We start from the raw sequence: 113,497 nt of genomic DNA, 5'->3' as shown, positions 1-113,497 counted from the left end.
TCTCCGACAACGACCAGACCGTCCCGGTGCTGCGGGACGACAGCCTGGCCGCCGAGTTCGCGCCCGGCGGCCGGCTGAACGCGCTGGTCGAGACGGGCTCCACGATGACCGGGCTGACCTGGGTGGTCGACCCGGACCTGCTGGACACCGCGTTCGCGATGACCAAGGACTACCGGGTGCAGAAGCCCGGCACCGAGGGCAACGCGGCCAAGGACGACAACACGGTCCGCGGCACCGGCACCGCCGCCGCCACGGCCTGGCTGGAGAAGCTGCGGGCCGCCGTCGCCAAGCCCGGCACCCAGGTGGTGGCGCTGCCCTACGCCGATCCGGACCTCGCCTCGATCGCGCACAACGCCGCCGAGCTGGAGGGCATCGACGCCGCGCTCGGCAAGGCCGCCACCGCCGGCCGGCTGACCGTCGAGGGCCGGCTCTCGGTGGACACCCGGGCCGACGTCGCCTGGCCCTACCGGGGCTACCTGGACCAGCGGATCGCCTCGGTCGCCCAGCGCGCCGGCGCCGGCCTGGTGCTGGTGAACGGCGCGAGCATGCCCGAGTCGGACGCGCTGAAGTACACCCCCGCGGCCACCCGGCCGATCGGCAACGGGCAGACCGCGGTGGTCGCCGACCAGCTGGTCTCCTCGCTGTTCGAGGAGGACCTGGCGACCCCGCAGAACCAGACCCTGGCGATGCAGCGGTTCCTCGCCGAGACCTTCGTGATCTCCCGGCAGGAGCCGCAGAACCCGCGCGGCCTGCTCGTCATGCCGCCGCGCGAGCTCACCGCCGGCACCGCCAAGGTGCTGGCCAACGCCCTCCAGGCGGCCCAGGACGGCAAGTGGCTGGAGCCGGCGAAGCTGGACGCGCTCGCCGGGGCGACGCCCGACCCCAAGGCCAACACCACCGTCCCGACGCCCGCCGACTACCCGGCCCGGATCCGCGACTCCGAGCTGTCCGCCGCCGACCTGACCACCACCACCGGGATCCAGTCCGACCTGGACACGCTGATGCGGGTGCTGACCCTGCCGCAGCGGGTGCGCGGGCCGTTCAGCGCGGCCATGGTCCGCTCGCTGTCGACCGAGTGGCGCGCCGACGCCCCGGCCGGCACCGTCTACCGCGCCGGCGTGAAGCACTACCTCAAGGAACTCACCGAAGCGGTGAAGGTGCCGCCGAAGCGCGTCATCACCTTCGCCGGGGACACCGGTGTGCTCCAGGTCAGCGTCCGCAACGACCTCACCCAGACGGTCACCAACCTCAAGCTGGTGCTGACCCCGGGCCAGCCCAACCGGCTCCGGGTCGAGATGCCGGCGGAGGAACTGGTGCTGCCCGCCTCGCAGAGCGTCACCCTGCGGTTCCCGGCCGAGGCGAAGAACAACGGGCCGGTGAGCATGACCGCCCAGCTGTACACCACCGGGCCCGACCCGAAGCCGTACGGCGAGCCGGTGGTCTTCCGGGTCGACGTCACCTCGGTCACCAACGGCGTGCTGTACGTCTTCGGCGGCGGCGCGGTGCTGCTCCTGCTCGCGGCCGTGCGGTTCCTGCGCCAGCGCAAGCGCCGGGTGGCGCACGACGACGAGGGCGACGCGCCGCTCGCCCCGGCGGACGGACCGGACGGCGGATCGGGCGAAGGACCGGCCGGAGGACCGGGCGACGGCCCCGGGAACGGACCGGACGAGGACCCGGCGGACGGGCCGGAGAACGGGCCGGAGCGCGACGACGGCCCCGGCGCCGCCACGGACCGGGCCGGCCCGGCCGCTCGGACACCGCACCACGGCAGCGCGGATGGCCGGGATCGGGCCACCAGTGATGAGAAGGTTGGTCCTTGACACCGCCGATACCGCCCGACCCCGGGGCGGCCTCCCCCACGACAGCGAAGAGGTGACATGACCGGGCGCAGCGAGGAGCGGCCTCCGGGCCGCGGAGAGGTCCGTCCGGGCGCCGAGTCGCCGTCCGGCGACTGGTACGTGGCCGACACCTACGCCCAGGACCCGTACGCGGCCGACGCGTACCAGGGCGGTCCTGGCGAGCAGGACCCGTACGGCCTGCGGGCCGCCCGGCCCGCCGCGCCGCAGCAGCCGGCGGCCGCGTACGACGTGCCGCCGCAGCTGCCGCCGCACGGCGGTGACTACCCGGCGCCGGTGCCGCCGACGCCGTTCTCCCCGCCGGTGCCGCCGGTGCAGCCCGGCTGGGACACCCCGGCGCCGGCCGGCTGGCGCGACGGGCATCCGCGGGACGCCGCCCCGGCGGGTCCGGCCGCTCCCGCGGGTCCGGGTGCGCCGGGTGCTCCGGCCCCCGGCTGGGGCGGTGAGCCGCAGTGGCAGCCCGGACCGGCGCACTCCGCCTGGGACTCCGAGTCGACCGAGTACGTCGGCGTGGACGCGCTGTTCGGCGGGAACCAGGTGACCGCCGAGGCGCCCCGCCCGCCGGCCCAGCAGTCCCCCGCCCAGCAGCCGGCGGCCCCCCAGCCGCCCGCCGCGCCGGTCCCGCCCGCCCCGCCCGCGCCGTTCCCCCCGGCCGGCGCGTACCCGGGGCAGCACGGACCGCAGCACGGACCGCAGGCCCCGTACGGACCCGGCCCCGGCGGCCACCCCGGCGGCCACGGTCCGGACGGGCACCGCCCCTTCGTCCCGCCGATCGAGTTCGACCCGCCGCTCGCCGAGGACGAGGCCACCATGCAGGTGGCCGCGGTGCAGCTGCCGCCCGCGGTGGAGCCGCTCGCCGACCTCGCGGCCGAGGAGCAGTCCGCCCCCGCCGCCCCCCTGGACGACGCCGGGAAGACCTCCGGCGGCGGCAAGGTCGCCTCGCTGCTGAACTCCAGTGCGATCATGGCGGCCGGCACCCTGGTCTCCCGGGGCACCGGCTTCCTGCGCACCATGGTGATCGCCGGCGCGATCGGCATCGCCGTGATGGGTGACTCCTACAACGCGGCCAACACCCTGCCGACCCTGCTCTACATCCTGATCGGCGGCGGCGCGCTGAACGCCGTCTTCGTGCCGCAGCTGGTCCGCAGCATGAAGAACGACGCGGACGGCGGCACCGCCTACGCCAACCGGCTGCTCACCCTGGTGATGGTCGGCCTGGCCGGCGTGGTCTTCCTGGCCGTGCTCGGGGCACCGGTGCTCGTCCAGCTGATCGCCCACTCGATGATGGAGGACCCGGCCCGCGCGGACACCACCGTGGCCCTGGCCCGGTACTGCCTGCCGACCATCTTCTTCATGGGCATCCACGTGGTGATGGGCCAGATCCTCAACGCCCGCGGCCGGTTCGGCGCGATGATGTGGACGCCGGTCCTCAACAACATCGTGGTGATCTTCACCTTCAGCGCCTACATCTGGGTCTACGGCGGCTTCGACGGCACCCACGTCACCCCGGAGACCATCACCCCCGAGGGTGTCCGGCTGCTCGGCATCGGCACCCTGGTGGGCCTCGCGGTGCAGTCGCTGGCGATGATCCCCTACCTGCGGGCGGCCGGCTTCTCCTTCCGCCCGCGCTTCGACTGGCGCGGCCACGGCCTGGGCAAGGCGGCCCGGCTCGCCAAGTGGACGTTCTTCTTCGTGCTCGCCAACCAGGCCGGCTTCCTGGTCATCACCCAGCTGGCCACCGCCGCCGGCAGTGACGCCGAGGCGGGCGGCCACGGCGGCGTCGGCCTCGCGGCCTTCTCCAACGCCCTGCTGATCTGGCAGCTCCCGCAGGCCGTCATCACCGTCTCGATCATGAGCGCGGTGCTGCCCCGGCTGTCCCGCGCGGCCGCCGACGAGGACGCCGGCGCCGTGCGCGACGACCTCTCCTACGGGCTGCGCACCACGGCCGTCGCGGTCGTCCCGGCGGCGTTCCTCTTCCTCTCGCTCGGCCCGGCCATCGGCCAGGCCATCTACGCGGTGGGCGGCGGCGACACCGCCCTGGACAACGCCCGCAACGTGGGCCTGATGCTCTCCGCCTTCGCCCTGGGCCTGATCCCCTACTCGGCGCAGTACGTGATGCTCCGCGGCTTCTACGCCTACGAGGACACCCGCACGCCGTTCTCCAACACCGTCTGGGTGGCGGCCTGCCAGGCCGGCTTCTCGCTGCTCTGCTGGGTGCTGCTGCCCGCCGAGTGGACGGTCACCGGAATGGCGCTCGGCTACGGCCTCGCCTACGCCGTCGGGGTGACGGTCGCGGTGCCCAAGCTGAAGAAGAAGATCGGCGGCCTGGACACCAAGCGGATCGGCAAGACCTACTCCCGGCTCGCCACGGCCTCCGTCCCGGCGGCCCTGGTGGGGCTGGGCGCGAGCCTCGCGATCACCCGGGTGGTCGGTGGCTGGGCCGGGGCCGTGCTGACCGTCGTGCTGGCCGGCGGCCTCCAGCTGGCCGTCTTCGTGCTCATCGCCAAGCGGCTGCGGATCGAGGAGCTGAACGCCATGCTGGGTATGGTGCGCGGCCGACTGGGCCGCTGACCCGGCATCGGGCCGCCGCGCTCCCCGGACCGTCCCGGGCCGGCGCCCGGCGGCCCGATGCCGATCTGCATCACATCTCTCCACCAACAGGCAACCGCGCAGACCTTTCGGCGGTCGTACCCGGTGGAGAACAGTGGGCACAATTGTCCTGGAGCACCGGGGCCACCGGCCGAAGCGCTCCGCACGACTCTCTCTCAGGCCCGGGGCGACACAAGGGGAGGCTGGACCACGGTGGCTGATGGCACCAAGGCGGTCGTCGACACGTCAGCAGCTGACGGCGCGGCGGACGAGGCCGCGCTGGCCGCGGCGATCGACGAACTCGCCGACGGCACGGCCCGGGCCACCGCGGCCGGCTCCTCGACCGACGAGCGCTCCGCCAAGAGCGCCGGGAAGGCCTCCACGGGCGCCGGGAAGACGGCGGCCACCGGGAAGGCACCGGTCTCCGCGAAGGGCGCGTCCGGAGGCGAACCCGCCGACGAGCACGACACGGACGCCGACGCCGGTACCGCCGACGCCGAGGAGCCCGCCGAGGACGGCGGACCAGCCTCCGAGGCCCCGGCCGTCGCCGAGGAGACCTCGGAGATCACCGCCCCGCTCTCGGCCACCGAGATCGCCGCCGAACTGGCCGCCGGTGACGCCGCCCGCCGGGCCGCCGAATCCGCCGGGTCCACCAGGTCCACCGACCGCCCCGCCGCCAAGCGCCCGCCCCGGGACCCGCAGCCCACCCACGACCCCCGGGACACCGCCACCCTCCCGCAGACCCTGCCCGCCCCGCTGCGGCACAGCGGCGACCTCATCGGCCACCGCTACCGGCTGGAGGAGTGCATCTCCTCCACCGAGACCTTCAGCAGCTGGCGCGCGGTCGACGAGAAGCTGCGCCGCGCCGTCGGCGTCCACCTGATGGCCGCCGGCCACCAGCGCGCCCGCAAGGTGCTGGCCGCCGCCAAGTCCGCCGCCCTGCTCGGCGACCCGCGCTTCGTCCAGGTCCTGGACGCCGTCCAGGAGGGCGAGCTGGTCTACGTCGTGCGCGAGTGGCTGCCGCACGCCTCCGACCTCGCCAAGCTGCTCGCCGACGGCCCGATGGAGCCGCACGAGGCCTACCAGATGGTCCGCCAGGTCACCGACGCGGTGGCCGCCGCCCACCGGCGCGGCCAGGCCCACCTGCGGCTCACCCCGCGCTGCGTGCTGCGCACCGACAGCGGTCAGTACCGGATCAACGGCATCGCGGTGGACGCCGCCCTGCGCGGCCTGCCCACCGAGGACGCCGAGCGCTCCGACACCCGGGCCATCGGCGCCCTGCTGTTCGCCGCGCTCACCCACCGCTGGCCCTACCCCGAGGACCGCTACGACCTCCAGGGCCTGCCCAGGAACATCGGCGAGGTCGCGCCCGACCAGGTCCGGGCCGGGGTCCACAAGGGCCTGTCCGAGCTGGCCGCCCGGGCCCTGCTCGACCACCCGCCGCACCACGCCGAGCCGATCACCACCCCCGAGGCCCTCGCCCGGGCGATCGCGCTGATGCCGCGGATCCGCCAGCCCGAGCCCGAGCTGCCGGTCTTCACCAACCCGCCGCGGCACAACACCCACGCCCTGCCGACCGCGCCCAACCCGACCCGGGTGGTCGCCGCCCCCGGCACCGCGCCCGCCCCGGTGGCGGCCCCGGTGCGGCGCGCCGGACGGCGGCTGCGCCGGGTGGTCAAGGTGACCGCCTGGACGGTCGCCCTCGGCGCCATCGGCGTGGCCTCCTGGCAGCTGGTGGACAGCATGCGCCCAGGGAGCACCGCCGCCGCGGTCCCCCAGCCCAGCAGCACCACCGCCACCCCCAGCGCCCACGCGGCGACCCACGACCCGGTGCCGATCGCGGTCAAGGAGGCGATCTCCTTCAACCCGCTGGGCGACGGCCCGGAAGGCTCCTCCAGCCTGCCCAAGGCGATCGACGGGGACCCGAGCACCGAGTGGATCACCAACTGGTACAACGACCCCTTCCCGAGGACGAAGGAAGGCACCGGGCTGCTGCTCGACCTCGGCTCGGCGCAGCCGGTCTCCAAGGTGGCCCTCAAGTTCGGCACCCCCACCACGGCCGAGCTCCGGGTCCCGGGCAAGAACGTCGCCAACCCGCCGACGGCGCGGCCGGGCGACTTCACGGTCCTCGGCAAGCAGGCCGGCACCACCATCGAGTACGAGCTGGACGAGCCGGTCACCACCCGCTACGTCCTGGTCTGGCTGACCAGCCTGTCCCAGAACCCGTCCGGCACCAAGGACGCGGGCAAGTACCAGGCCCACGTCCTGGACGCGAAGGTCTTCGGCTGACCCGCGGAGCGGAGCGGCGGCGCGGCACGAACGGCGAGGGGTGGACGTGGCGGAGGACGGACCGGGGCGCGACGACGACGCGGCGCTCCTCTCCCGGCACGTCGCGGGCGACCGGGAGGCCTTCGGCCTCCTGGTGAACCGCCACCGCGACCGGCTCTGGGCCGTCGCGCTGCGCACCCTCGGCGACCGCGAGGAGGCCGCCGACGCCCTGCAGGACGCCCTGGTCTCGGCCTTCCGCTCCGCCCACACCTTCCAGGGCCGCTCGGCCGTCACCACCTGGCTGCACCGGATCGTGGTCAACGCCTGCCTCGACCGCGCCCGGCGCACCGCCACCCGCAGGACCAAGCCGCTCGACGACGACCCGCGGCGGCTGGACGCCCTGGTCGGCTCCGCCGAGCCGGCCGACTCCCCGGTGGTCCGCGCCGAGGTGCACCGCGAGGTGTCCGCCGCGCTCGCCGAGCTGCCCGCCGAGCAGCGGGCCGCGCTCGTCCTGGTCGACATGCAGGGCTACCCCGTCGCCGAGGCCGCCGCGCTGCTGGGAGTACCGGTCGGCACGGTGAAGAGCCGCTGCGCCCGGGGCCGCGCCCGGCTGCTGCCACTCGTCCGGCACCTGCGCGAGGAGCGCGCGGAAGAGCGCGCCGAGGACGGCGCCGGGTCGGGCGCCGCGGCCCGGGCCGCCGATGTTTCACGTGAAACAACGTCCGCCGCCCCCGGCGCCGGCCGCCCACCCGGGAACCCACCCGGGCCCCGTACCGTCACAGGGACAGTCCCGGACCCAGCCCGGCCGATTCTGGAAGGAGACGCGAGCACGCGATGACGGCGCCCCTCTCCTCCCCCGACCCCGCCGCGGACGCGCACCCCTCCGTCGACGAGCTGGCCGACCTCGCCGAGGACCTGCTCCCGCCCGCCGACACCGATGCGCTGCGCGGGCACCTGACCGGCTGCGCCGAGTGCCGGGAGACCCTGGCCGCGCTCGCCGGGGTGCGACTGCTGCTCGCCGAGGACGAGCCCCCGGCCATGCCGGCCGACGTCGCCGCCCGGATCGACGCCGCCCTCGTGGCCGCGGCGGCCCAGGACGCCGCTGTGCCCTCCCCGGCCTCTCCCCTGCCGGCCCCGCTGCCGGCCCCGCCGACCGCCCCGCCGGCCCGGCCCGCCGCCGCCACCGGACCGGGCCGGACCGCCCGCCCCCGGCGCCGCCGGACCCTGCTGCTCGGCTCGGCCGCCGCGCTGCTCGTCCTCGGCCTCGGCGGCGCCTTCCTGTCGCTCTCCGCCCACTCCCCGAAGCAGGACTCCACCGTCGCCGCCAACGCCGCCGCCCCGAGCACTTCGGCCGCCGCCAAGGCCGACCCGGCCCCCGACGGCACCGTCTACCGGGAGGAGCAGCTCACCGCACAGGTCCGGGAGCTGCTCGCCGAAACCGCCGGCGGCCGGCCCGTCCTGCCCGCCAAGCCCTCCATCGGCGCCGGCGCCGATGCCGGTTCCGCGAGCGGCTCCGACGTGAGCGCCGCCCCGCCCGCCGGGAGCGGCCAGGGCCTGTCCGGCGGCGGCCGCTCCGCACCGGCCTGCCCGCCGCCCAGCACCGCCGCCCTGCTGGCCACCGGCCGCGGCAGTTACGCCGGCACCCCCGCCGAGCTCCTCGTCTACGCCCTGCCCGGCCGTTCCGACCAGCTCGACGTCTACCTCCGCTCCGCCGACTGCGGGCTCCTGCTGCACCGCACCGTCCCGGCCGGCTGACCGATGGTTCCCGTGCGATCCATGCCGTCGGCCGCGCGACACTCCCAGAGTGCGGGCACCTGGTACTGATCCTCCTGGGAATGCGAGACACTGGTCAGTCGTTGTCCCGGGCGGCGGAGCAGGACCGCCCTCCCCGCAGCAAACGCGGGTCGCGATGCGAACCAGGAGATGCAGTGAGCGACGTCCGTAACGTGATCATCATCGGTTCCGGCCCGGCCGGCTACACGGCTGCGCTCTACACGGCTCGTGCCTCCCTCAATCCGCTGGTCTTCGAGGGCGCCGTCACCGCCGGTGGCGCGCTGATGAACACCACCGAGGTCGAGAACTTCCCGGGCTTCCGGGACGGCATCATGGGCCCGGAGCTGATGGACAACATGCGGGCGCAGGCCGAGCGCTTCGGTGCCGAGCTGATCCCGGACGACATCGTCGCCGTGGACCTCACCGGTGACGTCAAGACCGTCACCGACTCCGAGGGCAACGTCCACAAGGCCCGCGCCGTGATCGTCACCACCGGCTCCCAGCACCGCAAGCTGGGCCTGCCCAACGAGGACACGCTCTCCGGCCGCGGCGTCTCCTGGTGCGCCACCTGTGACGGCTTCTTCTTCCGCGACCAGGACATCGCGGTGGTCGGCGGCGGCGACACCGCCCTGGAGGAGGCGACCTTCCTCTCCCGCTTCGCCCGCAGCGTCAAGGTCATCCACCGCCGGGACACCCTGCGCGCCTCCAAGGCGATGCAGGAGCGCGCCTTCGCCGACGAGAAGATCAGCTTCGAGTGGGACAGCGCGGTCGAGGCCATCCACGGCGACCCCAAGCTGTCCGGTGTCACCCTGCGCGACACCACCACCGGCGAGACCCGTGAGCTCCCGGTCACCGGCCTGTTCATCGCCATCGGCCACGACCCGCGCACCGAGCTCTTCAAGGGCCAGCTGGACCTCGACGCCGAGGGCTACCTCAAGGTCGAGTCCCCCTCCACCCGCACCAACATCCCGGGTGTCTTCGCCGCCGGCGACGTCGTCGACCACACCTACCGCCAGGCCATCACCGCCTCCGGCACCGGCTGCTCCGCCGCCCTGGACGCCGAGCGCTACCTGGCCTCGCTGGCCGACCTGGAGGCCCAGGCCGCCACCGTCGCGGTCTGACCCCACCAACCCCACCGTCCGGGTGGGTGTGTTCCACGTGAAACACGCCCACCCCGCCGGGCCGAAACAGAACCGCCCCGCGCGGTGTTGTAGACCTGGCAGAGCCCCCCTCCCGTTTGACCCTTAGGAGTGACCGTGGCCGGCGCCACCACCACCGTGACCGACGCGACGTTCGATGCCGACGTCCTCAAGAGCGACAAGCCCGTCCTCGTCGACTTCTGGGCCGAATGGTGCGGCCCGTGCCGCCAGGTGGCCCCGGTCCTGGAGGAGATCGCGGCCGACGAGAAGGACAAGCTGACGATCGCCAAGCTGGACGTCGACGCCAACCAGCAGACCGCCGCGACGTACAACGTCATCTCCATCCCGACGCTGATCCTCTTCAAGAACGGCGAGCCGGTGAAGCAGATCACCGGTGCCCGTCCGAAGGCCGCGCTGCTGCGCGAGCTGGACGGCCTGATCTGAGGCCGCTCCCCCAGGACGCCGCGAGGGCGGGACTCCCCACCGGGAGTCCCGCCCTCGTCCGTTGCCGGCCCTCGTCCGTTGCCGGCTCTCGTCCGTTGCCGCGCTCGCCCGGAGAACCGTGCTCAGAACGGCCGCAGCGCCGGTTCCTTCCGCCCGCCGCCCAGCAGCCGCTCCAGCGCCCCCTCGACGTCCCCCCGCCAGGAGAGCGTGGTCCGCGCCTCCAGCCGGAGCCGCGGGTAGCGGTGGTGCGGGCGGACCGTCTTGAAGCCCACCGCCAGCAGGTGCTCGGCCGGCAGCACACAGCTGACCGGCCGGCGCCCCACCGCGCCGAAGGCCTCGATCGCCCGGAACCCCCGGCCCAGCAGGTCCTTGGCCACCGTCTGCACCAGCACCCGCCCGATCCCCTGCCGCTGGAAGCCCGGCAGCACCCGGCTGACCATCAGCTGAACGGCGTCCGAGGAGACCGGGCTGGTCGGGAAGGACTGCGCCCGCGGCACATACGCGGGCGGGGCGTAGAGCACGAAGCCGGCCGGCTGGTCGTCCACGTAGACCACCCGGCCGCAGGACCCCCATTCCAGCAGGACGGCGGAGATCCACCCCTCCTTCTCCAGCTCGGGCTTGCCGGACTCGACCGCCGCCCGGCCACTGACCGGGTCCAGCTCCCAGAACACACAGGAGCGGCAGGTCGACGGCAGATCCGCGAGGTTGTCCAGTGTCAGCGGAACGATCCGGCGTCCCATGCCCCGCACCTCCTCGTCCACTCCACAGTCGAGCATTCCCCCCGAACGCCGACGGGTGCATGTTCCACGTGAAACAGCGCTCACGCGGAACATGCACCCATCATCGCCACCGCGGTGCCGACCCGGCTCAGCCCTGCGACAACCGCAGCCCGTCGTCGCCGGGCGCCATGCTGTCCAGGATCCGGTTGAGGTCCTCCACCGAGCCGAACTCCAGGACGACCTTGCCCTTGCCGAGCTTGCCGCCCCGCTGCGAGACCTCGACCTTCACCCGGGTGTCGAAGCGGTCGGAGAGCCGGCTCGCCAGGTCGTTGAAGGCCGGCGAGAGGATCCTGCCCGCCTTGGGCGCGGCCGAGCGCTTGGGCGTCGGTTCCTCGCTCTTCATCAGCAGGACGAGTTCCTCGGTCATCCGGACGGTGAGCCCCTCGGCGATCACCCGGGTGGCGAGTTCCTCCTGCTGCTCGGGGACCGCGAGCCCGACGATCGCCCGGGCGTGCCCGGCCGTGATCGTCCCGGCGACCAGCCGGCGCTGCACCTTCGGCGAGAGCTTCAGCATCCGCAGGGTGTTGGACACGTGCGAACGCGAGCGGCCGATCCGGTCGGCCAGCTCCTCGTGGGTGCAGGAGAAGTCCCGCAGCAGCTGGTCGTAGGCGGCCGCCTCCTCCAGCGCGTTCAGCTCGGCCCGGTGCAGGTTCTCCAGCAGGGCGTCCAGCAGCAGCTTGTCGTCCTCGGTGGCCCGGACGATCGCCGGGATCAGCTCCAGCCCGGCCTCCCGGGAGGCCCGCCAGCGCCGCTCGCCCATGATGAGCTCGAAGCGTCCGGGCGCCACCTGGCGCACCACCACCGGCTGGAGCAGACCCACCTCCTTGATCGAGGTGACCAGCTCGCTCAGCTTGTCCTCGTCGAACACCTCGCGCGGCTGGCGCGGGTTCGGGGTGATCGCGTCCAGCGGCAGCTCGGCGAAGTAGGCGCCGGCCGACGCCGCCGGTTCCGCCCCGGCGGCCTGCTCCCGCAGGCTCTCCGCGGCCGCCTTGGCCGCCAGCGTTCCCCGGCCGGACGGCAACACCGGCACCGCGGCCGGCGAGACCGCCCCGGACGGGACCACCGGGGCCGCCGCCGGCTGCGCCGCGGTGCCGGTCCCGGCTCCACCGCCCGCCGGGGCGGCGGGGCCGATCAGCGCCCCCAGCCCCCGTCCCAGACCCCTGCGACCACCACTCACCGATTGCCCTCCGTCGTACCGTGCTGTGCCCCCGGGGCACCCTGCCCCGAACCGTCCCGCTGCTGCCCCACCAACGAGCCGCCGGCCCCCGCGGGCACCGCCCGCAGCGCCAGCTCCCGGGCGGCCTCCAGGTAGGAGAGCGCGCCGGTGGAGCCCGGGTCGTAGGTGAGCACCGTCTGACCGTAGCTGGGCGCCTCCGAGATGCGGACCGAGCGCGGGATCGCGGTGTGCAGGACCTCCTGCTGGAAGTGCGTCCGGACCTCCTCCGCCACCTGGGCCGCCAGCCTGGTCCTGGCGTCGTACATGGTGAGCAGGATGGTGGAGACGTGCAGCGCCTGGTTGAGGTGTGCCCGGACCAGCTCCACGTTGCGCAGCAGCTGGCCGAGACCCTCCAGCGCGTAGTACTCGCACTGGATCGGGATCAGCACCTCCTGGCCGGCGACCAGGGCGTTGACCGTCAACAGGCCCAGCGAGGGCGGACAGTCGATCAGGATGTAGTCCAGCGGCTGCTCGTAGGCGGCGATGGCGCGCTGCAGCCGGCTCTCCCGGGCGACCAGCGACACCAGCTCGATCTCGGCGCCGGCCAGGTCGATGGTGGCGGGGACGCAGAACAGTCCCTCGACCTCGACCACCGGCTGCACCACGTCGGCCAGCGGCTTGCCCTCCACCAGGACGTCGTAGATCGAGGGCACCTCGGCGTGGTGGTCGATGCCGAGCGCGGTCGAGGCGTTGCCCTGCGGGTCGAGGTCGATCACCAGGACGCGCAGGCCGTGCATGGCCAGCGAGGCGGCGAGGTTGACGGTGGTGGTGGTCTTGCCCACCCCGCCCTTCTGGTTGGCCACCACCATCACCCGGGTGGCCGCGGGGCGGGGCAGTCCCTCGCCCGCTCGGCCGATGGCCTGGACCGCAGCCTGGGCAGCACGCGCGATGGGCGTGTCATCGATCTGGTCGATGGTCTCCGAGTCCTGCATGGGGCTCAGTGTTTCACGTGAAACCGGAGCGGCAACAGTCGCCGCCCGGCTGCGCGCGAGGATTCCCGAGAGGAGAGAGCGACGTTTCACGTGAAACACCATGCCCGCAATGTCGGAATTCTGACGATGCGACACTCCGGTGGTCCGATGTCGTCCTGTCGTCCGCCCGCCCGTCACCCGGATGCCGTCGATCCCCGGGAACGCCACGGGCGGGGAGGTCGGAGGACCTCCCCGCCCGTGGCAGGCATCACGTCCGGCTCAGCGGCCGCGCCGCCGGGGCGTCCGGCCGCGGTCCGCACCGCGCGCCGGGGCGCCGGAGCGGCCGGCCCTGGCCGCCGCCCTGGCCCGGCGGGTCGCCGCCTTCACGCCGCCCGGGCTCTCCCCCACCTTGACCTGGACCACCCGGGTCGAGGTCTCCAGGGTGCCCTCGCCGACCGCGATCACCGCCCACTCGACCGCGCCGAGCTTCGCCAGCCCGGCCCGGGAGTCGGCCAGCTCCTGCTCGGCGCTGTCGCCCTTGAGCGCCAGCATCTGGCCGTGCGGCCGCAGCAGCGGCAGCCCCCAGCCGGCCAGCCGCTCCATCGGCGCCACCGCGCGCGCGGTCACCACGTCCACCGCCAGCTTGCCGACCATCTCCTCGGCCCGGCCGCGCAGCACGGTGACGTTCTCCAGCCCCAGCTCGCGGACCACCTCCTCCAGGAAGGTGGTGCGCCGAAGCAGCGGCTCCAGCAGGGTCACCGAGACGTCCGGCCGCGCCAGCGCCACCGGGATACCGGGCAGACCGGCACCGGAGCCGACGTCGCAGAGCGTGGTCCCGGCCGGCAGCAGCTCGGCGAGGACGGCGCAGTTCAGCACATGGCGGTCCCAGAGCCGGGGCACCTCGCGCGGCCCGATCAGCCCCCGGGTCACCCCCGCGGTCGCCAGCAGCTCGGTGTAACGGACCGCGGCGTCGTACCGCTCGCCGAAGACCTCCCGTGCGACGGCCGGCGGCGCGGGCGGCGGCTCGACCGTTGGACGCCCGCCGACGGCCGCGTCCTCGGCACCCGGACCGCCGTCGCCCGTCCCCGGCCCGCCGGCAGGCGCGCTCTCCGTGTCCATCTCGAACTCTCCGCTCCCCGGATCCACCGACCCGCTCCTGCACCGTTTCACGTGAAACATCTCTCGCCGGGCCACGGCCCCGCGAAGGGACGACGCGAAGGGACGACGACCCCGCCCGCGCGTGGCGGACGGGGTCGGGTCCTCGTGTCGCATGTCGACCGCCCAAGCCGCCGACGGTCACCCTGCCGTCAGGCCGGCAGCACGACCACGCACCGCTGGGGCTCCTCGCCCTCCGACTCGCTGCGCAGACCGGCCGCGGCCACCGCGTCATGGACGACCTTGCGCTCGAACGGGGTCATCGGACGCAGCTTGACCTGCTCCCCCGAGCTCTTCACCTGATCGGCCGCCTGCGACCCGAGGGTCGCCAGCTCCGAGCGCTTGCGAGCCCGGAAGCCGGCGATGTCCAGCATGAGGCGGCTGCGCTCGCCGGTCTCCCGGTGGACGGCCAACCGGGTCAGCTCCTGCAGCGCCTCCAGCACCTCGCCGTCCTGGCCGACCAGCCGCTGCAGGGAGCGGTCGTTGCCGTCGCTGACGATGGAGACCAGGGCGCGGTCACCCTCGACGTCCATGTCGATGTCACCGTCGAGATCGGCGATGTCGAGCAGACCCTCCAGGTAGTCCGCCGCGATGTCGCCCTCCTGCTCCAGGCGGGTGATGAGGCTCTCGTCGGCGCTGGCGGCGGCCTCGGCCTCGACGGCGGAGGTGATGCCTTCCGTCACTGATGGACTCCTTCGGAGATGGGCCCGGGTGGTGGGCCGGTAACGAGGTTCAGGGGGCCGCGGGAACGGTCCGGAGCGGACCGGTCACTTCTTCTTCGGCCGCTGACCGCCGCGCTTGGGCTGCTGCCGGCCGCCCTGCGGACGGGCCGGACCCGACTTGGCACCCGCCGGACGCGCCGCGGTCTGCTTGGCCGCACCGGTACCGCCGGACGTGCCGGTGCTCGCGGAGTCCGCCGGGGCGGCGTCGGCGGGCTGCTCGGCCGGGGCGTCCTTGGTCAGGCTCGCCGGCTGGCCGCCGGTGTGCTGGCGCTGCGACTTGCTCTGCTTCCGCGGCTGCTGCCGGCGCACCTGCACCGACTCCTCGACCACGGTCTCGGCGCTGACGGCCGACTTCTTCGCGGGGAGCAGGCCGAACAGCGGGCCCTTGATGACCGAGCCGTCCGGGTTCAGCCGGCCGGCCTTCTTCAGCCGGACCTGACGCTCGTCCCAGGCCTTGCTGCCCGGCGTCGGGTTGTTGCGGATGACGATCAGCTGCTGGCCCATCGACCAGACGTTGGTGGTCAGCCAGTAGACCAGGACACCGACCGGGAAGTTGATGCCCATCACGGCGAACATGATCGGGAAGACGTACATCAGCATCTTCTGCTGCTGCATGAACGGCGTCTTCACGCTGAGGTCGACGTTCTTCGTCATCAGCTGGCGCTGGGTGATGAACTGCGACGCCGACATCATGATGATCATCACGGCGACGACGATCTTGACGCTGACCTCGCTGCTGCTCACGAAGGTGGCCGACAGCGGAGCGCCGAAGATGTGCGCCTTGCCGGCGCTCACCAGCAGGTCGCCGTTGATCACGCCGATCTCGTGGCCCTTGGCGACCGAGGCCAGCACGCCGTAGAGCGCGGTGAAGAACGGCGCCTGCACGAGGATGGGAAGGCAGCTGGAGAACGGGTTGGTACCCGCCTCCTTGTACAGCTTCATCATCTCTTCGGACTGGCGCTGGCGGTCGTTCTTGTACCGCTCCTGGATGGCCTTCATCTTCGGCTGGATCGCCTGCATGGCCCGGGTCGCCTTGATCTGCTTCACGAAGAGCGGGATCAGGCAGATCCGGATGACGACCACCATCGAGGCGATGGCCAGACCCCAGGCCCAGCCACCATCCGGATTGAAGACGTGGCTGTACAGCGAGTGGAACTGGACGATGATCCAGGACACCGCTGTGTACAGGGGGTTGAGGAAGGAGAAGGTCACCGGTCAGGCTCCTTGGACATTGGGATTGGCCCCATGGGGCCAATGGTCGCCGGGCCCTCTGGGTCCGGACCGGCGGGGGGCATGATCACCGGCTGGTCGGCGGCGGACCGGCCCTTCAGCCGGTCCCGCAGCCGGCGGTGCCACACCGGATGCTTGCGCGGCGGGACATGATCGACCCCGCCGGGAGTCCACGGATTGCAGCGCAGGATGCGCCACGCGGTCAGGGCGCCGCCCTTCACCGCCCCGTGCGTCTTCACGGCCTCGAAGCCGTAGTGCGAGCAGGACGGGTAGTAACGGCACACCGGACCGAGCAGTGGGCTGATGGTCCACTGGTAGACCCTGATCAGACCCATTAGCAGGTACTTCATCGCCCTGCTCCCGTCGGCGCCGAGGCGGCGTGCTCGGCCTTGAGCAACCGCTTGAGCGCCGCGTCCAGGTCGCGTTCGAGTTCCTGGTACGAGGCGGACGCGGCCGGGGGCAGCGCACGCACCACTATCAGGCTACCGGCGGGCAGCCGGGACAGACGATCACGTACGAGATGGCGCAACCGGCGCTTGACCAGGTTGCGCGTGACCGCCGGGCCGACGGCCTTGCTCACGACGAAACCCGCACGCGCCGAAGGAGTCCCCTCGGCGACGTGCGGGCGGGTGTCGCTGGTCCGGTCGGTGCGGTCCCCGGGGCCGTCCTCTCTGGCGAGATGGACGACCAGCAGGGGCCTGCCGGCCCGACGACCGCGTTTCACCGCGGTCGCGAAGTCCTGGCGCCGCCGCAGCCGATTCTCGGAGGGCAGCACAACAGACTCTGGTGCGGATCAGGCGGACAGGCTGGCGCGGCCCTTGCCACGGCGGGCAGCCAGGATGGCGCGGCCGGCGCGGGTACGCATCCGCAGCCGGAAGCCGTGGGTCTTCGCGCGGCGACGGTTGTTCGGCTGGAAGGTGCGCTTGCTCACTCGGGGGCTCCTGAGGTGAATCGTAGGATGACGGGGAGTCGCTTGGCCGTCACCGTGCGTCCGCGTGATCTCCCCTGTATCGGAAATCCGGCCCATCTCCCCAGTTCGGCTGGGGTTTGAGGCAATCCACGGCGCCCGTGCTGCGCGCCTTATGGAGCGGGTGGACCCGCGGACATGCGGCAGCGGCCATCGACAACTCGACCTGGTTACGGTACGCGGGACGGGGCACGAGGGTCAAACCAGCCGCCTGGGGGCCGCTTACCCACAGCCTGTGGACAACGACTTGATCCGGCTCTGTTCGCTGACTACCGTTGCAGGACTTGTCTGGTTTGTTCATCGGAAAGCGTGTACCAGTGGCTGATGTCAACAGCGACCTCGTCCCGGTCTGGGCGAGGGTCGTCGAGCGGCTGGTCGCCGACCCGGATGTCGGGGAGATGGACAAGCAGTGGGTGCAGCGCACCCAGCCCATGTGGATGATGCACGACACCGCCCTGCTGGCGGCCCCCAACGAGCGGGCCAAGCAGGTGCTGGAGGGCCGGCTGCTGCCGCAGCTGACCGAGGCGCTCTCCCGCGAGCTGGCCCGCCCGGTGCGGATCGCCGTGATGGTCGACGCCAACGCCGTGCCGACCACCCCCGCCCCGCAGGCCCCCGCCGAGCCGTACCCGAACCCGTCCGAGCCGGACGCCGGCGGCTACGGCGACCAGGGCTACCCGCAGACCTACGAACAGGACTACGAGCAGGGCTACGAGGCGGGCTACGAGCGGCCGCACTACGAGAGCGGCGGCTACGAGCAGCACCCCGCGCCGTACGGCGGCCCGGCGGGCGGCAACCAGGCCTGGCCCGGCTACCAGGAGCAGCCGCCGGCCTACCGCGAGCCCGAGGAGCCGGCGCCCCGGCCCGCGCCGCGGCACGTCCCCGCGCCGCCCTCCACCACCCAGGGCGACCTCTTCGGCGGCGCCTACGGCCCCGGTCCGGGCGAGCACCCGCGGACCGCCTCCGGCCGCCGCCCCGCGGCCCGCCCGGCCGCCGGCCGCGGCGCGGACAAGGCCCCCGCCGAGCGCGCCACCGACCGCCCGGCGGTCCCCGGTGTGCCCGCCCCGCCCGGCGCGCCCCCGGCCGGCGGTTCCCGCAAGGACGAGCCGGCCGCCCGGCTGAACCCCAAGTACCTGTTCGACACCTTCGTCATCGGCGCCAGCAACCGCTTCGCGCACGCGGCGGCGGTGGCGGTCGCCGAGGCCCCGGCCAAGGCGTACAACCCGCTCTTCATCTACGGCGAGTCCGGGCTGGGCAAGACCCACCTGCTGCACGCCATCGGGCACTACTCGCGCAGCCTCTTCCCGGGCACCCGGGTGCGCTACGTGTCCTCCGAGGAGTTCACCAACGAGTTCATCAACTCCATCCGGGACGGCAAGGCGGACACCTTCCGCAAGCGCTACCGGGACATGGACATCCTGCTCGTGGACGACGTGCAGTTCCTGGCGAGCAAGGAGTCCACGCAGGAGGAGTTCTTCCACACCTTCAACACCCTGCACAACGCCAACAAGCAGATCGTGCTCTCCTCCGACCGGCCGCCCAAGCTGCTGACCACGCTGGAGGACCGGCTGCGCAACCGCTTCGAGTGGGGACTGATCACCGACGTCACCCCGCCGGAGCTGGAGACCCGGATCGCGATCCTGCGCAAGAAGGCGATCCAGGAGCAACTCAACGCTCCCGCCGATGTGTTGGAGTTCATCGCGTCCCGGATCACCCGGAACATCCGGGAGTTGGAGGGGGCCCTGATCCGGGTCACCGCCTTCGCCAACCTCAACCGGGCGCCGGTCGACCTGGAGCTGGCCGGGATCGTCCTCAAGGACCTCATCCCGGGCGGCGACGAGGACGCCGGGCCGGAGATCACCGCCCAGGTGATCATGCAGCAGACCGCCGCCTACTTCGGGCTCGGGGTGGACGACCTCTGCGGATCCTCGCGCAGCCGCGTACTGGTGACCGCGCGTCAGATCGCCATGTACCTCTGCCGGGAACTCACCGACCTCTCGCTGCCGAAGATCGGCGCGCAGTTCGGCGGCCGCGACCACACCACGGTGATGCACGCCGACCGCAAGATCCGGTCACTCATGGCCGAGCGGCGATCGATCTACAACCAGGTCACCGAGCTGACCAACCGCATCAAGAGCTAGCCGGCGGGCCCGCGGACGGGCGGGCCCCGGGTGGCCGGAAAAGGGCGTCAGGAGCGATCCTGGCGCCCTTTCGGCATATCCACAGGTGTGCACCGCGCATCGGCGGGGCAGGGATGCCGGTGACGGACGCTCCGCCAGTCCACAGCCCGCGCCGAACATCTGACCGGGGATTCGAACGCCACCGGTGCGCGAGGCGGAAATCCACAGGCCGGACGGGTTCTCCGCCGTCCACAGGCCCGGGCGCCGTGAGTTATCCAGAATTCCTCCACAGGGCGGCCGCCGCTACGCTCTTCCGCGCAGGTCAGGTGCCTGTGGACTTGTGCACAACCGTTATCCACAGGGTGTGGACAATTGTCGGCCCGTCAGTGGGCCATCCGAGTTGTCCACCGGTTGTCCCCAGGCCGGGCGAGGTTATCCCCAGGTTGTCCACAGCCGTGTCCACAGTTCGACAAGCTTCTGCCCTCGTTCATGCCCAGGTGTGAAAGCCGTCACGAAAAGTTGACCGGGGCCCGTGGATAACCGGGCCCGGATCTGGGGACAGCGCTGGGGATAACCTGTGGATACTCAGCGTGCCCTGTGGGTAACGCTCCGCCGTCCACAGCGGGCCGTGTTCGTCCACAGGCCGCATCCACATGTCCTGTGGACAAAAAACCGGGCCTGACCTGCGCAAACAGGGTTATCCACGGTTTCCACAGGCCCTACTACTACCACTACACCTATAGACCGTTCGCCTGGTTCAAAAGCAGGTGGGGCCGAAATCTGTGGACAACCGCTGCCCGACATCCGTTCGAGTTGCTTCCGCCCGTCTGCCCCGTCTGTCGGTGGAGTACGTCAGACTGTCCTCGGCGACTGGAAGCGGAGCGGCGGAGCTCGGCGGACAGCCGCACCGAAGACCAAGATCAGAAGAACCAGACGTGCGAGCGGGAGCGCTCGATCCAGGAGGCGGTTACCGGTGAAGTTCCGGGTGGAGCGTGACGTCCTCGCGGAGGCGGTGGCCTGGGCTGCCCGCAGCCTCCCGGCACGGCCGCCGGTGCCGGTGCTGGCCGGCCTGCTGCTGACGGCTCAGGACGGCAGCCTGGCGCTGTCCGGCTTCGACTACGAGGTCTCGGCCCGGGTCGAGCTGGAGGCCGACATCGAGGAGGCCGGCACCGTGCTGGTCTCCGGCCGGCTGCTCAACGACATCTCGCGCAACCTTCCCAACAGGCCTGTGGAGATCTCCACCGACGGCCAGCGGGTCAGCGTGGTCTGCGGCAGCTCCCGGTTCACCCTGCCCACCCTTCCGGTGGACGAGTACCCGGCACTGCCCCAGATGCCGACCGCGACCGGCACCGTCCCCGGCGACGTCTTCGCCTCCGCGGTCAGCCAGGCCGCGGTGGCCGCCGGCCGTGACGACACCCTGCCGGTGCTCACCGGTGTCCGGGTCGAGATCGAGGGCGACCGGATCACCCTGGCCGCCACCGACCGCTACCGCTTCGCGGTGCGCGAGCTGCTGTGGAAGCCCGAGCAGGCCGACATCTCGGCCGTCGCGCTGGTCCCGGCCAAGACCCTGCAGGACATCGCCAAGTCCCTGGGCAGCGGCGACAACGTCTCCATCGCGCTCTCCTCGGGCGGCGCGGGCGAGGGCCTGATCGGCTTCGAGGGCGCCGGCCGGCGGACCACCACCCGGCTGCTGGAGGGCGAGTTCCCGAAGTACCGCAGCCTGTTCCCGACCGAGTTCAACGCGATCGCGGCGATCCAGACCCAGCCCTTCCTGGAGGCGCTCAAGCGCGTCTCGCTGGTCGCCGAGCGCAACACCCCGGTCCGGCTGAACTTCGAGGAGGGCGTGCTCACCCTGGAGGCCGGCTCCGGCGACGACGCCCAGGCCACCGAGCGGATCGACGCCTCCCTGGAGGGGGACGCCATCTCGATCGCGTTCAACCCGGGCTACCTGGAGGAGGGCCTCAAGGCCATCGACTCCGCCTACGCCCAGCTGAGCTTCACCACCCCGACCAAGCCCGCGCTGCTCAGCGGCAAGGCCTCGGTGGACGCGGAGGCCGACGAGGCCTACCAGTACCTGATCATGCCGGTCCGCCTCTCCGGCTGAGCCGGCTGCGCTCCCGGGCCGGACCGGCCGCCACCGGTCCGGCCCGGGAGCCTTCTGTCCACGGCTCCGTCCACAGCCCTGTGAACAAACCTGTGGAACCCTCCCCCGGTCGGCCCGACCGCGAGGAGGCCCTTCCGCTCCAGCACGTAGGCTCAAGGAGGCGCGGCAACGGCGCCGCCCGCAGGGACGTCACCACAGGTAAGGATTTGGCTATGGAGCTCGGCCTCATCGGTCTCGGCAAGATGGGCGGCAACATGCGCGAGCGGATCCGCCGCGCCGGCCACACCGTCATCGGCTACGACCGCAACCCCGACATCTCCGACGTCGAGAGCCTCCAGGAGCTGGTCACCAAGCTGCAGGGCCCGCGCGTCGTCTGGGTCATGGTTCCGGCCGGCGCCGCCACCCAGGCCACCGTGGACGAGCTGGCCGAGCTGCTCTCCCCCGGTGACGTGGTCGTCGACGGCGGCAACTCCCGCTGGACCGACGACGTCAAGCACGCCGAGGCGCTGGCCGCCAAGGGCATCGGCTTCGTCGACTGCGGCGTCTCCGGCGGCGTCTGGGGCCTGGAGAACGGCTACGCGCTGATGTACGGCGGCGACGCCGAGCACGTGGCCAAGGTCCAGCCGGTCTTCGACGCCCTCAAGCCCGAGGGTGACTTCGGCTCGGTGCACGCGGGCGCGGTCGGCGCCGGCCACTTCGCCAAGATGGTCCACAACGGCATCGAGTACGCGATGATGCAGGCCTTCGCCGAGGGCTGGGAGCTGCTGGAGGCCGCCCCCGAGGTCACCGACGTCCGCGAGGTCTTCCGCAGCTGGCAGGAGGGCACCGTGATCCGCTCCTGGCTGCTCGACCTGGCCGTGCGCGCCCTGGACGAGGACGAGCACCTGGGCAAGCTCAAGGGCTGGGCCGCCGACTCCGGCGAGGGCCGCTGGACCGTCGAGGCCGCGATCGACCACGCCGTCCCGCTGCCGGCGATCACCGCCTCGCTCTTCGCCCGCTTCGCCTCCCGCCAGGACGACTCCCCGCAGATGAAGATGATCGCCGCGCTGCGCAACCAGTTCGGCGGCCACGCGGTCGAGTCGAAGTAGTCCCCGCAGTCCCACCCCAGAAGGCGAGCGCAGTCCACCGTCATGCACGTCGCGCACCTGTCGCTCGCCGACTTCCGTTCCTACGCCCGGGCCGAGGTCTCCCTCGACCCGGGCGTGACGGCCTTCGTCGGGCCCAACGGCCAGGGCAAGACCAACCTGGTCGAGGCGGTCGGCTACGTCGCCACCCTGGGCAGCCACCGGGTCGCCACCGACGCCCCGCTGATCCGGCTGGGCGCCGAGCGCGCGGTGATCCGCACCTCGGTGGTGGACCGCGGCCGCTCCACCCTGGTCGAGCTGGAGATCACCCCGGGCAAGGCCAACCGGGCCCGGATCAACCGCTCCGACAACGTCCGCCCGCGCGACGTGCTGGGCCTGCTGCGCACCGTGCTGTTCGCCCCCGAGGACCTCGCCCTGGTCAAGGGCGACCCGGGGGAGCGGCGGCGCTTCCTGGACGAGCTGCTGACCGCCCGCGCGCCCCGGCTGGCCGGGGTCCGGCAGGACTACGAACGGGTGCTCAAGCAGCGCAACGCCCTGCTGAAGACCGCCGCGATGGCCCGCCGGGCCGGCGGCGGCAAGGGCGCCGACCTCTCCACCCTGGAGGTCTGGGACGGTCACCTGGCCCGGGCCGGCGCCGAACTCACCGCGTTCCGCCTGCAGCTGGTGGCCTCCCTCCAGCCGCTGGTCGCGGCCGCCTACGGACAGCTCGCGCCGGGCGGCGGGGAGACCGCGCTGGAGTACCGCAGCTCCTTCGAGGGGGAGCTGCCGACCAGCCGCGAGCAGGCCGAGGAACAGCTGATCGAGGCGCTGCGGACGGCCCGCAAGCAGGAGGTCGACCGCGGCGTCACCCTGGTCGGCCCGCACCGCGACGAGCTGGTGCTCAAGCTCGGCCCGCTGCCCGCCAAGGGCTACGCCAGCCACGGCGAGTCCTGGTCGTTCGCGCTGGCACTGCGGCTGGCGTCCTACGAGCTGCTGCGCGCCGACGGGGGAGAGCCGGTGCTGATCCTGGACGACGTCTTCGCCGAGCTGGACGCCGCCCGCCGCGACCGGCTGGCCGAGCTGGTGGCCGGCGGCGAGCAGGTGCTGGTGACCGCGGCGGTGGCCGAGGACGTGCCGAAGGCGCTGGCCGGCGCCCGGTACGCGGTCGCCGACGGCGCCGTCCAGCGCGTCACCGGCTGACCGCGCCCGCGCCGGCCCGACGGCGCCCCTCCGCCCGGCCCCTCCGCCCGGCCCCGCCCGACCGGTTCCTGCCCGACCCCCGCCTGCCCGGCCGCCGTCGGAGCGGCCCGTACACCCCGTGTCCGTACCCCCGGCGTGGCCCACCCGCGCCGCCGCGCGCCCACCCGGCTCCCGTACGCTGGACGGCTCACCGTTGTCCACAGGGTGGGGATAAGGAGATCGCCGTGAGCGAGTCGGCGGAGCACCCCGAGCCGACCGGTGCCGACCTGGCGCGCTCGGCGCTGCGGGCGGCCCGGGCGCAGGCCCGCCAGCGCGGTGAGCAGGTGCGCGAGAAGCGCGAGGCGAAGCGGCACGGACTGCGCAGCGGCGCCCGCTCGGACGGCCGCGACCCGGTGCCGCTGGGGGCGGCGCTGACCCGGCTGCTGACCGAGCGGGGCTGGGAGTCCTCGGCCGCGGTCGGCGGGGTGATGGGCCGTTGGCCGCAGATCGTCGGGCCGGACATCGCCGCGCACTGCACGCCGACCGCCTACGACGACGAGGCCGCGGTGCTCACGGTGCAGTGCGACTCCACCGCGTGGGCCACTCAACTCCGCTGGCTGGCGCGGCAGTTGGTGGCCCGTCTGAACCACGAGCTGGGCCACGGCACGGTTCGCACCATCAAGGTGCTCGGCCCCGCCGCCCCGGTGCGCGGCTACGGCCGGCTGCGCGCCCCCGGCAGCAAGGGCCCCGGGGACACCTGGGGATAGGCCCGAGGGTCGCGGGACGGAGCGGACCGTGATCCTCCGGAACCCCTGACGGCCCTGCCAGGCGGTCTGAGCCCCCCGGTCGAGTATCGGGACATGTCCCGAGGGGATTCAGGGCGGCATTTCTGCCCTCAGAGGCTGCCAAACGCCCATCGATGTCAGTCGTACCGGTAGACTGAAGGGCAAACACTGTTGCTAGTGGCAACCGAGTCGAAACGCCGTGGTCGCACGCCCGCCCGCAGAGGGAGCGGGGATGCGGCCCGCGCTGTGCCAGAGAGGGCGCTTCGTGGCCGATTCCGGCAACCCCAGCCAGACCCCAGACCAGACCGACCAGTCCGACCGGTCGTACGACGCGAGCGCCATCCAGGTGCTGGAGGGCCTCGACGCCGTCCGCAAGCGCCCCGGCATGTACATCGGCTCGACCGGTGAGCGAGGCCTGCACCACCTGGTGCAGGAGATCGTGGACAACTCCGTCGACGAGGCGATGGCCGGCCACGCGGACACCATCGACGTGTCGCTGCTGGCCGACGGCGGCGTGCGCGTGGTCGACAACGGCCGCGGCATCCCGGTCGGCATCATGCCGGGCCAGGGCAAGCCGGCCGTCGAGGTCGTGCTGACGGTCCTGCACGCGGGCGGCAAGTTCGGCAACGGCGGCTACGCGGTCTCCGGCGGTCTGCACGGCGTCGGCGTCTCCGTGGTGAACGCGCTCTCCACCCGACTCGCGGTGGAGATCCACACCGACGGCCACCGCTGGACCCAGGAGTACAAGGCCGGCACCCCGACCGCCCCGCTGGCCCAGCACGAGGCCACCGAGCGCACCGGCACCAGCGTCACCTTCTGGGCCGACCCGGACATCTTCGAGACCACGGTCTACTCCTTCGAGACGCTCTCCCGCCGGTTCCAGGAGATGGCGTTCCTCAACAAGGGCCTGACCATCAGGCTCACCGACGAGCGCCCCGAGCACGTCGACGAGGAGGGCAAGCCGCTCTCGGTCACCTACAAGTACGACGGCGGCATCGCCGACTTCGTCGCCCACCTCAACTCCCGCAAGGGCGAGGTCGTCCACCCCTCGGTGATCGACTTCGAGGCGGAGGACAAGGACAAGGCGATCTCGGTGGAGATCGCCATGCAGTGGAACTCCTCGTACACCGAGGGGGTCTACTCCTTCGCCAACACCATCCACACCCACGGCGGCGGTACCCACGAGGAGGGCTTCCGCGCGGCGCTGACCGGCCTGGTCAACCGCTACGCGCGGGACAAGAAGCTGCTCCGGGAGAAGGACGACAACCTCTCCGGCGAGGACATCCGCGAGGGTCTGACCGCGATCATCTCGGTCAAGCTCGGCGAGCCGCAGTTCGAGGGCCAGACCAAGGACAAGCTGGGCAACACCGAGGCGAAGACCTTCGTCCAGAAGGTCGTCCACGAGCACCTGAACGACTGGCTGGACCGCAACCCCAACGAGGCCGCGGACATCATCCGCAAGTCCATCCAGGCGGCCACCGCGCGCGTCGCCGCCCGCAAGGCCCGCGACCTCACCCGCCGCAAGGGCCTGCTGGAGTCCGCCTCGCTGCCCGGCAAGCTCAGCGACTGCCAGTCCAAGGACCCGGCCGAGTGCGAGATCTTCATCGTCGAGGGTGACTCCGCCGGCGGCTCGGCCAAGCAGGGCCGCGACCCGCGCATCCAGGCGATCCTCCCGATCCGCGGCAAGATCCTGAACGTCGAGAAGGCCCGGATCGACAAGGTGCTGCAGAACACCGAGGTCCAGGCGCTGATCTCGGCCTTCGGCTGCGGCATCCAGGAGGACTACGACGAGTCCAAGCTGCGGTACCACAAGATCGTGCTGATGGCCGACGCCGACGTCGACGGACAGCACATCCGCACCCTGCTGCTGACCCTGCTGTTCCGCTTCATGCGGCCGCTGGTCGAGGCCGGCTACGTCTACCTGGCGATGCCGCCGCTGTACAAGATCAAGTGGGGCAAGGACGACTTCGAGTACGTCTACTCCGACCGCGAGCGCGACGCCGTGATCGCGGCGGGCGTGGCCGCCGGGCGCCGGCTGCCGAAGGACGACGCGATCCAGCGGTTCAAGGGTCTCGGCGAGATGAACGCCGAGGAGCTCCGGGTCACCACCATGGACCAGGCCCACCGCCTGCTGCTCCAGGTCACCCTGGAGGACGCCGCCCGCGCCGACGAGCTGTTCTCGATCCTGATGGGCGAGGACGTCGAGGCCCGCCGTTCCTTCATCCAGCGCAACGCCAAGGACGTCCGCTTCCTGGACGTGTGACGCCTGCCCGCAGGCCCCGCACGTACCAGTCCGCGTGAAAGGAAACTGACCACCAGTGGTCGACGACAACCGTCCCGAAGGCGAGCAGCCCGAGACCCCCGAGGCCGCCAACGCGGTCGCCCTGCGGATCGAGCCGGTCGAGCTAGAGACCGAGATGCAGCGCTCGTACCTCGACTACGCGATGAGCGTCATCGTCAGCCGGGCCCTGCCCGAGGTGCGCGACGGCCTCAAGCCGGTGCACCGCCGGGTGCTGTACGCGATGTACGACGGCGGCTACCGCCCCGAGAAGGGCTACTACAAGTGCGCCCGCGTCGTCGGCGACGTGATGGGCAACTACCACCCGCACGGCGACACCTCGATCTACGACACCGTGGTCCGCCTGGCCCAGCCGTGGTCGATGCGGATGCCGCTGGTGGACGGCAACGGCAACTTCGGCTCCCCGGGCAACGACCCGGCCGCGGCCATGCGCTACACCGAGTGCAAGATGGCGCCGCTGGCGATGGAGATGATGCGCGACATCGACGAGGAGACCGTCGACTTCGCGCCGAACTACGACGGCCGCTCGCAGGAGCCCACCGTCCTGCCCGCGCGCTTCCCCAACCTGCTGGTCAACGGTGCCACCGGCATCGCGGTCGGCATGGCCACCAACATCCCGCCGCACAACCTGCGCGAGGTCGCCTCCGGCGCGCTCTGGTACCTGGAGAACCCCGAGGTCTCCAACGAGGAGCTGCTGGACGCCCTGATCGAGCGGATCAAGGGCCCGGACTTCCCGACCGGCGCGCTGATCGTCGGCCGCCGCGGCATCGACGACTACTACCGCACCGGCCGCGGCTCGGTCACCATGCGCGCCGTCGTCGAGGTCGAGGAGATCCAGGGCCGGCAGTGCCTGGTGATCACCGAGCTGCCCTACCAGGTCAACCCGGACAACCTCGCGCTGAAGATCGCCGACCTGGTCAAGGACGGCCGGATCGCCGGCATCGCCGACGTCCGCGACGAGTCCTCCTCGCGCACCGGCCAGCGCCTGGTGATCGTGCTCAAGCGGGACGCGGTCGCCAAGGTCGTGCTGAACAACCTCTACAAGCACACCGACCTGCAGACCAACTTCGGCGCCAACATGCTGGCCCTGGTCGACGGCGTGCCGCGCACCCTGTCGCTGGACGCCTTCATCCGGCACTGGGTCAACCACCAGGTCGAGGTCATCGTCCGGCGCACCACCTTCCGGCTGCGCAAGGCCGAGGAGCGCGCCCACATCCTGCGCGCCCTGCTGCGCGCCCTGGACATGATCGACGAGGTCATCGCGCTGATCCGGGCCTCGGCGAGCGCCGACGCGGCCCGCACCGGCCTGATGGAGCTGCTCGCGATCGACGAGCTCCAGGCCAACGCCATCCTGGAGATGCAGCTGCGCCGGCTGGCCGCCCTGGAGCGCCAGCGGATCACCGACGAGCACGACGAGCTGCAGCGCAGGATCGACGAGTACAACGCGATCCTGGCCTCGCCGACCCGCCAGCGCGGGATCATCTCCGAGGAGCTCACCGCGATCGTCGAGAAGTACGGCGACGAGCGGCGCTCCACCCTCATCCCCTCCGACGGCGACCTCTCCATCGAGGACCTCATCGCCGAGGAGGACATCGTCGTCACGATCACCCGCGGCGGCTACGTCAAGCGCACCCGCTCCGACCTCTACCGCTCGCAGAAGCGCGGCGGCAAGGGCGTGCGCGGCGCCCAGCTCAAGCAGGACGACATCGTCGACCACTTCTTCGTGACGACGACCCACAACTGGATCCTGTTCTTCACCAACAAGGGCCGGGTCTACCGCGCCAAGGGCTACGAGCTGCCGGACGCCGGGCGCGACGCCCGCGGCCAGCACGTGGCCAACCTGCTGGCCTTCCAGCCGGACGAGCACATCGCCCAGGTGATGGCCGTCCGCACCTACGAGGACAAGCCCTACCTGGTCCTCGCCACCCGGGCCGGCCTGGTGAAGAAGTCCCTGCTCAAGGACTACGACTCCCCGCGCTCCGGCGGCCTGATCGCGATCAACCTGCGCCAGGACGAGGAGGGCCGGGACGACGAGCTGATCGGCGCCGAGCTGGTCTCCGCCGAGGACGACCTGCTGCTCGTCTCCAGGAAGGCGCAGTCGATCCGCTTCACCGCCACCGACGAGGCGTTGCGCTCCACCGGCCGCGCCACCTCCGGCGTCAAGGGCATGGCCTTCCGCGAGGACGACGAACTCCTGTCGATGAACGTGGTCCGTCCGGGCACCTTCGTCTTCACCGCGACCGACGGCGGCTACGCCAAGCGCACCGGTGTGGACGAGTACCGTGTCCAGGGGCGCGGCGGCTACGGCACCAAGGCGGCGAAGATCGTCGAGGGCCGGGGCTCGCTGGTCGGCGCGCTCGTCGTCGACGAGACCGACGAGATCATGGCCATCACCCTGTCCGGTGGAGTGATCCGTACGAGGGTTTCCGAGGTTCGTGAAACCGGACGTGACACCATGGGCGTCCAACTGATCAACCTGGGTAAGCGCGATGCGGTCGTGGGCATGGCCCGCAACGCGGAGGCCGAGGACGAGGAGTCGGCGGAGGACGAGGTGGCGGGTACCGAGTCCACCGAGGTGGCCGAGGGTGCGGGGACGGCAACGGGCGGGGACACCGCCCAGGCCTGACCTCGTACCACGACGGCCGGTACCGTCACGTCCGTACATCCGTACACGGCGTGGCGGTACCGGCCGCCGACCAGTTCCGGGCAATCCCGCCGGGTGCTGGATGACGAGTGACGAAGCAGGGCGGCGCGTCCGTCCTGGTGGGAAGTGCGGGAGGACCAGTGAGTGGAGCCACGGGTGCTGCGGGAGGCGCCGCCGGCGGCCGTCCGGGCGCAGCACAGGGCGGCGGGGGGTACGGCGGGCCGCAGCCGCCGGAGCACCCGGCCGCGTCCACCTCGCTGATGCCGCCGGTCGGCGGAGCGGGCCAGGGCGGTACGTACGGCGGTCAGACGCCCCCGCCGCCGGGCGCACCGGCACCGGGCGGCTTCTCGCAGCCGACCACCTACGCCAAGGGGCAGCCGACCCCGCCCCGGGGCACCCGGGTCGGCGGCGGCAACACCCCGCCCGGCGGGACGCCCGCCGCGGGCCCACGCCGTCCGGCCGCCGCGCCGGCCTCCGGCGGCAGCCTGGGCCGGACCAGGAAGGCCCGGCTGCGGGTGACCAAGGCCGACCCGTGGTCGGTCATGAAGGTCAGCTTCCTGCTGTCGCTGGCGGTCGGGATCATCATCATCGTGGCGGCCGCGGTGCTGTGGATGACGCTGGACTCGCTCGGCGTCTTCGACTCGCTCGGCAAGACCCTGAAGGACGTCACCGGTTCGGACACCAACGGTGGCGGCGTGAACATCATGGACTACGTGGGCTTCGGCAAGGTGATGACCTTCACCTCGCTGATCGCGGTGGTCGACGTGGTGCTGCTGACCGCGCTGTCCACGCTCTCGGCGTTCATCTACAACGCGGCGGCCGGCTTCACCGGCGGCATCGAGCTCACCCTGGCCGAGGAGGACTGATCCCCCCGGCGTGACCCGGGATCAGTTCCCGCCGTGCGCGGGGACCTTCCGTTCGCGGACGGAATCAGCGGGCCCCACCGGTTGTTGCAGCCGGTGGGGCCCGTCGGCATTTCGGGTGACAGCCGTCGGGGGCGGCGCGCCGCCCGGACGGGCCGGGGTCGCGGTGGGCTTAGCTGGGTCCGCTCGTTCCGCGTCACCCGGCCGGCGCAGGCCTCCCCGGTTCCCACCGGACGGGTCCGGGACGACTGCTCTTCGGCACGGCAGGACGGAAGGCGCGCGATGGCGGAGCTCGCAAAGCGGCTGGTCGAGGCTCTGGACGGACTGCTGGGGGTCCCGGTGCCGCTGCGGGTGCGGGCCTGGGACGGCAGCGTCGCCGGACCGCCGGGCGCGCCCACCGTGGTGCTGCGCAACCGCCGCGCGCTGCGCCGGCTGCTCTGGCAGCCGGGGGAGCTGGGCCTGGTCCGCGCCTTCGTCTCGGGGGACCTGGAGGTCGCCCCGGACACCGAGCTGTACGACGTGCTGCGGGCCGTGGCGCACTTCGCGGAGCGCCCGGAGATCCGCACGCTGCGGCTGGGCCCCGGCGACGTGCTGGGCGCCAGGGGCCGCCGGGTGATGGGCGCGCTGCTGCGGGCCGGTGTGCTCGGGCCCGAGCCGGTGCCGCCGCCGGAGGAGGCCCCGGCGGGCCGCGGGCGGCTGCACAGCCGCGGCCGCGACCGCGCGGCGATCCACCACCACTACGACGTCGGCAACGACTTCTACGGCCTGGTGCTGGGCCCGTCGATGGTCTACTCGTGCGCCTACTGGGAGCCCGCCGCGAAGAGCCTGGAGGCGGCGCAGGAGGCCAAGCTGGACCTCATCTGCCGCAAGCTCGGCCTGCGGCCCGGGATGCGGCTGCTGGACGTCGGCTCGGGCTGGGGCTCGCTGCTGCTGCACGCGGCCCGGCACTACGGGGTGACGGCGGTCGGCGTGTCGATCTCCGAGGAGCAGGTCGCGCTGGCCCGGCGGCGGGTCGAGGAGGCCGGGCTGGCGGACCGGGTGGAGATCCGCCTCCAGGACTACCGGGAGATCCAGGACGGCCCGTTCGACGCGATCTCCAGCGTGGGCATGGCGGAGCACGTCGGCGAGGCCCAGTACCGCGTCTACGCGGAGGGCCTGTACCGGCTGCTGGTGCCCGGCGGCCGGCTGCTCAACCACCAGATCGCCCGCCGCCCCGACCACCCCGGCGAGCGGTACCGGCCCAGCCCGTTCATCAACCGGTACGTCTTCCCGGACGGCGAACTGTCCCCGGTCGGTTCCACCGTCTCCCGGCTGGAGGAGGCCGGCTTCGAGGTGCGCGACGTCGAGTCGCTCCGTGAGCACTACGGGCTGACCCTGCGTGAGTGGGTGGCCAATCTGGAGGCGCGCTGGACGGAGGCGGTCGGGCTGGTGGGGCGCGGCCGGGCGCGGGTCTGGCGGCTCTACATGGCGGCCTCCGCGCTGGCCTTCGAGGAGAACCGGATCGGGGTCAACCAGATCCTCGCGGTGCGCACCTCCGTCCAGGGCGCGGCACACCTCCCGGCGACCCGCGCGGAGTGGCTGGCCGCTCGCGGCACCGCCTCCGACCTGCCCGTCCCGGAGGACCCCGCCGCGGGCCCGGCCGCAACGGATTTGGGGGATCGGGGATCGGTCCGCTAATCTTTCAGTGCGGCAAGGGGCTATAGCTCAGACGGTTAGAGCGCTTCCCTGATAAGGAAGAGGCCACAGGTTCAAGTCCTGTTAGCCCCACCACCGCGAAGGGCCCGGAGCGATGCTCCGGGCCCTTCGGCGTTTTCCGTCGGATTCCCGGAACCACGGGCGGCGGCCGGGTGTTCTACCGGTGGAGGGCCGGGGCCCGCCCGGCGGTGTCCGACGGTGGAGGCGGTGACGCGATGGGTCTGCTGTTCGCGATGACCATCCCCGGTCTGGTCTGTCTGCTGGTGGTGCTGGCGTTCGTCGACCAGCTGGCGCTCAAGGCGCGCCGGTCGCGCCTGGTGCCGTGGCGGGGGACCGGCCGGGAGGGGCAGATCTCGGCGACCGGCTTCGAGCAGCTGCACGCGCAGTTCGCGGCCGGCAAGCAGCATCAGCTCGACGAACGGCAGAGCAGCCTGATGCTGCGCGACGAGGAGGACGACGGGGCGCCGCCGCGCACCCGGGTGGACCTGGCGTCCGGGGTGGCGGTGGTGGTGGCGCCGACGGGTTCCGCGCCCGCTCCACTGCCCGGTTCACCGGCCGGTTCCCCGGCGGGTGGGCGGGAAGGGTGACGGCTCTGCGCAGGCTCTGCGCCGGGCCGACCGTACGACAGGAGGTGTGGCGTCAATCCTCCGGCCGGACGGGTCGGTTGGAGGCAGCGGTCGCTGGTCACGATTGGGACACCGGTGTGTATCATCGGCCGCAAGGGCAGTCCGGCACACCGACCGCCCGTTCGTGCTCGTAACAAACCACGGACTCGTCGGCCCGATCGGAACGATCGGCGCACGGCTGCTGAGTCCGTCAACGCAAGAAGGACGAGGTCCCGCGGTGAAGAAGCTTCTCCTGGTCGCCCTGGTCGCCCTCGGCGGCTTCTTTGTCTACCGTCAGGTCCAGGCGGACCGCGCCGAGCAGGACCTGTGGACCGAGGCCACCGACCCGGTCCCGGCCGGTCGCTGAGGCCACCGACGATCTGACGATCGACAGTCTTCGGAGGCGCCGCGCGGCGCCTCCCGGGCCGGCCGGCCCGGTCGGGTGACCGGGTCGGCCGGAGGTTCCGGCCCCGTACGGCAGGAGTGCCGGGACGGGGCACCGGATTCGTGCCGGGACCGGGTACGCTAGTGTCCGGCGGTGCGTCCGGTGCCGCCCCGGGGCTTTAGCTCAGTTGGTAGAGCGCTGCCTTTGCAAGGCAGATGTCAGGAGTTCGAGTCTCCTAAGCTCCACAGTTTCCTCCACCGCGTGAGGACGGCGATCGGCCGCTGACCTGAATCCTGGTCAGCGGCCGATCCGCGTTCTCAGTGCGGTTCGCGCGGGTCCCGCGGCTCGGAGCGGTCCTCGGTGGGCGTGTCGGCCGCGGCGGGGCCGCCGGCCTCCGGCGAGCCGTTCACCGGGGTGGCCGGGCCGGTGCCGGGGCCCGTGGCGCGCGCGTCGGCCGGGCGGGCGTCGGCCGGAGGCTCCACCAGCCATTCCGGGTTGCTGCGGTGCCGCCACCACTGCCAGGTGGCGATGCCGCTGACGATCGCGATCACCCCGGCCACGGCCAGCCCGGTCGCCCAGCCGGCCCGGCACGACTTGCGGGCGTTGCGGGCCGCGAGCTCGCTGATCTCCGCCGAGGTGACGTTGCCCCGCATGGCGGTCAGCGCGGCGGCGCCGCGGGTCTGGGCCTCGTGGGCGACCGGGCCGACGGCCGCGCGGGCCTCCTCGACGGCGTGCACGACCTTGGGGGCGACCGTGGAGCGCGCCTGGCAGGCCGCCCGGGAGGCGGAGTGGCGGGCGGCCAGGGCGGCCTCCTGGGTGCGGTGCAGGGCCTTCAGGGCGTTCTGCTGGGCCTCCGGTGGCAGGCTGGCGAAGGCGTGACCGACCTGGGGGGCGATGTGCCGGTCGTACTGGACGCGGACGGTGTGGGCGGCCTGGGAGGCCTGCTGCCGGGCGTTGTCCGCGAAGTTGCCGGCCGTTGCTCGGGCCGAGTCCAAAGGGGTCACGAGTCTCTCCTCCTGGTGGCGTCCTTTGTGCACATATCCACCTGAATGCTGATCATGCATCCGGATTTGTCCGATGGCATGCCGGAGTGGGCCGGTGGTGGGGTGCCGTGACCGGGGTGCGGTGGAGGGGGCGGCGTGCCGGGGTGGGGCCGGGGTGCGGCGGGCGGCGGTACCGGTCGGGGGCGAATGGGCCGTCCGGTCGGGGGTATGGCCGCAGTAGGCTGGCGGTTCCGGCGGGTCCCCGCCGGGAGCGCGTACGTGTCGTCGCAGCAAGTCGTGGCAGAAGGGGATAGCCGATGCTCCCGGACGAGCCGAGGCCGCCGATCGACCCGACCCCCGGCCCGGCGGGCGGCGGGAACGGGCTGTCCCGCTGTTACCGGCACCCCGAGCAGGAGACCGGCATCGGCTGCTCGCGCTGCGGCCGGCCGATCTGCCCGCAGTGCATGGTGAACGCCTCGGTCGGTTTCCACTGCCCGGACTGCGTCAGCGAGGGCGGCCGCCAGGTCCGGCGGGCGACCACCCGCTTCGGCGGACGCCCGGCCACGGACGGAGCGCTGGTCACCAAGGCGCTGATCGGCATCAACCTGGTGGTCTTCGTCCTCGCCGGCTACGTGCTCACGCCCTGGCTGGCCTTCGACCTCGAACTGCGCAGCTTCGCCCCCGACCACTACTACCCGTTCGCCTCCGGCGTCGCCGAGGGCCCGGGCCAGTGGTACCGGCTGCTGACCGCCGTCTTCCTGCACACCGCGCCCTGGCACATCGCCACCAACATGCTGGTGCTCTGGGTGCTGGGCCCGCAGCTGGAGGCGGCGCTGGGCCGGGTCCGCTTCCTCGCGCTCTACCTGCTCTCCGGGCTGGCCGGCAGTGCCTTCGCCTTCCTGCTGGCCGGCGACGGGATGCGCTCGCTGGGTGCCTCGGGGGCGGTCTTCGGCCTGCTGGGCGCGACCGTGGTGCTCTACCGCCGGGTCCGGGCCCCGCTCGGGCCGATCGTCGCGCTGCTGGTGTTCAACCTGATCGTCACCTTCTCGGTCCAGGGGATCGACTGGCGCGCGCACCTCGGCGGCCTGATCGCCGGGATGCTGACCGCGGCCGGACTGATGTACGCCCCGCGCGGCCGCCGGGCGGCCGTCCAGGGGCTGACGCTGGCGGGGGTGGCCGGTCTGGTGCTGGCGATGGTGCTCGCCGGGATGGCCGCCTACGGCGGGTGAACCGCCGGCCCGGACCGTCCGTACGGGCGTCCGGCGTCCGCACGGTTGTCCACAGCATGTGCGGGGTTGTGCACAGGCTGTGCGAACGACCGGCCGTGAACGGCTGTTCTACGCGTGTCCTGCTGTGCGGATCCGGCCTTCGCGAGAAGGGCGCGCGGCGGTGTGGAAAGCGCCCCCGGCGCGAGTTATCCACAGGCCCGCGTGACTTTTCCCCAGTGTGGATAACCATGTGGATAAGCGTGGTAATCGGATTACCGAGCGCGGAAGCGCGGCGGAAGTCCACCGTCCGGGCACACCGGGGCGCCGCCCCGGGTCGAGCCGTCCGGGGCGGCGGTGAAGGAGCTCAGGGCAGCAGCCCCGGCGTCACTTCCACTGGGTGGAGACGCCGAAACCCGCCGCGATGAAGCCGAAGCCCACCAGGATGTTCCAGTTCCGCCAGCTCTCCACCGGCCAGCTGCCGCTGGTCACGTAGTAGGTGACGATCCAGATCAGACCGATCAGGAACATCGCCAACATCAGCGGCGCAACCCAGCTGCGGCCCGAACTGATCTTCACCGTCGCCGTGGTCGGCGGGGTGTAGTCGGACTTCTTGCGGAGTCGAGACTTCGGCACGAGGAGCTCTCCTGTCGATGCGCTGTGACCGCGCAGGGGTTCACGGTGGTGTGGCGGCGTCCGTTAGCGTAGTGGTTCGGCGGGTCCGAAGGAGATAAGGGTACGGTGCCTAATTTGTCGATTCCCCCTCGGCCGGCCCGTACCCGCGCCTCCGGCACCCGAATTGTCGGACGTGCCCTGACCTGCGCCGTCTTCGCGCTCGCCGGACTGCTCTTCTACATCAGCGCGCAGACCGCGCGCGGCACCGACCTGCGCACCGACAACTCGCTCCTCAGCCTGTCCGACGTGATAAGGCAGCGCAGCGCGCAGAACCAGCAGTCCCAGGCCCAGCTCGCCGAGCTCCAGGAGCGGTCCCAGCAGCTCACCGGCCAGCAGGGCCGCAGCCCGGCCGACGCCGCGCAGCTCACCGCCCTGGAGCAGGCCGCCGCCCTGGACCCGCTCCAGGGCCCCGGCCTCACCGTCACCCTCAACGACGCCCCGCCGAACGCGACCGCGCGCATCCCCGGCGTGCGCGAGCCGGACGTCAACGACCTGGTCATCCACCAGCAGGACATCCAGGCCGTGGTCAACGCGCTCTGGCGCGGCGGCGCCGAGGGCGTCCAGGTGATGGACCAGCGGCTGATCTCCACCAGCGCCGTCCGCTGCGTGGGCAACACCCTGCTGCTCCAGGGCCGGGTCTACTCGCCGCCGTACGTGGTCAGGGCGGTCGGCCGGACCGACGCGCTGCGCGCCGCGGTGGAGGCGGACCCGACGATCCGCAACTACCAGCAGTACGTACAGGCGTACGGACTGGGCTGGAAGGTGCAGGAGAGCGGGGACCTCGCCCTGCCCGGTTACTCGGGAACGGCGGACCTCCGCGCGGCCACCGGCCAGCAGTAGAGCGGCGGGACGCGCCTGGCAGCCGCGACCCGGGGTCTAGTCTTGACCCCAGTCCGCTGCGTCGAGGGAGCACCATGTACGGCTGGATCTGGCGTCATCTGCCGGGGAACACCCTGGTCAAGGCCGTCGTCTCGGTGCTCCTCGTGCTGGGGATCGTCTACCTCCTCTTCACCTACGTCTTCCCGTGGGCGGAACCGCTCCTGCCCTTCGGTGACGTCACAGTGGACGGAGACGGCGGCGACGGCGCCGTCGGCTGACCCGGCGGCTCCGCCCCCCCGCCCCAGTCCCCGCACCCACCGGAGAACGCGCGCCCATGACCTCCCGGCCGACCCCGCCCCGCATCCTGGTCGTCGACAACTACGACAGCTTCGTCTTCAACCTGGTCCAGTACCTCTACCAGCTCGGTGCCACCTGCGAGGTGGTCCGCAACGACGAGGTGACCGTCGAGCACGCGGTGCGCCGCGACGGCGACGCCGGTTTCGACGGGGTGCTGCTCTCCCCCGGCCCGGGTGCCCCCGAGGAGGCCGGCGTCTGCATCGAGATGGTGCACCACTGCGCGCGGATCGGACTTCCGGTGTTCGGCGTCTGCCTGGGCCTGCAGTCCATCGCGGTGGCCTACGGCGCCGTGGTCGGCCGGGCGCCCGAGCTGCTGCACGGCAAGACCTCGCCGGTCGAGCACGAGGACGGCGGGGTGTTCGCCGGCCTGTCCTCGCCGCTCACCGCGACCCGGTACCACTCGCTGGCGGTCGAGCCCGGCACCGTGCCGGACGAGCTGGTGGTCACCGCGCGCACCGGGAGCGGCGTGATCATGGGGCTGCGCCACCGCGACCTAGCGGTGGAGGGCGTGCAGTTCCACCCGGAGTCGGTGCTCACCGAGGGCGGCCACCGGATGCTCGCCAACTGGCTGGCCGAGTGCGGCGACCCGCAGGCCGTCGACCGGTCCGCCGGGCTCGCCCCGGTGATCGGCCGGGGCTGAGCGGGGTGACCGCGGTGCGTCCGGAGCGACGCCACCAGCCGGAGGCGGACCCGCGGGGCGGCGGCGCGTACCAGGGCGGGCCGTACCCGCAGCAGTACCCCCACCAGGGTCACCAGGGTCACCAGGACCCCCAGGGTCACCAGGAGCAGTACGGCGGCCACCAGGACCAGTACGGCGGCCACCAGGACCAGTACGGCGGTCAGTACGGCGCGCAGGCGCCGCAGGGCCCGTACGGCGGGCAGTACCCGCCGGGGCCGTACCAGCAGGGCCAGTACCAGGGGTACGACCCGTACCAGGAGCAGCAGCTCCGGCAGGGCGGCTTCATTCCCGCCCAGCAGGGCCAGCACCAGGGCTGGGCGGGGCCGCAGGACGCCGAGGACGGCTGGGGCGTCTACGAGCAGGCCGCGCCCCCCGTCGCGCCCGCGCGGGCCGAGGAGACGCTCCGGCTGCACCTGGAGAGCCCGGACGCGCCCGGGACGGAACGGGAGGTGCTCGCCGCCGCCGAGACGGTCACCATGGACGCGGTGGCCGCCGAACCGCGGCCGGCCGTTCCCGCCGGCGGGCGGGCCGAGCGCCGGCGGGCCGCGCAGGGGCGCGGACGGCGCCGCTCGGGCACCCGGACCGCGGCCGGGGACCGGCCCCGGCCGAAGGAATCGGTGGCGGTGGTCCTCGCCCGGTTCCTCGGCGAGCTGTGCATCACCCTCGGCCTGGTGATGCTGCTCTTCGTCTCGTACCAGCTCTGGTGGACCAATGTGCAGGCCGACGCGGCCGCCGACGGGGCCCGCAGCCAGCTGGAGGAGCAGTTCGACGCCGCCGCCCCGGCCCCGGCGGCCGGACAGCCGGCACCGGATCCGGCCAAGCCGGAGACGTTCGAGCCCGGCAAGGGCTTCGCGATCATCCATCTGCCGAAGCTCGGCCAGAAGTTCCCGATCGCCGAGGGCACCGCCAAGGGCGCGGTGCTCGACAAGGGCCTGGTGGGGCACTACACGGGCACCGGCATGCCGGCCGACAAGGCGGGCAACTTCGCGCTGGCCGCGCACCGCAACACCCACGGCGAGCCGTTCCGGCGGATCAACCAGCTCGGCAAGGGCGACAAGATCGTGGTGGAGACCGCGACCGCGTACTACACCTACGAGGTCACCGGCGGCATCCCGGAGACCCCGCCGTCCAACGTGAGCGTGATCAAGCCGGTGCCGAACGGCGCCGGGTACAGCGGGGCGGGCCGGTACATCACGCTGACCACGTGCACGCCGGAGTTCAGTTCGAAGTACCGGCTGATCGTCTTTGGCAAGATGATCGAGGAACGGCCGCGCACCCAGGGCAAGCCGGCCGCCCTCACGGGAGGCTGACCGCGAGCGGGCGAGTAGCAAGGGGAGAGATGTGACCCAGGAGACCGAAGCGGTGGCCGAGGAGGCCTTCCCGGGGGCCGGGCCGGAGTCCGGGGACGGGCGCGGGCCGCGCCGCGGGCGGCGGCGGGCGCTGGCCGTGGTGGGGGTCTTCGGCGAGCTGCTGATCACCCTCGGTCTGGTGCTCGGGCTGTTCGTCGGCTACTCGCTCTGGTGGACCGACGTGCTGGCGGACCGTTCCGCCGCCGCGGCCTCCGACCAGCTGCGCGACTCCTGGGCGGCCGGCGGACCGATCGCTCCCCCGGCCGGGGGCTCCGCCACCGCCGCGCCGGGCGACCCCGCCGTTCCCGGTGCCTCGGCCGCCCCGGACGATCCGACGGTGGGCGGTGCGCAGCCGGGGAGCGGGGGCGGCACCGGGTCGGGCGGCTCCGGCCGGTCGACGGGCGCGGGCGTCGGCTTCCTGCACGTCCCCGCGATGGGGCGGAACTACCAGGTGCTGATCCGGATGGGCACCGACACGGACACCCTGGCCGAGGGCGTCGCCGGGGTCTACGAGCAGCCGTACCGCGCGGCGATGCCCTGGGACGCGTCCGGCAACTTCGCGCTGGCCGCCCACCGGGACGGCCACGGGGCGAAGTTCCACGACCTGGACGCGCTCAAGAAGGGCGACCCGATCGTCGTCGAGACCCGGGACAAGTGGTACGTCTACCGGGTCGACAGCACCCTGCCGGAGACCTCCAAGTTCGACACCGGCATCGTCGCCCCGGTGCCCAAGGGCTCGGGCTACACCGAGCCCGGCCGGTACATCACGCTGACCACCTGCACCCCGGTCTACACCTCGCGCTACCGGATGGCGGTGTGGGGGAGCCTGGTGCGGGTGGACGACATGGACGCCAAGCGCACCCCGCCCGCCGAGCTGCGGCGCGGCTGAGGGCCGCTGGGGCCGCTGAGGTCACCGGCGCCTCCAGGAGCCCCCAGGAGGCGCCGGTGGCCCCCGGGGAACCCGGTGCACCCGGGAAGGCCCGGGGGGAACGCCCGAGGGCCCGTCGACACCGTCGACGGGCCCTCGCCGCTGTCCCGGAACAACTTTCACCCGGCCGGTCCCGCCCCGAGGGGCTCAGAACCAGGGGAACCAGGGCTTAGTTGTTGCCGTTGGGTCCCCCTTTGGTGTTCGAGGGGGTGGGGAGGCCGGGGATCCCGGGGAGTGTGGGGGGGTCGTTCCCTTTGGGCGGGTCCACCGCCTTGGTCATCAGGATGACCGTGGTGCCCGGGTCCACCTGGGTCCCGGCGCTCGGGTTCGAGGCGAGGACGATCGCGTTCGGGTCCTGCGGGCCCTGGGCGACGTTGTACTTCAGGTTCAGACCCTCCAGGGTCTTGATGGCGTCCTTGAGCGCGACGTTCTGCAGCGGCGGGACGGTGGCCTTCTCCGGCGCCTTGAAGATGGTCAGCGTGATCTTGGTGTTGGCCGGCTGCTTGCCGCCCGCCGGGTTCTGCGAGGCCACCGTGTTGACCTTGGTCGGGTCGTTGGTCTGGGTGGTCTTCGAGGAGTCCACCTGGAAACCGGCGCTCGTCAGGGCGGCCTCCGCGGCCTCCTTCTGCTGGCCGACCACGCTCGGTACGTTGATCTTGGCCTTGCCCTGCGAGACGGTCAGCTTGACCGGGGCGGTCGGGTCGGCGCCGCCGCCCGCCGGGTCCTGTGCGATGACCTGGTCCAGCGGGGCGTTGTCGTCGTCCTTGTAGTCGGTCGAGACGTTGGCGAAGCCGGCGTCACCGAGCGCCTTGAGGGCCTGGTCCTTGGTCTTGCCGACCACGCTCGGCACGGTCGCCTTGGCCGGGCCGGAGGACAGCTGCACCGTGATCGTGGCGGCCTCGGCCACCTGGGTGCCGGCGGCCGGGTTCTGCGTGCAGACCTGGTCCTTCTTGATGTTGCTGTCCGGGCAGGCGATCTTCTCGCCCTCGGTGACCACCAGCTTGGGACCGGCCTGGACGGCGGCCGTCCTGGCGTCCGCCAGGCTCTTGCCGAGCAGGCTGGGCGCCGAGACCGTCGGCGCCTCCTTCTTCTGGTCGCCCTTCTTGTCGCCGAACATCGCCTGGGCGACGAAGAAGGTGCCGACCAGGACCAGCACGGCGGCGACCGCCAGCACGATCCAGGAGGTGTTGCTCTTCTTCGGCGGCTCCTCGGCGCGCCGGCCGCCGCGGCCGTAACCGTCGTCGTAGCCGTCGTTGCCGCCGCCCTGGGCGCCGGCGTAGGTCTGGCCGTAGCCGTCGTCGTAGCCGCCGGCCTGCGGCTGGGCGGGGTAGCCGCCCGGGGCGGCCTGCGGCAGGACGGTGGTCGGACCGCCGGGCGCCTGCTGCGGCAGGACGTTGGTCTGGCCGTACGGGTCGTGCTGCTGCGGGTAGCCGTTCTGGTCGTAGCCGTACCCGGCGCCCATGCCGTACGCGGCGGCCTGCTGGGCGGCGGCCACCGGCAGGCCGTCGAGGAAGCGCTCGATGTCGTCGCGCATCTCGTCGGCGGTCTGGTAGCGGTAGTCGCGGTCCTTGGCGAGCGCCTTGAGCACGATCGCGTCGACCTCGGGGCGCACCTCGGGGTCGAAGACGGACGGCGGCTGCGGCTCCTCCCGGACGTGCTGGTAGGCGACCGCCACGGGGGAGTCGCCGACGAACGGCGGACGGACGGTGAGCAGCTCGTAGAGCAGGCAGCCGGTGGAGTAGAGGTCGGAGCGGGCGTCCACCTGCTCGCCCTTGGCCTGCTCCGGGGAGAGGTACTGGGCGGTGCCGATGACGGCGGAGGTCTGCGTCATCGTCATGCCGGCGTCGCCCATCGCGCGGGCGATGCCGAAGTCCATCACCTTGACGTTGCCCTGCCGGGTGAGCATGACGTTGGCGGGCTTGATGTCGCGGTGCACGATGCCGGCCCGGTGCGAGTACTCCAGGGCCTGCAGGATGCCGATGGTCATCTCCAGCGCGCGCTCCGGCAGCAGCCGGCGGCCGGAGTGCAGCAGCTCGCGCAGGGTGGAGCCCTCGACGTACTCCATCACGATGTAAGGGATGGAGATGCCGTCGATGTAGTCCTCGCCGGTGTCGTACACGGCGACGATCGCGGGGTGGTTCAACGACGCCGCCGACTGCGCCTCACGGCGGAAGCGGGCCTGGAACGACGGATCACGGGCCATGTCGGCCCGGAGCGTCTTCACGGCGACGGAGCGGCCGAGCCGGGTGTCATGGCCGAGGTACACCTCGGCCATGCCGCCGCGTCCGAGGACGCCGCCGAGCTCGTACCTGCCGCCGAGGCGACGAGGCTCTTCCATAGATCCGACCCTCTCCCTCACCCGCCGGTGAGGTTGTGACGTAGGTGTCCCCGCACGCTCCGTGTGACGCCGTCCGGGCCCCGGGTGGTTCTGCGGTCAGGACCCTCCGGCACCGCGCGGACGGCAACGGGCACACCCGTTGCTGCGGATACGCTACCGGTCCGACCGTGCGCGGCCCGAGTCGACGGCAGGCCGATACCAGACCGGTATCCGGACAGGGCCGCCGATCGTGACATTTCCCTCACCCCGGGACGCATGCGGTCACTTGCCCAGGACGGCCTGCATCACCGACTTGGCGATCGGCGCGGCGAGCCGGCCGCCGCTGATGCCGTCACGGCTGTTCGAGCCGTCCTCGACGACCACCGCGACCGCGACCGAGCGGCCGTCGGGGGCGTTGGCGTAGGAGGTGAACCAGGCGAACGGCAGGCCCGCGTTGCCCTCGCCGTGCTGGGCGGTGCCGGTCTTGCCGCCGACGGTCAGGCCGGGGATCCTGGCGTTCCTGCCGGTGCCGTTCTCGACCACCGAGACCATGAGGTCCTGCAGCTTCTTCGCGGTCGCCGGGCTGACCGGCTGGGAGAACTGCTTGTCGGTGTGCTTGGAGATGGTGGTCAGCGAGGCGGAGCGCTCCTCGGCGACCAGGTAGGGCTGCATCAGCGTGCCGTTGTTGGCGATCGCCGCGGAGACCATCGCCATCTGCAGCGGGGTGGCCTGGGTGTCGTGCTGGCCGATCGAGTCCTGGGCGGTGCCGTCCGGGGTGGAGTTGGACGGGAAGACGCTCTTCTCCGAGCGGATCGGGGTGTCCACGGTGCTGTTGAAGCCGAACTTCTCGGCCTGCACCCGCATCTTGTCCTTGCCCAGGTCGGCGCCCATCTTGGCGAACACCGTGTTGCAGGACTGGTCCATGCCGGACTTGATGGTGGCGTTGCCGCACCTCTCCTGGTCGGACTCGTTCTTCAGCACGAAGTTGGTGCCCGGCAGGGTGTACGGGTCCGGCGTCTGGGTCTGGTCGTCGATGTTCTGGTACAGGCCGTTCTCGAACGCCGCCGCCGCGGTGACCAGCTTGAAGGTCGAGCCGGGCGGGTAGGTCTCGCGCAGCGCCCGGTTGAGCATCGGCTTGTTGGGGTCGGCGTTGAGGTCGGTCCAGGCCTTGCCGTCCGCCTCCGTGTTGCCGGCGAAGCTGGCCGGGTCGTAGGAGGGCGTGGAGACCAGGGCGAGGATCGCGCCGGTCTTCGGGTCGAGCGCGACGACCGCGCCCTTCTTGTTGCCGAGTCCGTCGAAGGCGGCCTTCTGGGCCTTGGAGTTGATCGTGGTGACGACGTCGCCGCCGCGCTTCTGCTCCCCGGTCAGCATGTCCAGGGTGTTGCGGAAGAACAGCCGGTCGTCGCTGCCGGAGAGGATGCCGTCCTCCAGCTGCTCCAGCTGGCTGGACTGGAAGGCCTGCGAGGAGTAGCCGGTCACCGGGGCGTACATCAGGGGGTCGGTCCAGGAGCGCTTGTACTTGTAGCGCAGGCCGTTCACGAAGGTGGACTGGGTGATCGGCTGGCCGTCGACGATGATGTTGCCGCGCGGGTAGGCGTAGCGGTCGTAGTCCTGGCGCTTGTTGTACTTGTTGCTCGCCCAGGCGTCGGCCTGCACGCCCTGGACCCAGTTGGTGCGCGCCATGAGGGCCAGGATCAGCACGAGGCAGAAGATCGATACCCGGCGGATCGGCTTGTTCACGAGGCGTTGCCCCCTTGGATCTCGGGTGTCGGAGTGGGTTCCACCCCGGGTCGGCGGGCGTTGTCGCTGATCTTCAGCAGGATCGCGACCAGCGCCCAGTTGGCGACCACCGAGGAGCCGCCCTGGGCGAGGAACGGCATGGTCATACCGGTCAGCGGGATCAGTCCGGTGACACCGCCGGCGACCACGAAGACCTGCAGCGCCATCGCCGACGAGAGGCCGACGGCGAGGAGCTTGCCGAACGGGTCGCGGGCGGCGACCGCGGTGCGCAGGCCGCGCTGGATCAGCAGGGCGTACAGCATGAAGATCGCCATCATGCCGGTGAGGCCCAGTTCCTCGCCGAACGAGCCGAGGATGAAGTCGCTCTTGGCGGCGAAGCCGATCAGCCAGGACCGGCCCTGTCCGAGCCCGGTGCCGGTCACCCCGCCGGAGCCGAAGGACATCAGCGCCTGGCCGATCTGCTCGGTGGAGTTCTCCGCGGGGTGCGGCCCGAAGGCGGCCATCGGGTCGAGCCAGGCGTCGATGCGGGTCTTCACGTGGCTGGTGGTGGAGGCCACCATGACCGCGCCGCCGACCGACATCAGCAGGCCGAAGACGATCCAGCTGGTCCGCTCGGTGGCGACGTAGAGCATCACCACGAAGAGGCCGAAGTACAGGAAGGACGAGCCGAGGTCGTTCTCGAAGATCAGGATCAGCAGGCTGAGCAGCCAGATCACGATGATCGGGCCGAGGTCGCGCCCGCGCGGCAGGTAGAGGCCCATGAAGCGGCGGCTGGCCAGCGCCAGGGCGTCCCGCTTGACCATCAGGTAGCCGGCGAAGAACACGGTCAGGATGATCTTGGCGAACTCACCGGGCTGGATCGAGAAGGAGCCCATCCGGATCCAGATCTTGGCGCCGAAGTCCTCCCTGCGCTCCGGGAAGAACGCCGGCGCGGCGAGCAGGACCAGGGCGACCGCCATCGAGATGTAGGTGTAGCGCTGGAGGACCCGGTGGTCCTTCAGGAAGACCATCACCACGATGAAGAACGCGATGCCCAGGCCGGACCACATCAGCTGGTTGGCGGCCGCCGGGTAGTTGCTCTTCAGCAGCGGTCCGGCCTTGTCCAGCCGCCAGATCATCACCACGCCGAGCCCGTTCAGCAGGGTGGCGATGGGCAGCATCAGCGGGTCCGCGTACGGCGCGAACCTGCGCATCAGCAGGTGGGCGATCAGCGCGAGGGCGCCCATGCCCAGGCCGTAGCCGAGCATGCCGGCCGGCAGCTTCCCGTCCATCGCCAGGCCCACGTTGGCGTACGCCAGGACGGGCAGTGCCACCGCGAAGGCGAGCATCGCCAGCTCGGTGTTGCGCCGGTTGGGCGTCGCCTGCGGCGAGATGGTGGTGTTGCGGCGGCGCCGCGAGGACGCGCGGTCGGCCGGCACGCCGGTGTCCCGGCGATCGGCGCCGCTGCTCACATCGGATGTACTCACGTTTTAGCCGCTCCCTGACGGCCGGCCGGCCCGCTCCGGAGGGGCCTATGTCGGGTCGCGTCCATCACGGCTTCGGGCAGGAGTCGGCGCGCTGCCGCTCCTCGTCGGTCAGGCCGGGCAGGTCGCCCTGCGGGGCGGCCGGGGCCGCGGCGTTCTGGCTGGGGACGGCGGCCGGGGCGGTGGCGCTCGGGGTCGGGGTCGGCGTGGGGACACCGGCGGCCGGGGCGCGGCCGGTGGCGGACGGGCTGGGCGGCGTCGTGGCCGTCACGAACCCGGCGTGCGTCGCGACCGTGCCGGCGGCCTGCTGGGCCGGCTGCTGGCCGCCGGGCACCGGGGCGGTGCCCGGGGCGGGCGGGTTGGCGGCGGCGGCCCGGACGTCGGCGACCTTGCGGCAGAACGCGGCCTGCTCGCCCAGCTTCTTCACCTTGTCGTCGGCGTCGCCGAGGCTGGTCGCCGAGATGGTGTTGGTGACGTGGGTGCGCTGGTCCTGCGGGAGGAACTTGAGCTCGATGTCCTTGTACGGGGTGTGCACCGAGGACAGGCTCAGTCCGGCCAGGCTCTGGTTGACGCCCTGGTAGACGGCGACGTGGTCGCCCTCGGCGCCGACGTAGTACTGGCTCTGGGTCCACTGGTAGCCGAAGAAGCCGCCCGCGCCGAGCAGGCCCACGGTGACCAGGCCGACCAGCGAGAAGGTCAGCGCCCGGCTCCTGCGCTTCTTCCGGGGCGGCTCGTCGTCGAAGTCCTCGGTCCCGTAGACCGCGGGCTCGCCGCCGTCCGGGTAGCCCTCGGCCGGGCCGAAGCCGCCCTGGCCGTCGGGGTAGCCGGCGTCGTAGCCCTCGGCGGGGCCGAAGGCGCCCTGCGGGCCGCGGCCGAGTCCGGCGGCGCGGCCGGCCGGGGTGTCCGCGATCGAGCGGTCGGCGGCGGTCGAGGACGGCGGGGTCTCGGCGACCGCGCCGACCACCACCGGCACGTCGTTGAACTGGCCGCTCAGGGTGTCCGTGGCGCCGACGTCGAGCACGTCCGCCACGATGCAGGTGATGTTGTCCGGGCCGCCGCCGCGCAGTGCGAGCTGGATCAGCTCCTGCACGGTCTGCTCGGGCGAGTAGAAGCTGCCCAGGGTGTCCTGGAGGGTCTGGTGGCTGACCGGGCCGGAGAGGCCGTCGGAGCAGATCAGGTAGCGGTCGCCGGCCCGGACCTCGCGGATCGACAGGTCGGGCTCGACCTGGCCGCGGCCGTCCAGGGCGCGCATCAGCAGCGAGCGCTGCGGGTGGGTCTCGGCCTCCTCGGGCGTGATCCGGCCCTCGTCGACCAGCCGCTGCACCCAGGTGTGGTCCTGGGTGATCTGCGCCAGCGCGCCGTCCCGCAGCAGGTAGGCGCGGGAGTCGCCGACGTGCACCAGGCCCATCCGCCGGCCGGTCCAGAGCATCGCGGTGAGGGTGCAGCCCATGCCTTCGAGCTGCGGGTCCTCCTCGACCATCTGGCGGAGCCGGTCGTTGGCGCCCTGGACCGCGTCGCCGAGCAGGGTCAGCAGGTCGGCGCCGGGCTCGTCCTCGTCCAGCCGGACGATCGAGCCGAGCACCTCGGAGGACGCGACCTCGCCGGCCGCCGCGCCGCCCATGCCGTCGGCCACGGCCAGCAGCCGCGGGCCGGCATAGCCGGAGTCCTCGTTCCCCTCCCGGATCAGTCCCTTGTGGGAGCCGGCGGCGAAGCGCAGCACCAGGGTCATGCGACCTGTGCCCCCCTCTGGGTCATGGACGGGATGCTGTCCCTCATGCGCTACTACTTCCGCAGTTCGATGACGGTCCTGCCGATACGGATCGGCATGCCCGGCTGGAGCGGGGTCGGCGCGGTCAGGCGCTGACGGTCCAGATAGGTGCCGTTGGTGGAGCCTAGATCCTCCACCGTCCACTGCCCAGTCTGGTCGGGATAGATCCTGGCATGCCGGGAGGACGCGTAGTCGTCGTCCAGCACGATGGTGGAGTCGTGGGCGCGGCCCAGCGTAATGGTCTGGCCCTGCAGCGCGACCGTGGTGCCGGCCAGCGAGCCCTGGACCACGACGAGCTGGGTCGGGGCGCCGCGGCGGCGACCGCCGCCCTGGGTCGGCGGACCACCCGGGGCCGGCTGGCCCTGCGGGGCGCGCCCGGCGGCCGGGGCCGCTCCGGCGGTGGTCGCAGCGGTGGCGCCACCGCTGCTCCGGCGGGAGGCCCGCGGGTTCACCCGGGTCCCGAACAGGTCGCTGCGGATCACCTGGACCGCGACGATCACGAACAGCCACAGCACGGCCAGGAAACCCAGCCGCATGACCGTGAGGGTCAGTTCTGACATAACCGCGCCCGCTCTACCCTTCGACCTGTCGGTAGACGATGGTGGTGGAGCCCACGACGATTCGAGAGCCGTCGCGGAGCGTAGCGCGCTGGGTGTGCTGCCCGTCCACCACGATGCCGTTGGTGGACCCCAGGTCCAGCACCATCGCGGGCGTGCCGGGGCGGATCTCGGCGTGCTTGCGGGAGACCCCGGGGTCGTCGATGCGGACGTCCGCCTCGGTGGAGCGGCCGAGCACGCAGGCGTTGCCGGTGATCTGGTGGCGGGCGCCGTTGACCTCGATCCAGCGGCGGACCGAGGTGCCGTGGCCGGCGCCCGGGAACGGGCGCACATTGCCGCCGGCCGGTGCGGGCGGGCCGGGGGGCATGGCCGGGGGCGCGGTGGGCGGCGGGGGCGCGCCGTACGGCGCGGCGCCGGGCTGCTGCCACGGCGCGCCGGGGGCCTGGGCGGCCGGCGGGTGGCCGTAGCCGGGCTGGGTCGGCTGCGCCGGGGCCTGCTGCTGCGGCTCCTCCGCGGCGAGGGTGCGGCTGCGCACCCGGTACAGGCCGGTGTCGAGGTCGTCGGCCTTCTCCAGGTTCACCTGGAGCGGGCCCATGAAGCTGTAGCGCTGCGCCTCCGCGTACTCGCGGACCATGCCGGCGAGCTCGTTGCCCAGCTGTCCGGAGTAGGGGCTCAGCCGCTCGTGGTCGTGCGGGCTGAGCTCGACGATGAAGTCGTTGGGCACGACGGTGCGGTCGCGGTTCCAGATGCTCGCGTTGTTGTCGCACTCACGCTGCAGAGCGCCGGCGATCTCCACGGGCTGGACCTCGGACTTGAACACCTTGGCGAAGGTGCCGTTGACGAGACCCTCGAGTCGCTGCTCGAACTTCTTCAGCACTCCCATGGGGCACCCCCTTCCAGGGTTTGTTCGCCTGCCTGCCGACCGGTTCCCGGGGATCCGGTCACGCCTACTTGCGGTACTTCCGTACTGATCGTATCCACGCCGGGGCCATCCGTACGGTTCCCGGACCACGTGGTGCCCGGGGGTGGGCTCGGACACACAGGGTGACGCATCCGGGCGGCAACATGCCAGGGCCACCCGTCCGGCGTGGGGCCGCCACCTGTCGCTCGCCTGTTCGCCGGGCATCCGTTCGGATGCGCTCGGGGGCCCCGGGGAACGGATTCGGAGGTGACCCGCAGGTCGTGCTACTGTTTTCCATGTCGGAAGGGGCGCCCACCGGGTGGCCCGATCGAAGAACCGCGAAGGCCACATGGTACCGAGCGGAACGGCTGATCGACCGGCAAGCGGTGAAAACACCCATGCGCGGGTGGCGGAATAGGCAGACGCGCTGGATTCAGGTTCCAGTGCCCGAAAGGGCGTGGGGGTTCAACTCCCCCCTCGCGCACAGCGAAGCCCCGCAGATCTTCGGATCTGCGGGGCTTTTTTGTTCCCTCCCGCCCTCCGGTGCCCCCCGTCGGCCCCGGGGCCGGTCCTCCTGCCCGGTCGGGTCAGGAGGAGGGGGCCGGAAGGTCCGCGCGGACCTCGAAGCCGCCGTCCGGGGTCGGACCGGCGGTGAGCGAACCGCCGAGCAGCTGGGCGCGCTCGCGCAGGCCGACCAGGCCGTGGCCGCCGCCCGGCAGGATCTGTACGGGGCGCACCGGCGGCGCGTCGTTGCGCACCTCGACCCGCAGCCGCCGCCCGCGGGCCCGGATCCTGACGTGCACCGCGGCCTCGGGCGCGTACTTGGTGATGTTGGTGAGCGCCTCCTGCACGGTGCGGTAGGCGGCCCGCTCGACCGCCTCCGGCCAGGGGCGGTCGCCCGGGACGAGCTCGGCGTCCGCGGCCAGCCCGCTCTCCTCGATCAGCCGGGGCAGATCGGCCAGCCTGGGCTGCGGGGCCAGCGGGGTGTCCATCCGCGGCCCGCCCGCCCGCAGCACCCCGACCATCTGGCGCAGCTCCTCCAGGGTGCGCACCGACAGTTCGCGGATGGTCCGGGCGACGCCGGCGGCCGCCTGGTCCGGGGTCGAGACCTGCAGCGCGCCGGCCTGGATGCTGATCAGGCTGACCTGGTGCGAGACCACGTCGTGCATCTCCCGGGCGAGTCGGCCGCGCTCCTCGCTGAGCACCCGTTCGGCGAGCAGCCGGCTCTCCCGCTCCTGGCCGCGGGTCAGCTCGTCCAGCCGCGAGGCCAGCTCGCGCCTCGTCCGGGAGAGCAGACCCGTGGCGGCCGGCCCGGCCGCGAGCATCACGGACTGGATGGCGTACAGCGCGGTGTCCCGGCTGATCGTGAAGTTCTGCTCGGAGACCGGCCAGTGGAAGAACTCGACCAGGGCGAACAGGGTGGCGCACGGTACCACCACCCGGGGCCGGGGGCGTTCCGCGGCCACCGTGTAGACGGCGGTGATCGGGGCGAGCCAGATGTCGTCGAAGTAGCTGCCGGGCATGGTCAGCAGCAGCACGGTGACCGGGAAGCGCCGCCGCCACGGCAGGACGACGGCGGCCAGCACCGACAGCAGGGTCTGCCACGGCGGGGCGTCCCGGGCCACCAGGGCGGCGTCCACCAGCGAGTAGAGGGCGGGCAGCAGGAGCATCAGCCAGGGTGCGGCGAACCCGGGCAGGAGGCGTCGGGCGGCGGTGGCCTCGCCGCTCATGCCCCGTCGCTCGGCTTCGGGCGGACCAGCCCGGCCCGGTGGGCGATCACCGCCGCCTGGACCCGGTTGGCGGCTCCGAGCTTGCCGAGGATCGCGCTGATGTGGTCCTTCACGGTGCCGGTGCCCAGGAACAGCCGGTCGGCGATCTCGGCATTGGACAGGCCCTCGCCCAGCAGCGCCAGCACGTCCAGCTCCCGGCCGGTCAGCGTGCGGGCCAGGGCGGCGGCCTCGGCGTCCGGGCCGCCGCCGTCCACGTAGCCGCCGATCACGGTGCGGGTCACGGTCGGGGAGAGGATGTTGCCGCCGGCCGCGAGCACCCGGACGGCGTGCACCAGCTGCTCCGGGGCGGTGTCCTTGAGCAGGAAGCCGGCCGCGCCGGCCCGCAGCGCGGTGCCGATGTACTCCTCGGTGTCGAAGGTGGTGAGCATCGCCACGGCCGGCGGGTCGGGCAGCGCCCGCAGCCGGCGGAGCACCGAGATGCCGTCCAGGTCGGGCATCCGGATGTCGAGCAGCACCACGTGCGGACGCAGCCGCCGGACGTGCTCCTCGGTCTGCGCGCCGGAGCAGTCGCCGACCACCTCCAGGTCGGGAGCGGAGCCGACGATGAGGCCCAGCCCGGACCGGACCAGGATCTCGTCGTCCACGATCAGCACGCGGGTGGTGGTGATGGTCCCTCCTCGGTTCGGCGGCCGGGCCGGGGCCGGTCCGCATGACTGGAATCGAGGGTAGGGCCTGACCGGCGGCTTCGCCGGGCCCCGGGGCCCGGCGCACCCCCGCCGAACGGCGGGGGTGTGAATCGGCTACCTGGTTCACGCGATTCTCACGCTGAGTGGGGAACCATGGAATTGGCTGCCGCTCAGTCGGCCTGCGGCCGAGGTGGGCGTCCAGCCGGGCCGTGTGCGGATGCGACCCACCACCTGATCGTTTGGAATTGAGCTGTGTCGTCCACTGTGAAGCCGGAGCCGTCCACCTCCCCCACCGGGTCCGGGTCCGTCCCCGGCGCCGTGATGGCGCGCTGGCGCCCGCGGGCCGCCTCGGCGACGGTCTGGTACCTGCGGCTGATCGCCCTGCTGAACCTCGTCACGGTGCTGCTGGAGCCGTTCCGCGACCAGGTCGAGACGCACAACGAGGGTGAGTACTTCACCCCCTACCTGATGACCGCCGGCCTGAGCAGCGCGGTGCTGTCGATCTTCCTCGCGATCGCCATGCGGCGCCGCAAGCGGGCCGCCTGGATCTTCAACCTCGCCCTGGCCGGGCTGTTCGCCCTGCTCTACCTGATCGCCATGTCGCTGCCCGGCGAGGGCTTCGACCGGCACCCGCTGAACTATGTCTCGACCGTCCTGACCTGCGGCTTCGTGCTGGCGCTGCTGGTCGGACGGAAGGAGTTCACCTCCAAGGGCGACCGCTCCAACCCGAAGACCGCCGCCGCCACCTTCGTGGCCGGCCTGGGCTTCGGCGGTGTGGTCGGCGCCGCGCTGGTCGCGCTGACCAACAATCTGCCGACCGCGGGCTTCTGGGACATGTTCCGCTACTCGGTCGGCCGGATGATCACCATCACCCCCTCCGAGCACCTGCGCTCCGTGATCGACGCGCCGACCTGGGTGAACGCGGTCATCAACGCGATGGGCGCGGTGCTCTTCCTGCTCGTCCTCTACGTGGCCTTCCGCAGCCCGCGCGGCACCGAGCTGCTCAGCGCGGAGGACGAGCAGCGGCTGCGGGTGCTGCTGGACAAGCAGGGCGAGCGGGACTCGCTCGGCTACTTCGCGCTGCGCCGGGACAAGGCGGTGATCTTCTCGCCGAGCGGCAAGGCGGCGATCGCCTACCGGGTGGTCGGCGGCGTCTCGCTGGCCTCCGGCGACCCGATCGGCGACCCGGAGGCCTGGCCGGGCGCGATCGACGCCTGGCTGGCCGAGGCCCGCGAGCACGCCTGGGCGCCGGCCGTGATGGGCGCCTCCGAGGAGGCCGGTGTGATCTACGCCCGGCACGGCCTGGACGCGCTGGAGCTGGGCGACGAGGCGATCGTCGAACTGGACGAGTTCTCGCTGGACGGCCGGGCGATGCGGGTGGTCCGCCAGGCCTACAACCGGGTCAAGCGCGCCGGGTACACGGTGCGGATCCGCCGCCACGAGGAGATCCCCGAGAGCGAGATGGCCGACCTGGTCGCCAAGGCCGACCAGTGGCGCGACGGCGCGACCGAGCGCGGCTTCTCGATGGCGCTGGGCCGGCTCGGCGACCCGGGTGACGGGCGCTGCGTGATGCTGGAGTGCCACGACGCCGACGGCGAGCTGAAGGCCCTGCTCAGCTTCGTGCCGTGGGGTGCGGACGGGCTCTCGCTGGACCTCATGCGCCGGGCCAGGGACACCGAGAACGGCCTGATGGAGTTCATGGTGATCGAACTCCTCCAGCGCGCCCGCGAGGTGAATCTGGCCAGGGTGTCCCTGAACTTCGCAATGTTCCGTTCCGTTTTCGAGCGCGGCTCGAAGCTCGGCGCCGGGCCGGTGCTGCGGCTCTGGCGTTCTGTTCTGGGCTTCTTCTCGCGCTGGTGGCAGATCGAATCGCTCTACCGGGCCAACGCCAAGTACCGGCCGATCTGGGAGCCGCGTTATCTGCTCTTCGAGAAGAGCAGCGAGATCCCGCGGATCGGCATCGCCAGCGCCCGGGCCGAGGGCTTCATCACCGCACCGAGCCTGCCCGCGCTGTTCCGTCGCCGGCACCAGGGGCCGCCCGCCGCCGAGGCGCCCCGCGTGCCGGTGGCGGCACGGGGCGGGAAGGGGTAGACCCTCCGCCGGGGGGCGGAGGGGGCCGGTCGCCCGGATGGGGGGATTTCGGGGTGGCTCCTCCCCCCTGAGGATGACGGGGATCGGCACAAATGCCGATGTGGATTCGTATAGCGGCTTCTAATGTGGGAGTAGTCGGGAAGGCGCGTGCGCCAACGGGGATTTGGAGAACCGGTTGTGATGCGGAGGACCCACGCGGGGGGCGTGCGAAAGGGGCCGCTGGCTATTGCCGGAGAGGCTGCTGTCGCCGAGTGGGGAACGCTGTTCGGCACGGTCCGGGAGCAGGTGGTCCGCAAGAAGTTCGCGGCCGTCCCGCTGGCCACCGTGGCGACCTGCCTGATCCTGCTGTTCAGCATCGTCCAGCACCTGCCGGGCGGGGAGCACTTCGTCACCAGGATCGGGGTGGTGAAGGCGGCGCTGCCGCTGGACGTCTCGCTGCTGCGGACGCCGCTGTCGCTGTACGTGCCGGCCCTGGACCTGCCGGTGTGGGGGGCGCTGGCGCAGGTCTTCGTGGTCTTCGGGATCGCCGAGATCGTGCTCGGCCGGCGGCTGACCCTGGTGGTGGCCTACACCTGCACGCTGGCCGGGACGCTGTTCGCCCGGGTAGGCGTGGCGATCGGGCCGGACCACCTCTTCGGGTTCCCGAAGTGGGTCGCCTACGTGCGGGACACCGGGCCGTCGGCCGCGGTGGTGGCGCTGGCGATCTGCATCGCGTTCCGCTGCCGGGCCTGGTTCACCGCCGGGCTGGTGGTGACGCTGATGGTCGGCGAGGCGGTCGTGCTGCCGAACCTGGCGGGCATGGAGCACGTGGTCGCGGTGATCGCGGCGCTGCTGATCGCGGTGTCGGTGGAGGTCTTCGGGGACTTCTGGCCGCGGGTGCTGGCCGGCGTCGGGGCGGCCGACGTGGTGGCGACCGCCACCGCCTCGCTGGAGGCGGCCGCCGAGACCCGCCGCCGCGCCCCCGCCGGAGCCTGAGCAGGCGCACCCGAGAACGCCCACGCCGGCGTGCCGCCCTGCGCACGCCGGCACGCCGCCCGCGAGCCGAAGGGCCGCCGCCGGTGCCGAAAGGGAGCAGCGAGGACGCCGCGACGAAGGAGGGGCGTTGGAGCGCCGACCGTCGGCGCCGGCCCCAGCGGCCCGGAGGCGAGTGGGCTCCAATCAGAGCGGCAGTTCGAACCAGACGACCTTGCCGACCGCCTTGCGGGCCGTGCCCCAGCTGTCGGCGAGCTTGGTGACCAGGGTGAGGCCGCGGCCGGTCTCGCCGAGTTGCTCGGCGGGCTCCAGCGACGGCAGGTTGTGGTTGTCGTCGCTCACCTCGACCAGCAGCTTGTCGACCCGGATCAGCTGGAGCTGGACCCGGTCGCGGGCGACCCGGACGGCGTTCGTGACCAGCTCGCTGACCAGCAGCACGACGGTGTCGCTGACCGACTCCAGGTGCCAGGCGGCGAGCTGCTCGCGGACCAGGGCCCGGGCCCGGCCGACCTCGCGCTGGTCGACGGTGAGGTCCCAGGTGGCGACCTCGCTCGGCGGGACCCCGTCGAAGCGGGCCACCAGCAGCGCGACGTCGTCCTTGCGGTCGTCCGAGTGCAGCCGGTCCAGGACCACGTCGCAGGCCTCTTCGGGGCTCTGCGTGGGGTCGATCAGGTTGCCGCAGAGCGCGGCCAGCCCGGCTCCTATGTCGCCGCCCCGCACCTCGACCAGGCCGTCGGTGCAGAGCACCAGCATCGAGCCGTCCGAGACGTCGATGGTCTTGGCGACGAACGGGACCCCGCCCACGCCGATCGGGGCGCCGGCCGGGATCTCCAGCAGTTCGCCGGTGCCGTCCGGGTGGACCAGGACCGGTGGGACGTGGCCGGCGCTGGCCAGCTCGCAGGTCCGGTTGATCGGGTCGTAGACCGCGTACAGGCAGGTGGCGAGGTGGTCGTCGCCGAGCTTGTGGGCCAGGTTGTCCAGGTGGCGCAGCAGCTGGCCGGGCGGCAGGTCGAGGGCGGCGAGGGTCTGCATGGCGGTGCGGAAGCGGCCCATCGCGGCGGCCGAGTGCAGGCCGTGGCCCATGACGTCGCCGACCACCAGGGCGACCCGGCTGCCGGGCAGCTGGATGGCGTCGAACCAGTCGCCGCCGACCTCGGCCCGGGAGTCGCCGGGCAGGTAGCGGTGGGCGATCTGGACGCCGGGGATCTGCGGCGGGCGGGTCGGGATCATCGACCGCTGGAGGGTGGTGGCGACCCGCGCCTCGGCCCGGTGCAGCCGGGCGTTGTCGAGCGAGAGCGCGGCCCGGGCGGCCAGCTCCTTGAGGGTGGCGGCGTCGCACTCGTCGAAGGGGCCGCGGTCGGGGAGCCGGAGCAGCTTGAGGATGCCGAGCACGGTGCCGCGGGCGGAGAGCGGCACCACCAGCATCGAGCGGCCGGAGACCACCGGGACGAGCTCCGGTCCGCCGAGCGCGGCGGCGTAGTCGACGGCGACGTCCCGGGTGACCACCGGGACCAGTACGGGCTGGTTGAGCTGGAGGGCCATGCCGGGCGGGGTGCGCCGGGGCATGGCGACCAGCGAGCCCTCGGCGAGCACGTGGTCCCACTGGCCGGTGGACTCGTTGCGGGCGAGGGCCACCCGGCGGAGCATCGTGTCGTCGTCCGGGCGGGCCTCGGGCAGCTCGGAGTCGGAGATCAGGCCGTCGACGAGGTCGACGCAGGCGAAGTCGGCGACCCGGGGGACGAGCACCCGGCACAGCTCGTGGGCGGTGAAGCCGAGGTCGAGGGTGGTGCCGACCTTGCCGCCGACCTCGTTGAGCAGGGCCAGCTGCTCGCCGGCGTGGCCGTTGGTGAGGAACGGGCCGAGTCGGCCGCCGGTCGGTGCGGGGGCGGGCGGCGGCACGGTGACGGGGACGGCGGGCGGCGGGGTGGCCGGCTCGCCGGGGTGGAGCCGGTGCCCGTTGGCGGGCGGTCCGACGGTGGTCTGCTCGATGGTGGTGCCTCCTCTCGGCGGGGCCGGGACGACCGGGCCGGCGGCCTGTGTGCCGAGGCCGGTGACGGTCGGGCCGGCCACGGCCGGAGCGCCGGTCCGGTCGGCGGCCGGTGCGGCGGTTTGGGCACCGGCCTGTGCGGCGGCGGACTCGCGCTGGGCGGGCAGCGGTGCGGCCGGGCGGCGGCCGGGCGCGGACTGCTCGGGCTGCGGCGGCGGGCCGAGCCGGGCGGTGCGCTGCTGCGCGGTCGGGTAGCGGCGGCCGATCCCGGCCGCGGCGTGCGCGGTGCCGGCCGCCGGGTCGGCCGGGTGCAGCGGCAGCACGGTGGCCGGGTCCAGCCGGAGGGCGGGCAGCCCGGCGCGGGCCAGGGCGGCGAGCAGCGGTCCGCGGCGTTCGGCGGAGCCGGGCAGCAGGGCGGCGAGCGGTTCCGGGACGGGCCGGCCGGCCGTGGTCAGCGCGGCGGAGAGCCGGTGGAAGCCGCCCAGCGCGCCGGGGGCGGCGGCGAACGGCAGCAGCCGCTCGCCGACGGCCAGCCTCGGGCCGGTGGAGCGCAGCGGGCGGGCGTCGGCCGCGAGGGCCAGCAGTCCGCCGGCCGGGCCGTCCACCGGGTAGGCCCACCAGAGCACGTCCCGCAGGTGCTCCTCGCGGTCGACCACGGGAAGCTGTCCCGCCCAGGCGGCGCCGGCCGCGGTCAGCTCGGCGAGGGTGGCGAAGGTGTCCCGGCGGCGGCCGGCGGCCGGGAGCGCGGCCGGGCCGGGGACGCTGCGCGGCTCGGCGGCAGGCAGCAGGCCGGCGGCCGGGCGGTCGCGGACGGCTTCCGCGCGGTGTCCGAAGAGTTCCTCGGCGGCCCGGCTCCACTGGGCGACCCGCCCGCCGCGGTCGACCAGCACGAGGGCGAGCCGGACCAGGGCGACCACCCTCGACGGCTGGTCGCCCGGTGCGGTGCCGGGCACCGGGTCGGTGCCCGGCGGACGCGGTGTGGAGTTGGGATCGTCCACCATGGATTCGGTCTGCTCCCGCCTGGCCGCCATGTCGGGAGACGGCCGTTTCTCCGGTGGAAGGCATGCTGTGCGGATACCAGCGAAGCACGGACGGGCCGGGAGTCGATACCAAAACGGGGAGATTCCTCGGTATCAGTTGCGTGTCACATGTCGTGCGCCGGTCCGCACTCCCCTTCCGCCTCGCGGCGGCGGCGCGCGGGCGGACGGTAGGGTCGCAGGACGGCACGCAGGAGGAGGCGAGAGGTGACCGCGCAGATCCCGGTCCGCTGGACCGATCCGGAGCAGCAGGAGCTGGAGGAGCGGGTCGAGGCCGCCGAACTCGCCTGGCTCACGATGGACGTCGACGTCCGGACGCTGCGCGTCGAGATCGACAACTTCGCGCTGATCCACCACCAGCTGCTCGGGCCGCTGTACGCCCGGCTGGACGAGCTGGACGCGCTGCTCGCCGAGGCGGTGGCGGCCCGCACCGGGGATCCGCGGGACCTGCTGCGGGCCCGCGAGGCGCGGCAGCGGGTCGAGGACCTGCCGGACCTGGACGCGCTCTTCGACAGCGTCCGGGAGCAGGGCCGGTCGGAGTCCGACGGGCCGGAACAGGCCCCGCCGCCGCCCGCCGCGCCCACGCGGGTGCGGCCCGGCCGGGAGGCCCAGCGGATCTACCGCGAGCTGGTCCGCCGCGCCCACCCGGACCTGTCCACCGACCCGGAGGAGCAGCAGCGCCGGGCGGCGTTCCTGGCCAGGGTCAACGAGGCCTACGCCTACGGCGACACCGGCGCGCTGGAGGCGCTGGCCGCCGAGTGGTCCACCGCGCCCGAGGCGGCGCCCGCCGTCGACTCCCCCGACCGGCTCGGCTGGCTGCGCCGCCGGCTGGAGTGGTTGACCGGCCGGATCGGCGAGCTCGCCACCGAGCAGGTCCGGCTGGAGCGCAGCGCGATGGGCGAGCTGCTGGCGCTCGCCCCGCAGGACCCGGACGGGCTGCTGACCGAGCTGGCCGAGCAGCTGCTGGCCAAGGCCGCCGCCCAGCAGGCAGAGCTGGAGCGGCTGATGGGCCCGGTGGGGGACAATGGCGGGGCCGATCCCGACGCCCAGGAGAACCAGACGATGTTCGCGCAGATCCCCACCATCGACGCCGCCGCCGTACCCGCCGACGCCGCCCTGCTGGACGTCCGGGAGCAGGACGAGTGGGATGCCGGGCACGTCGACGGCGCGCTGCACATCCCGATCGGCGAGGTGGTCGCGCGGATCGGTGAGCTGCCGGACGAGAAGCTGTACGTGCTCTGCCGGGTCGGCGGGCGTTCCGCGCAGGTCGTCCAGTACCTGGTGCAGAACGGCCGGGACGCGGTCAACGTGGACGGCGGGATGTACGCCTGGGACGGTGCGGGCCGCCCGATGGTGAGCGGCAACGGGCAGGACGCCTTCGTCCTGTAGCGGGGAGGGCGGGGGGACGGTGCGGAGCGAGCCGGAGGGGCGGCCCGAGGGGGCCCGGGAGGTGCCGCGGGCGCTGCGGTACCCGTGGCCGGTGGTGCCGGGGCTGCTGCTCGCGGTGGCCGGCCAGGTGCTGGCGGCGACCGGCCACCCGGTGGCCGCGATCACGGTGGGCGCGGCCGGTGCGGCGGTCGGGCTGACCGTCGTGGCGGTGGTGCTGCGGCGGCGCCGTCGGAGCGGACCGGCCGGGTCCGGGGGCTCCGCAGGGCGGCGCGAGTAGGGCAGGATGGGCGCGCGACCGGGCCGGCGCGGTGCCGGCCCCACCCGTCCCGGGGGAGTTCATGGCCGAGAGTGCCGAGGACGCCGATCACGCCGATCACGTCGAGCACGCCGAGAACGTCGAGGACGCCGAACGCACCGAGAGCACCAGGACCACCGAGACCACTGGGACCACCGAGAGCACCCAGGCGCCGCCCGTCGGCCGGGCCTGGTCGACGCCCGCCCGGGTCGTCCTGGGCGCGGCCGCCGTGCTGCTGGTGACGGCCACCGGGCTGTTCCTCGGCGCCGTCTTCCTGCACGTGGCGCCCGCCAATCCGCTCTCCCGGGAGTACCGGGAGCAGCTGGACGGCCTGATCTACCCGGAGTTCGAGCAGAACTGGAAGCTGTTCGCGCCCAACCCGCTGCAGCAGAACGTCGCGGTGGACGCCCGGGTGCGCACGGCGACGCCGGACGGGGAGTCCGTGGTGCACGGGTGGGTGGGGCTGACCGCGCAGGACATCGCGGCGATCCGGGGCAATCCGGCGCCCAGTCACGCCGACCAGAACCTGCTGCGCCGGGCCTGGGACTTCTACGACGGCTCGCACAGCGCCCAGGACGAGTCGCCGACCACGGAGCGCGGGCGGCTCGCCGAGCAGTACCTGAAGCGGATCGCGGTGCAGCGGATCGGGAGCAGCGTGGACGGGCGGCCGGTGGTGGCGGTCGAGCTGCGGGTGACCACCGGCACCGTCGCGCCGCCGGAGTGGAGCGGGGAGGCGGCGCCGCCCGCGCCGAAGGTGCGTGAGCTGCCCTGGTGGCCGGTGGCGGACGAGGACCTGCGGGGGCTGCGGTGAGCGGTACGACGCCGGCCGGGGCGCCGGAGCGGCTGCGTGAGGGGATCCCGCGTCAGTCCGGACCGGTGGCCGCCGAGGGCGGTCCGCGGCCGGGTCCGGTCGGGCCGGGCTGGCTGACCGGGCCGGCCGGGTTGGCCGGGGCGGCCGCGCGGGTGTTCGCGGTCTTCGCCGGCCGGGTGCTCGGGCGCCACCAGGCGGCGACGGTGCGGATCGGCTTCGGGCTGGTCTGGCTGGCGTACCTGCTGCGCGAGTGGCCCAACCGGCGGCTGCTGTACGGCGACACCTCGCCCTGGTCGGCGGACCTGGCCCGGCAGCTGCTGGCCGACAACGGGGCGCTGACCGTGCTGCCCTGGTTCGACGGGCGGCTCTGGTTCGAGCTGGTCTACCACCTGGCGGTGCTGTCGGCGCTGGCGGTGCTGCTCGGCTGGCGCACCCGGGCGGCCACCGTGCTGTTCCTGGTCACCGTGCTGTCGCTGCAGAACCGCAACGTCTTCCTCGGCGACGGCGGCGACAACATCGTCCACCTGATGGCGGTCTACCTGGTCTTCACCCGGTGCGCCGAGGTGTGGTCGCTGGACGCCCGGCGGGCCCGGTCCGGGCGGGGCGGGGCGCTCGGGGTGCAGCTCTGGGCGCTGCTCGGGGCGCTGCTGCTGGTCTGTCAGCTGGGCGGTTTCGCGGGGACGAGCCTGGACTGGACGGTCCCGGCGTTCCCGCACGTCGGCTGGGGGGCGCTGTTCTGGCTGCTCTGGGCGGTGGCCGGGCTCTGGTGGCTGGTGGACCGGCTGGCGCCGCGGGGCGAGATCCGGGCGGTGCTGGACGCGCTGGCGACCATGGTGCACAACTGCGCGATGCTGGTGATCGCCGTCGAGGTGGTGCTGATCTACGCCACGGCCGGCTGGTACAAGGTGCAGGGCTCGCGCTGGCAGGACGGCACCGCGCTCCACTACCCGCTGCACCTGGACTACTTCACGCCCTGGCCGGGGCTGTCCGCGCTGGTCGGCGGGATGCTCCTGCCGGTGTTCCTGATCACCTACGGGACGGTGCTGCTCCAGGTGGCCTTCCCGTTCACGCTGGTGAACCGGCGGATCAAGAACGTGCTGCTGGTGGTGATGATGGCCGAGCACCTGGGGATCGCGGTGCTGCTCGGGCTGCCGGTGTTCTCGCTGGCGATGATCGCGGCGGACGCGGTGTTCCTGCCCACGGCGGCGCTGCTGTGGGCCGGGGAGCGGGTCGCGCGGATCCGGCCGTGGAGAGCCCCACTAAGCTGACCGCTATGTCCTGGTTCGCCGCGCTTCGAGACACCGCGCGGACCGGACTGACCATCGACCGGACGCTCACCGACCCCAAGCGGGCGCTGCGCGGGGCGGTCGCCGTCGCCCTGGTGCTCTTCCCGACCCTCGCGCTCGGCGACGCCCGGCTCGCCACCTCGGCCGCGATGGGCGCGTTCATCGCCGGGACGGCGACCTTCCAGCGCAGCTTCCGGCCCAGGGCCACGCTGGCCGTCGCCGCCGGGATCGGACTCGGCGTCAGCACCTGCCTCGGCTACCTGGCGGCCGGGGTGACCGGGCTGTTCCCGACGCTGCTGGCGGTCTGGGCCTTCGGCGCCGGGCTCGCCTGGGCGATCGGGCCGACCGCCGGGGTGGTCGCCGCCAACACGCTCTCGGTGATGCTGATCGTCGTCCAACTGCCGGTCAGCCCGCTCACCGCGCTCGGTCACGGGCTGGTCTGCTCGCTCGGCGGCGCCGTCCAGGCACTGGTCATCACCGTCTGGCCGATCGGCAGCTGGACCGCCCAGCGCGAGGCGCTCGCCGACACCTACGCCGAGCTCGCCGACTACGCCCGCCGGCTGCGCCAGGACCCGACCGCGCACATCGACCCCGAGCCCTTCATGGAGGCCCGGCACGCCGCCGCGCTGACGCCCTGGCAGGACCGGCACCGGCCGGCCGAACTGCGCGGCCTGCGCGGCCTCGCCGAGCGGATCCGGCCCACCCTGGCGGCGATCGCCGATCCCAAGGTCGGCGCCCCCGAGGAGGGTCCGGAGCGCGACCGGGCCCGGGAGGTGCTGGCCGCCTCCGCCGAGGCGATGGACGCGCTGGCCCGGGCGATCCGCACCGGCGAGCCGGTCCGGCTGTCCCCCAGCCCTCGGCCGGGGGGACCCCCAGCGCTCGGCCCGGCGCTCACGCTGGTCGCCCGGACCGAGGGCCCGGAGCTGCGCGGCGCCGCCCGCCGGGCCGCGCGCCGGCTGGCCGGACTGCTCCGCAAGGCCGCCGACGCGCTGGACCGCGGCTCCGAGGACACCATCGACACCCCCGTCATGCAGCCCGGCGGGGCTCTGCGCAAGCCGCCGCTGGTCAAGATGCTGCCGACGGCGCTGCGCGCGGTGCGGCGGCAGTTCCATCCGCACTCGGCGGTCTTCCAGCACGCCGTCCGGCTGTCCGGCGTGGTCACCGTCGCCTATCTGCTGGCCCGGCTGGTGGGCTTCCACCACGGCTACTGGGCGCCGATGACCGCCGCGATGGTGATGCGACCGGACTTCGCGCAGACCTACAGCCGCGGCGTGGCCCGGCTGGCCGGGACGGTCGTCGGCGTGGCCGCCTCCACGCTGGTGGTGCAGCTGGCCCGGCCCGGGGAGTGGGTGCTGGCCGCGCTGGCGGTGGTCTCGATCGGCGGCGCCTATCTGACCTTCCGCACCGGCTATGCGGTGATCACCACCTGCATCTCCTCCTACGTGGTCTTCCTGCTCGGCCTCCAGGAGGGGAACCCGCTGGCCACGGCGGTGGAGCGGGTCGGTCTCACGCTGCTCGGCGGCTCGGTGGCGCTGCTCGTCTACGCGCTCTTCCCGACCTGGCAGACCGCCCGGCTCGGCGAGCGGCTGGCCGAGTGGCTGGCCGCCGCCGGGCGGTACGCGGCCGAGGTGGTCGCCGTCTACGAGCGGCCGGCGGCGCCGCGCGGACGGGAGGTCCGCTCGGCGCTGCTGGACTCCCGGGAGGCGCGCTCGGAGCTGCTCCAGGCGATGCAGCGGGCCGACGCGGAGCCCGGCCGGCACGCCTCCGGGCTGCCCGGGGTGAGCCGCCGCCAGCTGGACCGGGCGCGCGCGGCGGTCGGCCACCTCGGGCGGGTCGCCGTCCTGCTGGAGGCCCACCTGCCCGGCGCGGACGCCGAACCGGTGCCGGGGGCGGCCGAGTTCGCCGAGGAGCTGCGGCTGGCCACGGCGCTGGCGGCCGGTGCGCTGCTGACCGGTCAGCCGGTGGAGTTCGGCGCCGTCCGGGAGGCCCAGGAGCGGCTGGAACGACGGCTCGCCGAGGAGCCGGCCGGGGTGCAGCGGGACGTGGTGCGCTCCGGCACCCGGCTGCTGCTCCAGGCACTGAAGGACCTCGAACGGGCGCTGCGCGGCGGCGGCACGGCGGCCGCCGTCGGGCTGCGCGAGCCGGAGCCCACCGGGCGCTAGGCGGTCTCTGCCGAGGCCGCGGCCTCCAGCCGGTCGGCGAACCCGCAGGCGAAGTGCCACCGGTGGCCGGTGGACGGGTGGAAGCGCAGGAGGAAGCGGAGCGGGCCCCCGCCGACCGTCTCGACGATCTCGACCGTGCCGCCGGTGGAGTCGGCCGGGTGGTGCCCGGGGTCGGCGGCGAGCAGGGCGGCCCGGTCCGGGGCCCGCGGTCGGCCCTGCCACCAGGTGAGGAAGACCGCGGTGTCGGCGGCTCTGCCGGCGCTAGCATAGGAGGAGGAAAATTCTCCGGTTAAGGGGTTGGGCCATGAGGGCGGACGCGGAACGCAGCCGGCGCAGGATCCTGGACGCCGCCTGCGAGGTCTTCCTGGAACGCGGCCCGGACGCCCCGCTGGACGCGGTGGTTCGCCGGGCCGGCGTCGGGCCGGGCACCCTCTACCGCCGCTTCCCCGACCGGACGGCCCTGGTCAGGGCCTTGGTCACCGATCTGCTGGCCCGGCTCGCCGAGGCTGCCGGACAGGCCCGGGCCGCCGAGCCCGACCCCTTCCGGGCGCTGCGCCGCTTCGCGCACGCCGCCGCCGACCTGCGGATGGGCGCGGCGATCGTGGTGCTGCTGGAGCGGCTGGTCGTCGACGCGGACCTGGTCGCCGTCCGCTCCCGCGCGGTCGCCGAGGTCGAGGCCCTGCTGCACGCCGCCCAGGACGCCGGGCAGCTGCGGGCGGACGTCGGGATGGGTGACCTGGTGCTGCTCTGCGTACGGGTCTCCCGGCCGCTGCCGGGCGGCCTGGCCGCGCTGGACGCCGACGGCACGCTCGTCCACCGGCACCTGGACCTCGCGCTGGCCGGTCTGCGGCCGGGCGCCGGGGACACCGGCGGCGGGGAGAGCGGCAGGGCGCCGCTGTCGTTCGAGCAGGTGATCGCGGCCGCCGGACGGCCGGGCGAACCGTCCCCCACCGGGACGGCCCCCACCGGAGTGGCAGAGTGAGCCGGATGAACGAGGAACTGCTGCGGGCCTGGCGGGCCGGGGCCGAGGAGCCGGGAACGGTGCTGCTGGACGGGTTCCACCCGCTGAAGCACGCGCTGCGGTTCGGCGGCGCCGTCCGGCAGGTGCTGACCGCCGACCGGGCGGCGCTGCTGGCGCTCGCCGCCGAACTCGCCCCGGACGTGGCTCCCGCGCTGGACGCGCTGGCGGCCGAACTGCCGGCGGACGCGCTGCGCTCCCTCGCGCCCCGGCTGCACCCGACCGGGGTGATCGCGCTGGCGGTGCGGCCCACCGTCGAGGCGAACCGCGCCGCGCTGGCAGTCCGGCCCCGCCCGGCCCCCGTCGTGCTGCTGGAGAACCCGCGCAACCTGGGCAACGTCGGCGCGGTGATCCGGCTCGCGGCCGGCTTCGGCGCCGCGGGAGTGGTCACCACCGGCGAACTGGACCCCTGGCACCCGGCGGTGCTCCGCGGCAGCGCGGGCCTGCACTTCGCCACCGCCGTCGAGCGGCTGACCCTGCCGGAGCTGCCGGCCGGCCCGCTCTACGTGCTGGACCCGGAGGGCGCGGACATCCGGGCGACGGCCTTCCCGGACGACGCGGTGCTCGCCTTCGGCACCGAGCGGCACGGGGTGACGCCGGAGCTGAAGGCCCGGGCCGACGAACTGGTCGCGGTGCCGATGCGGCCCGGCGTCTCCAGTTTCAACCTGGCGACCAGCGTGGCGATGGGGCTGTTCCACTGGATGTCCGGGCGCCCGCCCGGCGCGCCGGCGTGAACCGGCGGCCGGGACGGACCGGATGACCGGGCGTCAGGAGAACAGTCGCCTCCAGGTGTCCGGGCCGGGGTAGCCGTCGGCCTCGGCGCCGCGCCAGCCCTGTGCCTCCTGGAAGGCCTGGACGTTGCGGCGGTCGGACTCCGTCCAGCGCGGGCCCGGGCCCTGGGTGTAGGAGGCGCCGTAGCCCTTGCGGACCAGCTGCTCGCCGAGCTGGCGCACGAAGTCGTTGTTGGCGCCGGGGCCGAACTTGTCGGCGCCCGGGAAGGCCGGCACCCCGGTGCCGGGGTTCACCGGCGGGGGCGGCTGCGGGGTGCCGCCGGTGCCTCCGGTGCCGCCGTCGATGTCGCGGCCCTTGCCGTTGACCAGGTAGTCCCAGGTGGCCTTGCCCGGGATGCCGTCCGCCTCGCTGCCGCGCCAGCCCTGGGCGAGCTGGAAGGCCTCGGTGGCCCGCCGGTCCGCCTCGCCCCAGCGCGGGCCGGGGCCCTCGCTGTAGAACCGGCCGCCGCCGCGCTGCACCAGCATCTGGCCGAGCCTGGTGACGTCGGCGTTGTTGGCGCCGGGGCCGAACGCGCCGGCACCCGGGAAGGCCGTCGACGCGGAGCCGCCGCCGCTGCCGCCGTTGGAGGTGGAGAGCCCCTTGTAGCGGTACGGGACGTAGGAGGCGGAGTTGTTCCAGTACGCGTACGGGGTGGAGCGCTTGAGGGTGTTCGGGGAGGTCTGCTCGTACGCGATGTAGCGGGTGCGGGAGGAGTCGGTCCAGCCGCCGAAGATCGTCACGTGCGAACCGGACTGCGGGCTGGCCGGGTTGTTGTAGACCAGGATGTCGCCGGGCTGCAGGTCGGCCTTGGTGATCCGGTCGGCGAAGTCCGGCAGGGTCCAGGTGGTCTGGCTGCTGCCCAGCCCCCAGGCCATCGAGACGAAGCCGGAGCAGTCCTGGCGGTAGCCGTCCGACCAGTAGCGGCTCATGCTGTACGGGACCTTCTGGTCGACCCAGCGCTGGGCCCGTTCGATGATCTGGGCCCGGGTGACCGGCGCCGCCGTGGCGCGCGGGGCGGCGAACGAGCGGGCGGTGGGGGACTCGCCGTAGAGGCCGCTGACCTCGCCCTGCGGGGTCTCGCTGCGCGGGGCGGCCGGGCCGCCCGGGCTCGGGGTCGGTGCCGGGGCCGCGACGGCGGTGGCCGCACCGGCCGCGCCGCCGCCCAGGGCGGTGCCGACGGCGGCCATCAGCACGGCCGCCCGACGGCGGACGCTACGGGCCGCCGCGTGTCCGCCCTCGTGCACCGGCGCGGAACGCATCCGGGCCCGGCGGCGGGCGCAGCAGCCCCCGCATATGCAGTCGTCGTCCGGCTCTATCTCGTCGAATTCCAGCAGGGGGGCCGACTGGTCTGTTCGGGTCATACTCCGCCTCTTGTTTCTCCTGGTGGGGGACGGTGCGGGTCGCGCCGCTGACGGCGTGACAGCACGCTCCTTCCCAGGGACACACCGCTTGTTATCGGGACCAAAGTCCCAAAGCGGACCGCCGGGCGCCATGGCGGATTACGCCGAACGGGTGACGGCCGTTCGGCGCCCGGTCGGTGGCGCGGTGTCGGAGGGGGCGGTAGGGGGCGCTGGGGGGCACTCCCGGACGGGACATGGCGGGCGGTCAGGAGACGGACCGTCGGGCGCCCGGCGGGTTGGCGGGCGAGTACTCGGGCCCGGTCCAGGCCAGCGGAGTGGCGTCGGCCAGTTCGACGACGCCGGTGACGGCCAGGTCGACCACGCGCTCGGCGCCCGGCAGGCCGGCGGCGGCCGGTCCGGACCAGTCGGTCCTGGCCTCGCCGGTGATCAGCAGCGCGCCGCCGGTCTCCCAGTCCGGGACGAGCAGCCCGGCCCGGGGGTCGAGTTCCAGGTTTCCCAGCGTCATGAACATGCTGTTGCCCGCGTAGTCGGGCCAGCGCAGCCGGTCCGGTCCGAGTGCCCGCAGGAAGCCCGGGTCGCCGCCGCGGTGCGAGGCGTCCATCGCGCCGTCCGGCCCGGCGGTGGCGACGAAGAAGGTGTCGGCGGTGCTCAGCCACAGCTGCTGGGCGGTGCTCAGCGCGGAGCCGGCCGCCACCCGGCGCGGGGCGCCGGCCTCCGGACGGTCCGCCGGGTGGCGGCGCTGGATGTACTTCGGGCAGTTGGCGTAGACCTGGTCGGCGCTGATCACCAGGCCGCCCCGGCCGTCCGGCACGGAGCGGCCGTTGACCCGCATCCGGCGCCGGCCGGCCGGGTCCAGGGCGATGGTGCCCACCTCGGCGGGGCCGGCCAGGGTGGCCGCCAGCGGGTCCGCCCCGGCCGGCCGGGCGGCCACCGTCACGGTCCGCTCGTCGGCGGCCCGCAGGAAGCCGGCCGGGCCGCTGAGCTGGGTGGCCCAGAGCCGGCCGTCGGCGTCGGCCGCGCCGGCCACCAGCACCCGCCGCTCGGTGAGGAAGCGGGCGGCCACGGCCGGGATGGTGCTGCCGACGGCGCGGCCGGAGTGGTCGGCGCGGTCCGTCCGGCCGGCCCGGTGCTGCACGGCCCGTTCGCCGGGGTGGTACGGCCCGGGTCGGTGGGACGGGCCGGATCGGTGGGCCTGGCCGCCGGTGCTCATCGCGGGTGCCTCCCTCGGCGGGCGGTTAGAAGAACCCGCAGGTCGGGGCGGACTCGGTGGGGGCCGGGGCGCCGGTGGCGTCGACCCCGGCCGGGGTGTAGATCTCCAGCCGGATGCCGTCCGGGTCGGTGAAGAAGATCCCGCCGGAGGCGGCGCCCTCGCGGTGCGGGACGACGCCGTCGTAGGTGAAGGAGGCGCCCAGTTCGCGCAGCAGGGCCTCGGCGGCGCGGACCTCGTCGAGCGAGTCGACCTGGAAGGAGAGGTGGTGCAGGCCGGGCGCGCCGGTGGGGAAGGAGCCCTCGCTCTGCTGCCAGAGCGTCAGCACCGGGCGGCCGTCGCGGCCGAGGAAGGCGAAGCGGCGCTCCGGATCGGTGCCCTCGTTGACCAGCTCCAGGCCGAGGACGCGCCGGTAGAACGCGGTCGAGCGGGTCAGATCGGTGACGTTCAGCCCCACGTGGCCGGTCTGCAGGGTGCTGCTGATGGTGCCGGACATGCCTGATCACTCCCCTGGTCAGGACGCCTCCGGGCGCCGCACTTAACCGTTGTGGATGACGGTACTGGTTAGATCGAAGGAGGGTCAACCAGTATTGGCGTTTTCAATGGTTAGGTTTTTCGGGCATGGCTGTGCCATGACAAGGATGCGGAGGGGCCGTGCGAGGGAGCGGGCGCGCGGGCGCCGGGCCGCGGTGCGGCTACTCCCACTCCCAGCGGACGCCGACGTGGCCCGGCTGCTGGTCGGGGGCGAGCACATGGGCGCTGGCCGAGGCGCCGATCCAGAGCTGCTCGCGGCGGCGGTCGACGTCCGCCCCCGGGTCGCGGTCGTAGCGCTCGCAGTGCACCGGCACGGTCGTCGGGTCGAAGTGCACCTGGAGCACGTACTCGCGCACCGGCGTGGCGAAGCGGCGGCTGTACTCGGTCGTCTCGGCGCCGCCGGACGGGATCGCCACCTCGTACTCGAAGACGGTGCTGTCACCGAGGCCCAGCGGGCGGTCCAGCATCACCTCGCCGACGATCAGTCCGGATTCCGGGCGGCGGCGCACCCGGCCGAGCCGGCCGTGCCGCACGTCGGTGAGCTCCGGACAGCCGGTCGCCTCCTCGTCGGCCTTGTGGACCACCAGGCAGCGGGTCACCCCGGCCACCGTGGCGCGCACCACCAGGCGGATCCGCATCAGGTTGCCGCGGCGGTCGGCGTCGACGTAGTACGAGTCGTGGACCGAGAGCCGCTCCAGCTCGCCGGCCGGCGGTGCGTCCAGTTCGGCGAAGACCTCGGAGATCTCCTGCTCGCCCGGCCAGACGTCCTCCAGCCGCAGATGGCTGGTGCTGGCGTTGGCCGCCCAGCGGCCGCGCGGACGCGGCGGGCCGAGCAGCGCGGACAGCGTGGAGTGCGGCAGACCGAGCAGTTCCTCCAGCAGGTGCACGGCGCGCAGCGAGCTGGCCCGCTCGGGCTGGCTGCGTCCGCGCCGCCAGTAACTCAACGTCGTGACGCTGACTCTGACGCCCCGTTGGGCGAGTGCCGCGCGGATCCGGTCCAGGCTGAGGCCGCTGGCCTCGATCGCCACGTGCAGGGTGTCGGCGAAGCCACCGGTGGGGCTCGGGCGCCCGGGCGTCGGGGCGGGCGACAGCGGCGGAGCGGGTGGCCGGGGGGTGGGCGCGGGTGTGTCCTGGCGCGGCCCGACCAGTCTGAGTCGTGCGTCCTGGGGGTGCTGTGAGGCCATGTGGTTACCTTCCCCACCGAGCGGGTTCGGCAGACCCGGTGCGGCGCCGGAACGCGCCGTCAATGGCCTCGCCGAGCTGTGGGGAACCCTATGCACGGTCGAGAGGCTACGTCATCAGTCGTGCGTATGACAGTGGTCACGGGGGGTGGACCGCCGAGTGAGCGATCTTGAAACAGTACGGAAACACACCGCCCTTTCCCCGGGCGGGCGGCGCGATCCGGCCGGTCCACTGTCCTGTTCCGGCCAGGAACCGCCCGGACGGGGCCGGACGTAGACTCGGGGACCGTTCGAGGGCGAGGCAGCGAGGGAGCGACGATGACGGAGCGGACGGCAGACCCGCGGGACCCGCGCCCGCTGCTCGGCGAGCCGCTCGCGCTCGACCTGCTGAACACCCGGTGGGCCGGTGTGCCGGTCAACGACCTCTTCGCCGCGCCCGGGGGCCACGCGATCTGGCTCTCCTCGGCCGGACTGGCCGGGCGGTGCGCGGCGGACCCGGCCGGGCTGGCCGCCCTGCTGGAGGCCCGGGAGGCGCTGGCGGCGGCGGTCCGCGAACTGGACGCCGGCCGGCTGCCCGGGGCCGTCGAGCTGGCCGGTCTCGACGTGGTGCTGCGGCACGGGCGGGTGCGGCGGGAGGCCTCGGCGGCCGGGCCGGTGGACCGGGTCGAGGTGGACGAGCCGCACCGGCTGGCCGCCTGGCTGGTGGTGGACGACTTCCTGGGGCTGCTGGCCCGGGGACCGCGGCGGATCAGGAAGTGCGCGAACGAGGCGTGCATCCTGCACTTCTTCGACACTTCGCAGAACGGCCGCCGCCGCTGGTGCCGGATGGCGGTGTGCGGCAACCGGGCGAAGGCGGCCCGGCACTACGAGAAGGCGAAGGCCTGACCCCGGGGCCGTGGAGCCCCGGGGCCGGGCTGGGTGGGGTCGGGCCGGTGGGTCAGGCCTCGCCGAGCCACTCGGTGAGCGCGGCGCGCAGCTCGCCGGCGCCCGGGTCGACCGCGGCCCAGGCGGCGTAGCCGTCCGGGCGGATCAGCAGCACGGTGTCGCGCAGCTTGCCGTGCGGATCGGCCGGGGCGGCGGTGACCAGGCGGTCCGCCCACGGGTCGGCGGCCGTCACCTCGTCATTGCTGACCAGGACGAACTCGCCGGCCCGCAGGGCCTCGTAGAGCCGCTGCGGGGCGGCCGGACCGCCCTCGCGGGGCTGCTCCAGGGCGGTCAGCCGCAGGTCCGGGACGCGCTTGCCGACCAGCGGGTGGGCGTCCTTGGGCGCCGGGTAGGCGATGCCGATGCCGGAGATGGTGCGGGCGCCGCGCTCCACGACCAGGTCGACGTGCTCGGCGATCGAGGCGAGCGCGCCGCGCAGCGCCCGGGTGGCGGCCGACTGGGCGAGCGCGAGCCGGATCAGCGCGCCGGAGGTGCGCAGCACCGCCCGGCCGACCGGGTGGCGCTCGGTCTGGTAGGTGTCGAGCAGCGCGTCGGTGGCCCGGCCGCGGACGGCGGCGGCGAGCTTCCAGGAGAGGTTGGCGGCGTCCTGCAGTCCGGTGTTCATGCCCAGACCGCCGGCCGGGGAGTGGCAGTGGGCCGCGTCGCCGGCCAGCAGGACCCGTCCGGAACGGTAGTTGGGCACCTGCCGCTCGTCGCTGTGGAAGGTGGAGCTCCAGCGGACGTCGTGCAGGCCGTAGTCCTCGCCGAGGGTGTCGCGGGCGATGTCGGCGAGCACGTCGAGCGGGGGCGTGGTGCCGTCGGTGAACCGCTCGGCGCGGTCCCAGGCGATGATCCGGTACCAGCCGTCGCCGAACGGCACCAGGAAGGAGAAGCCGTGCTCGTTGGCGCCGACGCTGACCGCCTCGTCGGGCTCGCGCTCCAGCCGGACGTCCGCCAGCAGTACGGAGTCGACCACCGACTCGCCGGGGAAGGGCAGTCCGAGCAGCTCGCGGACGGTGGAGTGCACGCCGTCGGCGCCGACCGCGTAGCGGGCCCGGCGGGTGGTGGCGGCGCCGTTCTCGACGGTCTCGACGGTGACGCCGTCGGCGTCCTGCTGCAGGCCGGTCACCTCGGCGCCGCGCACGATCGTCGCACCGGCCTTCACGGCCCGGTCGAGCAGCAGCTGTTCGGTGCGGTACTGCGGGGTGATCAGGACGAAGGGGAAGCGGGTGGGGAGGTCGGTGAGCTCGACCCGGAGCTTGTTGAAGAGCCGCAGGTGACCGAGCGGTCGGCCGGTGGCGATGAGCTCGTCGGCGAGGCCGCGGGCGTCCAGGAGCTCCAGGGTGCGGGCGTGCACGGCGAAGGCCCGGGTGAGGTTGGACTCGGAGGCGCGCTTCTCCAGGACGGTGACGCCCACCCCGGCGGCGGCGAGGTCGCCGGCCAGCAGCAGGCCGGTCGGTCCGGCGCCGACCACGATGACGTCGGTGACGGTCTGCTTCTCGGTCATGTGTCAGCTCCCGGTGCTCGAACAGCGGATGGACGCCGGGTGTGGCGTTTCCCCGCCTCCATCATCGCTTCCCGGGCGTGACGTTGTGAATCTCCGGTCCCCGGCGAGTGGCCGGGGACCGGGGGCGAGCACACGTCCGAGGGCGCCCGCCCCGAGCCGCAGCGGGTCGGAGGGCCCGGAGGCGAGCGGGCGATCAGCTGTGGCGGCGGATCTCCACGGTGCGGAACCGGTTGGCGACGAAGGCGCCGTCGCAGTAGGCGGAGTTGGCGGCCGGGTTGGCGCCGGTGCCGTGCAGGTCGGAGAAGGCGGCGGTCTGGTTGGCGTACACCCCGCCGGTGAGGTTGAGCGAGAGCGAGACGCCGGAGTCGAGGGCGGCCTCCACCAGGGCGGCCTCGACCTCGGGCGAGGTGGTGTAGCCGGAGGCGGTCATCGCGCCCCGGCTGCGGACGGTGTCGCGCAGCAGTTCGACCGCGGCGGCGGTGTTCTCGACCGCGACGGCGAAGGAGACCGGGCCGAAGCACTCGCCGCGGTAGACGGCGCGGTCGTCCGGCTTGTCGGCGTCCAGCTTGACCAGCGCGGGGGTGCGGACCGTCGCGCCGGGGAACTCCGGGTGCTCCACCGCCCGCGGGGCGAGGGCGAGTTCGCCGTACTCGCCGCCGGCCGCGGCGGCCGAGCGCTGCAGCACGCCGGGGTTGACCACCGCGCCGAGGACGGCGGTGGCGCGGGCGTCGTCGGAGAGCAGGCCCTCGATGGCGGCGGCGAGGTCGCGGACCACCTCGTCGTAGGACCTGGCGCCCTGGTCGGTGTCGATGCCGCCGCGCGGGATCAGCAGGTTCTGCGGGGTGGTGCACATCTGGCCGCTGTACAGCGAGAGCGAGAAGGCCAGGTTGTTCAGCATGCCCTTGTAGTCGTCGGTGGAGTCGACGACCACGGTGTTGACGCCGGCCTTCTCGGTGTACACCTCGGCCTGCCGGGCGTTCTCCTCCAGCCAGTCGCCGAAGGCGGTGGAGCCGGTGTAGTCGATCAGCTTGATCTCCGGGCGCACGGCCAGGGTGGCGGCCACGGTGCCGCCCTCGTGCTCGACGGCCAGGCAGACCGTGTTCGGGTCGAAGCCGGCCTCGGCGAGCACCTCGCGGGCGACCTCGACGGTGAGCGCCAGCGGGAGGACGGCGCGCGGGTGCGGCTTGACCAGCACCGGGTTGCCGGTGGCCAGCGAGGCGAACAGGCCGGGGTAGCCGTTCCAGGTGGGGAAGGTGTTGCAGCCGATCAGCAGCGCCAGGCCGCGCGGGACGACGGTGAACTCCTTGGTCATCACCAGCGGGTCGCGCTTGCCCTGCGGCTTGGTCCAGCCGGCGCTCTCCGGCAGCCGGGTCTGCTCGGTGTACGCGTAGGCGACGGCCTCCAGGCCGCGGTCCTGGGCGTGCGGGCCGCCGGCCTGGAAGGCCATCGCGTAGGCCTGGCCGGTGGTGTGCATGACGGCGTTGGCGAACTCGTGCGAGCGGGCGTTGATCCGGGCCAGGACCTCCAGGCAGACGGCGGCGCGGGCGAGCGGACCGGCGGCGGCCCAGGCCGGCCGGGCGGCGCTCAGCGCGGCGATCAGGGCGTCCGGTCCGGCGTGCGGGTAGCCGATGCCCAGCTCCAGGCCGTACGGGGAGGCCTCGCCGCCGACCAGGTCGCCGTCGACGGGGTGGCCGGGCAGCTCGAACGGCCGGTTCAGCCGCGACTCGAAGGCGGCCCTGCCGTCCGCGGCGGCGCTCTCGCCGTAGGCCTTGGGGAACTCGGGGTAGGGCGACCAGTAGTCGCGCTCGGCGGCGGCGTCGACGGCGGCCTCCAGGGTGGCCCGGTGGCGTTCGACGAGCTCGGCGACGTGGGGGTGGGTGACCGCTGCGGACATGGTGTGCGCTCCTCAGAGGGGAGGACGGGACACGTCACAGAGTAACCGAACGATCGGTCGGCTCAAGAGGGCGAACGGTGAACAAAGGCCGGGGGCGCGTCCGATCACGGACGCGCCCCCGGCCGGTCGTGGCAGTGGGTGGCGGCGGGGCCTACGGGATGCCGAGCTCGAAGATCACGTAGCCGGCGTACCAGCCGGAGGCGACCGCGCCGGTGCCGAGCACCCCGGCCAGCACCGGCCAGCTCAGCCTGCGCATCGCCACCGCGAGCGCTATCAGCAGCGGGAAGGCCGGCAGCAGGTAGCGCGAGGTGTTGCCGAAGATGCCCAGGCTGCCGAGCACCGAGACGATGGTGGCCAGGGTGTACGCGGTCAGCACCAGCGGCGGGCGCAGCCGGACCAGCAGCACGATCAGCACCGGCAGGCTCAGCACCAGCAGCGTCGCCAGCATGTCCGAGGTGTGGTAGGCGAAGGGGTAGTCGTTGCGGCCCAGCAGCACGCCGCGGATCGCGTTCCAGGTGCCCTGGCCCCAGTCGAAGTAGTGCAGCCAGGCGTCCCGCTGGAGCGTGAAGTAGCCGCCCCAGTCGCCCATCCGCCAGCCCACCCAGCCGACGTAGCCGAGCAGTCCGAGCGGGGCCAGCAGCAGCCCGGTCAGCGGGCGCAGCACCCCGCTGTCCCGCCGGTACAGCTCCACCAGCGCGGCCAGGCCGACCGCGCCGATCAGCGCCGCCGAGGTGGGCCGGTTGAGGCCCGCGATCAGGGTGATCACCCCGGCCGCCACCCACTGCTTGGTCATCACGCAGTAGCAGGCCCAGGCGGCCAGCGCTATGAACAGCGAGTCCGAGTAGAGCGCCCACTCGGCGCCGGAGCCCGGGGCGATCGCCCACAGCCCGGCCGCGATCACGCCGGCGCGCGGGCCGGCCAGCTTGTCGACCACCGCGTAGATGCCGGCCGCGGCGAACAGCGAGGCGACCACCGAGACCAGCATCCCGGCGCCGTACAGGCCGAACGGGCTGATCTCCGAGACCAGCCGCATCAGGCCGGGGTAGAGCGGGAAGAAGGCGGCGGAGTTCTGCTCGATGGTGAAGCCCGGGGTGCCGCCGGGGACCGGCACCAGCGCCGGGTGGTAGCCGAACTGGGCGACCTGCTGGTACCACCAGCCGTCCCAGCTGGCCAGCACGTCCCAGGGGTTGGCGCCGCCGCCGAACCGGGGGTGCTTCTCCAGGTAGTCGCCGGAGAAGGAGAGCAGCTTCATGAAGACGGTGAAGCCGACCAGCTTCAGCACCGCGTAGCACCACACGGCCGGGCCGAAGCGCAGCACCAGGTCGCGGGCGCGGTCGCGCCAGTCGGCCGTGGTGCCGGTCGCCGATCCGTCGCTGCGCTGCTCGGGCAGATCGGATTCGACTGCCGGTATTGCGCTCATCGACTACCCCACCTGGTCGGCCACGGACGGATCGTCCGCCGAGTCTAGGGCGTGGGCCCGCGATTTGGTGTGGACCAGGGCACCCGGACGCCGCCGCACCGGGGCGGGCGGGGATACTCGGAGGATGGCCGATCACACCACGCGCACCGCCTACACCGTGGAGTCCCTGCTCGCGGTGACCGTCGACGTCTTCAACGAGCGCGGCTACGACGGCACCTCGATGGAGGACCTGTCGCGCGCGGCCGGGATCTCCAAGTCGTCGATCTACCACCACGTGCGCGGCAAGGAGGAACTGCTGCGGCTCGCCGTCGGGCGGGCGCTGGACGGACTGTTCGCGATCCTGGCCGAGCCGGGCGCGGTCGACGGGCCGGCGGTGGAGCGGCTGGAGCACGTCGTACGGCGGACCACCGAGGTGCTCCTGACGGAGCTGCCCTACGTCACCCTGCTGCTGCGGGTACGCGGCAACACGGCCACCGAGCAGTGGGCGCTGGAGCGCCGCCGGGAGTTCGACCACCAGGTGGCCGAGCTGGTGCGGGCCGCGGTGGCGGACGGCGCGCTGCGGACGGACGTCGAGCCGCGGCTGGCCACCCGGCTGCTCTTCGGCATGATCAACTCGATCGTGGAGTGGTACCGGCCGGGCAAGGCCGCCGACGGCATCGCGGACGCGGTGGTCCACCTGGCCTTCGACGGCCTGCGGGCCCGCTGAACAGGGCCCGCCGAACCGGGCGGGTCAGTCCGGCGGGACCTGGTCGGTCTCCTCGAAGACCAGCATGGTGCGGGTGCCGAGGACCTGCGGGATGGACTGGATCCGGTTGAGCACCAGCTCCCGCAGGGCGTGGTTGTCGGCGGTGTGCACCAGCAGCAGGACGTCGAAGTCGCCGCCGACCAGGGCGATGTGCGCGACCCCGGGCAGCGCCAGCAGCTGCTCGCGCACGGTGCGCCAGGAGTTCTGCACGATCTTCAGGGTGATGTAGGCGGACGCGCCCTGACCTGCGCGTTCGTGGTCCACCCTGGCCGTGAAGCCGCGAATGACGCCGTCCTCGACCATCCTGGAGATCCGGGCGTACGCGTTCGCCCGGGACACGTGCACCCGCTCGGCCACCGAGCGGATCGAGGCGCGGCCGTCCTGCTGCAGCAGCCGCAGGATCGACCGGTCGACCCGGTCGAGTCTGGACATCTGTTCAGCCGACATGACCCCCCACCCCCACCGATTGGACGCACTGCCACCAGTCGACCGCCACCCGGGCCGATTGTCCACCACCTTCGCACGCTTCTGGTCAAGATGAACAGACGACCGAACAATCGGTAGGGAGCCCCCGCCACCCCTGGAGGTGCCCGAGATGACCGTTCTCGACCACAGACACCACCCGGCGGTGCCCGGTTGGCTGCCCGGGGCCACCGCCCCGCGCACCGACCCGGCCCCGCTGCTCCCGGACCCCGCTCCCGTCCGCGTCCTCGGTACCCCCGCACTGGAGAAGTACGACCCCGCCCTGCTCCGCGAGCTGTACCGCCGCCTGGTCGTCGGCCGCCGGTACAACCAGCAGGCCACCACCCTCACCAAGCAGGGCCGGCTCGCCGTCTACCCGGCCTCGACCGGGCAGGAGGCCTGCCAGGTCGCCGCCGCGCTGGTGCTCGGCGAGCGCGACTGGCTGTTCCCCAGCTACCGCGACACCCTGGCCGTGGTCTCGCGCGGCGTGGACCCGCTGGAGGCGCTCACCCTGCTGCGCGGCAACGCCCACACCGGCTACGACCCGCGCGCCAGCCGGACCGCCCCGCTCTGCACCCCGCTGGCCACCCAGGGCCCGCACGCCGTCGGACTGGCGCACGCCGCCCGGCTGAGCGGCGACCCGGTGGTCGCGCTGGCGATGCTCGGCGACGGCGGCACCAGCGAGGGCGACTTCCACGAGGCGCTGAACTTCGCCGCCGTGCTGCAGGCACCGGTGGTCTTCCTGGTGCAGAACAACGGGTACGCGATCTCCGTCCCGCTGAGCGCGCAGTCCGCCGCCCCGACCCTGGCCCACAAGGCCGTCGGCTACGGGATGCCCGGCCGGCTGGTGGACGGCAACGACGCGCCCGCCGTGCACGGCGTCCTGGCCGAGGCCGTCGAGCGGGCCCGGACCGGTGGCGGCCCGACCCTGATCGAGGCGCTCACCTACCGGGCCGAGGCGCACACCAACGCCGACGACGCCACCCGCTACCGGACCGAGACCGAGGTCACGGCCTGGCGCGAGCACGACCCGATCCTGCTGATGGAGCGGGCGCTGCGCGAGCTGGGGGTGCTGGACGACGCCCTGGTGCGGGAGGCGGCCGACGAGGGCGAGGCGCTCGCGGCCCGGATGCGCGCCGAGTTCCACGCCGACCCGGAGCTCGACCCGATGTCCCTGTTCGCCCATGTGTACGCCGAGCCGACCCCGCAGCTGCGCGAGCAGGCGGCGCGGTTGGCCGAGGAGCTGGCCGCCGAGGCCGAGGTGCAGCACTGATGACGACGGCCGCCACCCCCGCCCCCACCGGCGTCCGGACCGCCAGCATGGCGCAGGCGCTCAACTCGGCGCTGCGCGACGCCATGCGCGAGGACCCGACGGTGCACGTGCTCGGCGAGGACGTCGGCGCGCTCGGCGGCGTCTTCCGGATCACCGACGGACTGACCGCCGAGTTCGGCGCGGACCGCTGCCTGGACACCCCGCTGGCCGAGGCGGGCATCCTCGGCACCGCCGTCGGCATGGCCATGTACGGGCTGCGGCCGGTGGTGGAGATGCAGTTCGACGCCTTCGCCTACCCGGCGCTGGAACAGCTGTTCTCGCACGTGGCCAAGATGCGCAACCGCACGGCCGGCCGGCTGCCGCTGCCGATCACCGTCCGGATCCCCTACGGCGGCGGCATCGGCGGCGTCGAGCACCACAGCGACGCCTCCGAGGCCTACTACGCCTCGACCCCGGGCCTGCACGTGGTCACCCCCGCGACGGTGGCCGACGCCTACGGGCTGCTGCGGGCCTCGATCGCCTCGGACGACCCGGTGGTCTTCCTGGAGCCCAAGCGGATGTACTGGGGCAAGGCGGAGTTCGACCCGGCCGTGCCGGTCGAGCCGGTCGGTCGGGCGGTGCTGCGGCGTACCGGCACCTCCGCGGTGCTGATCACCTACGGCCCCTCGCTGCCGGTCTGCCTGGAGGCGGCCGAGGTGGCACGGGCCGAGGGCTGGGACCTCGCGGTGCTGGACCTGCGCACCCTGGTGCCGTTCGACGACGAGACGGTCTGCCGGGTGGTGCGCTCGCTGGGCCGGGCCGTGGTGGTGCACGAGGCCGGCGGTTTCGGCGGCACCGGTGCGGAGATCGCCGCCCGGGTCACCGAGCGCTGCTTCCACCACCTGGCCGCGCCCGTGCTGCGGGTCACCGGCTTCGACATCCCGTACCCGCCGCCGATGCTGGAGCACCACCACCTGCCCGGGGTGGACCGGATCCTGGACGCGGTCGCCCGGCTCCAGTGGGAGGACTGAGGATGATGCCCGTCGTGCGCGAGTTCACCCTGCCCGACCTCGGTGAGGGACTCACCGAGGCGGAGGTGGTGCGCTGGCTGGTCGAGGTCGGCGAGGTGATCGCGGTCGATCAGCCGGTGGTGGAGGTGGAGACCGCCAAGGCGGTGGTGGAGGTGCCCTGCCCGTACGGCGGGGTGGTGACGGCGCTGTTCGGCGAGGTGGGCCAGGAGGTCGCGGTCGGCGCGCCGCTGGTGACGGTCGCGGTGTCGCCGGGCGAGGGCGAGAAGCCGCTCGCGGCGGAGGTGGAGCGGCCGCTGGTCGGGTACGGGATCGCCGAAACGGCGCGGGGCGGACGGCGGCGACGGGTCGGCGGCGGGACCGCGGTGGCGGCTCCGGTCGCTCCCGCTGTCCAGGCCGCTCCCGTTGCCCCGGCTGCCCCGGCTGCCGTGCGGGGGTCGGCCGTGCCGGCGGTGATCTCGCCGCTGGTGCGGCGGCTGGCCCGGGAGCAGGGTGTCGACCTGGCGGCGGTCACCGGCAGCGGGCCGGAGGGGCTGATCATGCGGGCGGACGTCGAACGGGCGGTCGCGGCGAAGGTCGCCGGGCCCGCCGCCGCGCCCGCCGTCGCGCCGGCGCCGTCCGCGCCGTCCGCCGTCGGGGAGGTCGTTCCGCTGCGCGGGCTGCGCAAGGCGGTGGCCGAGAAGCTCGGCCGCAGCCACCGGGAGATCCCCGCCGCGACCTGCTGGGTGGATGTCGATGCCACCGAACTCATGGCTCTGCGCCGGCAGTTGAACGCCGCGCCGGGGCCGAAGGTGAGCGTGCCGGCGCTGCTCGCCCGGATCTGCACCGTCGCGCTGGAGCGCTTCCCCGAACTCAACTCCAGTGTCACCGAGGACGGTTCGGGGATCCGGCGGCACCCGTCGGTGCACCTGGGCTTCGCGGCCCAGGGCGAGCGCGGGCTGGTCGTCCCGGTGGTGCGGGACGCGCAGCGCCTCACCACCGAGCAACTCGGCGTCGAGTTGGGCCGGTTGACCGAGGCGGCGCGGACCGGGTCGATCGCCCCGGCCGAGCTGACCGGTGGCACGTTCACCCTGAACAACTACGGGGTGTTCGGGGTGGACGGCTCCACCCCGATCCTCAACCACCCGGAGGCGGCGATGCTCGGGGTCGGCCGGATCGTCGCCAAACCCTGGGTCCACCAGGGAGAGTTGGCGGTGCGCGAGGTGACCCAGCTGTCGTTCACCTTCGACCACCGGGTCTGTGACGGCGGTACCGCGGGCGGGTTCCTGCGCTTCGTCGCGGACTGCGTCGAGCAGCCGGGCCTGCTGCTGCGGCAGCTCTGAGCGGGTCGGGCGGGTCGGGCAGGGCCGCCCCGGGTGGTGGAGTCGCCACCCGGGGCGACCCGGGGCGGGGGAGAGTAGCGCGTCCCGGGGGCGGGTGTCCGGGCTTCGCGCGATTCGTGGGATGAGCACTCCGGGCGTGTCACGCTTCCTGGGCGTCAATCGAGACAAGCCAGGTGGTGGCGAAGGCCGGCCGGAGGCGAAACGATTCTCTTGGGTACACGAAACGTTGCGGTGAAATCCCGCAGGACACTCCTGGTCCGGACCGGGCACGGCTCGGCGGCGGCCTCGGCCGTCCCGCCGATGCCGTCGGACCCCCCGGACCTGCCGCCGGCCGCGGCCCCGGTCACCCCGCCGGTCGTGCCGACGGCCGTGCCGCCGATGCCGGTCCGGCCGCCCGCCGTGCCCGCGCCGAGCCGTCCGGACGCCGCCGCGCCGGCTCCGGTGATCGAGCCGCTGTTCACCAGCGCCCCCGGTCTCAACTGGGCCGTCCCGCCCCTCGCCCCGGTGCCGCCGGCCCCGCTGCCGCCCGCACCGGACCCCCGTACCTCGGCCGAACTGCCCCCCACCGCCCGGGACCTGGAACTGATCCGGACCAGCCTGGCGGTCGTCGAGCCGGTCGCCGACCGGGCCACCGCGCACTTCTACGCGCTGGTCTTCCTCGGCCACCCGGAGATCCGGGCGCTCTTCCCGGCCGCCATGGACGTCCAGCGCGACCGCCTGTTCCGCGCCCTGCTGATGGCCGCCCGCGGCGCCGGTGACCCGGAGGGACTGCGCACCCAGCTGCGCGCGCTGGGCTGCGTCCACCGCCGGTACGGCACACTGACCGGCCACTACGGTCCGGTCGGCGAGTGCCTGGTGGCCACCCTGGCCAGGTACACGGGCAGCCGGTGGACCGCCGAGACCGAACTGGCCTGGCGCCGGGTCTACCGGCTGGTCTCCTCGATCATGATCGAGGCCGCCGAGGAGGACGCCCGCAGCTCGCCGCCCTGGTGGCAGGGCGAGGTGGTCGCCCATGAGCGCCGCACCCCGGACGTCGCGGTGCTCACCGTTCGCCCCGACCAGGCCTACCCGTACCGGGCCGGGCAGTACACCAGCCTGGAGACGCCCTGGTGGCCGCGGGTCTGGCGGCACTACTCGTTCGCCTCCGCGCCCCGGCCGGACGGCTTGCTGACCTTCCACGTCAAGGCGGTGCCGGCGGGCTGGGTGAGCAACGCGCTGGTGCACCGGGCCGCGCCGGGGGACGTCCTGCGGCTCGGCCCGGCGGCCGGCGGGATGACCCTGGACCACGCCGACGGCGCCGACCTGCTGCTGGTGGGCGGCGGCACCGGGATCGCGCCGCTGCGGGCGCTGGTCGAGGAGGCGGCCGGGTACGGCGCGGCGGGCCGCTCGGTGGAGCTGTTCTACGGCGCCCGGCGCGCCGGCGAGCTGTACGAACTGGACGGGCTGCGGGAGTTGGCGCGGCGGCACCGCTGGCTGGCGGTCCGCCCGGTGCTGTCCGGCCCGGGGTCCGGGACGGCCGAGTCGGCCGCGGCGGGTCTGCTGGCGGGTGAACTCCCGGAGGCGGTGGCCCGGTTCGGGCCGTGGACCGGACGGACGGCCTGCCTCGCCGGGCCGCCCGCGATGGTCCGGCGGACGAGCGGGGTGCTGCTGCGGGCCGGTCTGCCGGTGGAGCGGATCCGGCACGACCTGGCCGCGAGGTGAGTGGGCCGCACGCGCCGATCGCAGCCCGGCGAGGCGACCGGCGTCAGCCGAGGTCGGGGGCGAGCAGGGCGCGGATGCCCTCGATGTTGGCGGCCAGGTAGGCCCGAAGGCTCGGCGGCACCACGTTGACCGCGGTGACGCCTTCACGGGTGAAGGGCACCCGGACCACGTCGTAGTCGCCGTTGGGCTCGTCGACCTCGGGGCCGTGCCGGCGGTCGAGGTCCATCGAGGCGAGCCGGCAGACGAAGAAGTGCTGGACCTTCACCCCGTGCGGGTGGAGCAGGGTGCCGTCGTCGTGGTGGGTGTGGCTGATGGTGTCCACGAAGGCGGGGACCACGTCGACCACCTTGCCGCCGAGCTCCTCGTCCACCTCGCGGTGCAGGGCGTCCACCACGGTCCGGTCGTCGCGCTCGACGCCGCCGCCGGGGGTGAGCCAGTACGGATGCGGGGAACCCGGCCGGGTGCGCTTGATCAGTACCAGCGAGGCCGGTCCGTACGGGTCGTTCGGGTCGACCTCCAGCAGGATCGCCCGGGCGGTGCGCTTGACGACGGGGCGGGGCGGGGTGCGCATGGCGACCTCCGGGGCTGGAGCGTTGTGCGGGAGTCTCCCGCGGCCCGGTACCCCCGAAACGCGGCCCGCCCACGGGTGCGTCCGTCCGTGATCGGTTCGTAGTGACGAAAGATCTTGGATAGCAAAGATGAACGTTAAACGGCTCTTTGAAAGTTAGATTTTGCGATCAGATGACCTTTGATTCAAAGGATTTTACCGATTGAATCGTGTGAGAGTCATTGCCACCTTGCCGCGCCTGTGCTGCAATGGGCCACTATCGGGCGAATCGGAGTGATTCACTCCGCATGCTCTTCTGTGTCATGTCTCGGGCTGGGGGCTGGCTGTGGCCATGGATCGGATCGCGGAGCGCACGTCGACACCGGCGCGGCCGGCGCGGACCTCGCGCCTGGAGCGGCAGCCCACCCTGATCTCCTCCGTCCAGCGGGCGCTGCGCCTGCTGGAGGCCGTCGGCGGGTTCCGTCACGGGGCCACCGCCAAGCAGCTCGCCCGCGCCGCCGGCCTGCCGCTCGGCACCGCGTACCACCTGCTGCGCACCCTGGCCCACGAGGGCTACCTGCGGCGGGCCGACGGGCGCTTCTTCTACGGCGAGGCGGTCGACGCCATCGTCCGGGCCGACGACCGGCAGAGCGAGCGGCACGGGCTGCGGGAGCGGATGGAGCGGTTAAGCGAGGAACTCGGCGCGGCCGTCTACTTCGCCCTCTACCAGGACGGCGAGGTCACCGTGGTGGACTCCGTCGACGGCGCCCACCAGGCGGCCGTCGAACCGTGGGCCGACTTCCGGGCCACCGCCCACGCCCACGCGATCGGCCAGTGCCTGCTGAGCCAGCTCCCCGAGGAGGCCCGGCGCGACCACCTCGCCCGCCACCCTCCGGTGGGCCTCACCCCGTCCACGCTCGTCGACGAGTCGGCCGTGCTGCGCCGGATCGCCGGGGTCCGGCACACCATGCCGGTGGTCGAGCGGCAGGAGTACGCGATCGGCACCGTCTGTGCGGCCGTGCCGATCACCGTGGGCTCGGTGGTGGCCACGATGGCCCTCTCGCTGCCGGTCGAGCAGGCCGACCGGCTCGCCGCGGTCGCGGGCCAACTGCGGCGCAGCGTCGGAGCGATGACACCGTCGTTCGTACTCTGACCGCCCCGGCGGGCCGGGCCGGCCCGGGACCGGGCCGGTCAATCCCGCTCGTTCACCATTTGAAAAAGCACATCTTGTCCACTACGTCCGCAAACGGGGACGATGAAGGTCGGACGTAGCGCACGCAAATCCCTCCCCCGTCAGCCAACAGCCCTGTCCGGTACCCGCGAACCCTCACCCACGCGCGGCCGGGCACAACGAGAGGTGTCGGTGCCATGCAGCACAGCACAGTCCAGGGCCACCTGACCATGAACCTCGTGGTCTCGTCCGAGTTCACCCTCAGCATCGTGGTCGACCTCGACTACGACCCCGCCGACCCCTACGCGGTCGGCTTCACCTTCCACCTGCCCGGCGACGAGCCGGTCACCTGGGTCTTCGCCCGCGACCTGCTGCTCGACGGGCTGGCCCGGCCGTCCGGCGAGGGCGATGTGCACATCCACCCGGTGGGCGGGGAGCTGGGCGAGGTCTGTCTGGTGCTGCGCTCCCCCGAGGGCGACGCCGTGCTGTGCGGCGCCGCGCCGCCGCTGATCGCCTTCCTGGCGCGCACCGACCGGCTGGTGCCGATCGGCGAGGAGGCCGCGGCCGGGGACCTCGACGCCCAGCTCGCGCTGATCCTGCACGAGAACGCCGGGTGAGCCGCCGGAGGACGCGGCACGCGCATCGAAAGGGGCCCGTACCCGGGTGGTTCACCGGGTACGGGCCCCTTCCGCACGGGCCGGCACGGATGCCGCTCAGTCCTCGTCGAGGGCGAGGCTGAGGCCCCAGGACACCAGGCTGACGATCAGCGCGCCGAACAGGGCGGACCAGAACCCGTCGACGTGGAAGTCCAGGTCGAGCTTGTCCGAGGCCCAGGAGGTCAGCCAGAGCATCAGCGCGTTCACCACGAAGGTGAACAGGCCCAGGGTGAGGATGAACAGGGGGAGCGAGAACAGCTGCACCACCGGCTTGATCAGCCAGTTGACCACGCCGAACACCAGCGCCACGGCGAGCACCGTGAGCGTCTTGTGCTGCCAGTCGTCCCCGGTGAGCGTGATCCCGGAGACGATCCAGGCGGCGACCCAGATGGCCGCCGCGTTGATCAGTGTCTTGATGACGAAACCCTTCATGGGGCCAGCGTCCCAGGTCGGTCAAGGGGAGGCGAGGTTCCGTTCGGCACGGTGGTGTTGAATGCCGGTGACCCGAGGCCGCACGAGGAGGGTGCCCCGATGAAGCTGTTCCGGCTGGACCGCCTGGACGCCGAACGCGCCGCCAACGACGGTGCGTACCTGCGCTTCCTGCGCGAGCCGCGGATGTCCGCCGGCCTGTACGCGCTCTCCCCCGGCGACACCGACACCCAGACCGCGCACGCCCAGGACGAGATCTACCAGGTGATCAGCGGCCGGGCCGAACTGACCGTCGGGGACGAGACCGCGACGGTGGGCCGGGGCACCGTCGTCTACGTCCCGGCCGGGACGCCGCACCGCTTCCACCACATCACCGAGGAACTGCGGGTGCTGGTGGTCTTCTCGCCGCCGGAGGACTGAACCCGGGCGCGGTGGACCTCCGGTTAGGGTCGGGGCATGAGCAGCCTGAGCCTGACCGAAGAACTCTGGGCGGCGATCGAGCCGGTCTACGCCGAGATCCTCGCCCACCCCTTCCTCGCCGGCCTGACCGACGGCACCCTGCCGCGGGAGGCGTTCCGCCACTTCGTCGTCCAGGACTCGCACTACCTGCGCGACTACGCCCGGGCGCTGGCCGTCTGCGCGGCCAAGGCGCCCGGTGAGGAGGAGGTGCGGGCCTTCGCGGACGACGCGATCGGCGCGCTGGCCGCCGAGCAGGGGATGCACGCCGAGTTCCTGGACGCCTTCGGCGACACCGCCGAGGGCGCCGCCGCCGAGCCGGTGCTGCCGACCACCCGCGCGTACACCAGTTACCTGCTCGCCACCGTGTACGGCGGCTCCTTCGCGGAGGCGGTCGGCGCGGTGCTGCCCTGCTACTGGATCTACGCCCGGGTCGGCGAGCGGCTGCTCGCCGAGGGCTCCCCCGACCCGCTGTACGCCAAGTGGATCGCCACCTACGGCGACGAGGCGTTCCAGTCGGTGGTGCGGCGGGTGCTGGCGCTGACCGACCGGCTCGGTGAGGAGATCTCCCCCGCCGAACGGCGCCGGGTGACCGAGCACTTCGTCACCACCTCGCGCTACGAGTGGATGTTCTGGGACGCCGCCTGGCGCGGGGAGAGCTGGCCGGTCTGAGCACTGCCGCGGGGCCGTGCGGGGGACCGTGCCGGGCACTGTCCCGGGGAACGTGCCGGGGGTCGGGTCGGGGACGTTCCCCGAGGTCGGGGCGGGGGTTCACCCGAGGTCCGGGGTCGGGGGGATCTCCGGGTTCTCTCGGGGCCGTTGGGCCTCGTTCCGTCCCTCGCGTCACCGTACGATCGAAGTACCGAAAGCGAACGGGATGCGGCACCGGGACGGCAGCCGACCCCTTGGGGAGAGAAGGAACGGACATGGCTGAGCTCTGGAAGTCGCTGCCCTCGTGGGTGCGGAACATCGTCGTGCCGGTGCTGGTACTGGTGCTGGTCTGGAACCTGCTGATGTTCGTCTTCGGCGTGGTCGGCGCGCTGCTGGCCTTCGCCGTCAAGGCGCTGGTGGTGGTCGGCATCGCCGCCGCCGTGGTGGTCCTGGTGAAGAAGGCCGCCAAGAACTAGCGGAATCGTGGCCCGGCGCCCGCGCCCCCGTGGGGGACGCGGGCGCCGGGCGTTTCCTCAGGCGGTGGTCTCGCGCAGGAAGGCGTCGAGGTCCCGGTGCGGTCGCCAGCCCTGGGAGCGGGCGCGGGAGAGGTCCAGCACCACGTCGCGGGAGAGCTGGTCCACCGCGTACGGGGTGAGGCCGGGCAGCCGTCCGGTCCGGGCGGCCAGCCGGGCCAGCGGGGCGGGGACGTGGTGGATCCGGGCGTCCACCCCGTGCGCGGCCAGCACCGCGCGCACCACCGCGTCGCGCCGGTAGGGCCGGGCATCGGCGATGTTGTAGGCGACCGGCGTCCACGGGCGCTCACCGGTGCGGCCCGCGCCGACCGCGGACAGGCAGGCGTCGGCGAGGTTCTGCACGGCGGTGAGGCTGAGCCGGACGTCGCCGCCGGGCAGCAGCAGCCGGCCGTGCCGCACCCGCGCCAGCAGCCGGGGCACCAGGTGCGGGTCGCCCGGGCCGTAGACGGCGCGCGGGCGCAGCACCACGGCGCCCGCCGCCAGCGCGAGCCGTTCCCCGGCGGCCTTGGTGCGGCCGTACGCGTTGAGGTGGCCGGCCTCGGTGGGGTGGTGTTCCTGGACGGCCGTGCGCACCGGCCGGGGGTCGTAGACGCTGGCGCTGGAGACCCAGGCGAGCGGCCGGTCCCCGGCGGCGCGCAGCAGGTGCTCGGTGCCGGTGACGTTGACGGCGTGCTGGGCGGCCTCGGCCCCGGCCCCCGGGGGCAGGTCGGCGACGGCGGCGGCACAGTGCACGATCGCGTCGGCGCCGCCGAAGTCCGGCCGCCCGGCGGTGGCGTCCCAGGGGACGTGACGGCCGGCCGGGCCGGGGCGGCGGCCGTAGCAGAGCACCTCGTGGCCGGCCGCGACGGCGGCCCGGACGACGTGTGAGCCGCAGAAGCCGCTCGCGCCGGTGACGGCGATCCGCATCGGAGGTCTCCTCGGGTGGTGCGGGATGGATCGGGTGGTCCGGGCGCTCGGGGTGGTTCGGCCGGGGGCGCGGGGTTCAGGCGGGGGTGCGGGTGGCGCGCACGGTGAGCACGGCCCAGCCGGGCAGGGCGGCCCGGCGGTCGGCCCGGGCCGCGGTGACCACGGGGGCGTACGGCGCGAGCGCGAGCAGCAGGTCGGCGAGCAGGGCGCGGGCCACCCCGGCGCCGGGGCAGGCGTGCGGGCCGGCGCCGAAGACCGCCTGGGTGGCGGCGGGTCCGGGGGACGGTCCGCGGCGGTGCGCGCCGGCGGCGTGCCGGGCGACCAGGATCAGCCGGTCGCCCCCGCGCACGGTCCGGCCGGCCAGTTCGGCGTCGGCGGCGGCCACCCGGGGGAGCAGCGGCGAGGGGGCGGTGAGCCGGAGCAGTTCGGCGGCCAGCGCGGGCGCGCCGGCGGCGTCCACCGAGGGCCAGAGACCGGCGTCGGCGCACCAGGCGGCGGCCCGGGGGAGCGCGGCGACCGTGGTGTTGACGGCGGCCACCGCGACCATCGCGTCCCGGGGGGCGGGCAGCAGCGCGGCGAGTTCGGCGGCGCGGACGGCGGCCGTCCGGGCGGCGGCGCGTGGGCGGGGGCCGGGCAGGTGGTCGCGGGCGGTGGCCGCCGCGGCCTCGGTGGCGGCGCGGGCCAGGGTGTGCGGGCAGCCGCTCGCGCCGGTCAGCCCGGCGGCCGTCACTCCGGCCAACTCGCGTGCCAGGGCGACGAGTTCCAGATCGCCGGTGACGAGCGCGGGGACCCGGGCGGCGAGCACCGCCTGCCAGTGCGGGCGCAGCCGTTCCACCGCCGATGCGTCCAGCGCGGCGGCCAACTCCCTTCGCGCGGAGCGGTGATCGGCACCCTCCTGGTCGAACAGCACGCCGCCGTGGGCGAGTTCGGCCGCCGCGCCGCCGGTGGTGCCGGGCGCGGTGCGGTCCAGCGGGATCCGGGTGAGCGCCTCACGGTAGGCCTCGGCGCCGTGCACCAGCACCGTGCGGCCGAGCCGGGCCACCGGGCGGCGGCGGGTGGCGGCGAGCAGTGCGAACAGCAGCGGGTGGCTGCGCAGATAGACCCGGCGGTCCCGGCGCCGGGCCCCGGGGTGCAGGGCCGGGCCTCTCGCGCCGGTCATGTCGCCAACTCCCGTGCGCAGTAGGCCGAGGCGGCCGCCCGGTCGGGCTTGCGGGAGCGGCCGGCCAGCGGCACCTCGCCGAACAGCAGGGCGTCCGGGCGGGCCGAGCCCATCCGGTCCAGCGGACCGGCCAGCGCGCCGCGCAGCCGCCGGGGGTCGGTGCCGGGCGAGGGCTGGACGAGCGCGACCAGCCGCTCGTCGCCCTGTCCGTCCGGGACGCCGACCAGCACCGCGAGTTCGACGCCCGGCAGGTGCAGGGCGGGCTCGTACAGGCCGGGGTAGATGTTCTCGGCTCGGCGCAGCACCATGTCCTTGAGCCGGCCGGCGAGCACGATCCGGCCGTCCGGGGCGAGCGTGGCGCGGTCGCCGGTGCGCACCCAGGGCTCGGGCTCCTCGCCGAGGTGGCGGTGGCGGGCGCCGGGGCCGGTGAGCAGCAGTTCGCCGGCCTCGCCGAGCGCGGTGCGGATCCCCGGCAGCGGCGCGCCGACCAGGTCGCCGGGACCGGTGAAGGCGCTCTTCTCGGCCTCCTCGACGGCCGCCGCCGGGAACAGCTCGGTGAGCGCGTAGACGCCCCAGGCCTGCTCGGCCCCGGCCTGCTTGACCCGGCGCAGCAGGGCCGCGTCGGCGGGCGCCGAACCGGTCCAGACCCGGCCGGTGAAGCGGGCCCCGGCGGCGAGCGCGGCGCGCAGTTGCGGCGGGGTGAGGTAGCTGTGGGCCGGGGCGAGCCGGTCGAGCTGGCGGGCCAGCGCGGCGGCTTCGCGGGCCGGGAGGGCGACGGCGGCGCCGGCGGTGAGCGCCGGGACCAGCACGAAGAAGGTGCCGCCCAGCACCACCGTGCCGGGGCGCGGGTCGACCAGTTCGGTGACGGTGCTCAGCCCGGCGGCCAGGCCGTTGCGGGAGTGCACCACGGCGCGCGGGCGGGCGGTGGTGCCGGAGGTGAAGACGATCACGGCGTCGGCGTCGTTCCCGGGCGTGTCGTGTCCGGGGACCCTCGGCACCGACGCGCCGAAGGGGTTGGTGTGCAGCCGGGGCGCGCAGCCGGGCAGCCGGCGTCCCAGGGTGGCGACCGGGCCGAGGGTGCCCAGCGGGGGCAGCGCGAGGTCGGCGCGGCGGGCGAGCGGCCCGGCCCAGCCGGCCACCGCCTGGGCGGCGGCGTCGGCGAGCACCAGGTCGGGCCGGGCCAGGGCGAGCCGGGCGGCCAGGACGTCGGGGCCCGCGGTGGGGTCGAGGACGGCGGTGCGCAGGCCGAGCCGGTGCGCGGCCATCAGCACGGCGAGGGCGCGCGGGCCGGGGCGGACGGCGACGCCCAGGGTGGTGCCCTCGCCGAGGCCGCGGGCGTTCAGGGCGACGGCGTAGTTGTCGGCGAGGTCGGCGAGTTCGCCGCGGCGGATCCGGACCCGGGTGGTGCCCAGCCGGGTGTGGCGCAGGACGGCGGGGCGGTCGGGGTGGACGGTGCGCAGGGCGTGGGCGAGCCGGTCGAGCACGGGCTGTCCTCGGGTTTCGGCGGGTGGTCGGGTTTCGGTGGTCGGGTTTCGGTGGGCCGTTTTTGGGAGGCCGTTTTTGCGGGCAGCGGGCAACGGTCAGCGGACGTCGACGGCGCGGGCGCCGGCACCGCGCTCCAGGTACCAGCGGGCGGTGCCGACCACCCCGTACGCGCGGATCCGCCGGGTCGAGTTCTGCACCACCATGTCGCGGCGGTGGACGATCGCGGTGGTGTGCCGGCGGACCCGGTTGATGAATGTCCGGTCGGTCGGCGAGGGCCGGCGCGGCATGCCGCCGACCGCCTGGTACAGCTCGGCGGTGATCGCCATGTTGTTGCCCGCGTGCATCCGGTACCGGGTGAGGTAGCCGTGCCGGCGCCGGTGCGCGGGCCGGATCCGGCCGAAGAACGCCCCGAGCGCGACCAGCACCAGGAAGACGGCGCGCCCGGCGGGCCCGTGCTCGTCCCGGCGGGCGGTGACCCGGCCGCAGACCAGCCCGCCGCCGCCGAGCATCGCGGCCCGGGCGGCGGCCGTCCAGCCGGGCTCGGGCAGGCAGTCGGCGTCGGTGCGGGCGAGCAGGGTGGCGCCGTGCGCGATGGCGTGCCGGAACGCGGTGTCGACGGCGGAGCCGACGCCCTTCTCCGGTTCGACCAGCACCTCGACCGGGAACGGCGCGTGGGCGGCGAAGGCGCGCACGGCCGCCACGGTGCCGTCGGTGGAGCCGTTGTCGGCGACCAGCAGCGTGAAGTCCCGGTCCCGCTGGGCGGCGAGGGCGGCCAGGGTGCCGCCGATCCGGGCCTCCTCCCGGTAGGCGGGGACGATCACCCACAGCGCGGTCACGACGCCTCCCAGACCATCGTCATCAGGCTGACGCCGCCGCCGAGGCCGAGCATCAGCACCTTGTCGCCAGGCGTCAACTCACCTCGTATTCGGTCGAGTTGGATTCCTATCGTGGCGCTGGCGACATTGCCGAGCTCGGGCACGGTGACCACCAGCTTCTCCTCCGGCACCCCGGTGGCCTCGACGAACCGCTCCAGGTAGGGGACGGTCACCTGGTGCACCAGCACCCGGGCGTAGTCGTCCCAGCCGAGGCCGGTGCGGGCGGCCACCCGGGCCAGGATGTCCAGCCCGATCTTCTCGAAGACCCCGCGCAACTCCTTTCCGCCGCCCCGGAAGTAGCTGTACTCGTCGCCGCGCGGGTGGCGCGAGCCGCCGCCGGGGATGCCGCCGATCCGCCAGTGCTCGGAGGCGGTCTCGGTCTCGACGTCCAGGATGCCGCCGCGCTCGACGGCCTCGACGACCACGGCGGCGCCCGCGTCGCCGAAGGTGTAGCCGGCGAAGCCGTCGCGGAACTCCTCCGCCCCGCCCGGGTCTCGGCGCATCGCCCGGCTGGGCGTCTCGCCGGTGACCACCAGGGCCCGGCGGGCCCGGCCGGCCAGGATCATCGCGCGGGCCAGGTCGATGCCGTTGAGGAAGCTGTTGCAGGCGTTGCTGACGTCGAACGCGTGGGCACGGGAACCGAGTTCGGCCTGCACGAGGTGGGCGGTGGCGGGCTCGGCGACGTCCCGGGTGGCGGAGGCGAAGAGCAGCAGGTCGACGTCGAGCGGGTGCAGCCCACGGGCGTCCAGGGCGCGCCGGGCGGCGCCGACGGCCAGCGTGGAGGCGTACTCGCCGTCGGCGGCGAAGTACCGGGTGAGGATGCCGGTGGCCTTCTCCAGGGTCCGCTCCGGCAGGCACAGCCGGCCGCCGGCGGTGATCTCGTCCTGGAGTTGCCGGGAGGTCAGTCGGCGGGCGGGGAGCTGGGCTCCGGCGGCGGTGATGCCGATCCGCGCGATGGCTGCTGGTTGCATGGCCCCATCGTCCGGCGAGCCCGGCCGCGCCCGCCTGAGTACGGGTACTCAGGCGGGCGGACCGGGCTACCCAACCGCTCAGTCCTCCTCGGGGATCGCGTCCACCGGCACCGCGTCCACCGGCACGGGCACCGCGTCCACCGGAACCGGGACGGCCGTCGGAGCGGCGGTCGCCGGGGCGGCGGCGCCGTCCGGGCCGACGGTGGACAGCAGCTGGCGGGCCAGTCCGAGCCCGGTGCCGCCCATCGCCAGCGCCTTGGCGAACAACTCGCCCATCCCGTCGGCCCCGTTGAGCAGCACCATGTGCTCGACGTTGCCGAAGGACTCCGCGGCGGCCCGCACGATCTGCGGCCACTGCTCCGCCAACTCCTGTGCCACCACGGCGTCCTGGTTCTCGGCGAGGGCGGTGGCGCGGGCCTTGATGCCCTCCGCCCGGGCCAGTCCGATCGCCCGCGCCGCCGCGGCGTCGGCCAGACCGCGCGCCTCGGCGGCGGACGCCTCCGCCTGTCCGGTCGCGGTGGTCGCCTCGGCCTGTGCCAGGCCGCGCACCCGGGTGGCCTCGGCGTCCGCCTCGGCCGCGACCCGCACCCGGCTGGCCTCGGCGGTCGCCGCCAGCTCGGTCTCCCGGGCCTGCGCCTGCGCGGCCGAGATCCGCGCGTCGCGGGCCGCCTCCGCGCTGGTGCGGGTGTCGTACGCGCGGGCGTCGGCGGGTTTGCGCACGTCGATCTGCAGCTGCTGCTCCTTGCGCTGTGCCTCCAACTCGGCGACCCGGGTCTCCTGGACCACCACCTGCTGCCGGGCGGCGGCGTCGGCCAGCGGTCCGGCCTGTCGGGCGCGGGCGGTGGCGGTGTCCATCTCGGCCTGGTACGAGGACTGCTGGATCTCGCTGTTGCGGGTCGCCTCGGCCTTGCGGGCGGCCGCCTCCTGCTCGGCCTCGGTGGCCAGCCGGTCCGCCTCGGCCTGGGCGATCCTGGCGTCCCGCTGGACGGCGGCGGCGTGCGGGATGGCGAGGTTCTTGATGTAGCCGGTCGGGTCGATGATCTCCTGGATCTGCAGGGTGTCGATGATCAGCCCGAGCTTCTCCATCTCCAGCCCGGAGGCGGCCCGGGTCTCGCCGGTGAGCCGCTCGCGGTCGCGGATCATGTCCTCGACGGTGAGCCCGCCGACGATCGAGCGCAGGTGGCCGGCGAAGACGTTGTGCACGCGCTGGCTGATCAGCTTCTGCTGGTCCAGGAAACGGCGGGCGGCGTTGGCGATCGAGACGTCGTCGTCGCCGACCTTGAAGATCACCACGCCCTTCACCCGGACCGGGATGCCCTGCGTGGTGACGCACTCGACGTTCAGTTCCGCCTCGTTGAGGTCCAGCGAGAGCCGCCGGACCCCCTGCAGGCCGGGGGTGACGAGGGTGCCGCGCCCGGTGACGATCCGGAAGCCCAGACCGTCGCCGACCCCCTCGGTGCGGTGCCGGGAGCCGGAGATGATGAGCGCCTCGTTCGGCTCGGCCACCCGCCACATGAGTTTGAAGAGCGTGACCCCGATGATCAGTGCCGCGACGGCTGCCCCGGCGATGATGAGTCCCATGGTTCAACTCCCCCTTCGAGCGCAGGAGATGCGCCGAGTCGGATTGTCCGCCCCGGCCGATCCGGGGGAAAGGGAAGTGACATGACTGGCCGTCACAAGGTCGTCACCGGAGGGTCATCGGCGTGTCACGGCCCGATCGGCGCCACGTACACCGTCCTCGGCGGCTGGTACTCGATCACCACCACCGGTGTGCCGACCGTCAGTCGCTCGCCCGGCACCGCCAGGTAGGCGAGGAACGCCTCGGTGCCCTGACGCTCCGGCACGTGCACCATCACCTCGCCGACCAGCCCCGCGCCAACCGCCCCGGTGACCCGCCCCGTGCTCCCGACCACGCCGGCCTCCTCGCCTCGTCCGCTACGGAGCCAGTCTGCCCGCAGCGGCGGCTACGCGCCCCCCGTTCACCGTCCGGACCTCGACGTTCCCCCTCCCGGACCCGCTCTGGACCTCCGGCGATCGGCTCGCTACGGTGTTGGACGTCATGCGCGGGCAACACCGCCTGCGGACGCGGGAGCTCGGAGCACCGGGCTGAGAGGGCGCTGAACGGGACGTCGACGGACGGACCGGCGGCTGCGTCGACCGCAGGAACCTGACCGGGTAATGCCGGCGTAGGGAGTTTGAGGTCCGATGACCAGCTTTGAGGCACAGCCGCAGTCTGCCCGGCCCCGGTCCGGCCCCGAGGGCGCCGTCACCAGCGCGGGCAGCGGCTACCCGGCCCCGGCCTGGCGCAAGGCCCACCGCGAGGGGTCCCGCCCCGATCTGCGCGTGCCGTACCGCGAGGTCGTGCTCACCAACGGGAAGACCGTCCCGCTGTACGACACCTCCGGGCCGTACACCGACCCGGACTACGAGCCCGACGTGCGGCGCGGCCTGCCCGCCCTGCGCGAGGCCTGGATCCGTCAGCGCGGCGACGTCGAGGAGTACGACGGCCGCGAGGCGCGCCCCGAGGACGACGGCATCCGCCACACCTCGCCGCGCGGCGGCGACCTGCGCAACCTCGACGCGGTCTTCCCCGGCCGCCCGCGCCGCCCGCTGCGCGGCCGCGACGGAGCCGCCGTCACCCAGCTCGGGTACGCCAAGCGCGGCGTCGTCACGCCCGAGATGGAGTTCGTCGCCCTGCGCGAGGGCCTGGCGCCCGAGTTCGTCCGCGACGAGGTCGCCCGCGGCCGCGCCGTCATCCCGGTCAACGTGAACCACCCCGAGGTCGAGCCGGCGATCATCGGCACCAACTTCCTGGTGAAGATCAACGCCAACATCGGCAACTCCGCCGTCACCTCCTCGATCGAGGAGGAGGTGGAGAAGATGACCTGGGCCACCCGCTGGGGGGCCGACACCGTCATGGACCTCTCCACCGGCCGCAACATCCACACCACCCGCGAGTGGATCCTGCGCAACTCCCCCGTGCCGATCGGCACCGTGCCGCTCTACCAGGCGCTGGAGAAGGTCGACGGCAAGGCCGAGGAGCTGAGCTGGGAGGTCTACCGCGACACGATCATCGAGCAGTGCGAGCAGGGCGTCGACTACATGACCGTGCACGCCGGCGTGCTGCTGCGCTACGTGCCGCTGACCGCCCGCCGCAAGACCGGCATCGTCTCGCGCGGCGGCTCGATCATGGCCGCCTGGTGCCTGGCGCACCACCGGGAGAACTTCCTCTACACCAACTTCGAGGAACTCTGCGACATCCTCGCCCGCTACGACGTCACCTTCTCCCTCGGTGACGGCCTGCGCCCCGGCTCGATCGCCGACGCCAACGACGAGGCCCAGTTCGCCGAACTGCAGACCCTCGGCGAGCTGGGCCGGATCGCCCGCGCCAGGGACGTCCAGGTGATGATCGAGGGCCCGGGCCACGTCCCGATGCACAAGATCAAGGAGAACATGGATCTCCAGAAGGAGATCTGCGACGAGGCCCCCTTCTACACCCTGGGCCCGCTCACCACCGACGTCGCGCCCGGCTACGACCACATCACCTCGGGCATCGGCGCGGCGATGATCGCCTGGTGGGGCACCGCGATGCTCTGTTACGTCACCCCCAAGGAGCACCTGGGCCTGCCCAACCGCGACGACGTGAAGACCGGCGTCATCACCTACAAGATCGCCGCCCACGCCGCCGACCTCGCCAAGGGCCACCCCGGCGCCCAGGCCTGGGACGACGCCCTCTCCGACGCCCGCTTCGAGTTCCGCTGGGAGGACCAGTTCAACCTGGCCCTCGACCCGGAGACGGCCCGCGCCTTCCACGACGAGACCCTCCCCGCCGAGCCCGCCAAGACCGCCCACTTCTGCTCGATGTGCGGCCCGAAGTTCTGCTCGATGAAGATCAGTCAGAAGATCCGCGACGAGCACGGCGACGGCTCCACCGCCGTCGAGTCCGGCTACGACGCCGAGGCCGAGGCCGGCATGCAGGCCATGTCCGAGGAGTTCAAGGCCCACGGCAACAAGGTCTACCTCCCTCTCGCGGACTGACACACCACACCCGAGCGCCGTCCCGACCGACGCGGGACGGCGCTCGGCTCAGGATCCCCCGGTGTTTGGTGGAAGGCGTCGTCCTATGTTCGGCCCGTGACGCTCTACTTCGACCCGGGGCCGGTACTCGGCGAGGACCGTGAAGTGTTCCGAGGCCGCTGGGAGGACTGCCTCTGGCTCAACGTTTCCGGACCCCTCTACGGAGGTGAGACCGACACCTGCCGAACAGGCCGGATCACGCAGTACCTCTCCGACCACGACTGGGCCAGTATCGACTGGGCAGAGCAAGGGGTGGCGGAGGCGGTCCGGGACTACGAGTCCTACATGGCTGGCGGTCTTGCGACGGACCTGCGGGTCTATCTCTACTGGCTGGAGGAGGGGACAACCGGGTGAGCGAAGTGGCCTTGAAAATATCGTCCATGAGGAATCCCTCGGAGCAGGTTCGACGCGTGCTTGAATCGCTCGGAGATGAAGTCTGATAGGGGATGAACGTGACCCGAGGCGGCAGAATTCGGCGCTTTGGGTTTCTGCGACAAGTCCGTGAACGCCAAGTGTGCCGTCGAGGCCCTGGCTAGCTGCGGGCCGAGTCCGGGGAGTTCGCCGAGCAAGGCGACCGGGTCTACCTCCTGCTCGCCGACTGATCCGACCTTCAAGAGCTTGGCAGGGCGGACCCGCGACTGTGGGGGAGTCGCGGGCCGCCCACGCTTCGGAAGCCTCAGGTCCCATCGTGGATGCGCTGGTACTCGGCCGTTTCATCCCAACACTGAAGGGCCAGCCTTGGCATTTCGTCACGCTGACGCAAATTCGCCGGAACTGGACCTTTGAGCTTCGTGGTCTGACATGCTGAAGGTCCGTCGAGAGGGGCCGCAGCGATGCAGTGGAAGATCCACGGGGAACGTCCGATCTACGAGAACCCTTGGGTGAACCTGTGGCTGGCTGATGTCGAGCAGCCCGACGGGCACCGCTGGGAGCACCACGTGGTCAAGCTCCGGCACCTGGCGGTCGCGGCCATCGTGAACAGCGAGAAGCAGGTGCTCATGATGTGGCGGCACCGCTTCATCACCAACACCTGGGCCTGGGAACTCCCGATGGGGCTGATCGAGCCGGACGAGACCCCGGCGGAGGCCGCGGCCCGCGAAGCGCTGGAGGAGACCGGCTGGAAGGTCGGTGAGGTCAAGCCGCTGATCTACGCCCAGCCGGCGAACGGGATCACCGACTCCGAGCACTTCGTGTTCCGGGCCGATGCCGTCGAGTACGTGGGCCCGCCGACCGAGCGCAACGAGTCCGACCGGATCGAATGGGTCGCCCTGTCCGAGCTGCGCGGCATGATCGACCGCCGCGAGATCGTCAGCAGCGGCACGCTCGTGGGTGTGCTCTACCTGCTGCTCGACGAGGCCGGCCTCTGATCATCCGGCCGAGCCGGTGATCCGGTCGACCAGTTCCTCGGCCTGGGTGTGGCCGCGGTAGGGCTTGAGCAGCTGCCGGAACTCCTGGAGATGGGCGACCACCCTGGGGGATTCGACGGCCGCCGCGAGGTCGAGGGCTGCCGTCGCGGTCGTGCAGGCCAGTTCGAGTTCCTGCCGCTGGAGTTGCGTGCGGGCGAGCCAGAAGCTGTGGAACGCGCGGCCTCGGAGGTTCGTCGTCGGCTCGGCACGGAGGGCTTCGGCGATGAGGGGCTCGGCGGCCGTCGCATCGCCCAGCTGGCCAAGGGCGATCCCGGTGTCCACGGTGAGCTTGGTGTGGTCGAAGTACTGGACCCATACGGGATCGTCGTCGGTGGTGGAGATCCGCTCGAAGTGGTCGTGTGCTCGGGTGATCGCCCGGTGGGTCGCCGCCTGGTCGTTCGCGCTCGCGTGGCCGAAGGCTTCGCGCATCGACAGCATCGACAGCAGCCTCGGCGTACCACCGTCGAGATGGGCGTTGTCCTGGGCGGCTCGGGCCAGCGTGATCGCGTCCTGGGCTTTCTCCTGGTAGGTCGCCTGGAGGCTGAGGCAGGCGAGCACGTTGGCGATGAACGGGCGGTCGCCGATCTCGCGCGCGAACCGGAGTGCTTCGGTGAAGTAGCTCTGGGCGGTGTTGAACTGCCGTGCGTCGAAGTACGTCCACCCGGTGAGGCGCGCGAGTTCGGCAGCGATGCCGTGGAGGCTTCGGCGGTAGTTGGGATCCGCGGTGTCGTGCATGATGCCCGTGACGTACCTGAGCTGGCCGATCACCGCCGGTCGTAGGGCTTCACCGCCATGCTGGTCGTCGCGTCGCCAATAGTCCTCGATGGACGCTTGCAGGGAACGCAGGACGTTGGGCGTGACCCTTGTACCTGCGGCTATGGCGAGAATGTCGTCCAGCTCGGTCCCTGCTCGGGCTTCGGGAGCCGGCCGGGGGAGATGGGCCACCTGGACCTGGGGCGAGAGCCCCTGGCGTAGGACGGCGGGCTGTTCCCAACTGCGATCGGCCAGGCCGAGCATCCGCCCGGGAATCCGTAAGCCGTCCGCGATGCGCTCGATGACGCCCATGTTGGTGATCTTCGGGCGCCCCTTCATCACCTCGCCCACCCTGCTGGGCGTCAGCTCGCATGCGCGAGCGATTCGGGACGGGTGGAACCCGCCTTTGCGTGCGGCGAGTTGGAAGATCCGCGCGAAGTCGCGCTCCGCGCAGGCGAGAACCAGGTCGGGGTCCGCGAGCAGTCTGCGCGGAAGCCCCTGCGGCTCTGTGGACTCGCTCATGGCTGCCACCCCTCAGCGCCAGGAAGATCATCGCTCAGTGTCACGCGAGATAACCGACCGCGAGTTTACCCATCGTGGGTACACACGCTGGCCTTTTTCGAAGCTGTCCGCTCGGGGACTCTGGAGTCACCTTCGGGAGATGCCCGGAGGGCGATGGAGAGGGTGGCTGGGCTGATGAGCGTGATCAATTCCGCCTCGACAGTCCATCCCTCCTCCGCCGGCTGCCCGATCGACGTGCCCATCGAGATCCCGGTGGTGCTTCCTGGTGACTGGCGGTGCCGGGTGGAACTGCCCTGTATCCCCGAATCGGCCGGTGCCGCACGCAAGTTGGTGGCCGCCGGCCTGGCCGCTTGGTCGCTTGATCATCTCGCTGACGTGGCTGAGCTCCTGGTGACCGAGCTGGTCGCCAACGCGGCCAAGCACACGGGGTGCACGAGGATCTCCGTTGCGGTGGAGCGGCGGCAGTCGTCGGTCCGTGTGGGGGTCCGGGATTCGTCCGTTGAACTGCCGTGCCGCGTGGAGCCGAAGGGTGAGGCGGAGTCCGGGTACGGCCTCGGCCTGGTGGACACGCTCGCCTCTCGCTGGGGTGTGGACCTCGCCGCGCTCGGCAAGTGGGTCTGGTTCGAGCTGAGGACGGTGGCGGCGTGAACGTGAATGGACCAGGGACCCACGGTCTTCATCGTGGCGAGCATCGTGACCCGGTTGGCGCGGTACTGGCGGGGGTCTGGGTGCTCGGCCACGCGGTCACCGTGTTCCTCCTCGGTGCTTCGGTGTTGAACCAGTTGGAGGCTGCCGACCATCAGGGCCTCGCACACCCCGCGCGGTCGGCACCCGATCGCGAGCCGCCGACCTGACAGGCGGGTCCCCCAAGACTCCCCTGGCCCCGACGACTACACCGGGGCCTGGGGTGCGCCACCGTGACGGGATCGACCGTCACGCCCTGCACCAGCGGAGGGAGGTGAACAACATGGAGAACCTGGTTCAGCTCGACCCCGAGCAGGAGGAGGAGGTCGTCGTCCTGGGTGACGCGACGTTCCTGACTCAGGGCAGCAACAACAACAGCGTCGAGGGCAAGCGCGCGCCGTACGACGCCTGACGTTGACGGCACGGCGGCGGCACCCTGACCCCCCCGGGGGGGTGCCGCCGCACCTTGCTCCGGCTCGATCCTTGGAGGTGATCGCATGAGCCTGTTCGGTGGATCAATCAGCCCGGCCACCACGTCCCGAACGCCTGCCGGCGCACGGGTGTGGTGGCGCGCCCCGTCGGCCTGGTCGGTCGACGCCCGGGTACGCCTGGCGGAGGGCGCCGGTAAGCGGTTGGCGGTCTTCGGCCCATGCGGTGCCACGGACGCGGACCTGGATCGCCTCGTCCGTTCAACCGGTCTGCGCGTCCTGGACATGGCGGCAACCGCCTGGACGGGGGCGTACACCCTGGTCTTCGACGACGGCCGCGGCGAGCTCACGGTGTGGGCCGACCCTGCCGGCGCGGCCCCGGTCTACATCACCCAGGCTGACGGGACTTTGGTCTGGGCATCGAGTGCGCTCGCGCTGGCCTCGCTGATCGGTGCCGAGCCGGACGAAACCTGGCTGGCCGCGCACCTGGCCGAGCCGACCGCGTGGGTTCCCGGCAGGTCGGCTTGGAAGGGAGTGGAACAGGTACCGCCGGGGCATCGCTGGACCGCCAACGCGTATGGCGCTTCCGCCTTCGCTCCGTTCTGGCGGGCGCCCCGCCTCGCCTGGGGCGACGCCGTACAGCGGCTGCGCGACGACCTGGAGGACAGCGTGCTCATCCGGGTTTCCGGACAAGCGGCGTCCTCCGATCTGTCGGGTGGTCTCGACTCCAGTACCCTAGCGGCGATCGCCGCAACGTCCGGTCCTGTCACCGGCCTCACCTACCACCCCCAGGGGCGGGAGAGCGGCGGAGACACCGACCACGCCCGCGCCGTCGCCCGTGCGTTCCCCGCTATCCGCCACCGCTTCATGCCCCTGGGCCCGGAGCACCTGCCCTTCGCGGACCTCGGTTCCGTCCCGTTGACGGACGAACCGGCGCCGTCGGCCATGGTCCACGCCCAACTCTCCGCCCAACTCCGTTTGTTGGCGGTTGACGGCATGAACGTGCACCTGACCGGGGACGGCGGGGACTCCCTGTTCATGCCGCCCCCGGTGCACATGGCCGACCTGGCGCGATCGGGTCGGTTCCTCCGCCTGGCCGACGACGCGCAGGCATGGGCACGGCTCTACCGGTCGAGCCCCTGGACAGTGGTGGCCGCGGCCTGGAAGGACCCCGGAAAGCTCGGCGGTGCGACGGCGCCGATGCCGTGGCTCACCCGCCGCACGCTCGACCTGGCCCGGTCCGTCACCGCTCCACACGCGGACACGCTCACCCTCGGTCACGCCGACCGCTACCTCCTGGGAGAAGCACGTTGCGTCGGCCGGACCGCCGCGACGGAGAACCAGCTCGCCGCCGCGCACGGCATCGAGATGCACAACCCCTACACGGACGCCCGCATCGTGGAGACCGTCCTCGCCACGTCCGCGACGCAACGGTGGTCCGCACGCCGCTACAAGCCGCTGCTGGCCGACGCCGTGACCGGTCTCCTGCCTCAAGGGGTCCTTCAGCGGGGCGCCAAGGGGGTGTTCGCGGCCGATCACCACCACGGGCTGCGCGCGAACAAGGCCCGGGTCCTGGATCTGGTGGACGGGCACCTCGCCGACCTCGGGCTCATCCGCCCGGCGGCCGTGCGCTCGCTGCTGGGCCATGCCGTTCTCGGCGTCGACATCCCGTGGGGCCTGATCGAACCCGTTCTCGGTACGGAACTCTGGCTCCGGGCCTCGGCCGCGGCCGGACAGGCGGTTCGCTGGGAGGAGAGGCCATGACGATTCCCACGCCGACGAAGCACACGCGTACCGCGCTGACCGGCCGCGCGGGCGTGGTCGTCGACTACCGGACCGGCCGGACGGTCCTCCTTGCGGGCGACACGCTCACCCGCTGGCTCGACGCGCTGAAGCACAGCGCGGCGCCGGCCCCGGTTCCCCTGCGCGACTCGCAGGTCTCCTGGGGAACCCGCGAATCCCCTGCTCGTCTGGAGACGGTCGCCCCGCCACCGTGGGCATGGCGGCTGGCGGCGGCGGCCGTCGTGGCGACGACCCTGGCCGTGCGCACAGCAGGCCGTCCTGGCAGAAGCTTCGGTCGCCTTCGCCGCCTCGCCGAGGCCGGCGGCCGGCGGCCGCTCCCGAGCGCACGCCACGCCGGCCTCGCGGTGCGCTCGGTCCGTTGGGCCGCCCGCGCGATCCCCACCCGTGTCGCCTGCCTGGAGGAGAGCGTGGCGGCCTCCCTCCTGCTCCTGCTCGGCGGCCGTGGTGGTGCCTGGCGCCATGGCGTGGCCACCGACCCGATACGCCTGCACTCCTGGATCTGCGACGTTCACGGCCTGCCGGTCGAGGAACCCGAGCAGACTGGCGACTGCACACCGATCAACGCACCGACCGACCCGGAACGAGGCACTGATGCCCACCCCTCACATCCTGCTGCCCGGCGAGCGCGTCAGCCTGGCGATGACCAACCGTGACCACCTGGCCGACTACCACCGATGGGAGAACGACCCCGGCACCATCCTCGGCTTCGGCACGCAGGTCGCCCAGTCCTGGGAGGTCCGCGCGGGCGGCTGGGAAGGTCAGGGCCGCAACCGTGACTACCCCCAGTTCGAGGTGGTCGCCGGCGACGACCACACGCCGGCCGGCATCACGACCCTCTCGATCGACCCCGCCGTGAGGACGGCCGAGTACGTCATCCTCCTCGCCCCGGAGGCGCGCGGTAAGGGCTTCGCCACTGAGGCGACCGAACTGACGCTCCGCTGGGCCTTCGAGTACACGGCCCTGCGGATGGTGTGGCTCAAGGTCCTGGAGCCGAACGTGGCGGGCGTCTCCGCCTACCAGAAGGCCGGGTTCCAGCCCGCCGGGCGCCTGCGGCAGTCGGGCTACTGGCTCGGTCGTCCCTGCGACGAACTCCTGATGGACGCCACCGCCGACGACTTCTTGAGCCAGCGCAGTAGCTGATGCCACGTCTGTGCAAGCTCTGCTCGATGAAGATCAGTCAGAAGATCCGCGACGAGCACGGCGACGGCTCCATCGCCGTCGAGTCCGGCTACGACGCCGAGGCCGAGGCCGGCATGCAGGCCATGTCCGAGGAGTTCAAGGGCCACGGCTACAAGGTCTATCTGCCGATGGCCGACTGACGCACCGTCCTCGTGGCGCCGCCCCGGTCGACCTCGGGGCGGCGCTTCGTCGTGGGCAGCCGTTCACCGCGGGGTGTCGGGGCCGGACAGTTCGCGCCGGGTGCGCAGCGGTGAGAAGAAGATCGGGACCCAGACCGTGGCCAGCCCGGCCGCGCCGACCCACAGGGCGGTGCGGACCGACGCGAGTTCGCCCAGTAGGCCGGCCAGGGCGGCGCCGACGGCGAGCGAGCCGGTCAGGACGACCCGCATGGTGGCGTTCATCCGGCCGAGCAAGTGGTCCGGTGTCACGCTCTGGCGGAAGCTGACCGTGATCACGTTGTCGATGCCGACCTTGCACGTGGTGATCAGCCAGGCCGCCGCGGCGAGCCAGAGGGCCGGGCCGCGATCGGCCAGCGCCAGCAGGGCGCCGAACGGCGCGACGGCCAGGCCCATCAGCCACAGCACCCGACCCGCGCCGAGTCGGTGCGCCAGCCGGCGGGCCGACTGCGAACCGATGAACACGCCGAGGCCACCGGCCGCGAAGTACAGGCCGATGACACCGTCGGAGAGGCCGAGTTCACGGGTGAACAGCACCGGCAGCATGGTCTGGCAGAGCTGGATGGACAGGTTGGTGCAGGCTCCGGCGAGCGCGACGGCCCGGAGTGTCGGGTGGCCGAACACGAAGCGCAGGCCCTCCCGGATCTCGCCGCCGAGGCGGGCGTCGCGCCGGTGCTGCGGTCGCGGCTCCGCCCGGCGGATGCGCAGCAGGAGGATCGCCGACCCCAGGTAGCTGGCCGCGTCGACCACGACCGCTGCGGGAGCGGACAGCAGCGCCACCAGGAAGCCGCCCACGCTCCGCCCGCCGATCTGGGAGAGGGCGTCCACGGTCACCAGGTGGGCGTTGGCCTGGGTGAGCCGGTCCCGCCCGACCAGGTCGGGCAGTTGGCTCAGCGCGGCCACGTCGAAGAGGACCGTGGCCGCGCCCACCAGCAGGACCACCAGGTAGAGCTGCTGGATCGTCAGACAGTCGAGCAGCCAGGCGGCCGGCACCGACCCGAGCAGCGCGACCCTGGCCAGGTCGGCGGCGATCATCACGGGTCGCTTGCGGATCCGGTCCACCCAGGCACCGGCCGGCAGGCCGATCAGGAGGAAGGCGAGGGTGCTCAGCGTCGCCAGCAGGCCGACCTCTCCGGCCGAGCTGTGCAGGGTCAGGACGGCGGTCAGCGGGATCGCCAAGGAGCTCACCGCGGTGCCGAGCTTGCTGACCGTGGCGGCGCCGATGAGCAGGCGGAAGTCCGGGCTCCGGAGGACCGAAGGACGCGGATCGGGAGTGGTTGCGGCCGTGTCCGGCCCGTGGGCGATCTCATGGCTGGTCATGGAGTGAGGCTCCCGCCGCGCCGCCCGGCGGGCGAGGAATTTAGGCTGGGCTGAATCCTGACCCGCCGGCCGCCGGGTCTTCCGCCGCAGAGGGGGCCGCACCGTGCTGGACCTGGCGTTCTCCGTCCGCGATCTGGCCCGCACCCGGTTCGCCCTGTCGCCGCTGTGGGAGGTGGTGGCCAGTGTCAGGGTGCTGAAGCATCCGGCCGAGCACCCGCTGCACCGCCCGTGGATCGATCAGGTCCGTCCCCGGTTGGCCGCCTCGGGGCTGGACTGGCGCCTGCTCGCCGATCTGGTCCCGGACCCGCCCCGGTCGATCCCGGTCTTCATCGCACCACCACCGACAACCTCGGTCGCCGATCTGGGACTTGAGCTTGCCGTTCTGCGCGCGACGCCACCCGAGAAGGTCCGGTCCGGCCTCGGCGGCCCACGTGCGCCGCGCTCCGAGCGGATCGATCGGCTGCGCGGCGACCCGCGCCGCGGTCTCGGCGAACTCGCCGAACTGGTGGAGGGCTACTGGGAGATCGCACTCGCGCCGCACTGGCCCCGGATGCGCTCTCTTCTGGAAGGTGACGTGCTCCACCGGGCCGGACTGTTCGCCGAGCACGGAGCGGACCGGCTGCTGGGCGACCTGGCGTCCAGCGTGGCCTGGGACGAGGACACCCTGTACGTCGGGCACCACCATGTCCGCGGCAGCCGGCACCTCGGCGGGCGCGGGCTCCTCCTTGTTCCGTCGGTGTTCGTCTGGCCCCGGGTCTTCTCCGTGATCAGCCCGAACTGGCAACCCACCCTGCGCTATCCGCCGCGCGGCGTCGCCACGCTCTGGGAACGGCGATCCGCCGCCCCGCGGGCCCTGGCGGCGGTCATCGGCCGGTCCAGGGCCCGCCTGCTGGCCGAGCTCGACGCCCCCGCCTCGACGACCGACCTGGCCCGCCGCACCGGGATCACCGCCGGAGGAGTCTCCCAGCAGCTGACCGCTCTGCGCACCGCCGGCCTGGTCGACGCACACCGCAGCGGCCGGTACGTGCTGTACGTCCGCACAGAGGCGGCGGAAGTCCTGGTGGCCGCTGCGGAGACCCGGCGGGACCAGGCGGACGTGCTGCCTTCCGGCTGAAACCCTCCTCGATGAAGATCAGTCGGAAGGTCCGCGACGAGCACGGCGACGGCGACGGCTCCACCGCCGTCGAGTCCGGCTACGACGCCGGGGCCGAGGCGGGTCCTGGTCCGGGCCGGGACGGCGGCGCGGCCTCCAGGGTGCGGCGGATGACCGTCGATCCGTGCGCGACGAACTCGGCGATCGTCGCGGCCAGCGTGTCGGGGAGCACGTCGATGTGCCACACGAATCTCGTCCGGCCCCCGGTTTCCGGCAGAGCCTGCATGGAGGCGTGGTGGTGGGACGGGTGGAGGGTCCCGCCGATGACGGTGTAGGCGACCCGCCTCGCCTCGTGATCGAGGTCGACGAGCCGTTCGAGGACGATCGTGCCGTCGGAGAAGGTGACGGTGCGGGTGTCCGAGCTCAGGCGGGTGTCGACGACGAACCCGGGCGCCAGGCGCTCGTGCACCGCACCGTAGTCGCTGAGCACCGCCCACACCGATTCGGGGAGGGCGTCGACGGTGAATTCCTCGTGGACGGAGGCCATGTGCGATCGACTCCCGGTCAGGCCGCGGTGACGCAGAACAGGTGTCCCTCGGGGTCGGCGAGAACGGTCCACTCGCCTCCCCCGGGCTGGAACTCGGGCAGGGTCGCTCCCGCCGAGAGCAGTTCCTCGACCGTGGCCTCCAGGTCGGCGGTCCTGAAGTCCAGGTGGGCGTGCTTGGCGGTGTCGGGCCAGCCCGGTCCCCGGTAGTCGGCGACCCCCTGGAAGGCCAGCTGGACCGGCCCCTGGCCCAGGTAGACGAAGTCGTCGTCGGCCTGGGCGATCTCCCAGCCGGTGACCTTCCGGTAGAAGTCGGCGAGTGCCCGGGGGTCGGCGCAGTCGATGGTGATCGCGGTGAGTTCCGCGTGGACGGCCATGGGTGGCTCCCTTCGTGTCATCACGTGACCCCAAGCATCCGGGGCGGTGGCACCGGAGGTCTTGAAGATCCTTGCGGGCCGTCCTGTCGTACCCGGCGCGTACCGTGCGCAGCATGCTGTCCGCCTCGACCCTCGCCGTCCGGCCCGAGTTCACCGTGACCGTGGTGGGGTGCCGTTCCGACCACGTCCGGTGGTCGGAGCCGGAGACGCGCGACGACCACCGCCTGGTGCTGGTACGGCGCGGCAGGTTTCGGCGATGGGCCGACGGCGCCGATGCCGATCTGGACCCGACCATGGCCTACCTGGGCGCGCCGGGCGAGGAGGAACGCTTCGCGCACCCGGCCGGCGGCGACGTCTGCACGTCGGTCGGCTTCGATCCCTCCCTCCTGGGGCGCCCGCTCGCCGCGACGACGCTGTACGTGGACGCGCGCGTCGATCTCGCCCACCGTCGTGTCCTCACCGCCGCGGGCACCGGTGACATCGACTACGCGCTGACGGAGGAGCTGCTGGGTCTCGTCGCCGTGGCGACCGGCGAGCCGACCGTACGCCCGGGACCGGCCGACCGGGCCTTGGTGGCGGCGGCACGTGAGGCGATCAATGACGAGGCTCCGGAGGCCGGGCGACTCTGTGACCTGGCCGCGCTGCTGCGGGTGTCGCCCTACCGGCTGAGCCGGTTGTTCTCACGGGAGATGGGCGTCCCACTGACCCGCTACCGCAACCGCGTACGGGTCACCCGGGCCATGGACCGACTCGCCGAGGGCGCACCCGCTCTCGCGGACCTGGCGGCACAGCTCGGCTTCGCCGACCAGGCCCACCTGACCCGCACCATCCGCGAGCACGTGGGACACACCCCCACCGCCCTGCGCCGTCTGCTCGTCCCCGGTTCGCCCGCGTCATGAGAGCGGAGGAAGCCCCCGTGTGCTGAAGACCGGTCAGAAGACCGGCGACGAGTCCGGCGACGGGTCCGGCGACGGCTCCACGCCCGCCGAATCCTGCTCGGCGGGGGCGAACACCATGCGGTGGCCGCGTGCGGTGTCCATGTACTCGCGGACGCGGTGGATCAGGCCGTCGCGGAGTTCGAAGACGAGGCAGTAGTCGTTGGTGTAGTGGTTGCCGTTGGCGAGCGTCGCGGTCATGGTCTCCTCGACGACGACGCGGTCGCCGTCGACGTGGAAGCCGCGGAACGTGACGTCGACGTCCCGGGCGAAGAGCCGGCCGAAGTCCTCGGCGAGGAAGCGTGCGATCGCTTCTCGGCCGATCATGTGGCTGGGGCAGTCCAGTGCGACGGCCGTCGCGTTCCCGGCCGGTGCCAGCCATTCGGCGTCCTCGGTGAAGACGGCGGAGATCCGGTCCGCATCGTGGCTGGCGAACGCCTTCCAGGCGTGCTGGACGATGTCGCGGCTGCGTTGTGACATGCCCGCGAGGCTAGGCCCGGGCAGGCCCCGGCACTGGCGGATTTCCGACGTCGTCGTCCGGTACGGGGCCGGTCCGGCGACTGCTGTATTCAAAGGTGTTGTTGGCCTTATATATCGGAGGAATATATGAGCGACGACCACCGATCTGGACGATGACGCTTTGGCGAAGGCTCTTCGCTTCTCCGGGGGCGCGACCGAGAAGGACGTGGTGAACGCCGCTCTCCGTGAGTACGCCGAGAGGCACGAGCGTGCTGCCAGGCGTGCCCGGCACATGCGGGCTGCCGAGGAGTGGGACTACGAGGGCCGGCAGCGGCTCCATGACGCGGAGAGCGGGGAGCGGAGTGATCCGGTACCTCGCGGACTCCACTTCAACGCGGCGTCCGCGACGTCCCGGGCTGATGGGCGGCCAGGGGAATCAGGGGATTCCGTCCGCTTCGCCGCCGGTGGTCTATCGGGCGGCGTCCTCGGGGTACCAGCGGAGTTCGACGGTGTTGCCGTCCGGGTCGCGGACGTAGACGGAGGTGGCGTTGCCGCGGGCGCCGTAGCGCCGGACCGGGCCCTCCAGGACGGTGAAGGTCCCGGCGTCGAGGACCTCCTGCCAGTCGAGCGGGTCGACGGTGAGGCAGATGTGGTCGACGTTGGAATCGCCGCGCGGTCGGGCCATCAGGTCGGTGATCGTCTCGGGGGTGATCCGGACGGACGGGAAGGGGGCCTTGCCGGCCCGCCACTCGTCGACGCGGACCGGCTCCAGGCCGAGCAGGCCCTGGTAGAACGCCAGCGAACGTTCGACGTCGCGGACGTTGAGGACGAGGTGGTCGAGGGCCTTCACGCGGAGGGGGGTCATGGTGGCTCCAGTCGGGGAGGGGCGCTTTGCCGACACCTTCCACGATCCGCCGCGCGGCCGCCGTGATCAAGGCCGTTTTTGTCGACTTGTATCGAATTTCTGCCGCGAATTAGTTGGTTGACATCCTGATCCGGTGATCGGATAGTCTGCGCCTCCACGCGGTGGGAAACCCCGCGCGGCCGCCGGATCTCGCGGCCATTTCGGACCATTGAGGTAAATGTGAGAATTCGCCATGCGCTCATGGCGGCGGCGCTGGTCGCGTCGCCGATCGCGCTGACCGCTCCCGCTGCCCAGGCCGCCGGCAACGACCCGGCCCACACCATCCGGATGGACGGATTCGACTCCGTCGAGCCCGGCGGCGGCTGGTCCGAGGGGTCGGTGACGGTCAAGAACGACACCGATCAGCTTTCCGCCGACGAGCACGTGCTGGTCTACTTCGGCTCCCAGATGATCGGCCTGGACGAGATCGTCGCCGAGTACGCCGACGGGGCCTCCGGAGCGTGGCAGCCGGTCAAGCTGATGGCCCAGGACCTGGGCGGGAGGAGCGGCGGCCACGAGGGCACCGCGGCCGACCTCACCGGAGGCGCGGTCGAGGTGCAGCCGCACTCCGAGCGCACCTTCAAGCTGCGGTTCAAGCTGGTGCAGTCCGCTCAGGAGGGTCCGGCGACGGACTTCGGGGTGGAGGCCTTCATCGGTCCCCGGCTGGGGAAGGGCGGCCAGGCCGAGGAGTGGGTGGCGCGCACCGGCCGGGTGGCCAAGGTGAACGGCCTCACCACCACCATCGAGGGGCTGCCGAAGTCGATCCCCGCCGACGGCAGGCCGCACCCGTTCAAGGTCTCGATCAAGACCGCCAACAAGTTCGACTGGCACCTCACCACGGCCTCGTTCTTCCTGTGGGCGGGCCAGGGCGTCGGATCGATGGACGGTCCGGCGCGCTGCGACGCCGAGGTGGACGTCCAGGACCCCAAGGACGGCAGCTGGCACCGGGTGGACCTGGGCGCGGTCGGCATGGGCGAGGGCACCGTCGACGTGGCGAAGTGGGCGACCGGCCCGGTCGACGACAAGGTGCTCAACGCCCGGATCACCCTGGGCAGGAACTTCAAGCTCGACCCCTCGGACCCGAGGCTCGGCTTCGGCTACTTCCCGGGCGCCGGCCCGATGCTCTTCTGGACCACCCAGCCGCTCGCCACGACCCCGGTCGACGGCGCGCCCGACTGCGTGAACCCGAACGCGCCGGTGCCGACCGCCACGCCGACCGCCACGCCGAGCAAGACCCCGACCGCCACGCCGAGCAGGACCCCGACCGCCGCGCCGAGCACGGCCGCCCCGAGCGCGACCGCCACGCCGACCGCCACCCCGTCGGTGGTCAAGGCCGCCGCCAAGCCCTCCCCGACGAAGACCGCCGCCACCGCGCAGGGCGAGCTTGCCGACACCGGCTCCGACCCCGCCGTCCCGGTGGGCATCGCCGCCGCGCTGCTGGCGGTCGGTGCCGCCGCCGTCGCGCTGGCCCGCCGCGCCCGCCGCGGCTGACCCGCGTCGGCCGACCCGCCCCGGAAGGCCCCGCCTTCCGGGGCGGGTCGCGTTCCGCTCCGCGCCGTGCGCCGCGTCCCGGCCGGTCCCGACCGCCCCGCGGCTCAGACCGGCAGACGGGAGACCAGTAGCCGGCCCTCCATCGTCACGCCGCCGTCCATGGCGACGGCCAGCTCGTCCGCGTACACGTACGGCCCCGGCACCTGCGGCGGCATGCCGTCGTCGGCGTGCACCGCACCGGTGAGGTACGGGATCGGGCTGTGCCCGTGCACGACGCGCGCCCCGCCGTAGGCGTCCAGCAGCTCGCGGACGGCCATCGGCCCGGCGTCGCCGCGGAAGGCGAACCGCTTGGTGAACCGGCGGAAGCAGTCCCACCACTCGTCGACGCCCTCGTCCGCGAGCAGGACGTGCACGGCGTCGTTGACCTCGGCGATGGACTCGCCGTACTCCAGGTACGCGGTGGTGTCGGAGTGCAGCAGCAGGTGGCCGTCCTCCAGGGCGATCGCCGGGAGCCGGGAGAGCCAGCTGATGTGGTGCGCCTCCAGGCGCTCCAGGTCGCTCTGCTGGCCGCCGTTGAGCCGCCAGGCGGCGAGGAAGGAGGCGGTGCCGGCGGTGGACTGGACCGGTTCGTCGCCGTACCGGGCGGCACCGAGGAAGAGCAGTTCGTGATTGCCCATCAGGGCGCGGCAGTAGCCGCCGGCCGCGGCCGCCTCGGCGGCGAGCTGCATGACCAGGTCGATGACGCCGATGCCGTCCGGGCCGCGGTCGGTGAAGTCACCGAGGAACCAGATCCGGGAGCGGCCGGCCGACCAGTGGCCGTCGGCGTCGATGATGCCCTGCTGGCGCAGCTCGGCGCGGAGCTCGTCGAGGTAGCCGTGCACGTCGCCGACCACGTAGAGCGGGCCGGGCGGCTCGCCGGGGCCGGGGGCCGGGTACGGGTGGTAGGGGACACCGGGTTCGGCGAGCGGGGGGCCGAGCTCGATGGTCGGCGGGTCGTCGCCGCCGGAGGGGGCGTGCACGGTGTGGCCGTGCTCGGGGCCGTCGGCGGGCCAGTGCTGTTCGAGGTAGCGGGCGCCGCCGTAGCCGCTGTAGGTCTCGGCCTCGTACCCGCCCCCGGAGTAGTCGGCGACGGGTTCCGGTTCGTAATAGGTGCCGTACGGCAGCACGTCGAGGTCCGGCTGGTGGCGGGGGCCTGGGTCCGGGTGTTCAGGCCCGGGGAAGCGGTCCTCGGGTGTCATTCGCCCATCATAGGAAGACCACTCTCCCGGCGTCGTCACCTGGTGGGTATCCAATCCTCCGGAGCGTCAGCCGGTCGGCCCGTCAGGTCCGATTTGTCCTGACTCGGTACGGGGGAGGGCCGCACGTGCGAGCCGTGCGGCCCGGGGTCACACCTCGCCCGGCGGGCGGGGCGGGCTGACCGTGGTGCGCGGGCACCGCCGTTGGGAGGAGGCCCGGACGATGAGTTCGGTGGGCATCAGGGTGCCGGGCGGCGGGCCGGTGCCGGCGGTGCGGAAGCGGGGCGGGAAGAGCCGGGCGATGTCGACGCCGGTGCCGGAGTCCACCCCCTCGATGGCGTCGATCAGCAGGTTCACCACGGTGGTGCCGATCCGCCGGGGTTTGAGCGACAGGGTGGTGATGGGCGGCTCGGTGGTGGCGTAGACGTCGCTCTCGCTGCAGCAGACCAGCAGCAGGTCGTCGGGCACCCGCAGGCCGTAGCGGCGGGCGGCGGCGAGCAGGTCGGTTCCGTTGGGGTCGAAGAGGCCGTAGACGGCGTCCGGACGGTCGGGGCGGGCGAGCAGCCGGTCGGCGGCGACGGCGCCGGCGGCCGGGTCGTGCGCGGGGTAGGTCTCGTAGACCGGCTCCTGGCCGACCTTGGCGCACCAGCCGAGGTAGGCCTCGGTGGAGAGCCGGGTGTAGGTGTCGGTGCTGGTTCCGGTGAGCAGGCCGATCCGGCGGGCGCCGGCCTCGGAGAGGTGGTCGAGGATGCCGAGCACGGCGGCCTCGTGGTCGTTGTCGACCCAGGCGGTCACCGGGCAGTTGCCCGGCTTGCCGTCGCTGACCACCGGGACCCCGGACCGGTACAGCTCACTGACCAGCGGGTCCTGGTCGGGCGGGTCGATCACGACCGTGCCGTCCAGGGCGATGTTGCCCCAGACGTCGTGCCGGGAGGAGGCGGGCAGCACCACCAGCGCGTAGCCGCGTCCCAGGGCGGCGCTGGTGGCGGCCCGGGCCATCTCGGCGAAGTAGGCGAACTCGGTGAAGGTGAACGGCTCTTCGCCGTAGGTGGTGACGGTCAGCCCGATCAGGCCGGAACGTCCGGTGCGCAGGGTTCGGGCGGCCGCCGAGGGGCGGTAGCCGAGGCGCTCGGCGACTTCGCGCACCCGGCTTCTGGTCTCGTCGGGCAGGCGGCCCTTCCCGTTCAGCGCGTCGGAGACGGTGGTGATCGACACTCCGGCGGCTGCTGCCACATCCCGGATGCCGGCCCGCTCCAGACGCCGTGAGGTGGTGGGTCGCCGACCGCTCTGGTTGGCTGCTGCTGTCATGGCGGACCGATCGTATGGCTCCTGACAAGGGTCTGTGACCGGCGCATTGGGAGCCTATGGAGATACGTTTCTCCATGAGTGAGCCCGTGCGCGCCCCTTCGATCCCCGTACGAAACCAGCCGGTTTACCTCTGACATGTGCCAAAGGAACCCAGCAGAATGGCTGATCTGCACCTGTAACCCGACCGGGCATCTCACTCCTACGGGTGAGCGCGGATCGGTATCGTTCAAGGCACCCGACCGGGGTGGACCGGGTGCGTTTCCGAATCCCGGGCACGGCGGCGATCCCGACCGTGACGGGCGAACGCAGCGGAAGAACAGAAGGAGACCGACCGTGACCGCAGCACAGGGCCCTCGCCTCAGGCCGACCCTGGACGGCATTCCCACGTACAAGCCGGGCAAGCCCGCCGGTGCCGACGCGTACAAGCTGTCGTCCAACGAGAACCCCTACGAGCCGCTCCCCGGGGTCCTGGAGACGGCGGTCGCGGCGGCCGGCAAGCTCAACCGCTACCCGGACATGGCCGCCACCGAGCTGACCGCCGTGCTCGCCGAGCACTTCGGCGTGCCGGCCGAGCACATCGCCACCGGCACCGGCTCGGTCGGCGTCGCCCAGTCGCTGATCCTGGCCACCGCCGGCCCCGGCGACGAGGTGGTCTTCGCCTGGCGCTCCTTCGAGGCCTACCCGATCATCACCCAGATCGCCGGCGCGACCCCGGTCCCGGTGCCGCTCACCGCGGGCGGGGACCACGACCTGGACGCGATGCTCGCCGCGGTCACCGAGCGGACCCGGCTGATCTTCGTCTGCAACCCCAACAACCCCACCGGCAACGTGATCCACCGCGCCGAGCTGGAGCGCTTCCTGGACGCCGTCCCGTCCGACGTGCTGATCGTCGTCGACGAGGCGTACATCGAGTTCATCCGCGACCCCGAGGTGCCCAACGGCATCGACCTCTACCGCGACCGCCCGAACGTCTGCGTGCTGCGCACCTTCTCCAAGGCCTACGGCCTGGCCGGGATGCGGGTCGGCTTCGCCATCGCGCACGAGCCGGTCGCGGCCGCCCTGCGCAAGACCGCGGTGCCGTTCGGCGTCACCCAGCTCGCCCAGGACGCGGCCGTCGCCTCGCTGCGCGCCGAGGACGCCCTGATGGTCCGGGTGGACGCGCTGGTCGAGGAGCGGAACCGGGTGGTGGCCGGGCTGCGCGCCCAGGGCTGGGAGATCCCGGACTCGCAGGCCAACTTCGTCTGGCTCGAACTGGGCGAGCGCTCCGCGGAGTTCGCGGCGGCGTGCGCCGAGGCCGGGGTGATCGTCCGGCCGTTCCCGGAGGGCGTGCGGATCTCCATCGGCGAGGTCGAGGGCAACTCGATCTTCCTCGCGGTGGCGGAGGCGTTCCGCAAGGAGCTGTAACCCCCTTTTCCGGTTCGCGGCGGAGCGGGAGGCCCGGTGGGGCCGCCCGCTCCGCCGCGGCGTTTCCGGGCCGTCTCCCGCCGCGCCTTCGGGTTCGCGGCGGATCAGGAGTGCCTGGGGATCCCTGGGAGCCGGCTGGGAGAACGGTCAACGCTTCCCCTGGTGTCCGCCAAGCCGTCGGCCGACGCCGGGCGGAGCGTGACCATATGCCCGGTTCGGCCGGTCAGCCACCTCCCAGCCGGTGTCCAGGACGGTGC

102 protein-coding genes, 3 tRNA genes, 1 pseudogene and 1 riboswitch (1 of these 107 only partly in view) are annotated in these 113,497 nt (G+C 73.0%); of the genes and pseudogenes, 61 read left to right on the top strand and 45 right to left on the bottom strand.

Translation table 11 applies throughout. From position 1 onward, the window contains the following. The 7 genes from ACFVVU_RS07095 to trxA form a co-directional block, all read left to right on the top strand. Positions 1-1,820, top strand: the 3' portion of a protein-coding gene (locus ACFVVU_RS07095; protein WP_387788643.1) for a DUF6049 family protein. 703 nt of this gene lie to the left of the window's left edge; the window shows 1,820 of its 2,523 coding nt (coding positions 704-2,523); its start codon lies off the left edge, out of view; it ends in the stop codon at positions 1,818-1,820. Between the two features lie 57 nt (positions 1,821-1,877). Next, positions 1,878-4,427, top strand: coding sequence for a murein biosynthesis integral membrane protein MurJ (gene murJ / locus ACFVVU_RS07090; protein WP_380684536.1), 2,550 nt, complete (start codon positions 1,878-1,880; stop codon positions 4,425-4,427). A 231-nt stretch (positions 4,428-4,658) separates the two neighbouring features. Beyond that, complete coding sequence (locus ACFVVU_RS07085) at positions 4,659-6,734, top strand: serine/threonine protein kinase (RefSeq protein ID WP_387788642.1); 2,076 nt, start codon at positions 4,659-4,661, stop codon at positions 6,732-6,734. 46 nt (positions 6,735-6,780) lie between these two features. Next, the gene (gene sigM / locus ACFVVU_RS07080) at positions 6,781-7,551 is read left to right on the top strand and encodes an RNA polymerase sigma factor SigM (RefSeq protein ID WP_387788641.1); all 771 of its coding nucleotides are present in this window, start codon (positions 6,781-6,783) and stop codon (positions 7,549-7,551) included. Next, positions 7,548-8,468, top strand: a complete 921-nt coding sequence (locus tag ACFVVU_RS07075) for a hypothetical protein (RefSeq protein WP_387788640.1) — start codon at positions 7,548-7,550, stop codon at positions 8,466-8,468. Before sigM ends, ACFVVU_RS07075 begins: the two co-directional genes overlap by 4 nt. Positions 8,469-8,641: 173 nt before the next feature. Beyond that, a complete protein-coding gene (gene trxB / locus ACFVVU_RS07070; RefSeq protein ID WP_355362515.1) occupies positions 8,642-9,607 on the top strand; it encodes a thioredoxin-disulfide reductase in 966 nt (321 codons plus the stop codon). A gap of 135 nt (positions 9,608-9,742) precedes the next feature. Beyond that, positions 9,743-10,069 (top strand): thioredoxin, encoded by a 327-nt coding sequence (gene trxA / locus ACFVVU_RS07065; protein ID WP_380684532.1) that lies wholly within the window; start codon positions 9,743-9,745, stop codon positions 10,067-10,069. Between the two features lie 122 nt (positions 10,070-10,191). Here trxA and ACFVVU_RS07060 read toward each other — a convergent pair whose 3' ends face one another. From ACFVVU_RS07060 to rpmH, 9 genes are all read right to left on the bottom strand, one after another. Further along, complete coding sequence (locus tag ACFVVU_RS07060) at positions 10,192-10,809, bottom strand: GNAT family N-acetyltransferase (protein ID WP_380689701.1); 618 nt, start codon at positions 10,807-10,809, stop codon at positions 10,192-10,194. 127 nt (positions 10,810-10,936) lie between these two features. Beyond that, a complete protein-coding gene (locus ACFVVU_RS07055; protein ID WP_387788639.1) occupies positions 10,937-12,025 on the bottom strand; it encodes a ParB/RepB/Spo0J family partition protein in 1,089 nt (362 codons plus the stop codon). Beyond that, positions 12,022-12,996 carry a ParA family protein gene (locus tag ACFVVU_RS07050; protein ID WP_380689705.1) on the bottom strand — a complete coding sequence of 325 codons (975 nt, stop codon included), beginning with the start codon at positions 12,994-12,996 and terminating at the stop codon, positions 12,022-12,024. The genes ACFVVU_RS07055 and ACFVVU_RS07050 overlap by 4 nt, the downstream gene beginning before the upstream one ends. Before the next feature lie 258 nt (positions 12,997-13,254). Continuing rightward, positions 13,255-14,094, bottom strand: coding sequence for a 16S rRNA (guanine(527)-N(7))-methyltransferase RsmG (rsmG, locus tag ACFVVU_RS07045; protein WP_387788638.1), 840 nt, complete (start codon positions 14,092-14,094; stop codon positions 13,255-13,257). Between the two features lie 188 nt (positions 14,095-14,282). Then, positions 14,283-14,813: a protein jag gene (locus ACFVVU_RS07040; RefSeq protein ID WP_380689189.1), complete on the bottom strand. Its 531-nt coding sequence runs from the start codon at positions 14,811-14,813 to the stop codon at positions 14,283-14,285. An 84-nt stretch (positions 14,814-14,897) separates the two neighbouring features. Next, the gene (gene yidC, locus ACFVVU_RS07035) at positions 14,898-16,064 is read right to left on the bottom strand and encodes a membrane protein insertase YidC (RefSeq protein ID WP_380689187.1); all 1,167 of its coding nucleotides are present in this window, start codon (positions 16,062-16,064) and stop codon (positions 14,898-14,900) included. Next, positions 16,061-16,432: a membrane protein insertion efficiency factor YidD gene (gene yidD, locus ACFVVU_RS07030; RefSeq protein ID WP_380689184.1), complete on the bottom strand. Its 372-nt coding sequence runs from the start codon at positions 16,430-16,432 to the stop codon at positions 16,061-16,063. The genes yidC and yidD overlap by 4 nt, the downstream gene beginning before the upstream one ends. Next, positions 16,429-16,857, bottom strand: coding sequence for a ribonuclease P protein component (gene rnpA, locus ACFVVU_RS07025; protein WP_380689181.1), 429 nt, complete (start codon positions 16,855-16,857; stop codon positions 16,429-16,431). The genes yidD and rnpA overlap by 4 nt, the downstream gene beginning before the upstream one ends. 18 nt (positions 16,858-16,875) lie before the next feature. Then, positions 16,876-17,013 carry a 50S ribosomal protein L34 gene (gene rpmH, locus ACFVVU_RS07020; protein ID WP_030059672.1) on the bottom strand — a complete coding sequence of 46 codons (138 nt, stop codon included), beginning with the start codon at positions 17,011-17,013 and terminating at the stop codon, positions 16,876-16,878. Positions 17,014-17,366: 353 nt separating this feature from the next. Here rpmH and dnaA point away from each other — a divergent pair, with 353 nt between their 5' ends. The 13 genes from dnaA to ACFVVU_RS06955 all read left to right on the top strand — a co-directional run bounded on the left by dnaA (position 17,367) and on the right by ACFVVU_RS06955 (position 33,034). Beyond that, on the top strand, positions 17,367-19,187 hold the full coding sequence (dnaA, locus tag ACFVVU_RS07015) for a chromosomal replication initiator protein DnaA (RefSeq protein ID WP_380715081.1): 1,821 nt from the start codon (positions 17,367-17,369) through the stop codon (positions 19,185-19,187). A gap of 952 nt (positions 19,188-20,139) precedes the next feature. Further along, positions 20,140-21,270 carry a DNA polymerase III subunit beta gene (gene dnaN, locus ACFVVU_RS07010; protein WP_380684279.1) on the top strand — a complete coding sequence of 377 codons (1,131 nt, stop codon included), beginning with the start codon at positions 20,140-20,142 and terminating at the stop codon, positions 21,268-21,270. Positions 21,271-21,362: 92 nt separating this feature from the next. Further along, a complete protein-coding gene (gnd, locus tag ACFVVU_RS07005) occupies positions 21,363-22,358 on the top strand; it encodes a phosphogluconate dehydrogenase (NAD(+)-dependent, decarboxylating) (RefSeq protein WP_387788637.1) in 996 nt (331 codons plus the stop codon). A gap of 42 nt (positions 22,359-22,400) precedes the next feature. Then, positions 22,401-23,534, top strand: a complete 1,134-nt coding sequence (recF, locus tag ACFVVU_RS07000) for a DNA replication/repair protein RecF (RefSeq protein WP_387788636.1) — start codon at positions 22,401-22,403, stop codon at positions 23,532-23,534. A 224-nt stretch (positions 23,535-23,758) separates the two neighbouring features. Beyond that, positions 23,759-24,280 (top strand): DciA family protein, encoded by a 522-nt coding sequence (locus ACFVVU_RS06995; protein WP_355362490.1) that lies wholly within the window; start codon positions 23,759-23,761, stop codon positions 24,278-24,280. 250 nt (positions 24,281-24,530) lie between these two features. Further along, the gene (gene gyrB / locus ACFVVU_RS06990; protein WP_380684282.1) at positions 24,531-26,561 is read left to right on the top strand and encodes a DNA topoisomerase (ATP-hydrolyzing) subunit B; all 2,031 of its coding nucleotides are present in this window, start codon (positions 24,531-24,533) and stop codon (positions 26,559-26,561) included. Between the two features lie 121 nt (positions 26,562-26,682). Beyond that, complete coding sequence (gene gyrA / locus ACFVVU_RS06985; RefSeq protein WP_380684284.1) at positions 26,683-29,223, top strand: DNA gyrase subunit A; 2,541 nt, start codon at positions 26,683-26,685, stop codon at positions 29,221-29,223. Positions 29,224-29,381: 158 nt separating this feature from the next. Then, positions 29,382-30,107, top strand: coding sequence for a DUF3566 domain-containing protein (locus tag ACFVVU_RS06980; protein WP_355362484.1), 726 nt, complete (start codon positions 29,382-29,384; stop codon positions 30,105-30,107). A gap of 279 nt (positions 30,108-30,386) precedes the next feature. After that, entirely contained in the window at positions 30,387-31,781 is a 1,395-nt protein-coding gene (locus ACFVVU_RS06975; RefSeq protein WP_380684283.1) for a class I SAM-dependent methyltransferase, read from the top strand. 16 nt (positions 31,782-31,797) lie between these two features. Continuing rightward, positions 31,798-31,874: transfer RNA gene (locus ACFVVU_RS06970), tRNA-Ile, on the top strand. 140 nt (positions 31,875-32,014) lie between these two features. After that, positions 32,015-32,386, top strand: coding sequence for a DUF6191 domain-containing protein (locus ACFVVU_RS06965; RefSeq protein WP_380715079.1), 372 nt, complete (start codon positions 32,015-32,017; stop codon positions 32,384-32,386). A gap of 256 nt (positions 32,387-32,642) precedes the next feature. Then, positions 32,643-32,771 (top strand): DLW-39 family protein, encoded by a 129-nt coding sequence (locus ACFVVU_RS06960; protein WP_014137031.1) that lies wholly within the window; start codon positions 32,643-32,645, stop codon positions 32,769-32,771. 190 nt (positions 32,772-32,961) lie between these two features. Then, positions 32,962-33,034: transfer RNA gene (locus tag ACFVVU_RS06955), tRNA-Ala, on the top strand. A gap of 72 nt (positions 33,035-33,106) precedes the next feature. On the opposite strand, the gene ACFVVU_RS06950 is transcribed toward ACFVVU_RS06955, so the two are convergent. Continuing rightward, on the bottom strand, positions 33,107-33,793 hold the full coding sequence (locus ACFVVU_RS06950) for a DUF5324 family protein (protein ID WP_387788635.1): 687 nt from the start codon (positions 33,791-33,793) through the stop codon (positions 33,107-33,109). Between the two features lie 296 nt (positions 33,794-34,089). Between ACFVVU_RS06950 and ACFVVU_RS06945 the strand changes: the two genes are divergently transcribed. Further along, entirely contained in the window at positions 34,090-35,001 is a 912-nt protein-coding gene (locus tag ACFVVU_RS06945; protein ID WP_380687382.1) for a rhomboid family intramembrane serine protease, read from the top strand. A gap of 363 nt (positions 35,002-35,364) precedes the next feature. Here the strand turns inward: ACFVVU_RS06945 and crgA are convergent, their stop codons facing one another. Then, positions 35,365-35,613, bottom strand: a complete 249-nt coding sequence (gene crgA, locus ACFVVU_RS06940; RefSeq protein ID WP_355362474.1) for a cell division protein CrgA — start codon at positions 35,611-35,613, stop codon at positions 35,365-35,367. 114 nt (positions 35,614-35,727) lie between these two features. Between crgA and ACFVVU_RS06935 the strand changes: the two genes are divergently transcribed. From ACFVVU_RS06935 to ACFVVU_RS06915, 5 genes are all read left to right on the top strand, one after another. Beyond that, a complete protein-coding gene (locus ACFVVU_RS06935; protein WP_380687380.1) occupies positions 35,728-36,492 on the top strand; it encodes a DUF881 domain-containing protein in 765 nt (254 codons plus the stop codon). A 74-nt stretch (positions 36,493-36,566) separates the two neighbouring features. Then, positions 36,567-36,749, top strand: a complete 183-nt coding sequence (locus ACFVVU_RS06930) for a hypothetical protein (RefSeq protein WP_350560556.1) — start codon at positions 36,567-36,569, stop codon at positions 36,747-36,749. A 56-nt stretch (positions 36,750-36,805) separates the two neighbouring features. Then, a complete protein-coding gene (locus tag ACFVVU_RS06925; protein WP_387788634.1) occupies positions 36,806-37,468 on the top strand; it encodes an aminodeoxychorismate/anthranilate synthase component II in 663 nt (220 codons plus the stop codon). Positions 37,469-37,482: 14 nt separating this feature from the next. Continuing rightward, a complete protein-coding gene (locus ACFVVU_RS06920) occupies positions 37,483-38,817 on the top strand; it encodes a class E sortase (RefSeq protein ID WP_387788633.1) in 1,335 nt (444 codons plus the stop codon). A gap of 52 nt (positions 38,818-38,869) precedes the next feature. Next, a complete protein-coding gene (locus ACFVVU_RS06915; protein WP_380687386.1) occupies positions 38,870-39,745 on the top strand; it encodes a class E sortase in 876 nt (291 codons plus the stop codon). A 208-nt stretch (positions 39,746-39,953) separates the two neighbouring features. Here the strand turns inward: ACFVVU_RS06915 and pknB are convergent, their stop codons facing one another. The 6 genes from pknB to ACFVVU_RS06885 form a co-directional block, all read right to left on the bottom strand. Further along, positions 39,954-42,122 (bottom strand): Stk1 family PASTA domain-containing Ser/Thr kinase, encoded by a 2,169-nt coding sequence (gene pknB, locus ACFVVU_RS06910; protein WP_380681519.1) that lies wholly within the window; start codon positions 42,120-42,122, stop codon positions 39,954-39,956. A 261-nt stretch (positions 42,123-42,383) separates the two neighbouring features. Beyond that, positions 42,384-43,841: a peptidoglycan D,D-transpeptidase FtsI family protein gene (locus ACFVVU_RS06905; protein WP_380681522.1), complete on the bottom strand. Its 1,458-nt coding sequence runs from the start codon at positions 43,839-43,841 to the stop codon at positions 42,384-42,386. After that, positions 43,838-45,259, bottom strand: a complete 1,422-nt coding sequence (locus tag ACFVVU_RS06900) for an FtsW/RodA/SpoVE family cell cycle protein (protein ID WP_387788694.1) — start codon at positions 45,257-45,259, stop codon at positions 43,838-43,840. Before ACFVVU_RS06900 ends, ACFVVU_RS06905 begins: the two co-directional genes overlap by 4 nt. A 112-nt stretch (positions 45,260-45,371) precedes the next feature. After that, positions 45,372-47,033 (bottom strand): PP2C family protein-serine/threonine phosphatase, encoded by a 1,662-nt coding sequence (locus tag ACFVVU_RS06895; RefSeq protein ID WP_387788632.1) that lies wholly within the window; start codon positions 47,031-47,033, stop codon positions 45,372-45,374. Between the two features lie 53 nt (positions 47,034-47,086). After that, a complete protein-coding gene (locus tag ACFVVU_RS06890) occupies positions 47,087-47,632 on the bottom strand; it encodes an FHA domain-containing protein (RefSeq protein ID WP_380681526.1) in 546 nt (181 codons plus the stop codon). A 13-nt stretch (positions 47,633-47,645) separates the two neighbouring features. Then, on the bottom strand, positions 47,646-48,512 hold the full coding sequence (locus tag ACFVVU_RS06885; protein WP_387788631.1) for an FhaA domain-containing protein: 867 nt from the start codon (positions 48,510-48,512) through the stop codon (positions 47,646-47,648). Positions 48,513-48,930: 418 nt separating this feature from the next. Here ACFVVU_RS06885 and ACFVVU_RS06880 point away from each other — a divergent pair. Beyond that, positions 48,931-49,014, top strand: a tRNA-Leu gene (locus ACFVVU_RS06880). 103 nt (positions 49,015-49,117) lie between these two features. Here the strand turns inward: ACFVVU_RS06880 and ACFVVU_RS06875 are convergent. Further along, positions 49,118-50,260: a sensor histidine kinase gene (locus tag ACFVVU_RS06875; protein ID WP_380681528.1), complete on the bottom strand. Its 1,143-nt coding sequence runs from the start codon at positions 50,258-50,260 to the stop codon at positions 49,118-49,120. Then, positions 50,257-50,907: a response regulator gene (locus tag ACFVVU_RS06870; protein ID WP_380681563.1), complete on the bottom strand. Its 651-nt coding sequence runs from the start codon at positions 50,905-50,907 to the stop codon at positions 50,257-50,259. The genes ACFVVU_RS06875 and ACFVVU_RS06870 overlap by 4 nt, the downstream gene beginning before the upstream one ends. A gap of 360 nt (positions 50,908-51,267) precedes the next feature. Here ACFVVU_RS06870 and ACFVVU_RS06865 point away from each other — a divergent pair, with 360 nt between their 5' ends. Both ACFVVU_RS06865 and ACFVVU_RS06860 read left to right on the top strand, forming a co-directional pair. Then, complete coding sequence (locus ACFVVU_RS06865; RefSeq protein ID WP_380681565.1) at positions 51,268-53,037, top strand: phosphatidylglycerol lysyltransferase domain-containing protein; 1,770 nt, start codon at positions 51,268-51,270, stop codon at positions 53,035-53,037. 204 nt (positions 53,038-53,241) lie between these two features. Next, positions 53,242-54,012 (top strand): hypothetical protein, encoded by a 771-nt coding sequence (locus ACFVVU_RS06860; RefSeq protein WP_355362454.1) that lies wholly within the window; start codon positions 53,242-53,244, stop codon positions 54,010-54,012. 183 nt (positions 54,013-54,195) lie between these two features. Here ACFVVU_RS06860 and ACFVVU_RS06855 read toward each other — a convergent pair whose 3' ends face one another. Further along, entirely contained in the window at positions 54,196-56,997 is a 2,802-nt protein-coding gene (locus tag ACFVVU_RS06855; protein ID WP_380681531.1) for a SpoIIE family protein phosphatase, read from the bottom strand. 243 nt (positions 56,998-57,240) lie between these two features. On the opposite strand from ACFVVU_RS06855, the gene ACFVVU_RS06850 reads away from it, so the two are divergent. From ACFVVU_RS06850 to ACFVVU_RS06820, 7 genes are all read left to right on the top strand, one after another. Beyond that, a complete protein-coding gene (locus tag ACFVVU_RS06850; protein ID WP_380681533.1) occupies positions 57,241-58,422 on the top strand; it encodes a rhodanese-like domain-containing protein in 1,182 nt (393 codons plus the stop codon). Between the two features lie 19 nt (positions 58,423-58,441). After that, on the top strand, positions 58,442-58,699 hold the full coding sequence (locus ACFVVU_RS06845; protein ID WP_380681535.1) for a hypothetical protein: 258 nt from the start codon (positions 58,442-58,444) through the stop codon (positions 58,697-58,699). Between the two features lie 61 nt (positions 58,700-58,760). Continuing rightward, a complete protein-coding gene (locus ACFVVU_RS06840) occupies positions 58,761-59,528 on the top strand; it encodes a DUF5819 family protein (RefSeq protein WP_387788630.1) in 768 nt (255 codons plus the stop codon). Beyond that, positions 59,525-60,796 carry an HTTM domain-containing protein gene (locus ACFVVU_RS06835; protein WP_387788629.1) on the top strand — a complete coding sequence of 424 codons (1,272 nt, stop codon included), beginning with the start codon at positions 59,525-59,527 and terminating at the stop codon, positions 60,794-60,796. Before ACFVVU_RS06840 ends, ACFVVU_RS06835 begins: the two co-directional genes overlap by 4 nt. A gap of 5 nt (positions 60,797-60,801) precedes the next feature. Then, the gene (locus ACFVVU_RS06830; RefSeq protein WP_387788628.1) at positions 60,802-62,976 is read left to right on the top strand and encodes an FUSC family protein; all 2,175 of its coding nucleotides are present in this window, start codon (positions 60,802-60,804) and stop codon (positions 62,974-62,976) included. A 304-nt stretch (positions 62,977-63,280) separates the two neighbouring features. Continuing rightward, positions 63,281-63,958: a TetR/AcrR family transcriptional regulator gene (locus ACFVVU_RS06825; protein ID WP_380681545.1), complete on the top strand. Its 678-nt coding sequence runs from the start codon at positions 63,281-63,283 to the stop codon at positions 63,956-63,958. A gap of 5 nt (positions 63,959-63,963) precedes the next feature. Then, a complete protein-coding gene (locus tag ACFVVU_RS06820) occupies positions 63,964-64,728 on the top strand; it encodes a TrmH family RNA methyltransferase (protein WP_387788627.1) in 765 nt (254 codons plus the stop codon). Between the two features lie 33 nt (positions 64,729-64,761). Here ACFVVU_RS06820 and ACFVVU_RS06815 read toward each other — a convergent pair whose 3' ends face one another. From ACFVVU_RS06815 to ACFVVU_RS06800, 4 genes are all read right to left on the bottom strand, one after another. Further along, positions 64,762-66,126 (bottom strand): peptidoglycan-binding protein, encoded by a 1,365-nt coding sequence (locus ACFVVU_RS06815; RefSeq protein WP_387788626.1) that lies wholly within the window; start codon positions 66,124-66,126, stop codon positions 64,762-64,764. Between the two features lie 244 nt (positions 66,127-66,370). After that, the gene (locus tag ACFVVU_RS06810; protein WP_387788625.1) at positions 66,371-67,336 is read right to left on the bottom strand and encodes a pyridoxamine 5'-phosphate oxidase family protein; all 966 of its coding nucleotides are present in this window, start codon (positions 67,334-67,336) and stop codon (positions 66,371-66,373) included. Positions 67,337-67,361: 25 nt separating this feature from the next. Further along, a complete protein-coding gene (locus tag ACFVVU_RS06805) occupies positions 67,362-67,829 on the bottom strand; it encodes a VOC family protein (RefSeq protein WP_380681551.1) in 468 nt (155 codons plus the stop codon). A 199-nt stretch (positions 67,830-68,028) separates the two neighbouring features. Continuing rightward, the gene (locus tag ACFVVU_RS06800) at positions 68,029-69,051 is read right to left on the bottom strand and encodes a hypothetical protein (protein WP_380681553.1); all 1,023 of its coding nucleotides are present in this window, start codon (positions 69,049-69,051) and stop codon (positions 68,029-68,031) included. 315 nt (positions 69,052-69,366) lie between these two features. On the opposite strand from ACFVVU_RS06800, the gene ACFVVU_RS06795 reads away from it, so the two are divergent. Then, positions 69,367-69,933 (top strand): CGNR zinc finger domain-containing protein, encoded by a 567-nt coding sequence (locus ACFVVU_RS06795; RefSeq protein WP_387788624.1) that lies wholly within the window; start codon positions 69,367-69,369, stop codon positions 69,931-69,933. A gap of 52 nt (positions 69,934-69,985) precedes the next feature. On the opposite strand, the gene ACFVVU_RS06790 is transcribed toward ACFVVU_RS06795, so the two are convergent. The 3 genes from ACFVVU_RS06790 to ACFVVU_RS06780 all read right to left on the bottom strand — a co-directional run bounded on the left by ACFVVU_RS06790 (position 69,986) and on the right by ACFVVU_RS06780 (position 74,793). Next, on the bottom strand, positions 69,986-71,479 hold the full coding sequence (locus ACFVVU_RS06790) for an FAD-dependent monooxygenase (protein ID WP_387788623.1): 1,494 nt from the start codon (positions 71,477-71,479) through the stop codon (positions 69,986-69,988). Positions 71,480-71,672: 193 nt separating this feature from the next. Beyond that, positions 71,673-73,373, bottom strand: coding sequence for a phenylacetic acid degradation protein PaaN (paaN, locus tag ACFVVU_RS06785; protein ID WP_387788622.1), 1,701 nt, complete (start codon positions 73,371-73,373; stop codon positions 71,673-71,675). A 151-nt stretch (positions 73,374-73,524) separates the two neighbouring features. Further along, complete coding sequence (locus tag ACFVVU_RS06780; protein ID WP_380684640.1) at positions 73,525-74,793, bottom strand: glycosyltransferase family 39 protein; 1,269 nt, start codon at positions 74,791-74,793, stop codon at positions 73,525-73,527. Positions 74,794-74,917: 124 nt separating this feature from the next. Here ACFVVU_RS06780 and ACFVVU_RS06775 point away from each other — a divergent pair, with 124 nt between their 5' ends. Further along, the gene (locus ACFVVU_RS06775) at positions 74,918-75,499 is read left to right on the top strand and encodes a TetR/AcrR family transcriptional regulator (RefSeq protein ID WP_380684641.1); all 582 of its coding nucleotides are present in this window, start codon (positions 74,918-74,920) and stop codon (positions 75,497-75,499) included. Between the two features lie 24 nt (positions 75,500-75,523). Here the strand turns inward: ACFVVU_RS06775 and ACFVVU_RS06770 are convergent, their stop codons facing one another. After that, positions 75,524-75,970, bottom strand: a complete 447-nt coding sequence (locus ACFVVU_RS06770; RefSeq protein ID WP_355362418.1) for an Lrp/AsnC family transcriptional regulator — start codon at positions 75,968-75,970, stop codon at positions 75,524-75,526. 163 nt (positions 75,971-76,133) lie between these two features. On the opposite strand from ACFVVU_RS06770, the gene pdhA reads away from it, so the two are divergent. The 4 genes from pdhA to ACFVVU_RS06750 all read left to right on the top strand — a co-directional run bounded on the left by pdhA (position 76,134) and on the right by ACFVVU_RS06750 (position 81,303). Next, on the top strand, positions 76,134-77,273 hold the full coding sequence (pdhA, locus tag ACFVVU_RS06765; RefSeq protein WP_387788621.1) for a pyruvate dehydrogenase (acetyl-transferring) E1 component subunit alpha: 1,140 nt from the start codon (positions 76,134-76,136) through the stop codon (positions 77,271-77,273). Further along, positions 77,273-78,283, top strand: coding sequence for an alpha-ketoacid dehydrogenase subunit beta (locus tag ACFVVU_RS06760; RefSeq protein ID WP_387788620.1), 1,011 nt, complete (start codon positions 77,273-77,275; stop codon positions 78,281-78,283). The genes pdhA and ACFVVU_RS06760 overlap by 1 nt, the downstream gene beginning before the upstream one ends. 5 nt (positions 78,284-78,288) lie before the next feature. Beyond that, positions 78,289-79,602, top strand: coding sequence for a dihydrolipoamide acetyltransferase family protein (locus ACFVVU_RS06755; RefSeq protein ID WP_387788693.1), 1,314 nt, complete (start codon positions 78,289-78,291; stop codon positions 79,600-79,602). 300 nt (positions 79,603-79,902) lie between these two features. Then, positions 79,903-81,303 (top strand): globin domain-containing protein, encoded by a 1,401-nt coding sequence (locus tag ACFVVU_RS06750; protein WP_380684644.1) that lies wholly within the window; start codon positions 79,903-79,905, stop codon positions 81,301-81,303. 43 nt (positions 81,304-81,346) lie between these two features. Here ACFVVU_RS06750 and ACFVVU_RS06745 read toward each other — a convergent pair whose 3' ends face one another. Beyond that, a complete protein-coding gene (locus ACFVVU_RS06745; protein WP_380684645.1) occupies positions 81,347-81,874 on the bottom strand; it encodes an NUDIX domain-containing protein in 528 nt (175 codons plus the stop codon). A gap of 328 nt (positions 81,875-82,202) precedes the next feature. On the opposite strand from ACFVVU_RS06745, the gene ACFVVU_RS06740 reads away from it, so the two are divergent. Further along, on the top strand, positions 82,203-83,003 hold the full coding sequence (locus ACFVVU_RS06740; protein ID WP_380684646.1) for an IclR family transcriptional regulator: 801 nt from the start codon (positions 82,203-82,205) through the stop codon (positions 83,001-83,003). A 215-nt stretch (positions 83,004-83,218) separates the two neighbouring features. Continuing rightward, positions 83,219-83,638 carry an SsgA family sporulation/cell division regulator gene (locus tag ACFVVU_RS06735; RefSeq protein ID WP_380684647.1) on the top strand — a complete coding sequence of 140 codons (420 nt, stop codon included), beginning with the start codon at positions 83,219-83,221 and terminating at the stop codon, positions 83,636-83,638. A 96-nt stretch (positions 83,639-83,734) separates the two neighbouring features. Here the strand turns inward: ACFVVU_RS06735 and ACFVVU_RS06730 are convergent, their stop codons facing one another. Further along, positions 83,735-84,109, bottom strand: a complete 375-nt coding sequence (locus ACFVVU_RS06730) for a phage holin family protein (RefSeq protein ID WP_380684648.1) — start codon at positions 84,107-84,109, stop codon at positions 83,735-83,737. 99 nt (positions 84,110-84,208) lie between these two features. On the opposite strand from ACFVVU_RS06730, the gene ACFVVU_RS06725 reads away from it, so the two are divergent. The 3 genes from ACFVVU_RS06725 (at position 84,209) to ACFVVU_RS06715 (ending at position 85,689) form a co-directional block, all read left to right on the top strand. After that, on the top strand, positions 84,209-84,526 hold the full coding sequence (locus ACFVVU_RS06725; protein ID WP_344338921.1) for a cupin domain-containing protein: 318 nt from the start codon (positions 84,209-84,211) through the stop codon (positions 84,524-84,526). A gap of 36 nt (positions 84,527-84,562) precedes the next feature. After that, the gene (gene tenA / locus ACFVVU_RS06720) at positions 84,563-85,234 is read left to right on the top strand and encodes a thiaminase II (RefSeq protein WP_387788619.1); all 672 of its coding nucleotides are present in this window, start codon (positions 84,563-84,565) and stop codon (positions 85,232-85,234) included. A gap of 254 nt (positions 85,235-85,488) precedes the next feature. Further along, on the top strand, positions 85,489-85,689 hold the full coding sequence (locus ACFVVU_RS06715) for a DUF5326 family protein (protein ID WP_380684650.1): 201 nt from the start codon (positions 85,489-85,491) through the stop codon (positions 85,687-85,689). 57 nt (positions 85,690-85,746) lie between these two features. On the opposite strand, the gene ACFVVU_RS06710 is transcribed toward ACFVVU_RS06715, so the two are convergent. From ACFVVU_RS06710 to ACFVVU_RS06680, 7 genes are all read right to left on the bottom strand, one after another. Further along, the gene (locus ACFVVU_RS06710; protein ID WP_380715075.1) at positions 85,747-86,652 is read right to left on the bottom strand and encodes an NAD-dependent epimerase/dehydratase family protein; all 906 of its coding nucleotides are present in this window, start codon (positions 86,650-86,652) and stop codon (positions 85,747-85,749) included. A 76-nt stretch (positions 86,653-86,728) separates the two neighbouring features. After that, complete coding sequence (locus ACFVVU_RS06705) at positions 86,729-87,811, bottom strand: cytochrome P450 (RefSeq protein WP_387788618.1); 1,083 nt, start codon at positions 87,809-87,811, stop codon at positions 86,729-86,731. Continuing rightward, positions 87,808-89,295, bottom strand: coding sequence for a class I adenylate-forming enzyme family protein (locus ACFVVU_RS06700; RefSeq protein ID WP_387788617.1), 1,488 nt, complete (start codon positions 89,293-89,295; stop codon positions 87,808-87,810). The genes ACFVVU_RS06705 and ACFVVU_RS06700 overlap by 4 nt, the downstream gene beginning before the upstream one ends. Positions 89,296-89,391: 96 nt before the next feature. Next, on the bottom strand, positions 89,392-90,132 hold the full coding sequence (locus ACFVVU_RS06695; protein WP_380688313.1) for a glycosyltransferase family A protein: 741 nt from the start codon (positions 90,130-90,132) through the stop codon (positions 89,392-89,394). Next, the gene (locus ACFVVU_RS06690; RefSeq protein WP_387788616.1) at positions 90,129-91,142 is read right to left on the bottom strand and encodes a 3-oxoacyl-ACP synthase III family protein; all 1,014 of its coding nucleotides are present in this window, start codon (positions 91,140-91,142) and stop codon (positions 90,129-90,131) included. Before ACFVVU_RS06690 ends, ACFVVU_RS06695 begins: the two co-directional genes overlap by 4 nt. A 78-nt stretch (positions 91,143-91,220) precedes the next feature. Further along, the gene (locus ACFVVU_RS06685; RefSeq protein WP_387788615.1) at positions 91,221-92,723 is read right to left on the bottom strand and encodes a flotillin family protein; all 1,503 of its coding nucleotides are present in this window, start codon (positions 92,721-92,723) and stop codon (positions 91,221-91,223) included. Positions 92,724-92,848: 125 nt separating this feature from the next. Continuing rightward, complete coding sequence (locus ACFVVU_RS06680) at positions 92,849-93,055, bottom strand: hypothetical protein (protein ID WP_350560485.1); 207 nt, start codon at positions 93,053-93,055, stop codon at positions 92,849-92,851. Between the two features lie 162 nt (positions 93,056-93,217). Next, positions 93,218-93,352, top strand: a riboswitch (TPP riboswitch). On the opposite strand from ACFVVU_RS06680, the gene thiC reads away from it, so the two are divergent. From thiC to ACFVVU_RS06665, 3 genes are all read left to right on the top strand, one after another. Further along, positions 93,348-95,180 carry a phosphomethylpyrimidine synthase ThiC gene (gene thiC, locus ACFVVU_RS06675; protein ID WP_387788614.1) on the top strand — a complete coding sequence of 611 codons (1,833 nt, stop codon included), beginning with the start codon at positions 93,348-93,350 and terminating at the stop codon, positions 95,178-95,180. (Overlaps the previous riboswitch by 5 nt.) Positions 95,181-95,276: 96 nt before the next feature. Beyond that, positions 95,277-95,573 (top strand): hypothetical protein, encoded by a 297-nt coding sequence (locus ACFVVU_RS06670; protein ID WP_387788613.1) that lies wholly within the window; start codon positions 95,277-95,279, stop codon positions 95,571-95,573. Positions 95,574-96,052: 479 nt separating this feature from the next. Continuing rightward, positions 96,053-96,586 (top strand): NUDIX domain-containing protein, encoded by a 534-nt coding sequence (locus tag ACFVVU_RS06665; protein ID WP_350755141.1) that lies wholly within the window; start codon positions 96,053-96,055, stop codon positions 96,584-96,586. Here the strand turns inward: ACFVVU_RS06665 and ACFVVU_RS06660 are convergent, their stop codons facing one another. Next, positions 96,587-97,900, bottom strand: a complete 1,314-nt coding sequence (locus ACFVVU_RS06660) for a hypothetical protein (RefSeq protein ID WP_387788612.1) — start codon at positions 97,898-97,900, stop codon at positions 96,587-96,589. It abuts the gene before it with no gap. 174 nt (positions 97,901-98,074) lie between these two features. Between ACFVVU_RS06660 and ACFVVU_RS06655 the strand changes: the two genes are divergently transcribed. From ACFVVU_RS06655 to ACFVVU_RS06630, 6 genes are all read left to right on the top strand, one after another. Then, a complete protein-coding gene (locus ACFVVU_RS06655) occupies positions 98,075-98,548 on the top strand; it encodes an ATP-binding protein (RefSeq protein ID WP_387788611.1) in 474 nt (157 codons plus the stop codon). Positions 98,549-98,867: 319 nt separating this feature from the next. Next, entirely contained in the window at positions 98,868-98,996 is a 129-nt protein-coding gene (locus ACFVVU_RS06650; protein ID WP_387788610.1) for an albusnodin family lasso peptide, read from the top strand. An 85-nt stretch (positions 98,997-99,081) separates the two neighbouring features. Next, entirely contained in the window at positions 99,082-100,776 is a 1,695-nt protein-coding gene (locus ACFVVU_RS06645) for an albusnodin/ikarugamycin family macrolactam cyclase (protein WP_387788609.1), read from the top strand. Next, positions 100,773-101,468 carry a lasso peptide biosynthesis B2 protein gene (locus ACFVVU_RS06640; RefSeq protein WP_387788608.1) on the top strand — a complete coding sequence of 232 codons (696 nt, stop codon included), beginning with the start codon at positions 100,773-100,775 and terminating at the stop codon, positions 101,466-101,468. Before ACFVVU_RS06645 ends, ACFVVU_RS06640 begins: the two co-directional genes overlap by 4 nt. Continuing rightward, complete coding sequence (locus ACFVVU_RS06635; protein WP_387788607.1) at positions 101,407-101,955, top strand: GNAT family N-acetyltransferase; 549 nt, start codon at positions 101,407-101,409, stop codon at positions 101,953-101,955. The genes ACFVVU_RS06640 and ACFVVU_RS06635 overlap by 62 nt, the downstream gene beginning before the upstream one ends. Positions 101,956-101,981: 26 nt before the next feature. Continuing rightward, positions 101,982-102,134: a thiamine biosynthesis protein ThiC gene (locus ACFVVU_RS06630; protein WP_387788606.1), complete on the top strand. Its 153-nt coding sequence runs from the start codon at positions 101,982-101,984 to the stop codon at positions 102,132-102,134. 63 nt (positions 102,135-102,197) lie between these two features. On the opposite strand, the gene ACFVVU_RS06625 is transcribed toward ACFVVU_RS06630, so the two are convergent. Beyond that, positions 102,198-103,490 (bottom strand): MFS transporter, encoded by a 1,293-nt coding sequence (locus tag ACFVVU_RS06625; RefSeq protein ID WP_387788605.1) that lies wholly within the window; start codon positions 103,488-103,490, stop codon positions 102,198-102,200. Positions 103,491-103,593: 103 nt separating this feature from the next. On the opposite strand from ACFVVU_RS06625, the gene ACFVVU_RS06620 reads away from it, so the two are divergent. Further along, entirely contained in the window at positions 103,594-104,604 is a 1,011-nt protein-coding gene (locus tag ACFVVU_RS06620) for a DUF5937 family protein (protein WP_387788604.1), read from the top strand. A gap of 79 nt (positions 104,605-104,683) precedes the next feature. Here the strand turns inward: ACFVVU_RS06620 and ACFVVU_RS06615 are convergent, their stop codons facing one another. Next, positions 104,684-105,130, bottom strand: coding sequence for an SRPBCC family protein (locus ACFVVU_RS06615; protein ID WP_380683702.1), 447 nt, complete (start codon positions 105,128-105,130; stop codon positions 104,684-104,686). A gap of 17 nt (positions 105,131-105,147) precedes the next feature. Then, the gene (locus tag ACFVVU_RS06610; RefSeq protein WP_380683704.1) at positions 105,148-105,504 is read right to left on the bottom strand and encodes a VOC family protein; all 357 of its coding nucleotides are present in this window, start codon (positions 105,502-105,504) and stop codon (positions 105,148-105,150) included. A 113-nt stretch (positions 105,505-105,617) separates the two neighbouring features. On the opposite strand from ACFVVU_RS06610, the gene ACFVVU_RS06605 reads away from it, so the two are divergent. Next, on the top strand, positions 105,618-106,403 hold the full coding sequence (locus ACFVVU_RS06605; RefSeq protein WP_387788603.1) for a helix-turn-helix transcriptional regulator: 786 nt from the start codon (positions 105,618-105,620) through the stop codon (positions 106,401-106,403). 33 nt (positions 106,404-106,436) lie between these two features. Here the strand turns inward: ACFVVU_RS06605 and ACFVVU_RS06600 are convergent, their stop codons facing one another. After that, positions 106,437-106,919, bottom strand: coding sequence for a nuclear transport factor 2 family protein (locus tag ACFVVU_RS06600; protein ID WP_387788602.1), 483 nt, complete (start codon positions 106,917-106,919; stop codon positions 106,437-106,439). 142 nt (positions 106,920-107,061) lie between these two features. Between ACFVVU_RS06600 and ACFVVU_RS06595 the strand changes: the two are divergent. Continuing rightward, positions 107,062-107,160 (top strand): annotated as a pseudogene (locus ACFVVU_RS06595) (type II toxin-antitoxin system VapB family antitoxin); the annotation flags it as partial. Positions 107,161-107,367: 207 nt separating this feature from the next. On the opposite strand, the gene ACFVVU_RS06590 reads toward ACFVVU_RS06595, so the two are convergent. After that, a complete protein-coding gene (locus ACFVVU_RS06590) occupies positions 107,368-107,763 on the bottom strand; it encodes a VOC family protein (protein ID WP_387788601.1) in 396 nt (131 codons plus the stop codon). Positions 107,764-107,982: 219 nt separating this feature from the next. On the opposite strand from ACFVVU_RS06590, the gene ACFVVU_RS06585 reads away from it, so the two are divergent. Further along, the gene (locus ACFVVU_RS06585) at positions 107,983-109,293 is read left to right on the top strand and encodes a hypothetical protein (protein WP_387788600.1); all 1,311 of its coding nucleotides are present in this window, start codon (positions 107,983-107,985) and stop codon (positions 109,291-109,293) included. 104 nt (positions 109,294-109,397) lie between these two features. Here ACFVVU_RS06585 and ACFVVU_RS06580 read toward each other — a convergent pair whose 3' ends face one another. After that, the gene (locus ACFVVU_RS06580) at positions 109,398-110,531 is read right to left on the bottom strand and encodes a metallophosphoesterase (RefSeq protein ID WP_380683711.1); all 1,134 of its coding nucleotides are present in this window, start codon (positions 110,529-110,531) and stop codon (positions 109,398-109,400) included. 147 nt (positions 110,532-110,678) lie between these two features. Next, positions 110,679-111,836: a LacI family DNA-binding transcriptional regulator gene (locus ACFVVU_RS06575; RefSeq protein ID WP_380683712.1), complete on the bottom strand. Its 1,158-nt coding sequence runs from the start codon at positions 111,834-111,836 to the stop codon at positions 110,679-110,681. Between the two features lie 333 nt (positions 111,837-112,169). On the opposite strand from ACFVVU_RS06575, the gene hisC reads away from it, so the two are divergent. Next, the gene (gene hisC / locus ACFVVU_RS06570; RefSeq protein ID WP_387788599.1) at positions 112,170-113,240 is read left to right on the top strand and encodes a histidinol-phosphate transaminase; all 1,071 of its coding nucleotides are present in this window, start codon (positions 112,170-112,172) and stop codon (positions 113,238-113,240) included. Positions 113,241-113,497 lie beyond the last annotated feature (257 nt).

Source organism: Kitasatospora sp. NPDC057965, from assembly GCF_042887135.1.
Classification (GTDB): domain Bacteria; phylum Actinomycetota; class Actinomycetes; order Streptomycetales; family Streptomycetaceae; genus Kitasatospora.
This window is presented reverse-complemented; position numbering and strand designations above follow the sequence as displayed.

Excerpts from the sequence above, each read along its gene's own strand:
- ACFVVU_RS06855 (WP_380681531.1), bottom strand. The coding sequence starts at position 56,997 with ATGGTGGACGATCCCAACTCCACACCGCGTCCGCCGGGCACCGACCCG.
- ACFVVU_RS06830 (WP_387788628.1), top strand. The coding sequence starts at position 60,802 with ATGTCCTGGTTCGCCGCGCTTCGAGACACCGCGCGGACCGGACTGACC.
- ACFVVU_RS06825 (WP_380681545.1), top strand. The coding sequence starts at position 63,281 with ATGAGGGCGGACGCGGAACGCAGCCGGCGCAGGATCCTGGACGCCGCC.
- yidD (WP_380689184.1), bottom strand. The coding sequence starts at position 16,432 with ATGAAGTACCTGCTAATGGGTCTGATCAGGGTCTACCAGTGGACCATC.
- ACFVVU_RS06705 (WP_387788618.1), bottom strand. The coding sequence starts at position 87,811 with ATGACCGGCGCGAGAGGCCCGGCCCTGCACCCCGGGGCCCGGCGCCGG.
- ACFVVU_RS07075 (WP_387788640.1), top strand. The coding sequence starts at position 7,548 with ATGACGGCGCCCCTCTCCTCCCCCGACCCCGCCGCGGACGCGCACCCC.
- paaN (WP_387788622.1), bottom strand. The coding sequence starts at position 73,373 with ATGTCCGCAGCGGTCACCCACCCCCACGTCGCCGAGCTCGTCGAACGC.
- ACFVVU_RS06640 (WP_387788608.1), top strand. The coding sequence starts at position 100,773 with ATGACGATTCCCACGCCGACGAAGCACACGCGTACCGCGCTGACCGGC.
- ACFVVU_RS06575 (WP_380683712.1), bottom strand. The coding sequence starts at position 111,836 with ATGACAGCAGCAGCCAACCAGAGCGGTCGGCGACCCACCACCTCACGG.
- ACFVVU_RS06630 (WP_387788606.1), top strand. The coding sequence starts at position 101,982 with ATGAAGATCAGTCAGAAGATCCGCGACGAGCACGGCGACGGCTCCATC.
- ACFVVU_RS06650 (WP_387788610.1), top strand. The coding sequence starts at position 98,868 with ATGGAGAACCTGGTTCAGCTCGACCCCGAGCAGGAGGAGGAGGTCGTC.
- ACFVVU_RS06610 (WP_380683704.1), bottom strand. The coding sequence starts at position 105,504 with ATGGCCGTCCACGCGGAACTCACCGCGATCACCATCGACTGCGCCGAC.
- ACFVVU_RS06665 (WP_350755141.1), top strand. The coding sequence starts at position 96,053 with ATGCAGTGGAAGATCCACGGGGAACGTCCGATCTACGAGAACCCTTGG.
- ACFVVU_RS06890 (WP_380681526.1), bottom strand. The coding sequence starts at position 47,632 with ATGTCAGAACTGACCCTCACGGTCATGCGGCTGGGTTTCCTGGCCGTG.
- ACFVVU_RS07060 (WP_380689701.1), bottom strand. The coding sequence starts at position 10,809 with ATGGGACGCCGGATCGTTCCGCTGACACTGGACAACCTCGCGGATCTG.
- ACFVVU_RS06645 (WP_387788609.1), top strand. The coding sequence starts at position 99,082 with ATGAGCCTGTTCGGTGGATCAATCAGCCCGGCCACCACGTCCCGAACG.
- ACFVVU_RS06840 (WP_387788630.1), top strand. The coding sequence starts at position 58,761 with ATGGCCGAGAGTGCCGAGGACGCCGATCACGCCGATCACGTCGAGCAC.
- tenA (WP_387788619.1), top strand. The coding sequence starts at position 84,563 with ATGAGCAGCCTGAGCCTGACCGAAGAACTCTGGGCGGCGATCGAGCCG.
- ACFVVU_RS06775 (WP_380684641.1), top strand. The coding sequence starts at position 74,918 with ATGGCCGATCACACCACGCGCACCGCCTACACCGTGGAGTCCCTGCTC.
- ACFVVU_RS06685 (WP_387788615.1), bottom strand. The coding sequence starts at position 92,723 with ATGGGACTCATCATCGCCGGGGCAGCCGTCGCGGCACTGATCATCGGG.
- ACFVVU_RS06820 (WP_387788627.1), top strand. The coding sequence starts at position 63,964 with ATGAACGAGGAACTGCTGCGGGCCTGGCGGGCCGGGGCCGAGGAGCCG.
- ACFVVU_RS06760 (WP_387788620.1), top strand. The coding sequence starts at position 77,273 with ATGACGACGGCCGCCACCCCCGCCCCCACCGGCGTCCGGACCGCCAGC.
- murJ (WP_380684536.1), top strand. The coding sequence starts at position 1,878 with ATGACCGGGCGCAGCGAGGAGCGGCCTCCGGGCCGCGGAGAGGTCCGT.
- ACFVVU_RS06615 (WP_380683702.1), bottom strand. The coding sequence starts at position 105,130 with ATGGCCTCCGTCCACGAGGAATTCACCGTCGACGCCCTCCCCGAATCG.
- ACFVVU_RS06805 (WP_380681551.1), bottom strand. The coding sequence starts at position 67,829 with ATGTCCGGCACCATCAGCAGCACCCTGCAGACCGGCCACGTGGGGCTG.
- ACFVVU_RS06660 (WP_387788612.1), bottom strand. The coding sequence starts at position 97,900 with ATGAGCGAGTCCACAGAGCCGCAGGGGCTTCCGCGCAGACTGCTCGCG.
- pdhA (WP_387788621.1), top strand. The coding sequence starts at position 76,134 with ATGACCGTTCTCGACCACAGACACCACCCGGCGGTGCCCGGTTGGCTG.
- gyrB (WP_380684282.1), top strand. The coding sequence starts at position 24,531 with ATGCGGCCCGCGCTGTGCCAGAGAGGGCGCTTCGTGGCCGATTCCGGC.
- ACFVVU_RS06815 (WP_387788626.1), bottom strand. The coding sequence starts at position 66,126 with ATGACCCGAACAGACCAGTCGGCCCCCCTGCTGGAATTCGACGAGATA.
- ACFVVU_RS06790 (WP_387788623.1), bottom strand. The coding sequence starts at position 71,479 with ATGACCGAGAAGCAGACCGTCACCGACGTCATCGTGGTCGGCGCCGGA.
- ACFVVU_RS06745 (WP_380684645.1), bottom strand. The coding sequence starts at position 81,874 with ATGCGCACCCCGCCCCGCCCCGTCGTCAAGCGCACCGCCCGGGCGATC.
- ACFVVU_RS06975 (WP_380684283.1), top strand. The coding sequence starts at position 30,387 with ATGGCGGAGCTCGCAAAGCGGCTGGTCGAGGCTCTGGACGGACTGCTG.
- pknB (WP_380681519.1), bottom strand. The coding sequence starts at position 42,122 with ATGGAAGAGCCTCGTCGCCTCGGCGGCAGGTACGAGCTCGGCGGCGTC.
- thiC (WP_387788614.1), top strand. The coding sequence starts at position 93,348 with ATGACCAGCTTTGAGGCACAGCCGCAGTCTGCCCGGCCCCGGTCCGGC.
- ACFVVU_RS06810 (WP_387788625.1), bottom strand. The coding sequence starts at position 67,336 with ATGAGCACCGGCGGCCAGGCCCACCGATCCGGCCCGTCCCACCGACCC.
- ACFVVU_RS06965 (WP_380715079.1), top strand. The coding sequence starts at position 32,015 with ATGGGTCTGCTGTTCGCGATGACCATCCCCGGTCTGGTCTGTCTGCTG.
- ACFVVU_RS07050 (WP_380689705.1), bottom strand. The coding sequence starts at position 12,996 with ATGCAGGACTCGGAGACCATCGACCAGATCGATGACACGCCCATCGCG.
- ACFVVU_RS06725 (WP_344338921.1), top strand. The coding sequence starts at position 84,209 with ATGAAGCTGTTCCGGCTGGACCGCCTGGACGCCGAACGCGCCGCCAAC.
- ACFVVU_RS06930 (WP_350560556.1), top strand. The coding sequence starts at position 36,567 with ATGTACGGCTGGATCTGGCGTCATCTGCCGGGGAACACCCTGGTCAAG.
- ACFVVU_RS06895 (WP_387788632.1), bottom strand. The coding sequence starts at position 47,033 with ATGACCCTGGTGCTGCGCTTCGCCGCCGGCTCCCACAAGGGACTGATC.
- ACFVVU_RS06770 (WP_355362418.1), bottom strand. The coding sequence starts at position 75,970 with ATGTCCAGACTCGACCGGGTCGACCGGTCGATCCTGCGGCTGCTGCAG.
- ACFVVU_RS06945 (WP_380687382.1), top strand. The coding sequence starts at position 34,090 with ATGCTCCCGGACGAGCCGAGGCCGCCGATCGACCCGACCCCCGGCCCG.
- ACFVVU_RS06625 (WP_387788605.1), bottom strand. The coding sequence starts at position 103,490 with ATGACCAGCCATGAGATCGCCCACGGGCCGGACACGGCCGCAACCACT.
- ACFVVU_RS06755 (WP_387788693.1), top strand. The coding sequence starts at position 78,289 with ATGCCCGTCGTGCGCGAGTTCACCCTGCCCGACCTCGGTGAGGGACTC.
- ACFVVU_RS06800 (WP_380681553.1), bottom strand. The coding sequence starts at position 69,051 with ATGGCCTCACAGCACCCCCAGGACGCACGACTCAGACTGGTCGGGCCG.
- ACFVVU_RS06605 (WP_387788603.1), top strand. The coding sequence starts at position 105,618 with ATGCTGTCCGCCTCGACCCTCGCCGTCCGGCCCGAGTTCACCGTGACC.
- ACFVVU_RS06865 (WP_380681565.1), top strand. The coding sequence starts at position 51,268 with ATGGCGCGCTGGCGCCCGCGGGCCGCCTCGGCGACGGTCTGGTACCTG.
- ACFVVU_RS06710 (WP_380715075.1), bottom strand. The coding sequence starts at position 86,652 with ATGCGGATCGCCGTCACCGGCGCGAGCGGCTTCTGCGGCTCACACGTC.
- ACFVVU_RS06875 (WP_380681528.1), bottom strand. The coding sequence starts at position 50,260 with ATGAGCGGCGAGGCCACCGCCGCCCGACGCCTCCTGCCCGGGTTCGCC.
- ACFVVU_RS06885 (WP_387788631.1), bottom strand. The coding sequence starts at position 48,512 with ATGGGAGTGCTGAAGAAGTTCGAGCAGCGACTCGAGGGTCTCGTCAAC.
- ACFVVU_RS06590 (WP_387788601.1), bottom strand. The coding sequence starts at position 107,763 with ATGACCCCCCTCCGCGTGAAGGCCCTCGACCACCTCGTCCTCAACGTC.
- ACFVVU_RS06780 (WP_380684640.1), bottom strand. The coding sequence starts at position 74,793 with ATGAGCGCAATACCGGCAGTCGAATCCGATCTGCCCGAGCAGCGCAGC.
- ACFVVU_RS06655 (WP_387788611.1), top strand. The coding sequence starts at position 98,075 with ATGAGCGTGATCAATTCCGCCTCGACAGTCCATCCCTCCTCCGCCGGC.
- recF (WP_387788636.1), top strand. The coding sequence starts at position 22,401 with ATGCACGTCGCGCACCTGTCGCTCGCCGACTTCCGTTCCTACGCCCGG.
- ACFVVU_RS06635 (WP_387788607.1), top strand. The coding sequence starts at position 101,407 with ATGCCCACCCCTCACATCCTGCTGCCCGGCGAGCGCGTCAGCCTGGCG.
- ACFVVU_RS06925 (WP_387788634.1), top strand. The coding sequence starts at position 36,806 with ATGACCTCCCGGCCGACCCCGCCCCGCATCCTGGTCGTCGACAACTAC.
- rsmG (WP_387788638.1), bottom strand. The coding sequence starts at position 14,094 with ATGGACACGGAGAGCGCGCCTGCCGGCGGGCCGGGGACGGGCGACGGC.
- ACFVVU_RS06715 (WP_380684650.1), top strand. The coding sequence starts at position 85,489 with ATGGCTGAGCTCTGGAAGTCGCTGCCCTCGTGGGTGCGGAACATCGTC.
- ACFVVU_RS06795 (WP_387788624.1), top strand. The coding sequence starts at position 69,367 with ATGACGGAGCGGACGGCAGACCCGCGGGACCCGCGCCCGCTGCTCGGC.
- ACFVVU_RS06690 (WP_387788616.1), bottom strand. The coding sequence starts at position 91,142 with ATGCAACCAGCAGCCATCGCGCGGATCGGCATCACCGCCGCCGGAGCC.
- ACFVVU_RS06735 (WP_380684647.1), top strand. The coding sequence starts at position 83,219 with ATGCAGCACAGCACAGTCCAGGGCCACCTGACCATGAACCTCGTGGTC.
- ACFVVU_RS06580 (WP_380683711.1), bottom strand. The coding sequence starts at position 110,531 with ATGACACCCGAGGACCGCTTCCCCGGGCCTGAACACCCGGACCCAGGC.
- ACFVVU_RS06730 (WP_380684648.1), bottom strand. The coding sequence starts at position 84,109 with ATGAAGGGTTTCGTCATCAAGACACTGATCAACGCGGCGGCCATCTGG.
- ACFVVU_RS06600 (WP_387788602.1), bottom strand. The coding sequence starts at position 106,919 with ATGTCACAACGCAGCCGCGACATCGTCCAGCACGCCTGGAAGGCGTTC.
- ACFVVU_RS06740 (WP_380684646.1), top strand. The coding sequence starts at position 82,203 with ATGGATCGGATCGCGGAGCGCACGTCGACACCGGCGCGGCCGGCGCGG.
- ACFVVU_RS06750 (WP_380684644.1), top strand. The coding sequence starts at position 79,903 with ATGCCGTCGGACCCCCCGGACCTGCCGCCGGCCGCGGCCCCGGTCACC.